At 65.1% G+C, this 113,573-nt stretch carries 117 protein-coding genes (2 of these 117 cut by a window edge); 40 read left to right on the top strand and 77 right to left on the bottom strand.

All coding sequences use genetic code 11. The features are described 5' to 3' along the window. A protein-coding gene (locus ACFULT_RS12125) for an isochorismate synthase MenF (RefSeq protein WP_019663196.1) crosses the window boundary here: on the top strand, window positions 1–412 show its 3' portion. Its footprint begins 680 nt before the window's first position; only the last 412 of its 1,092 coding nucleotides appear in the window; its start codon lies off the left edge, out of view; its stop codon occupies window positions 410–412. A gap of 2 nt (window positions 413–414) precedes the next feature. Here the strand turns inward: ACFULT_RS12125 and ACFULT_RS12120 are convergent, their stop codons facing one another. The 4 genes from ACFULT_RS12120 to ACFULT_RS12105 are packed head-to-tail and all read right to left on the bottom strand — an operon-like array spanning window position 415 to window position 3,499. After that, window positions 415–1,638 carry an O-succinylhomoserine sulfhydrylase gene (locus ACFULT_RS12120; RefSeq protein WP_170945256.1) on the bottom strand — a complete coding sequence of 408 codons (1,224 nt, stop codon included), beginning with the start codon at window positions 1,636–1,638 and terminating at the stop codon, window positions 415–417. Window positions 1,639–1,649: 11 nt separating this feature from the next. Then, the gene (locus ACFULT_RS12115) at window positions 1,650–2,063 is read right to left on the bottom strand and encodes a rhodanese-like domain-containing protein (protein WP_019663194.1); all 414 of its coding nucleotides are present in this window, start codon (window positions 2,061–2,063) and stop codon (window positions 1,650–1,652) included. Between the two features lie 12 nt (window positions 2,064–2,075). Then, a complete protein-coding gene (locus ACFULT_RS12110; RefSeq protein ID WP_019663193.1) occupies window positions 2,076–2,603 on the bottom strand; it encodes a hypothetical protein in 528 nt (175 codons plus the stop codon). Between the two features lie 29 nt (window positions 2,604–2,632). After that, window positions 2,633–3,499 carry a TauD/TfdA family dioxygenase gene (locus ACFULT_RS12105; protein WP_019663192.1) on the bottom strand — a complete coding sequence of 289 codons (867 nt, stop codon included), beginning with the start codon at window positions 3,497–3,499 and terminating at the stop codon, window positions 2,633–2,635. A 385-nt stretch (window positions 3,500–3,884) separates the two neighbouring features. On the opposite strand from ACFULT_RS12105, the gene ACFULT_RS12100 reads away from it, so the two are divergent. Then, window positions 3,885–5,255, top strand: a complete 1,371-nt coding sequence (locus ACFULT_RS12100; RefSeq protein WP_037112296.1) for an FAD-dependent oxidoreductase — start codon at window positions 3,885–3,887, stop codon at window positions 5,253–5,255. A 54-nt stretch (window positions 5,256–5,309) separates the two neighbouring features. Here the strand turns inward: ACFULT_RS12100 and ACFULT_RS12095 are convergent, their stop codons facing one another. Next, complete coding sequence (locus ACFULT_RS12095) at window positions 5,310–6,188, bottom strand: SMP-30/gluconolactonase/LRE family protein (protein ID WP_037112297.1); 879 nt, start codon at window positions 6,186–6,188, stop codon at window positions 5,310–5,312. Between the two features lie 46 nt (window positions 6,189–6,234). Here ACFULT_RS12095 and ACFULT_RS12090 point away from each other — a divergent pair, with 46 nt between their 5' ends. Then, complete coding sequence (locus tag ACFULT_RS12090) at window positions 6,235–6,981, top strand: amidohydrolase (protein ID WP_037112299.1); 747 nt, start codon at window positions 6,235–6,237, stop codon at window positions 6,979–6,981. Here the strand turns inward: ACFULT_RS12090 and ACFULT_RS12085 are convergent. Next, window positions 6,974–7,456, bottom strand: coding sequence for a DUF456 domain-containing protein (locus ACFULT_RS12085; protein ID WP_094720570.1), 483 nt, complete (start codon window positions 7,454–7,456; stop codon window positions 6,974–6,976). The two genes, ACFULT_RS12090 and ACFULT_RS12085, sit on opposite strands and share 8 nt — an antisense overlap. After that, window positions 7,453–8,661 carry a formate-dependent phosphoribosylglycinamide formyltransferase gene (gene purT, locus ACFULT_RS12080; protein WP_378481559.1) on the bottom strand — a complete coding sequence of 403 codons (1,209 nt, stop codon included), beginning with the start codon at window positions 8,659–8,661 and terminating at the stop codon, window positions 7,453–7,455. Before purT ends, ACFULT_RS12085 begins: the two co-directional genes overlap by 4 nt. An 89-nt stretch (window positions 8,662–8,750) precedes the next feature. Here purT and ACFULT_RS12075 point away from each other — a divergent pair, with 89 nt between their 5' ends. Further along, entirely contained in the window at window positions 8,751–9,827 is a 1,077-nt protein-coding gene (locus ACFULT_RS12075; RefSeq protein WP_378481558.1) for a CaiB/BaiF CoA transferase family protein, read from the top strand. Window positions 9,828–9,864: 37 nt separating this feature from the next. Here the strand turns inward: ACFULT_RS12075 and ACFULT_RS12070 are convergent, their stop codons facing one another. Next, window positions 9,865–11,340 (bottom strand): PLP-dependent aminotransferase family protein, encoded by a 1,476-nt coding sequence (locus ACFULT_RS12070; RefSeq protein WP_378481557.1) that lies wholly within the window; start codon window positions 11,338–11,340, stop codon window positions 9,865–9,867. Between the two features lie 60 nt (window positions 11,341–11,400). Between ACFULT_RS12070 and ACFULT_RS12065 the strand changes: the two genes are divergently transcribed. Beyond that, window positions 11,401–11,919 carry a methylated-DNA--[protein]-cysteine S-methyltransferase gene (locus tag ACFULT_RS12065; RefSeq protein WP_378481556.1) on the top strand — a complete coding sequence of 173 codons (519 nt, stop codon included), beginning with the start codon at window positions 11,401–11,403 and terminating at the stop codon, window positions 11,917–11,919. 81 nt (window positions 11,920–12,000) lie between these two features. Here ACFULT_RS12065 and ACFULT_RS12060 read toward each other — a convergent pair whose 3' ends face one another. Continuing rightward, window positions 12,001–12,801 carry a hypothetical protein gene (locus tag ACFULT_RS12060; protein ID WP_378481555.1) on the bottom strand — a complete coding sequence of 267 codons (801 nt, stop codon included), beginning with the start codon at window positions 12,799–12,801 and terminating at the stop codon, window positions 12,001–12,003. Window positions 12,802–12,844: 43 nt separating this feature from the next. Between ACFULT_RS12060 and ACFULT_RS12055 the strand changes: the two genes are divergently transcribed. Further along, the gene (locus ACFULT_RS12055) at window positions 12,845–13,069 is read left to right on the top strand and encodes a hypothetical protein (RefSeq protein ID WP_141216405.1); all 225 of its coding nucleotides are present in this window, start codon (window positions 12,845–12,847) and stop codon (window positions 13,067–13,069) included. 433 nt (window positions 13,070–13,502) lie between these two features. Here ACFULT_RS12055 and ACFULT_RS12050 read toward each other — a convergent pair whose 3' ends face one another. The 5 genes from ACFULT_RS12050 to ACFULT_RS12030 form a co-directional block, all read right to left on the bottom strand. Then, complete coding sequence (locus ACFULT_RS12050; RefSeq protein WP_378481554.1) at window positions 13,503–14,075, bottom strand: signal peptidase I; 573 nt, start codon at window positions 14,073–14,075, stop codon at window positions 13,503–13,505. Window positions 14,076–14,085: 10 nt separating this feature from the next. Beyond that, entirely contained in the window at window positions 14,086–14,727 is a 642-nt protein-coding gene (locus tag ACFULT_RS12045; RefSeq protein WP_378481553.1) for a hypothetical protein, read from the bottom strand. 6 nt (window positions 14,728–14,733) lie between these two features. Continuing rightward, window positions 14,734–15,381: a SipW-dependent-type signal peptide-containing protein gene (locus ACFULT_RS12040; RefSeq protein WP_037112311.1), complete on the bottom strand. Its 648-nt coding sequence runs from the start codon at window positions 15,379–15,381 to the stop codon at window positions 14,734–14,736. 239 nt (window positions 15,382–15,620) lie between these two features. Then, complete coding sequence (locus ACFULT_RS12035; protein WP_037112312.1) at window positions 15,621–16,058, bottom strand: LGFP repeat-containing protein; 438 nt, start codon at window positions 16,056–16,058, stop codon at window positions 15,621–15,623. A gap of 186 nt (window positions 16,059–16,244) precedes the next feature. Further along, window positions 16,245–17,534, bottom strand: a complete 1,290-nt coding sequence (locus tag ACFULT_RS12030) for an adenylosuccinate synthase (RefSeq protein WP_378481552.1) — start codon at window positions 17,532–17,534, stop codon at window positions 16,245–16,247. A gap of 179 nt (window positions 17,535–17,713) precedes the next feature. On the opposite strand from ACFULT_RS12030, the gene ACFULT_RS12025 reads away from it, so the two are divergent. Next, the gene (locus tag ACFULT_RS12025) at window positions 17,714–18,379 is read left to right on the top strand and encodes a hypothetical protein (protein WP_378481551.1); all 666 of its coding nucleotides are present in this window, start codon (window positions 17,714–17,716) and stop codon (window positions 18,377–18,379) included. Continuing rightward, window positions 18,376–19,149: a site-2 protease family protein gene (locus tag ACFULT_RS12020; RefSeq protein ID WP_378481550.1), complete on the top strand. Its 774-nt coding sequence runs from the start codon at window positions 18,376–18,378 to the stop codon at window positions 19,147–19,149. The genes ACFULT_RS12025 and ACFULT_RS12020 overlap by 4 nt, the downstream gene beginning before the upstream one ends. On the opposite strand, the gene ACFULT_RS12015 is transcribed toward ACFULT_RS12020, so the two are convergent. Continuing rightward, the gene (locus tag ACFULT_RS12015; RefSeq protein ID WP_378481549.1) at window positions 19,130–19,600 is read right to left on the bottom strand and encodes a winged helix-turn-helix transcriptional regulator; all 471 of its coding nucleotides are present in this window, start codon (window positions 19,598–19,600) and stop codon (window positions 19,130–19,132) included. The two genes, ACFULT_RS12020 and ACFULT_RS12015, sit on opposite strands and share 20 nt — an antisense overlap. A 34-nt stretch (window positions 19,601–19,634) precedes the next feature. Beyond that, window positions 19,635–20,576, bottom strand: a complete 942-nt coding sequence (locus tag ACFULT_RS12010) for a YafY family protein (RefSeq protein WP_037112321.1) — start codon at window positions 20,574–20,576, stop codon at window positions 19,635–19,637. A gap of 53 nt (window positions 20,577–20,629) precedes the next feature. Between ACFULT_RS12010 and ACFULT_RS12005 the strand changes: the two genes are divergently transcribed. Continuing rightward, complete coding sequence (locus ACFULT_RS12005) at window positions 20,630–21,094, top strand: pyridoxamine 5'-phosphate oxidase family protein (RefSeq protein ID WP_378481548.1); 465 nt, start codon at window positions 20,630–20,632, stop codon at window positions 21,092–21,094. Here ACFULT_RS12005 and ACFULT_RS12000 read toward each other — a convergent pair. From ACFULT_RS12000 to ACFULT_RS11990, 3 genes are all read right to left on the bottom strand, one after another. Next, on the bottom strand, window positions 21,084–22,010 hold the full coding sequence (locus ACFULT_RS12000; protein WP_094720559.1) for a cation diffusion facilitator family transporter: 927 nt from the start codon (window positions 22,008–22,010) through the stop codon (window positions 21,084–21,086). The two genes, ACFULT_RS12005 and ACFULT_RS12000, sit on opposite strands and share 11 nt — an antisense overlap. 71 nt (window positions 22,011–22,081) lie before the next feature. Then, window positions 22,082–23,152 carry an aromatic acid exporter family protein gene (locus tag ACFULT_RS11995; protein WP_378481683.1) on the bottom strand — a complete coding sequence of 357 codons (1,071 nt, stop codon included), beginning with the start codon at window positions 23,150–23,152 and terminating at the stop codon, window positions 22,082–22,084. Between the two features lie 76 nt (window positions 23,153–23,228). Beyond that, window positions 23,229–23,645, bottom strand: coding sequence for a DUF3151 domain-containing protein (locus ACFULT_RS11990; RefSeq protein ID WP_037112457.1), 417 nt, complete (start codon window positions 23,643–23,645; stop codon window positions 23,229–23,231). A gap of 109 nt (window positions 23,646–23,754) precedes the next feature. Between ACFULT_RS11990 and ACFULT_RS11985 the strand changes: the two genes are divergently transcribed. Beyond that, window positions 23,755–24,567 (top strand): hypothetical protein, encoded by an 813-nt coding sequence (locus ACFULT_RS11985; protein WP_378481547.1) that lies wholly within the window; start codon window positions 23,755–23,757, stop codon window positions 24,565–24,567. Window positions 24,568–24,726: 159 nt separating this feature from the next. Here the strand turns inward: ACFULT_RS11985 and fbaA are convergent, their stop codons facing one another. Continuing rightward, window positions 24,727–25,767 (bottom strand): class II fructose-bisphosphate aldolase, encoded by a 1,041-nt coding sequence (fbaA, locus tag ACFULT_RS11980; protein ID WP_019667903.1) that lies wholly within the window; start codon window positions 25,765–25,767, stop codon window positions 24,727–24,729. A gap of 170 nt (window positions 25,768–25,937) precedes the next feature. Between fbaA and ACFULT_RS11975 the strand changes: the two genes are divergently transcribed. Together ACFULT_RS11975 and ACFULT_RS11970 are read left to right on the top strand one after the other, a co-directional pair. Then, on the top strand, window positions 25,938–26,681 hold the full coding sequence (locus tag ACFULT_RS11975) for a VTT domain-containing protein (RefSeq protein ID WP_037112327.1): 744 nt from the start codon (window positions 25,938–25,940) through the stop codon (window positions 26,679–26,681). Window positions 26,682–26,711: 30 nt separating this feature from the next. Further along, the gene (locus ACFULT_RS11970) at window positions 26,712–27,362 is read left to right on the top strand and encodes a DedA family protein (RefSeq protein ID WP_037112329.1); all 651 of its coding nucleotides are present in this window, start codon (window positions 26,712–26,714) and stop codon (window positions 27,360–27,362) included. A 1-nt stretch (window position 27,363) separates the two neighbouring features. Here ACFULT_RS11970 and ACFULT_RS11965 read toward each other — a convergent pair whose 3' ends face one another. From ACFULT_RS11965 to ACFULT_RS11945, 5 genes are all read right to left on the bottom strand, one after another. Continuing rightward, window positions 27,364–28,137 carry a trans-aconitate 2-methyltransferase gene (locus tag ACFULT_RS11965; RefSeq protein WP_378481546.1) on the bottom strand — a complete coding sequence of 258 codons (774 nt, stop codon included), beginning with the start codon at window positions 28,135–28,137 and terminating at the stop codon, window positions 27,364–27,366. A 15-nt stretch (window positions 28,138–28,152) separates the two neighbouring features. After that, window positions 28,153–29,265 carry a glycoside hydrolase family 76 protein gene (locus ACFULT_RS11960; protein WP_378481545.1) on the bottom strand — a complete coding sequence of 371 codons (1,113 nt, stop codon included), beginning with the start codon at window positions 29,263–29,265 and terminating at the stop codon, window positions 28,153–28,155. 43 nt (window positions 29,266–29,308) lie between these two features. Then, window positions 29,309–29,968 carry an RNA methyltransferase gene (locus tag ACFULT_RS11955; protein WP_052059478.1) on the bottom strand — a complete coding sequence of 220 codons (660 nt, stop codon included), beginning with the start codon at window positions 29,966–29,968 and terminating at the stop codon, window positions 29,309–29,311. 5 nt (window positions 29,969–29,973) lie between these two features. After that, window positions 29,974–30,588: a DUF6636 domain-containing protein gene (locus tag ACFULT_RS11950; protein WP_241483885.1), complete on the bottom strand. Its 615-nt coding sequence runs from the start codon at window positions 30,586–30,588 to the stop codon at window positions 29,974–29,976. A 102-nt stretch (window positions 30,589–30,690) separates the two neighbouring features. Continuing rightward, window positions 30,691–31,494, bottom strand: coding sequence for an SDR family oxidoreductase (locus tag ACFULT_RS11945; protein WP_037112340.1), 804 nt, complete (start codon window positions 31,492–31,494; stop codon window positions 30,691–30,693). An 88-nt stretch (window positions 31,495–31,582) separates the two neighbouring features. On the opposite strand from ACFULT_RS11945, the gene ACFULT_RS11940 reads away from it, so the two are divergent. Then, window positions 31,583–32,035, top strand: a complete 453-nt coding sequence (locus ACFULT_RS11940; protein WP_037112462.1) for a hypothetical protein — start codon at window positions 31,583–31,585, stop codon at window positions 32,033–32,035. Here ACFULT_RS11940 and ACFULT_RS11935 read toward each other — a convergent pair. Continuing rightward, the gene (locus ACFULT_RS11935) at window positions 32,000–32,671 is read right to left on the bottom strand and encodes a lysoplasmalogenase family protein (protein WP_378481544.1); all 672 of its coding nucleotides are present in this window, start codon (window positions 32,669–32,671) and stop codon (window positions 32,000–32,002) included. The genes ACFULT_RS11940 and ACFULT_RS11935 overlap by 36 nt on opposite strands. Window positions 32,672–32,832: 161 nt before the next feature. Between ACFULT_RS11935 and ACFULT_RS11930 the strand changes: the two genes are divergently transcribed. From ACFULT_RS11930 to ACFULT_RS11910, 5 genes are all read left to right on the top strand, one after another. Further along, the gene (locus ACFULT_RS11930; protein ID WP_378481543.1) at window positions 32,833–33,396 is read left to right on the top strand and encodes a hypothetical protein; all 564 of its coding nucleotides are present in this window, start codon (window positions 32,833–32,835) and stop codon (window positions 33,394–33,396) included. 102 nt (window positions 33,397–33,498) lie between these two features. Continuing rightward, a complete protein-coding gene (locus ACFULT_RS11925; RefSeq protein WP_378481682.1) occupies window positions 33,499–33,954 on the top strand; it encodes a MarR family winged helix-turn-helix transcriptional regulator in 456 nt (151 codons plus the stop codon). Between the two features lie 13 nt (window positions 33,955–33,967). Continuing rightward, entirely contained in the window at window positions 33,968–35,203 is a 1,236-nt protein-coding gene (locus ACFULT_RS11920; protein WP_037112346.1) for an MFS transporter, read from the top strand. A gap of 204 nt (window positions 35,204–35,407) precedes the next feature. Beyond that, window positions 35,408–37,231, top strand: coding sequence for a hypothetical protein (locus ACFULT_RS11915; protein WP_378481542.1), 1,824 nt, complete (start codon window positions 35,408–35,410; stop codon window positions 37,229–37,231). Beyond that, window positions 37,218–37,805, top strand: coding sequence for a class F sortase (locus ACFULT_RS11910; RefSeq protein WP_378481541.1), 588 nt, complete (start codon window positions 37,218–37,220; stop codon window positions 37,803–37,805). Before ACFULT_RS11915 ends, ACFULT_RS11910 begins: the two co-directional genes overlap by 14 nt. Window positions 37,806–37,837: 32 nt before the next feature. On the opposite strand, the gene pyrE is transcribed toward ACFULT_RS11910, so the two are convergent. From pyrE to clpB, 6 genes are all read right to left on the bottom strand, one after another. After that, window positions 37,838–38,377, bottom strand: a complete 540-nt coding sequence (pyrE, locus tag ACFULT_RS11905) for an orotate phosphoribosyltransferase (RefSeq protein ID WP_037112352.1) — start codon at window positions 38,375–38,377, stop codon at window positions 37,838–37,840. Window positions 38,378–38,434: 57 nt separating this feature from the next. Continuing rightward, window positions 38,435–39,004, bottom strand: a complete 570-nt coding sequence (locus ACFULT_RS11900) for a LemA family protein (protein ID WP_378481540.1) — start codon at window positions 39,002–39,004, stop codon at window positions 38,435–38,437. 67 nt (window positions 39,005–39,071) lie between these two features. After that, entirely contained in the window at window positions 39,072–39,884 is an 813-nt protein-coding gene (locus tag ACFULT_RS11895; protein ID WP_037112356.1) for an SDR family oxidoreductase, read from the bottom strand. A 69-nt stretch (window positions 39,885–39,953) separates the two neighbouring features. Next, window positions 39,954–40,817: a hypothetical protein gene (locus ACFULT_RS11890; protein ID WP_378481681.1), complete on the bottom strand. Its 864-nt coding sequence runs from the start codon at window positions 40,815–40,817 to the stop codon at window positions 39,954–39,956. A 53-nt stretch (window positions 40,818–40,870) separates the two neighbouring features. Continuing rightward, window positions 40,871–41,713, bottom strand: a complete 843-nt coding sequence (locus ACFULT_RS11885) for a DUF5666 domain-containing protein (RefSeq protein ID WP_378481539.1) — start codon at window positions 41,711–41,713, stop codon at window positions 40,871–40,873. Window positions 41,714–41,836: 123 nt separating this feature from the next. Further along, window positions 41,837–44,383 (bottom strand): ATP-dependent chaperone ClpB, encoded by a 2,547-nt coding sequence (gene clpB, locus ACFULT_RS11880; RefSeq protein ID WP_037112359.1) that lies wholly within the window; start codon window positions 44,381–44,383, stop codon window positions 41,837–41,839. 179 nt (window positions 44,384–44,562) lie between these two features. Here clpB and ACFULT_RS11875 point away from each other — a divergent pair, with 179 nt between their 5' ends. The 3 genes from ACFULT_RS11875 (at window position 44,563) to mraY (ending at window position 47,525) form a co-directional block, all read left to right on the top strand. Beyond that, window positions 44,563–45,726 (top strand): FAD-binding oxidoreductase, encoded by a 1,164-nt coding sequence (locus ACFULT_RS11875; protein WP_378481538.1) that lies wholly within the window; start codon window positions 44,563–44,565, stop codon window positions 45,724–45,726. A 247-nt stretch (window positions 45,727–45,973) separates the two neighbouring features. Then, window positions 45,974–46,393: a helix-turn-helix domain-containing protein gene (locus tag ACFULT_RS11870; protein ID WP_019663116.1), complete on the top strand. Its 420-nt coding sequence runs from the start codon at window positions 45,974–45,976 to the stop codon at window positions 46,391–46,393. 55 nt (window positions 46,394–46,448) lie between these two features. Next, entirely contained in the window at window positions 46,449–47,525 is a 1,077-nt protein-coding gene (mraY, locus tag ACFULT_RS11865; protein WP_378481537.1) for a phospho-N-acetylmuramoyl-pentapeptide-transferase, read from the top strand. Window positions 47,526–47,531: 6 nt separating this feature from the next. Here mraY and ACFULT_RS11860 read toward each other — a convergent pair whose 3' ends face one another. Both ACFULT_RS11860 and ACFULT_RS11855 read right to left on the bottom strand, forming a co-directional pair. Further along, entirely contained in the window at window positions 47,532–47,807 is a 276-nt protein-coding gene (locus ACFULT_RS11860; protein WP_037112363.1) for a DUF2277 domain-containing protein, read from the bottom strand. Between the two features lie 30 nt (window positions 47,808–47,837). Beyond that, window positions 47,838–48,413, bottom strand: a complete 576-nt coding sequence (locus ACFULT_RS11855) for a TetR/AcrR family transcriptional regulator (RefSeq protein ID WP_378481536.1) — start codon at window positions 48,411–48,413, stop codon at window positions 47,838–47,840. A gap of 85 nt (window positions 48,414–48,498) precedes the next feature. On the opposite strand from ACFULT_RS11855, the gene ACFULT_RS11850 reads away from it, so the two are divergent. Beyond that, entirely contained in the window at window positions 48,499–49,893 is a 1,395-nt protein-coding gene (locus ACFULT_RS11850; RefSeq protein WP_037112365.1) for a cytochrome P450, read from the top strand. Here ACFULT_RS11850 and dinB read toward each other — a convergent pair. Genes dinB through ACFULT_RS11830 form a run of 4 tightly spaced genes read right to left on the bottom strand, consistent with a single transcriptional unit; the run spans window position 49,879 to window position 54,564 of the window. Further along, window positions 49,879–51,087, bottom strand: a complete 1,209-nt coding sequence (gene dinB / locus ACFULT_RS11845; protein WP_094720609.1) for a DNA polymerase IV — start codon at window positions 51,085–51,087, stop codon at window positions 49,879–49,881. The two genes, ACFULT_RS11850 and dinB, sit on opposite strands and share 15 nt — an antisense overlap. Before the next feature lie 35 nt (window positions 51,088–51,122). Continuing rightward, the gene (locus ACFULT_RS11840; protein ID WP_094720608.1) at window positions 51,123–52,988 is read right to left on the bottom strand and encodes a Na+/H+ antiporter; all 1,866 of its coding nucleotides are present in this window, start codon (window positions 52,986–52,988) and stop codon (window positions 51,123–51,125) included. A gap of 31 nt (window positions 52,989–53,019) precedes the next feature. Continuing rightward, entirely contained in the window at window positions 53,020–53,553 is a 534-nt protein-coding gene (locus tag ACFULT_RS11835; RefSeq protein ID WP_378481535.1) for a GNAT family N-acetyltransferase, read from the bottom strand. 57 nt (window positions 53,554–53,610) lie between these two features. Next, window positions 53,611–54,564: an ABC transporter substrate-binding protein gene (locus ACFULT_RS11830; protein ID WP_241483887.1), complete on the bottom strand. Its 954-nt coding sequence runs from the start codon at window positions 54,562–54,564 to the stop codon at window positions 53,611–53,613. A 146-nt stretch (window positions 54,565–54,710) separates the two neighbouring features. On the opposite strand from ACFULT_RS11830, the gene ACFULT_RS11825 reads away from it, so the two are divergent. Beyond that, window positions 54,711–56,978: a putative bifunctional diguanylate cyclase/phosphodiesterase gene (locus ACFULT_RS11825; RefSeq protein WP_378481534.1), complete on the top strand. Its 2,268-nt coding sequence runs from the start codon at window positions 54,711–54,713 to the stop codon at window positions 56,976–56,978. After that, window positions 56,975–57,628 carry a 5,6-dimethylbenzimidazole synthase gene (bluB, locus tag ACFULT_RS11820; protein WP_378481533.1) on the top strand — a complete coding sequence of 218 codons (654 nt, stop codon included), beginning with the start codon at window positions 56,975–56,977 and terminating at the stop codon, window positions 57,626–57,628. Before ACFULT_RS11825 ends, bluB begins: the two co-directional genes overlap by 4 nt. A 1-nt stretch (window position 57,629) precedes the next feature. Here the strand turns inward: bluB and ACFULT_RS11815 are convergent, their stop codons facing one another. From ACFULT_RS11815 to ACFULT_RS11785, 7 genes are all read right to left on the bottom strand, one after another. Further along, window positions 57,630–58,127: a DUF427 domain-containing protein gene (locus ACFULT_RS11815; protein ID WP_241483888.1), complete on the bottom strand. Its 498-nt coding sequence runs from the start codon at window positions 58,125–58,127 to the stop codon at window positions 57,630–57,632. 58 nt (window positions 58,128–58,185) lie between these two features. Further along, on the bottom strand, window positions 58,186–58,845 hold the full coding sequence (locus ACFULT_RS11810) for a DUF2637 domain-containing protein (protein ID WP_094720604.1): 660 nt from the start codon (window positions 58,843–58,845) through the stop codon (window positions 58,186–58,188). A 43-nt stretch (window positions 58,846–58,888) separates the two neighbouring features. Beyond that, the gene (locus ACFULT_RS11805) at window positions 58,889–59,212 is read right to left on the bottom strand and encodes a hypothetical protein (protein ID WP_378481680.1); all 324 of its coding nucleotides are present in this window, start codon (window positions 59,210–59,212) and stop codon (window positions 58,889–58,891) included. A gap of 211 nt (window positions 59,213–59,423) precedes the next feature. Continuing rightward, window positions 59,424–59,726 carry a WhiB family transcriptional regulator gene (locus ACFULT_RS11800; protein WP_037112379.1) on the bottom strand — a complete coding sequence of 101 codons (303 nt, stop codon included), beginning with the start codon at window positions 59,724–59,726 and terminating at the stop codon, window positions 59,424–59,426. Between the two features lie 211 nt (window positions 59,727–59,937). Beyond that, entirely contained in the window at window positions 59,938–60,462 is a 525-nt protein-coding gene (locus ACFULT_RS11795; protein WP_037112381.1) for a gluconokinase, read from the bottom strand. A 1-nt stretch (window position 60,463) separates the two neighbouring features. Beyond that, complete coding sequence (locus ACFULT_RS11790) at window positions 60,464–61,840, bottom strand: GntP family permease (protein ID WP_094720601.1); 1,377 nt, start codon at window positions 61,838–61,840, stop codon at window positions 60,464–60,466. Between the two features lie 115 nt (window positions 61,841–61,955). Further along, on the bottom strand, window positions 61,956–62,828 hold the full coding sequence (locus ACFULT_RS11785) for an alpha/beta hydrolase (RefSeq protein WP_378481532.1): 873 nt from the start codon (window positions 62,826–62,828) through the stop codon (window positions 61,956–61,958). 67 nt (window positions 62,829–62,895) lie between these two features. Here ACFULT_RS11785 and ACFULT_RS11780 point away from each other — a divergent pair, with 67 nt between their 5' ends. The 3 genes from ACFULT_RS11780 (at window position 62,896) to otsB (ending at window position 66,853) form a co-directional block, all read left to right on the top strand. Further along, the gene (locus ACFULT_RS11780; RefSeq protein WP_037112385.1) at window positions 62,896–63,603 is read left to right on the top strand and encodes a FadR/GntR family transcriptional regulator; all 708 of its coding nucleotides are present in this window, start codon (window positions 62,896–62,898) and stop codon (window positions 63,601–63,603) included. Between the two features lie 67 nt (window positions 63,604–63,670). Then, window positions 63,671–64,255, top strand: a complete 585-nt coding sequence (gene kstR, locus ACFULT_RS11775) for a cholesterol catabolism transcriptional regulator KstR (protein ID WP_255122877.1) — start codon at window positions 63,671–63,673, stop codon at window positions 64,253–64,255. A gap of 51 nt (window positions 64,256–64,306) precedes the next feature. Then, complete coding sequence (gene otsB / locus ACFULT_RS11770) at window positions 64,307–66,853, top strand: trehalose-phosphatase (RefSeq protein WP_037112386.1); 2,547 nt, start codon at window positions 64,307–64,309, stop codon at window positions 66,851–66,853. Between the two features lie 15 nt (window positions 66,854–66,868). Here the strand turns inward: otsB and ACFULT_RS11765 are convergent, their stop codons facing one another. Further along, window positions 66,869–67,960: a LacI family DNA-binding transcriptional regulator gene (locus ACFULT_RS11765; protein WP_037112387.1), complete on the bottom strand. Its 1,092-nt coding sequence runs from the start codon at window positions 67,958–67,960 to the stop codon at window positions 66,869–66,871. A gap of 140 nt (window positions 67,961–68,100) precedes the next feature. Here ACFULT_RS11765 and ACFULT_RS11760 point away from each other — a divergent pair, with 140 nt between their 5' ends. The 6 genes from ACFULT_RS11760 (at window position 68,101) to ACFULT_RS11735 (ending at window position 73,107) form a co-directional block, all read left to right on the top strand. Continuing rightward, window positions 68,101–69,099, top strand: coding sequence for a metal ABC transporter solute-binding protein, Zn/Mn family (locus ACFULT_RS11760; protein WP_378481531.1), 999 nt, complete (start codon window positions 68,101–68,103; stop codon window positions 69,097–69,099). A 38-nt stretch (window positions 69,100–69,137) separates the two neighbouring features. Beyond that, a complete protein-coding gene (locus ACFULT_RS11755) occupies window positions 69,138–69,959 on the top strand; it encodes a metal ABC transporter ATP-binding protein (protein WP_037112389.1) in 822 nt (273 codons plus the stop codon). Next, window positions 69,956–70,831 carry a metal ABC transporter permease gene (locus ACFULT_RS11750; RefSeq protein WP_037112390.1) on the top strand — a complete coding sequence of 292 codons (876 nt, stop codon included), beginning with the start codon at window positions 69,956–69,958 and terminating at the stop codon, window positions 70,829–70,831. The genes ACFULT_RS11755 and ACFULT_RS11750 overlap by 4 nt, the downstream gene beginning before the upstream one ends. 73 nt (window positions 70,832–70,904) lie before the next feature. Further along, window positions 70,905–71,666, top strand: coding sequence for a LamB/YcsF family protein (locus ACFULT_RS11745; protein ID WP_378481530.1), 762 nt, complete (start codon window positions 70,905–70,907; stop codon window positions 71,664–71,666). Then, window positions 71,663–72,265 carry a 5-oxoprolinase subunit PxpB gene (gene pxpB / locus ACFULT_RS11740; RefSeq protein ID WP_378481529.1) on the top strand — a complete coding sequence of 201 codons (603 nt, stop codon included), beginning with the start codon at window positions 71,663–71,665 and terminating at the stop codon, window positions 72,263–72,265. The genes ACFULT_RS11745 and pxpB overlap by 4 nt, the downstream gene beginning before the upstream one ends. Further along, window positions 72,262–73,107 (top strand): biotin-dependent carboxyltransferase family protein, encoded by an 846-nt coding sequence (locus tag ACFULT_RS11735; protein ID WP_378481528.1) that lies wholly within the window; start codon window positions 72,262–72,264, stop codon window positions 73,105–73,107. The genes pxpB and ACFULT_RS11735 overlap by 4 nt, the downstream gene beginning before the upstream one ends. Window positions 73,108–73,123: 16 nt before the next feature. Here the strand turns inward: ACFULT_RS11735 and ACFULT_RS11730 are convergent, their stop codons facing one another. From ACFULT_RS11730 to carD, 6 genes are read right to left on the bottom strand one after another with little or no spacing between them, the layout of a single operon-like run. Continuing rightward, window positions 73,124–74,125, bottom strand: coding sequence for an iron-siderophore ABC transporter substrate-binding protein (locus ACFULT_RS11730; RefSeq protein WP_378481527.1), 1,002 nt, complete (start codon window positions 74,123–74,125; stop codon window positions 73,124–73,126). A gap of 56 nt (window positions 74,126–74,181) precedes the next feature. Beyond that, a complete protein-coding gene (rlmB, locus tag ACFULT_RS11725) occupies window positions 74,182–75,171 on the bottom strand; it encodes a 23S rRNA (guanosine(2251)-2'-O)-methyltransferase RlmB (protein ID WP_378481526.1) in 990 nt (329 codons plus the stop codon). Next, window positions 75,171–76,586, bottom strand: a complete 1,416-nt coding sequence (cysS, locus tag ACFULT_RS11720; RefSeq protein ID WP_037112471.1) for a cysteine--tRNA ligase — start codon at window positions 76,584–76,586, stop codon at window positions 75,171–75,173. Before cysS ends, rlmB begins: the two co-directional genes overlap by 1 nt. Window positions 76,587–76,609: 23 nt before the next feature. Further along, on the bottom strand, window positions 76,610–77,074 hold the full coding sequence (ispF, locus tag ACFULT_RS11715; protein ID WP_378481525.1) for a 2-C-methyl-D-erythritol 2,4-cyclodiphosphate synthase: 465 nt from the start codon (window positions 77,072–77,074) through the stop codon (window positions 76,610–76,612). Further along, the gene (ispD, locus tag ACFULT_RS11710) at window positions 77,071–77,751 is read right to left on the bottom strand and encodes a 2-C-methyl-D-erythritol 4-phosphate cytidylyltransferase (protein ID WP_378481524.1); all 681 of its coding nucleotides are present in this window, start codon (window positions 77,749–77,751) and stop codon (window positions 77,071–77,073) included. The genes ispF and ispD overlap by 4 nt, the downstream gene beginning before the upstream one ends. A 17-nt stretch (window positions 77,752–77,768) precedes the next feature. Beyond that, window positions 77,769–78,257 (bottom strand): RNA polymerase-binding transcription factor CarD, encoded by a 489-nt coding sequence (gene carD / locus ACFULT_RS11705; RefSeq protein WP_019663083.1) that lies wholly within the window; start codon window positions 78,255–78,257, stop codon window positions 77,769–77,771. A gap of 447 nt (window positions 78,258–78,704) precedes the next feature. Here carD and ACFULT_RS11700 point away from each other — a divergent pair, with 447 nt between their 5' ends. The 3 genes from ACFULT_RS11700 to disA all read left to right on the top strand — a co-directional run bounded on the left by ACFULT_RS11700 (window position 78,705) and on the right by disA (window position 82,035). Further along, complete coding sequence (locus ACFULT_RS11700; RefSeq protein ID WP_371828885.1) at window positions 78,705–79,367, top strand: hypothetical protein; 663 nt, start codon at window positions 78,705–78,707, stop codon at window positions 79,365–79,367. A 44-nt stretch (window positions 79,368–79,411) separates the two neighbouring features. Beyond that, complete coding sequence (gene radA, locus ACFULT_RS11695; protein ID WP_094720591.1) at window positions 79,412–80,821, top strand: DNA repair protein RadA; 1,410 nt, start codon at window positions 79,412–79,414, stop codon at window positions 80,819–80,821. Window positions 80,822–80,937: 116 nt separating this feature from the next. Then, complete coding sequence (disA, locus tag ACFULT_RS11690; RefSeq protein WP_019663080.1) at window positions 80,938–82,035, top strand: DNA integrity scanning diadenylate cyclase DisA; 1,098 nt, start codon at window positions 80,938–80,940, stop codon at window positions 82,033–82,035. A gap of 3 nt (window positions 82,036–82,038) precedes the next feature. On the opposite strand, the gene ACFULT_RS11685 is transcribed toward disA, so the two are convergent. Continuing rightward, window positions 82,039–82,779, bottom strand: a complete 741-nt coding sequence (locus ACFULT_RS11685; RefSeq protein ID WP_378481523.1) for a hypothetical protein — start codon at window positions 82,777–82,779, stop codon at window positions 82,039–82,041. A gap of 78 nt (window positions 82,780–82,857) precedes the next feature. Continuing rightward, window positions 82,858–83,481, bottom strand: coding sequence for a carbonic anhydrase (locus ACFULT_RS11680; RefSeq protein WP_037112472.1), 624 nt, complete (start codon window positions 83,479–83,481; stop codon window positions 82,858–82,860). Between the two features lie 103 nt (window positions 83,482–83,584). Between ACFULT_RS11680 and ACFULT_RS11675 the strand changes: the two genes are divergently transcribed. Beyond that, complete coding sequence (locus ACFULT_RS11675) at window positions 83,585–84,460, top strand: A/G-specific adenine glycosylase (protein ID WP_378481522.1); 876 nt, start codon at window positions 83,585–83,587, stop codon at window positions 84,458–84,460. Here the strand turns inward: ACFULT_RS11675 and ACFULT_RS11670 are convergent, their stop codons facing one another. Both ACFULT_RS11670 and ACFULT_RS11665 read right to left on the bottom strand, forming a co-directional pair. Beyond that, window positions 84,461–85,267, bottom strand: coding sequence for an alpha/beta fold hydrolase (locus ACFULT_RS11670; RefSeq protein ID WP_037112475.1), 807 nt, complete (start codon window positions 85,265–85,267; stop codon window positions 84,461–84,463). It lies immediately after the preceding gene. A 5-nt stretch (window positions 85,268–85,272) separates the two neighbouring features. Then, complete coding sequence (locus ACFULT_RS11665) at window positions 85,273–86,010, bottom strand: alpha/beta fold hydrolase (RefSeq protein WP_037112411.1); 738 nt, start codon at window positions 86,008–86,010, stop codon at window positions 85,273–85,275. Between the two features lie 36 nt (window positions 86,011–86,046). Here ACFULT_RS11665 and mhuD point away from each other — a divergent pair, with 36 nt between their 5' ends. Then, the gene (gene mhuD, locus ACFULT_RS11660) at window positions 86,047–86,355 is read left to right on the top strand and encodes a mycobilin-forming heme oxygenase MhuD (protein WP_037112412.1); all 309 of its coding nucleotides are present in this window, start codon (window positions 86,047–86,049) and stop codon (window positions 86,353–86,355) included. Here mhuD and ACFULT_RS11655 read toward each other — a convergent pair. From ACFULT_RS11655 to ACFULT_RS11640, 4 genes are all read right to left on the bottom strand, one after another. Further along, on the bottom strand, window positions 86,308–87,726 hold the full coding sequence (locus ACFULT_RS11655; protein ID WP_094720588.1) for a sensor domain-containing diguanylate cyclase: 1,419 nt from the start codon (window positions 87,724–87,726) through the stop codon (window positions 86,308–86,310). The two genes, mhuD and ACFULT_RS11655, sit on opposite strands and share 48 nt — an antisense overlap. A 29-nt stretch (window positions 87,727–87,755) precedes the next feature. Then, window positions 87,756–90,098, bottom strand: coding sequence for a putative bifunctional diguanylate cyclase/phosphodiesterase (locus tag ACFULT_RS11650; protein WP_378481521.1), 2,343 nt, complete (start codon window positions 90,096–90,098; stop codon window positions 87,756–87,758). A 221-nt stretch (window positions 90,099–90,319) separates the two neighbouring features. Then, window positions 90,320–90,757 carry an OsmC family peroxiredoxin gene (locus ACFULT_RS11645; RefSeq protein WP_378481520.1) on the bottom strand — a complete coding sequence of 146 codons (438 nt, stop codon included), beginning with the start codon at window positions 90,755–90,757 and terminating at the stop codon, window positions 90,320–90,322. Between the two features lie 66 nt (window positions 90,758–90,823). Continuing rightward, window positions 90,824–92,395, bottom strand: a complete 1,572-nt coding sequence (locus ACFULT_RS11640) for an MFS transporter (protein ID WP_378481519.1) — start codon at window positions 92,393–92,395, stop codon at window positions 90,824–90,826. Window positions 92,396–92,529: 134 nt separating this feature from the next. Here ACFULT_RS11640 and ACFULT_RS11635 point away from each other — a divergent pair, with 134 nt between their 5' ends. Next, the gene (locus ACFULT_RS11635; RefSeq protein ID WP_378481518.1) at window positions 92,530–93,705 is read left to right on the top strand and encodes a lipase family protein; all 1,176 of its coding nucleotides are present in this window, start codon (window positions 92,530–92,532) and stop codon (window positions 93,703–93,705) included. A 199-nt stretch (window positions 93,706–93,904) separates the two neighbouring features. On the opposite strand, the gene ACFULT_RS11630 is transcribed toward ACFULT_RS11635, so the two are convergent. The 15 genes from ACFULT_RS11630 to ftsH form a co-directional block, all read right to left on the bottom strand. Then, complete coding sequence (locus ACFULT_RS11630) at window positions 93,905–96,439, bottom strand: ATP-dependent Clp protease ATP-binding subunit (protein ID WP_037112420.1); 2,535 nt, start codon at window positions 96,437–96,439, stop codon at window positions 93,905–93,907. Window positions 96,440–96,734: 295 nt separating this feature from the next. After that, entirely contained in the window at window positions 96,735–98,285 is a 1,551-nt protein-coding gene (gene lysS, locus ACFULT_RS11625) for a lysine--tRNA ligase (protein WP_378481517.1), read from the bottom strand. Window positions 98,286–98,324: 39 nt separating this feature from the next. Next, complete coding sequence (locus tag ACFULT_RS11620; protein WP_037112423.1) at window positions 98,325–98,753, bottom strand: rhodanese-like domain-containing protein; 429 nt, start codon at window positions 98,751–98,753, stop codon at window positions 98,325–98,327. Next, window positions 98,750–99,385 carry a cysteine dioxygenase gene (locus ACFULT_RS11615; protein ID WP_378481516.1) on the bottom strand — a complete coding sequence of 212 codons (636 nt, stop codon included), beginning with the start codon at window positions 99,383–99,385 and terminating at the stop codon, window positions 98,750–98,752. The genes ACFULT_RS11620 and ACFULT_RS11615 overlap by 4 nt, the downstream gene beginning before the upstream one ends. A 114-nt stretch (window positions 99,386–99,499) precedes the next feature. Then, window positions 99,500–100,300, bottom strand: a complete 801-nt coding sequence (locus ACFULT_RS11610) for a type III pantothenate kinase (protein ID WP_037112428.1) — start codon at window positions 100,298–100,300, stop codon at window positions 99,500–99,502. Between the two features lie 2 nt (window positions 100,301–100,302). Beyond that, window positions 100,303–100,734, bottom strand: a complete 432-nt coding sequence (gene panD, locus ACFULT_RS11605) for an aspartate 1-decarboxylase (RefSeq protein WP_037112429.1) — start codon at window positions 100,732–100,734, stop codon at window positions 100,303–100,305. A gap of 11 nt (window positions 100,735–100,745) precedes the next feature. Further along, window positions 100,746–101,762, bottom strand: a complete 1,017-nt coding sequence (gene panC, locus ACFULT_RS11600; protein WP_378481515.1) for a pantoate--beta-alanine ligase — start codon at window positions 101,760–101,762, stop codon at window positions 100,746–100,748. Continuing rightward, window positions 101,759–102,673, bottom strand: a complete 915-nt coding sequence (locus ACFULT_RS11595) for a Rossmann-like and DUF2520 domain-containing protein (protein ID WP_378481514.1) — start codon at window positions 102,671–102,673, stop codon at window positions 101,759–101,761. Before ACFULT_RS11595 ends, panC begins: the two co-directional genes overlap by 4 nt. Window positions 102,674–102,796: 123 nt before the next feature. Next, window positions 102,797–104,035 (bottom strand): DUF6779 domain-containing protein, encoded by a 1,239-nt coding sequence (locus ACFULT_RS11590; protein ID WP_378481513.1) that lies wholly within the window; start codon window positions 104,033–104,035, stop codon window positions 102,797–102,799. Window positions 104,036–104,139: 104 nt separating this feature from the next. Beyond that, window positions 104,140–104,604 carry a DUF3180 domain-containing protein gene (locus tag ACFULT_RS11585; protein WP_193748934.1) on the bottom strand — a complete coding sequence of 155 codons (465 nt, stop codon included), beginning with the start codon at window positions 104,602–104,604 and terminating at the stop codon, window positions 104,140–104,142. Between the two features lie 19 nt (window positions 104,605–104,623). Then, window positions 104,624–105,160, bottom strand: coding sequence for a 2-amino-4-hydroxy-6-hydroxymethyldihydropteridine diphosphokinase (gene folK, locus ACFULT_RS11580; RefSeq protein ID WP_037112433.1), 537 nt, complete (start codon window positions 105,158–105,160; stop codon window positions 104,624–104,626). Next, window positions 105,157–105,519, bottom strand: coding sequence for a dihydroneopterin aldolase (gene folB, locus ACFULT_RS11575; RefSeq protein ID WP_037112478.1), 363 nt, complete (start codon window positions 105,517–105,519; stop codon window positions 105,157–105,159). The genes folK and folB overlap by 4 nt, the downstream gene beginning before the upstream one ends. Before the next feature lie 14 nt (window positions 105,520–105,533). Then, complete coding sequence (gene folP, locus ACFULT_RS11570; protein ID WP_170945243.1) at window positions 105,534–106,376, bottom strand: dihydropteroate synthase; 843 nt, start codon at window positions 106,374–106,376, stop codon at window positions 105,534–105,536. Beyond that, window positions 106,373–106,999 (bottom strand): GTP cyclohydrolase I FolE, encoded by a 627-nt coding sequence (gene folE / locus ACFULT_RS11565; RefSeq protein WP_094720582.1) that lies wholly within the window; start codon window positions 106,997–106,999, stop codon window positions 106,373–106,375. Before folE ends, folP begins: the two co-directional genes overlap by 4 nt. A gap of 103 nt (window positions 107,000–107,102) precedes the next feature. After that, entirely contained in the window at window positions 107,103–110,042 is a 2,940-nt protein-coding gene (gene ftsH, locus ACFULT_RS11560; protein ID WP_378481512.1) for an ATP-dependent zinc metalloprotease FtsH, read from the bottom strand. Window positions 110,043–110,314: 272 nt separating this feature from the next. Here ftsH and ACFULT_RS11555 point away from each other — a divergent pair, with 272 nt between their 5' ends. Then, window positions 110,315–112,717 carry a serine/threonine-protein kinase gene (locus ACFULT_RS11555; protein WP_378481511.1) on the top strand — a complete coding sequence of 801 codons (2,403 nt, stop codon included), beginning with the start codon at window positions 110,315–110,317 and terminating at the stop codon, window positions 112,715–112,717. Here the strand turns inward: ACFULT_RS11555 and hpt are convergent. Both hpt and tilS read right to left on the bottom strand, forming a co-directional pair. Beyond that, window positions 112,708–113,259 (bottom strand): hypoxanthine phosphoribosyltransferase, encoded by a 552-nt coding sequence (hpt, locus tag ACFULT_RS11550; protein ID WP_019663052.1) that lies wholly within the window; start codon window positions 113,257–113,259, stop codon window positions 112,708–112,710. The two genes, ACFULT_RS11555 and hpt, sit on opposite strands and share 10 nt — an antisense overlap. A gap of 34 nt (window positions 113,260–113,293) precedes the next feature. Next, window positions 113,294–113,573: the 3' end of a tRNA lysidine(34) synthetase TilS gene (gene tilS, locus ACFULT_RS11545; RefSeq protein ID WP_094720580.1), read on the bottom strand. 734 nt of this gene lie beyond the right edge of the window; only the last 280 of its 1,014 coding nucleotides appear in the window; its start codon lies beyond the right edge, outside the window; it ends in the stop codon at window positions 113,294–113,296.

Here is a 113,573-nt window from a genome sequence, read left to right as displayed (position 1 = left end):
GTGCAGCGACCTCGACATCCCGCCGGAACCGCAGCTCAGCAGCACCCCGCAACTGTGGCACCTCAGCACACCCATCACCGGGACTCTGCGCGACGCGGCGACGACCTCGCTCGATCTGGCGATCGCCCTGCATCCCACACCTGCCGTCGCGGGCGTACCGCGCCGGGCGGCGATGGACGCGATCAAGCGGATCGAAGGACCACGGGGCTTCTACGCAGGCGCAGTCGGATGGGCCGACGCCGTGGGTGACGGTGAATGGATGGTGGCCATCCGAGGCCTCGAACTCGCCGCCGACGGCCGCTCGGCCCTCGCCACCGCCGGCGGCGGGATCGTCGCCCAATCCGACCCCGACGCCGAACTCGCCGAAACGACAGCCAAGTTCCGAACGGTACTGGCCGCCTTCGGCGTCTGAGCTCAGCCGAGCGCCTGCTTCAGGTCCGCGATGAGATCCTCGGTGTCCTCCAGGCCGATCGAGATACGAACGACCCCGTCGGAAAGACCCACTGCAGCACGGCCTTCCGGCCCCATGGCGCGATGCGTCGTGGTCGCAGGGTGCGTGATGAGAGTCTTCGAGTCGCCGAGGTTGTTGGAGATGTCGACGACACGCAGAGCGTCGAGCAACTCGAACGCACGCTTCTTGCCTTCACCCTCGGGAGCAGCGAGCTCGAACGTGACGACGGTTCCGCCGCCCGTCATCTGACTCTTCGCCAGCTCGTGCTGCGGATGTGACTCCAGGAACGGGTATTTCACCCACGACACCGCAGGATGGGACTCGAGGAACGTCGCGATCTCGAGCGCCGACTGCGTCGAATGACGCACCCGAACCGGCATGGTCTCGAGACCCTTGAGCAGCGTCCACGCGTTGAACGGGCTCAGCGCAGGGCCGGTATGACGCATCAACGTCTGCACCGGGCCCTCGATGTACTCCTTGCTACCGAGAATCGCACCACCGAGGACACGGCCCTGGCCGTCGATGTGCTTGGTGCCGGAATACACCACCACATCCGCACCCAAATCCAAGCTCTTCTGCAGCAACGGCGTCGCGAACACGTTGTCCAACACCACCGTTGCGCCCGCCGCGTGAGCAAGCTCGGACACACGCCTGACGTCCACCAGCGACTGCATCGGGTTCGACGGCGTCTCGAAGAACACCGCAGTCGTCGGTACCGACAGCGCCTCTTCCCACTGCGCGTTGTCTTCACCGTCGACGAACACGGTCTCGACGCCCCACCGCGGGAGGATCTCGTTGCACACCACGAAGCACGAACCGAACAAGCTGCGCGCAGCCACCAGACGGTCACCCGCCTTCAACAGCGCACCGAGGGCCGTGAACACCGCCGACATACCGCTGGAGGTACCGAAGCACGCCTCGGCGCCCTCGATCAACCGCAGTCGCTCCTCGAACATCTTGACCGTCGGATTGCCGTACCGCGAGTAGACGAAATGATCGATCTCCCCGGTGAACGCCTGCTCGGCCGCACCTGCGCTCTCGTAGACGAAGCCCGACGACAGATACAACGCTTCCGCATTCTCGTCGAACCCGGACCTCATCAACCCGCCGCGAACACCCAGCGTTCCCTGCCCCACACCGTCAGGCAGCTTCTTGTCGAAGCCTCCGCCCTTGGGCAGGCCCGGAATCCTCTGCTCGCTCACTGCTGCCTCCACGGAAGTCCTACTGCACGCCACCCGACGACGCCGCGGTGACCGTCGGCGTCGGTTGCACCCTCGAAACCGTCGAGCACGTTGTAGGACGGGCCGATACCCGCGGCCGTCGCGGCCTCCGCCGCACCGATGGAACGCTGACCGGAGCGGCACAGGAACACCACCGGGCGCTCGCCGTCGACACCGGCTTCCTTCAGCTGATCGACGAAGTTCTCGTTCCGCGCGCCGTTCGGGTAGCTCACCCACTCGATCAGGTGAGTGGGCCGCTCGATCGACGACGTGTCCGGGACGCCGACGTACTGCCACTCGGCGTGCGTGCGGACGTCGACCAGAACTGCCTCGGGATTGTCACGAAGCAGCTCCCAGGCCGCCTCCGGGGTTATGTCACCTGCGTAAGTCACGGATCAAGCCTTTCATACGTTGCACACCAGCCATTTGTCGTCGACGCGGACGAACTTCCACACCTCGCTCGACGTAGCCCCGGTCTTCTCGAACTTCGTCGGCACCGTGACGACCCCGCGGTCACCGTTGATCTCGTACTCACTGGGAGCCCCGTCGACCACAAGTTTGCCGTTCTCCTCCACATCGGCAACCCGAGCGTCGGTGTAGTCCTGATCGGACCCGGTGACGAGGCTGCTCACCTGCTCGTCACAGGTGACGGCGCGCAGAGCGTCGGCGTCGCCCTCGTTCTGGGCGTCGACGAACTCGGTGATGCTGTCGGTGAGCAACTGAGCCTGAGTGACGTTGTCCTCGGCGGGAGCGAACCGAGCCGCGAGAAAGATTCCGGCGAGCAGCACGACGACGATGCCGACGGCGATCAGAAACGGCCACGCGTTCGGCGGGCGGCGTTCACCCGACGCGGCAGCTGCTGCAGACGCGTTGTTCTGCGCTTCCTCACGACTGTCGACCCACTGTTGCCTACGTTCACGCCACGACGCCATGGCGACAATCTTCCCCGCCCGGCAAACCTCTAGTGCTGCTGGGGTCCGACCGGAATGTCGCCGCGCAGGGTGATGCGGTGCATCTTGCGGTGCTCGGTGCCGTAATCACGGTTGGCGTAGTGCGAGGTGCTCCGGTTGTCCCACAGCACCAGGTCACCGAGACGCCAGCGGTGACGCACCACGTGCTCCGGCTTGGTCAGATGCGCGTACAGGAAGTCGAGGATGCCCCGACTCTCCGCCTCGGAGACACCGACGATGTGCGACGTGAAACCAGGGTTGACGAAAATGCCCTTGCGACCGGTCTCCGGGTGCACCCGAACAACCGGATGCTCGACGGGTACCAGCGCAGTCACCTCTTTGCCGTCCCAGACGTTGCCCTTGCCTCCTCGCTTCTGCGCGAGGTAGTAGCCGAACTCGCGGTTACCGTCGTGCACCGCGGTCAGCTGGTCGATCATCTGCCGCACCGGCGCAGCCAACGACTCGTAGGCGAGCTGACTGTCCGCCCAGTTGGTGTCACCCCCGTGCGGAGGGAGGACGACGGGCCGCAGAATCGACCCCATCGGCGGACGCTCCATGAACGTCACGTCCGTGTGCCAGATGTCCGCAAACCCGTTGTCCTGACTGTCGAGGGCATAGACCTCGGCAGCGACATGACCACTGTCGTGCACCGGATGCCCCGCCGTCAGCTCGCCGAGCCGTCGACCGAAATCGATCTGCCCCGCATCGTCGAGGGACTGCCCGCGCAGTACCAGAACCTTGTGCTCGACCAGTGCGTCGCGCACCGCTCGAATGTGCGCATCGGACGCCGACGCCACATCGAGCCCGATCACCTCGGCACCGAAACTCGGGCCGAACTTGTCGAGCGTGAGTGAAACCGTGGTTTCCACAGTGGTCATGTCTGTCCTCGATTCATGATGGCCGCGGACGTTTCGACGGCGAGCCGCATGGCCCGTCCGCGCCGAGACCGTGGTCGGTGCAGCCGTACTGGATGTGTGGCGAAAGAAGCGAAGGGCGCTCAGAGGGCCCGGTGCGCGGGAGAGGTCACCGACAACACATGGTGGTGCAGGTACGACAAAGGTCCAGGGCGATTCGCCGGACCAGGAATGTCGTCTGCATGATGCAATTCCTACCTGAAACCGGGAAATAGCTCAAGTCCGGATGCCTTGGAGTGTGCCCGGAGTGCGACGTAGCCTTGAGTGACGACCACCAGCCCAGATCAGGTAACACTTAATTTATGCTGGGGTGTCCGTACATGCCCTCGACGAAGGTAGTTCGCTGCACATGACCGATCAGACTCGTCCACTCCGCGTCGCCATCGTCGGCGCCGGACCCGCAGGCATCTACGCCGCCGACGCACTCATGAAGTCCGACACAGATGTCAGTATCGACCTGTTCGAGCGCATGCCCGCACCCTTCGGCCTCATCCGCTACGGCGTCGCACCGGACCACCCCCGCATCAAAGGCATCATCACCGCCCTGCACAAGGTCCTCGACAAGCCCCAGGTCCGCCTGCTCGGCAACATCGACTACGGCACCGACATCACCCTCGACGACCTGCGCCGCTTCTACGACGCCGTCATCTTCTCCACCGGCGCCAACGCCGACCGCGCACTGAACATCCCCGGCATCGACCTCGACGGCAGCTACGGCGCCGCCGACTTCGTCTCCTGGTACGACGGCCACCCCGACGTCCCCCGCACCTGGCCCCTCGACGCCGAGAAAGTCGCCGTCCTCGGCGTCGGCAACGTCGCCCTCGACGTCGCCCGCGTCCTCGCCAAGACCGGCGACGAACTCCTCCCCACCGAAATCCCCGCCAACGTCTACGAAGGCCTCAAAGCCAACAAGGCCCTCGAAGTCCACGTCTTCGGACGCCGCGGACCCGCGCAAGCCAAGTTCACCCCCCTCGAACTCCGCGAACTCGACCACTCCCCCAACATCGAGGTCATCGTCGCCCCCGAGGACATCGACTACGACGAAGGCTCCGAAGCCGCCCGCCGCGGATCCAAGCAGGTCGACATGGTCGCCAACACCCTGCAGGACTGGGCCATCCGCGACGTCGGCAACCGCCCCCACAAACTGTTCCTGCACTTCTTCGAATCCCCCACCGAAATCCTCGGCGAGAACGGCAAGGTCGTCGGACTACGCACCGAACGCACCGAACTCGACGGCACCGGCAACGTCCGCGGCACCGGCACCTACAACGACTGGGACGTCCAAGCGGTCTACCGCGCCGTCGGCTACCTCTCCCAGAACATCGCCCAACTCCCCTTCGACGACCAAGCCGGCACCATCCCCAACGAAGCAGGCCGCGTCGTGGAGTCCCCGTCCTCGACCACCCCGGTCCCGGCCACCTACGTCACCGGCTGGATCAAGCGTGGACCCGTCGGCCTGATCGGTCACACCAAGGGCGACGCCAACGAAACCGTCGCCAACCTCCTCGAGGACGCACCGAACTTCACCGGCGCCACCGACCCCGATCTGGACGCGGTCACGACGTTCCTCGAAGACAAGAAGGTCCCCTTCACCACCTGGGACGGCTGGTACCGCCTCGACGCCCACGAACGCTCCCTCGGCGAACCAGAAGGCCGCGAACGCGTCAAGGTCGTCGAACGCGAGGACATGCTCCGCGCTTCCGAGCCGGACAAGGCTTGATTCACGCGTGAGTAGGAAACGCACAGAGCGCTGTGCGTTTCCTACTCACGGCGGTTAGACCCGCACCGCCAGAAGTTTCCCTTCCGTCTCGACCTTGCGCTGGTGCTCGTTGAAGTCCGGAGCCGCGCAGACGTACAGAGTCCGGCCGTCGTCACCGCCCAGGCCACACGCGAACACCCCGGTGTCGAACTCGAGCTGATCGACGATTCCCTTGCCTGGGACGACGTGCACGATCCGCTGGCCCAGCGCGTCCGCCACCCACAGCGAGCCGTCCGTATCCATCGCACAGCCGTCGGCCGCAACGGACAGCTGGCCCAGCGCCGTCTCCATCGACGTCATGTCCGGCAATTCTGCGAACTTCACCCAATCGCGACGATCCCCCAACGAACCGTCCGGATGCACCGCGAAGGCGCTGATGCGGTTGCCGACCGTCTCGTCGACCACCAATTCCCCGTCGGGCGTCAGACCCATCCCGTTCGGGAAGTACAGATCCTTCGCCACGACGTGCACCGAGCCGTCGGGATCTACCCGCAACAGATCGGCCGTGTCCGGAGTCGCCAGGTTCATCAGATCGAAGCCGAAATTGCCGACGTAGGCTCGTCCCCGATCATCGACGAGCATGTCGTTGAGGTTCGCCTTCACGTACGACGACAGATCTGCGTGCTCGACGAGCGAGCCGTCGTCCTCACGCCGGAGCAACTTCTGATCTCGCATCGAGACCACGATCAACCTGCCGTCCGGCAGCCATCCGAGTCCCGACGGTTGCTGCGGCACCTCCGCCTCGACACGGACATCGGATCCGTCACCGCGAGCGGACACCACCTTCTGGCTGTAGAAGTCGGACACCCAGATTCGACCGTCCCGCCATCGCGGACACTCGAGGAAGGTGTATCCGTCGAGGACGATTTCTGCTTCAGCTCTCATGTTTCGCATTCAAACACCGGCGCGGGTCCCCGGGTGTCGAAATCGCATTGCTGGCATGCTGTCCCTTGTGTTCGACGCCCACCGATACATCCTCGACCCGCGATTCCCGCTGGTCGAGAATCAGGGATACCCACCGGAGCCGTACACGATCGAGGATTACGACCGCGACACCGACGGCCTCGGAATCACCGGCGGCGCCGTCATCAGTTCGTCGTTCCACACCACCGACCAGGCATACCTGGTGGCCGCACTGCAGGCGCTGGGACCCAGCTGGGTAGGCGTCGCCCAACTCGATCCCGACACGTCCGACGACGAGATCGTCGAACTCGATCGAGCAGGCGTCCGTGCCATCAGGCTCAACTTCAAACGAGGCGCGACGGACGTCCAGACACTCACCGCGCAGGCCCGACGAGCACACGAACTGGTCGGCTGGCACGCGGAACTGTACGTCGAAGCCTCGATGCTGCTCTCGCTCGAACCGATCCTGTCCAAGCTCCCCGCGGTGAGCATCGACCACCTCGGAATGTCCGCGCAGGGGCTGCCCTATCTACTGGACCTCGTCGAGCGTGGCGTCCGGGTGAAAGCCTCCGCATTCGGCCGAATCGACATGGACATCGTCGACGCCATGAAGAAGATCCACGCCGTCGACCCTGCTGCCCTCATGTTCGGCACCGACCTGCCCGGCACCCGAGCGCCCCGACGGTTCCTGGAGTCCGACATCGACCTCGTCGCCGACGCAGTGGGAGGCGACCTTCCCGCGGTCCTCGGCGGCAATGCCCGGTCTTGGTACCGGGTCAAATGAAGATCGCAGCTCCGAGCCACACACCGGTCGCGAGCAGTGCCCCGAACAGTTCGACGAGAATGGACAGCCCCGCGGCCTTCGTGGCGTGCACCGTCGATCTCCACGCTTCACTGTGATTGCGATGACGTGGCAGTTCAGCAACATACGTCCCGAGGATGAAACCGACGAACAAGCCGACGACGGGAATGACGAAGAACCCGACGATGCCGACGAGACCGCCGACCACCAGCGAACGCGTCGGGATGCCTGCGTCCTTCATCCTTCGACCCGGCCAGGTGTACTTCACGACGCCACTGGCGACCAGCAGAACCGTCGCAATGCCGAACACGACCCAGGCTGCGCTGCCGCCGGTCACGAACGCCCACACCGCGATTGCCGCGAAGATCAGAATCACACCGGGCAGAATCGGCACGACGATCCCGACCAATCCCACGAGGATCGCCAACGCGACCAGTACCTCCCCCCAGGCACTCACGTGACGGGACGAATCTTGCCTGCAGCCTCGGTTGCCCGCGCACGAGCCGAATCGATGTCGGACGCCGTCGACACCGCAACGCCCATCCGTCGACGCACGAAGCTCTCCGGCTTACCGAACAGCCGCACATCGGTCTCCGGCACGGCCAACGCGTCGGCGACTCCGTCGAAGGCGATCCCTTCTGCATCGACGCCGCCGTAGACGACCGCCGACGCGCCCGGCGAGACGAGCGTGGTGTCCACCGGGAGTCCGAGGATGGCACGGGCGTGCAGTTCGAACTCCGAAAACCGTTGCGTACGAAGCGTGACCAACCCGGTGTCGTGTGGACGAGGGCTGACCTCGGAGAAATACACGTTGTCGCCCTGAACGAACAGTTCGACGCCGAACAGGCCTCGCCCTCCGAGAGCAGTGGTGATCTTGTCCGCCACGTCCTTTGCCGCAGCGAGCGCGACGTCCGACATCGGTTGCGGCTGCCACGATTCGACGTAGTCACCGGACTCCTGACGGTGCCCGATCGGCTCGCAGAAATCCGTACCCGCCGTCGATCTGATGGTCAGAAGCGTTATCTCGTAATCGAAATCGACGAACCCTTCGACGATGACCCGACCGAGGTCGACGCGTCCGCCCTTCAAGGCGTAGTCCCATGCCGCGGCGACATCCTCGGGGCCGCGGACGACCGACTGCCCCTTCCCCGACGAGGACATGACGGGCTTGATGACGGCTGGATAGCCGATGGAGTCCAAAGAGCTGCGAACATCCTCGAGCGAGTCGGCGAAGGCGTAGGGCGACGTCGGAAGTCCCAACTCCTCGGCCGCGAGTCGCCTGATTCCCTCGCGATTCATGGTCAGCTGCGTCGCCCGCGCCGTCGGAATGACAACACTCCTGCCACGACTCTCGACCTCGGCGAGAGCATCGGTTGCGATGGCCTCGATCTCGGGGACGACGAAGTCAGGTTGCTGAGCGTCGATCAAGGCCAGAAGCTGCTCCGGATCGCTCATGTCGATCGTGAAGGCGTGATGGGCGACCTGGTGACCTGGTGCGTTGTCGTATCGATCGACGGCAATGACCTCGACGCCCAAGCGCTGGAACGCGATGATCACCTCCTTGCCGAGCTCGCCCGCGCCGAGAAGCATCACTCGCGTGGCTCCCGACGTCAGAGGTGTACCGATCCGTACTGCTTCGTCTCCTGCGCTCACGCAGCTCATTATCCACGGCCTCGGGGTTCCCTCGCGCCCCCTGCCACGCTAAGTTAACCTCGATTCGCTTACGCCTTACTGATCGGAACGAGGAATACGTGTCGAGTACCGGTGGACCGCTGACAGGACTTCGAGTCGTCGAACTTGCAGGAATCGGGCCCGGCCCCCATGCCGCCCTGCTGCTGGCCGACCTGGGAGCCGACGTCGTGCGCGTCCAGCGCGCCGGCCAGATCTCCGAGCACGATCAGCAGCTGCGCAGTCGCACCCTCGTCGAAGCCAACCTCAAGGACCCGGCGGACGTCGAGAGAATTCTGGGTCTGATCGAACGTGCGGACGTCCTCATCGAAGGATTCCGACCGGGCGTGACCGAGCGCCTCGGTCTCGGTCCCGACGTCGCACTGGAGCGCAACCCCAAGCTCGTCTACGGCCGCATGACCGGATGGGGACAGGATGGACCGTGGGCGTCCGCGGCGGGCCACGACATCAACTACATCTCGGTGACGGGCGTACTGCACGCCATCGGCCGCAAGGGCGAGCGCCCGGTGCCGCCGCTGAACATGGTGGGTGACTTCGGTGGTGGATCGATGTTCCTGATCTTCGGTATCCTCGCCGCACTGTTCGAACGTCAGACATCCGGTAAGGGCCAGGTGGTCGACGCGGCCATGGTCGACGGCACCGCGGCGCTGTCGCACATGATCTGGGGCCTACGCGGCGTCGGCGCCTGGTCGGACGAGCGCGGCGTCAACATGCTCGACACCGGCTGGCCTTTCTACGACACCTACGAAACCGCTGACGGCAAGCACATGGCCGTCGGAGCGCTCGAGCCGCAGTTCTTCGCCGAGCTGCTCCGTCTGCTCGAACTCGATCCTGCCACTACGCCTGGCCAGGGCGATCGCGACCGCTGGCCCGAGATGCGTGAGATCTTCACGCGGGTGTTCAAGACCAAGACGCGCGACGAGTGGGCCGCGATCTTCGACGGGACAGACGCCTGCGTCTCGCCGATCCTCACGTTCGGCGAAGCATCGGACCACAGGCATCTGGCCGCGCGCGAAACTTTGATCGAGGTCGGCGGCGTCACCCAGCACCGGCCGGCACCGAGATTCTCCCGCACCCCCAACGGAATCCCCACCGCGCCCGCGTCGACTGCGGTCGATCCGGAGTCGGTCTGGCTGTGAGTACTTATGTAGGCCAGGGCCTACATGAGTACTCACATCAGAAGACGAGCGCGGGCTCTCGGTCGTCCGCGCTCGGCGCCAGGGCAGCGTAAGCACTCGCGGTCGCGACGACGGCCGCGGTGATCTCCGCGGGCTCCCGTGTGTAGGGCAGGCGGAGGAAACGCTCGAACGCACCCTCCACTCCGAACCGGGGGCCTGCCGCGAGAACGGCGCCGAACGTCGGCGCCGTCGCGGCGAGCGCACTCGATACCGGCGTCGGGATCTGCAACCACAGAGACATTCCGCCCGTCGACCGACGGTACGTCCAGTCCGGAAGATGCTCCGCAAGAGCGGATTCCAGCACCGAACGACGTTCACGCAACTGCTCGCGGCGGGTGTCGAGAATGGCATCCGCGTCCTGCAACAGGAAACCTGCGGCAAGCTGATCCATGACGGACGTGCCCAGATCATGCGCAGCTCGCGATCCAGCAAGCCTGCTGATCAACGACGGGTTGGCTCGAATCCATCCGATGCGCAGCCCACCCCAGTACGATTTCGACGCCGATCCGATCGTCACCACATCCGTGCCGGACACGCGCCCGAACGACGCGACGGGCGGCGGAGGAGGCGCATCCAGCCACAGATCGACCATGGTCTCGTCGACTATCAGCGTCATCGACGTGTCCCTGGCGATCTTGGCGAGCTCGGCCCGACCGTCGGCGGGAAGGCAACGGCCCGTCGGATTGTGGAAATCCGGAATCATGTATGCGACCTTGGACGCGGTCTGCCGTGCGGCACTGCGGATTCCGTCGAGATCCCACGGCTCCCCCTCCGGCCTGATCGGAACCGGGACCGGGCGAGCGCCGACGCGCCTGATCGCCTCCAGCGCGTTGGGGTACGTCGGGTGATCGATCAGAACCCGATCCCCCGGTGACGTCAGGGTGCCAAGCAACAACCGAACTGCCTGCTGCGCACCGGAAGTGACCATGATCTGATCCGGGGTCGTCGGCAACCCGCGCTCGACGAACCGTCGGGCAATGGATTCACGTAACACCGACAGCCCGATCGGTTCCATACCGTGATTGGACAGATAGGCCGGGAGTGCCTGCAGCGCAGAGTTGTACGCATGCAGCATGGCGTCCGTCGGCGCCGCCATCGCCGCATGGGACATGTCGATGACCGGCCCGGTCGAGCGAGACTGCACCAGCAACCCGTTGGGCTTCGCCATGTCCGGCAGCGCGACGGTGCTGCGGGCGCCTTGTTTACTGATCAGATAACCCTCTTCGCGCAGCACGGCATAGGACGACGTGATCGTCGTACGGCTCAGGTCGAGCGCGGACGACAGATCCCGCTCACTCGGCAGTCCGACTCCCAGCGGAATCCGGCCGTCGTGAATGAGCAGCCTGATCCCGTCGGCCAGGGCCCGGTACGTGGGGCGGGACGTGCGCTTGCGCCCGGACGCATCCTCGGCGTCGGTTCGCCACCGTCCAAGGTCGCGCGCCATCGACGTTGCATTGAGCACCCGTATCGCCATTTCTCGATCCTACTGGCCTTCGGATCGAAGTCCAGTTTCGACGCAGTCCATACTGGACTCATGCCGTACACCCTGTTCGACACGTCCCTCGGGCGGTGCGGCCTGGCCTGGAACTCCGGCGGCGTCACTGCCGTCGCACTGCCCGAGTCCGAGGACCGATTGATCGACTACCTGACCGGCTTCGACCCCCTCCCCGGCGACCCGGACGGCGTTGCCCCTGTAGCCATCGAGGGCATCGCGGCTCTGTTCGACGGCGGGAACCCCGACCTTTCGGCCGTTCCGGTGATTCTCGATGTCTCCGACTTCGACAACGCCGTCTACGACGTGGCCCGGGCTATTCCCCGGGGTTCGACGATGACGTACGGCGCTGTTGCTGCGCGGCTAGGACATCCGGGCGCTGCGCAGGCAGTTGGCGGTGCGCTCGGCCGCAATCCGGTGCCGGTGATCATCCCGTGCCACCGAATCCTCGGCGCCGGCCGTGAGGTCGGCGGCTTCTCGGCTCCCGGAGGGGCATCGACGAAACAAAAACTCCTCGCCATCGAAGGCGTTCCCGGCTTCGGGGAGCCGACGCTGTTCTGAGCGCGCCACATCGCACACAAATCGTCCCTAGAAGCCCCATCCGGCCCTACATTGCGAGTTTGTGTGCAGTGGAAACCCAATCTATCCGCGAATCGCTGCGACGACGGGCCTTGCTGCGCCTTCCGCGGTCAGGACCGGCGCCCACACTCCATCGACGGTTGCTGCCGCGACTTGCGCCGGGGTCAATGCCGAACCGACGGCGGTGATCGACGTTCCGTCGTCACAAGTGAGTTCGACGATCCCGGTGTAGTCAGCCTCTGAAGATGCGGTGCATACGACATCATCCGCGAACGTCAACACCTCGACGTTCCCCTCGGTCGGTCCGGTGAACACAGTCGGCGGTTCCGGTGGCTCGGACGTTGTGGTCGTCGTGGGCGTCGGTGCGGTCGTCGTCGTTGGGGGCGGTGGAGGTTCGGTTGTCTCGACTGGAGACGGTTCCGCTACCTCGACGGCAGGAGGTCCCGTCGTTGTCGTCGTCTCGGGCGCAGGTGCGGCAACAGCATCGTCGGTCGACGGCGATGTAGCACTCGGAGTAGTAGTCTCGGGCTCGCTCGTCGCCTGCACCGAGCTGACTGGCACCGACGTAGCCACTACGGCAGACGCTTCCGGCTGCGTGGCGACGCGCGCCAGCGGTTGCGAGGCATCTAGGGCGGCCGGCGTTGATCCGGATCCGCATTGCGCGTTGACGAGGTCGATGGAGAAGGTCATCGAAAGCAGCCCCAGACTGAGCAAACTCACTGTTCCGGACAAGGTCAGTTTGCTGAACCCTGCAGCGACATTCGCAGCCGAGGTTGTACTGCTGAGTTGAACGCCTGTATATCCGACGAGTCCGTCGACTATCGACGCAACTGTCGTCGTCGAGTTGGCATTGGGAATCCTCACGGAGGTACCCCCGACCAACACGCTTCCATTTGGATTGGGACCAGTGACATTCCCTGCCGCGGGCCGGGTCGAAGTGTTCGTCCCGTTCACGAGGTCGCAGCCGACGGAGGCTGTGATCGCCTGCGCGGCAGTGCTGATCGTGACGATGTCCGTATTGACTAGACTGATGACCCCGAGCAGGCTCAAAGCCACGATGCTGCCAGTCAATCGCAGAGAAGTGACCGACGCCGATGCACTCGCGGTCGGCGTTCCAACGGTGGTGCAGTAACTGGGAACCCCCGTAGCGCCGAGGACATATGAGGCGCATGCAGTCGCACCCACCGCCGAGGCCGAGGCCGCACCTGACATTACGAGTTGATTCACTCGCGCAACCGCAGAAGTCGCAAACGGGCCGGTTCCAGGAACGGTCGAGGTACCAGGCAATGTTGCATCGTGGGTGTTTCGAGCACCGTTCCAGGGCAGCGGGGTGGGGTTCGTCGGGAGTATCGACACGCCCCCCGCGCTGGTCAGTCGTGCAGCAGAGCCAATGCCGTACCCGGCAGTCGGCCACGCCCCCGACGTCACCGACGCGGATGTGTGTTCTGCGTCGGTCCACGACGCCTCGGTCTCGGCGAGAAATCCTCGTGACTGCCCGAGCGAAGCTGTCATCAGCACTGCGACAATCCCCAGGGTGAGGACTGAACGCCGCCTTTTTCCCACCATCAGCGTGACTCCACCTCGACGCCTGAGTTGACGGCAGAGGGTTCGGTGCCGGAGCCGTCTGAACGCCTCGGCCAGAACACGGCCACCACCAGTCCTGCCATCGCGATCGTGATGCCGCCGAGCACGATTGGATTGGAGAAGTACACGATCACTCGCGCCAGGCCAGGTACCGACCACAGGACTTTCCGTACCTCGGTGACCTCGTAGAGCCCCTGGTCGGCGTACTCGTTCGCGTCGCCTTTGAGCTCCAGATAAGTTTTGCCGGACTCGGGAAGCGCATCTACGGTCACAACCCGATGCGTCACCGGCAGTTCGTTCACCCGGTCGACCGTTACGACATCTCCTACCTCTACGGACGCCGCAGGAACACGCTGGACCACTGCCAACGAGCCGGCCGGAATGGCAGGTGACATCGACCCGGTCTTGAACATGATCAGCGTGATGTTGAACGCGAAAGCGCAGATCACCAGACCGATGCACACCACACCGCCGAGCGCGAGGATGTTCAGGAACCAGTCACCAATTCTCGACCACGCCGAACGCGAGGATGTGCTGTGCCGTGCTTGCGTCATCGTGTCTTTCCTACGAGGTTCCGACAAAGGCCCAGTCGGGCTTCGACTGCTTGTTCTGCAACGCTGCATTCGTCCAGTTGGCGGGGATCGGGGGCAGTGATATCTCGAAACACACTTTGCTCGCGGCGCCTTCCACTGTCGGAGTCGCCGCAGGCAAGGTGAAGACGGCCGGTCCGGACGACGTCGTCAGGGGCGCGGCGCCTGAGCTGCCGACAATCCACGTGGACGACGGCGCCCCGAACGCTGCTGCGTCGCACGGCGTCGCCAGGGTTGCCACTTTGACGGTTCGATAACGAAGGGCACCACCGAGAGCAGCGTCACCCGCCAACGTCGCCCCGTTCAGGGCGATACCAGCTGCGGAGGATCCTTTGTCGGTTCGCAATTGGATCGATGCGTACGACACAGATCCGGGAACCACTGCACCCACGGTCGGCGCGAAGCTCAGAGCATTGGTTGCACCGGACACGGGGTTCGACGTCCACGTCCCACCATTGTTGACGCTCGACTGAATTCCGAATCCCGATCCCGATTGGAAATTTGCGAATCCCAGTACATTGTCGGTCCAACTGGCGGCAACGAGAACAGCCCCGAACCCAAGGACCATCCCCCCTGCCGCCAGTGCACGCCGCTGCCTGGAGCGGACAGATGTCACGATCGATTACGCGATTGACGTCCCCTGGAAGTCCCACACCAAGGTGCCGGTTTGCAAACCGGACACATTACTGGGGGTACCCGAGGGGAGAGTCACGACGTAGCAAAGTTCCACCGGAGTGCCATTCTCAGCGGCGGCCCCACTCGCAATCGTGAACGTACCGCCGGTGCTGAGCGGCGAACCCACAGGAACCAAGGTGGCCGCTCCGACATTGCCCGCCACGCAGTCGGCCGCTGTGACGCCGCTGTAGATCCCGTAAGTGAGAGCATTCTGCAACAAATTCCCCGCATCGAGATTCGGGGCATCCAGAGTCACGCTCGCCCCGAGTTCCTGACCAGGGGCCAATCGGATCGCCACGGGCGCGCGGACGACATCGCCCGGAGTGAGGTTGTTTTTCAACGGAATCGGAAACGCGATCCCGCCACCGGGAGTGATGTCGTAGTCACCCCAGCCGGCCTCGGTCAAAGGCGTGGTTGTCTCGAAGTTTCCCTGCAATTCCCACCGGGCGTCACCCGTCGCGAAATCGGAGTTGCCGAACACGTTGTCCGACCACGCTGCCAGTGTCACCGCGGCACCGACGCCAAGAACCAAACCACCGGCGAGCAATGCGCGAACTTTGCGCTTCCTGTTGGATTTTTGTACCTGATCGGTCATGCCCCGACTCATTTCTTTCGATTGGATGGCAGGCGCTTTCTGCGCTGACTGAACCAATCATCGAATCGTAATAGGAGCGCGTTACCGACGTTCTAAAGAATGACGAAACGTTATAAACGAAAACAATTCCAAGGGTGTTGCAATCACTCTTTTTCTCGACCGAGAAATAAGTAATTCGAACGTTTTACACTCCAGCGCTCTGTGTAACACCCCCGAACCATACCGCCCGTTCGGGTTGGTCACACCAAAAAAGTTTGCCCGCTGGGCGCGTCGATGGTGGACACATGCTCAGCCCCGGGCCCTAGGCGGACATCCTCGTCTTCGCGCGCACCGCCAATGACGAAGGCGCCACTGCCCGGCAACCATCCAACGGCCCCATGCTCGAAGAGGTTGTATCTACCGAATCCTGTCGGCGTCGGCTTCTCGTCACTGATGGGATACCCCAACGGCCCGTACGGACCGCCGTGCGCGAGATACCACTCCAGGATTGGGCCATGCACCTCATGTGCACCGCCCTCGGGGAGGGCGAAGACGGTGGCGTGCTGGTATTCGAGCATTCCACCGCCGTGAGGTCCGAGCATGAAATCGCCAGTCTGCTCACCGATCCAAGAATGTTCGTATGCAAAACGATCGAACTGAAAACCGAAAACATCGAGACCGTTGTATTCAGTGGACATTGCACGCCCTCCTCGTGTGCTTGGCGTCGAGTATCCGCTCAAACAACGAAGTTGACATAGCGATTTAATTACATTTCCTGTGTTCAAGTCTCCAGCAGTCGGTAAAGCGACCGCGTGACGGGGAACGAGCCCTAAAGAAAACCCCACACCATGTCAGGCGTGGGGTTTCCGAGGGGAGCTCAGGGATCAGCTCAGAATGTCCCGACGAACGATGGTCTGGTCACGGCCGGGGCCGACGCCGATGCAGGACATGTGCGCGCCGGAGAGCTCTTCGAGCCTGAGTACGTAGTTCTGTGCGTTCACCGGAAGGTCTTCGAAGGTGCGCGCTCCGGAGATGTCCTCCCACCAGCCTGGCATCTCTTCGTAGATCGGCTTGGCGTGGTGGAAGCCTGTCTGCGTCATCGGCATCTCGTCGTGACGGACTCCGTCGACGTCGTAGGCCACGCAGATCGGGACGGTATCGAGGCTGGAAAGCACGTCGAGCTTGGTCAGGAAGTAGTCGGTGATGCCGTTGACGCGGGTCGCGTAGCGGGCGATGACCGCGTCGAACCACCCTGTCCGACGCGCACGCCCGGTGGTGACGCCGACCTCGCCGCCTTGCTTCGCGAGGTATTCACCGAAGTTGTCGAAGAGCTCGGTCGGGAAGGGACCCGACCCGACGCGCGTCGTGTACGCCTTGAGGATGCCGAGGACGGTGGTGATCTTGTTGGGTCCGATGCCGGAGCCGACTGCCGCGCCGCCCGCCGTCGGGTTGGACGACGTCACGTACGGGTAGGTGCCGTGGTCGACGTCGAGCAGAGTGCCCTGAGACCCTTCCAGGAGCACGGTTTCGCCACGTTCGAGAGCGAGGTTCAGCTCGAGCCGAGTGTCCGCGATCCGGTGCTTGAACTTCTCCGCCTGCCCCAAGACCTCGTCGACGACCTGCTGCGGGTCGAGAGCGCGTCGGTTGTAGATCTTGGAGAGCACCTGGTTCTTGAATTCCAGTGCTGCTTCGACCTTCTGAGTGAGGATCTTCTCGTCCAACACATCGGCTGCACGAACGCCGACGCGTGCGAACTTGTCCTGGTAGCAGGGTCCGATTCCGCGGCCGGTGGTGCCGATCTTCTTCGCTCCGAGGAAGCGCTCGGTGACCTTGTCGATGGCGACGTGGTACGGCATGATCAGGTGCGCATCAGCGCTGAGCAGCAAGCCTGACGTGTCCACGTTGCGCTCCTCGAGCCCGGCCAGCTCGGTCAGCAGAACGCCCGGGTCGACGACGACGCCGTTACCGATGATGTTCTTGACGCCCGGCGTCAGGATGCCCGACGGGATCAAGTGGAGTGCGAACTTGTCACCGTTGGGGAGCACGACGGTGTGGCCCGCGTTGTTGCCACCCTGGTACCGAACCACCCACTGGAGTTGTTCGCCGAACAGATCGGTTGCTTTGCCTTTGCCCTCGTCGCCCCACTGGGCGCCGATCAGGACTATCGCCGGCATGTGCTCTCCTGGTGTCTCTTCTGTGCAAAAACTAGCTGTGTACTCGACGTACGGGAGGTTGCTTCCAGGTGTGGAGGCAGGCCGGGGGGTCAGTCTAGCCGAGGCGGTGTGGCACCGGTCATGGCGCTACGGTGGAGACCGAGCACCAGGCCACAACCACAGAACTGCACGGGAGCACAGTGACACCGTTCGTCTTGCACTGCGGAAACCCTCCGCTACCGATCTCGCTGACGGATGTGCCACTGACGTCGGCGTCGGAGATTCCCACCAACGACGAGTGCGACGCCCTGCTTGCCGAGGCCGCCGGGTCGCCCGGCCCGCGCGTCATCGTTCTCGGCGGCGACGCGTCCCTCGCGGCCGTGTTGACGAGGCTGATGCGCACCGATCGCCTCGACGTCGAAGTCGCGTTCGTTCCCGAGTCGGCGACGGCCGCGGCGCATGTCTATCGGCTCGGGACCGGGTCGCGGGCCGCGAAGGTGGCCATGACGGGCACGGCGGCGCCGACCCCGCTGATCCGTGACGACGCGGGCAAGGCCGTGGTCGGCCGGGCCGTCGTACACGGTGCTTCCGGTCGCGCGCTCGAAGGCGAGGCCTACGTCGACGACACCAAGTTGTTCTCCGGCACGGCGCATGCCGTCGAGATCGTCCCGACGCCGAACATGCCCGGGCTCAAGGCCCGCGTCACCGGTGGCCGACGCCTCCTCCCGCACCGGTGGGCCCACGGCCGCGCCATGCAGCTCGGAGCGTACGCAGCCAGCCTGACTCGCGACGGCGTCCCCGGCGACCGAGAAGTGAAACGATCGACGTTCTACCGCCATCACGTGGAGTGGTTGTTGGTCCGGTGAGCCTCCCTCTGCGGCGTCGACGCGTTCGCCCGAGCCCGGTCTTCCTGGCTGTCGTGGCTGCTGCGGTGATCGGCGGTGTCGTGGCGTGGACTGCCCAATCGCCTGCCGATGTCTCGGCTCGAATCGGCGTGTTCGTCCTCGTCCTGGCCGGGTGGATCGTGACGGTGTGCCTGCACGAGTTCGGTCACGCCTACACCGCGTTCCGGGCCGGTGATCGCGAGGTCGAACTCCGCGGCTACCTGACATTGAACCCGCTGAAGTACAGCCATCCGCTGCTGTCGATCGTGCTGCCGGTGGTGTTCATCGCGATCGGGGGGATCGGTCTTCCCGGCGGCGCGGTGTATCTCCGCACCGGAATGTTCGAACCGAGGGTTCAGCGCAGAATCGCTCTTGCCGGCCCCGCTGCCAACCTGGTGTCCGCGGTGATTCTGCTGGTCGTGATCCGCGTCTGGGGAACGGGTTCGGATCATCGCGCATTCTGGTGGGGGTTGAGCTTTCTGGCGTTCTTACAGGTCATGGCCACGATGTTGAACCTGCTGCCGGTTCCCGGCCTCGACGGCTACGCCGCGATCGAGAACAACCTGTCCCACGACACCCGCCGAGCGCTGGCCAATTTCAAGCCGTACGGCATCCTGATCCTCGTCGCGTTCCTGTTCGTGCCCCAGGTCAACATGGTGTTCTTCGACGCCATCTACTGGATTTTCGGGCTTTCCGGCGTCCCGGACATCTACGCGCAGTACGGCAACTACCTCATGCGGTTCTGGCTCTGACTTCGAGATCGTCTGCAGCGACCGCCCGTCCGTCGGCGCTCCTGACCTCCACCTGAACCGGGCCGTCGCCGGCTGTCACCACCAGCGGTCCACGGCCGGACTGCAGGTACTTGTCTCCCCATTGCATGAGCCCGAGTACGACCGGCAGCAGGTCGTTTCCCATCTCGGTCAGCAGGTACTCGTACCGCGTCCGCTGGCCCGGATCCCGGTAGGGCGACTTCACGAACAGTCCGGCCTCCGTCAACTCTTTCAACCTCGCCGACGCCACGGCCTCGGTGATCCCGACGCGGGAGGCGAAATGATCGAATCGTGTTGCCCCGTAATATGCCTCACGCAGGAGGAGAATGGCCGAGCGTGTGCCGACGACACCCATTGCCTTGTCGATCGAGCAGTGGTTCGCCGTCCACGAATCACGGTCGGCGAGGGGACCCGACAATGTCATCGCTGTCATGACCCGAGACTACCCTGACTTCAGTTGAATGCAGTCAGGAGTTTCGCGACGCCATCTCCGACGCCACCCGGTGCAGCGCCCTCCGCAGTGCCACCGGTTCCAGCACTTCGACGCCACCTCCCAGCGTCGTCAGCTGCCCCAGAGCGACGTCGAACGTCTCGAGCCGCAGGTCGACGGTCGTCCACCCGTCGACGTCGGCGTCCGGGAGTGCGGGAGTTGCTTCACGACCGACGACAGCAGGGAGAATGCGAACAGCGTTCGCGGACAACCTGACTCGGCAATCGAAGGTCAGCAGTGCGCGATCGAATTTCGACGCCGATTCCGTCCACCATCGAGCCAGGTCGAAGCCGTCGGGCCTGGCCACCGGTTCCGTGCGCGTCCTGGCCCCTTCGGCTCGATCGATGCGATACGACAGAACGGCGTCTCTCCGGGCAGCGACGAGGTACCAGACGCCCGCCTTGGCCACCAGCCCCAGCGGGGCGACGGTGCGCGTCGAACCCCGATAATCGAGGTCGAGCTGCCGACCCGCCAACACAGCCGCGCTGATCACCTTCAGATGCGGGGACGGTTCGACGTCGGTGAACCAGCCCGGGGCGTCGACGTGCAACCGCTCACGCCACATCTGCGCGCCGGCGCGCAACGGCAGCGGCAGTGCGCCCAGCAGCTTGGTCTCTGCCGCCGCCGTGACGTCGGCCAGCCCCAGGTCTGCGGCCACGGACGGCACGCCGAGCAACATCAACGCCGACGTCTCGACACCGGACATGCCGGACAGCTTCGACTGCCATCCGTCCAGCAACCGCACTCCCCCGCCCGGCCCGGACTCGGTCCAGAGCGGGACCCCGGCGTCGAGCAACGCGGTTATGTCCCGGTAGATGGTGCGCACCGACACCCCGGTTTCGTCGGCCAACGCCTGCGCGGTCGTCGCACGGCCGTGCTGGAGCGAGAGCATCAACTGCAACAACCGCGAGGAGCGCATAACACCGACATTACTGACAGAAGGTGTCAGTAATGTGTCTGCATACTGCTGACATGACGACATGGAAAGAGTTCGAGTCCGACGCGCCCGATCTGGCGAAGTCGGTGGCTGCGCGGTTCTCCGCCCACAAGCACCACGTCCTCGCGACACTCAGGCAGGACGGCTCTCCGCGCGTCAGCGGAACGGAACTGGAGTTCGTCGACGGACAGTTGCGTTTGGGGTCGATGCTCAACGCGCTCAAAGCCCGAGATCTGAAGCGGGACCCGCGCTTCGCTGTTCACAGTAATCCCGGGCACCACTCGATGGAGGGTGGCGATGCGAAGATCGCGGGCACAGCCGTCGAACTGACCGACCCCGATGCACTGCAGAAGATCTTCGATGCAGCACCGCCGGAACTGACGCCCTACAACGTCTTCGATCTCGACATCACCGAAGTGGTGCTGACCTCACTCGTCGACGATCACATGCAGATCGAGTTGTGGCGACCGGGAAGCCCGGTGAAGACGTTCACCAAGTGAGTTCGTTCTTGCACGCTGATCCATGGGAGGTCGGCTCGACCTGAACGGTCGCATGGTCCAGACCGTAGGCCGCGAGCACCGTCTTGGCCCGGTCCAGCAGAACCGGGCCCGAGCCGTCGCATTCGAGGTGCACGGTCGCGACGTCCATACCCGTGGTGAGGGTCCACACGTGCAGATCGTGCACACCGACCACGCCGGGTAGCGCAGCAAGATCGGCTTCGACGGCCTCGACGTCGACGTGACCGGGGCTCGCCTGAGTGAGGATGCGCAGCGCTGAGCCCGCCAGCTTGATTGCCCTCGGAATCACCCACAGCGAGATCAGGACACCGACGACGATATCCGCCCAGGTCCACCCGAACACCACCATCACGAAACCGGCGACGAGCACACCGACGCTGCCGACGGCGTCGGCGAGAACCTCCATGTAGGCACCTCGCACCGCGATGCTGTCCTTCGCGTCGCCGCGGATCAACAGCATGACGACCAGGTTCGCGACCAGACCTGCTGCCGCGGTGACGATCAGCGCCATACCGGGGATTTCAGGTGCGTCGCCTATTCGATCGATCGCCTCGTACATGATGAACGCGGCTACGCCCAACAGCAGAACGGCGTTGGCGATGGCCGTCAACACCTCCGCACGATGCCAGCCGAAAGTCCGCGCTGCGACAGCGCTTCCCCTGCGAGCCAGCAGAAGAGCCACAAGCCCCATCGACATTCCGAGAACGTCGGTGAGCATGTGGCCGGCGTCGGCGAGCAAGCCGAGAGAGTTGATGATCAACGCGACCGTCGCCTCGAGAACCAAGAAGACCACGAGAATGGCCAGCGCAATCACCATGTTGCGGATCCGCTTGGTGGACGGCCCCGCCGTGCCTCCCGCGCCCGTCATGCCGTGACTGTGCCCGTGCCCCGCGCCCATCACTTCCCCTTCCGTCGATGCCGGACCTCACCATATGCGTACATACGCATATGTGCAACGGTCCCGGAAGGTCAGAACAAATCTGGCGTGACGTCCGGCTTGGCGACGGTCGGAGGAAGCGTCGCGAGAGCGGAAATTCGCTTCAGCCCCGCAACCTGCAAGAAGTCGACGATGATCGATCGAAGTTGGGCAAGCACCACCGTCGCCGACAGACCCGCATTGGAAATCAGCTCGGGCTTCGCGCCGGCCGCGACGGCACGAAGCACCCTCGCGGCCTCGGCTGCGTCAGGCTGCCTGCCCGGGTCGGCGAGAACCATTCGGCGCAGCACATCGGTCGCCTGAGCCAACTTCTCCACCTCGTCGACGACGCGGGGATCGAGAATCTCGTCGTCCCGCACCAGCGTCAACGATCGGCGAGCCAACACCCGTATGTTTCGGATCGCGTTGTCGATCGGATCTGCCGTCTTGGCCAATCCCGCCAGCCGGTTCCGATGACCCCAGTACAGCGGAGAGATCCGGGCGATCTCCCGGCCACCCTTCAGATTCGTGCGCAGCGCATCGATATCGGACTGGGTGGCGCGAGCCTTCTTCAAAGCCTCCTCGATCGGCTTCGGATCGTTGGCGACGAGGCCGTCCGCGACCTTCTGAAGTACCTCGGACGCCGTCCCCAGCACCTTGGCCGCATCCTTCCGCGCTCGCCACACCGGGTGCGTCGGAATCAAGGCGACGATTGCGATGCCGACCAATCCACCGGTCAAAGCGTCGACCATTCGGTCGATGCCACCGGAATTTCCAGGAGGAATCAGCGTCGCGACCAACACAGCCGACGAACCCGCCTGCATCGCGATGATCGGACCGCCGTCGAGAAACACCGCCGTCGACATCGCGAGCGCAACCACCAGCGCGATCTGCCACGGCCCGCTACCGATCGCCGAGATGATCAGGTCGCCGACACCGATACCGACCGTGACGCCGACCACCAACTCCGCCGACCGGCGCATCCTCGCACCCAGCGACACACCGAGCGACACAACTGCAGCGATGGGCGCGAAGAACGGATGCGCATGGCCGACGATGTCGGTCGCCACGAACCACGAGACTCCCGCCGCCAGCGCGCACTGAACGATCGGCAGCAACGACAGCTGCAACCTGGCCCGGCCCGCCCTGACACGGGCCTTACCCCGCCGAGCCGTCGGACGCAGCGTCGTCACCGCATGATCAGCCGAGACCGAGGGCTTCCGCGGCTTTGGGATCACTGTCTTCGAGGAGGTCGAGGCACCGGGCGTACTCGTCGTTCTCGCCGATCTCACGCGCAGCCTTCGCGAGAACAGCGACGCAGCGGAGGAATCCTCGGTTGGGCTCATGGCTGTACGGGACCGGCCCGAATCCCTTCCATCCGTTGCGGCGAAGCTGATCGAGCCCGCGGTGGTACCCCGTGCGCGCATAGGCGTACGCAGTGATGGTCTGACCCGCGTTCAACGACGCCTCGGCCAGATAAGCCCAGGCGATCGACGCCGTCGGGTTCTCGGCCGCGACCTTCGCCGGGTCCTCGTGGTTGAGCAACGCGGACTCTGCCTCGTCGTCGCCGGGCAGAAGCGTCGGCTGCGGTCCGAGCAAGTCACCGAATGAAGTCATAGGGACCATTGTGCCCTGCACGCATTGCGCATGTTCCCCGACACTCACCTCGCCTGCGTCCGGCTACCCTCCCTGGACCGTTAGGCTTTCGTTTTCGAAAGAGTCGTGGATGAGGCAGGAGCACCAGGTGTCGGAGAAAGACGAAACGAAGTCGGAACCCGACACGTCGGACAGCACGCCCACGCCACCGAAGCTGCCCGACGCCACGCCGGAGAACCAGACCGAGGCCGAGACGACCGCGATTCCTACCGTCGAGCCACCTGCCACGCCTGTACCGCGACCCCACGCTGTACCGCAGCGCATTCCGGCTCGCGGAGAGGTTCCCCGCCCAGCTCAGCAGCCGGCCGGTCCTCGTCCCCAGCCTTCTGGTCGCTCCGCAAGCTCCGCTCCGGCGCCGTCTGGTCGCTCCGCGGGCTCCGCTCCGGCGCCTTCTGGTCGCTACGCAGGCTCCGCTCCGGCGCCTTCTGGTCGCTCCGCAGGCTCCGCTCCGGCGCGGAAGACGAGCAAGCGCTGGCTCGGCGCGCTGGCCGCTGCGGTTGTCGTGATCGTCGCAGTCGGTGCCGCCGCGTTCTTCTATCTGTCGCGTGACGGCGGCGAGAATTCGCCGGAGGCCCAGATCAGGACGTCGGTCACGTCGTTCACCGAGGCGTTGGCGAGCGGGGATCTGGCGACGCTGAGATCGTCGTCGTGCGGGGACCTCGCAACGTACTACCGGGACATTCCGGATGCGGAGTTCGCGGACGTGCACCGCGTGGCCGTCGAGCAAGGAAACGTGCCGGTGATGGAAGGCATCGATGCCGTTCAGATCACCGGAGACACTGCGATCGCGCAGATCATCGCGTACACCGAGGCGAATCCGAACGAGCGGTCACCGCGGACGTTCGATCTGCGACTGGAAGGCGAAACCTGGAAGGTCTGCTGACCCACTCGTGAGTGGGAAAGTCAGGCCCGGGCCTACCGGGAGCGGAGCCTGCGGAGTGACCCGCAGGCCTACCGGGAGCGGAGCCTGCGGAGTGACCCGCAGGCCTACCGGGAGCGGAGCCCGCGGAGTGACCCGCAGGTTCCGCTCCACTCAGGTGGGTTAGCCGGCGCTTACGCTGCGGCCTGCGGATTTGAGGTCGTTGCATGCCTCGATGACACGAGCGGTCATACCGGCCTCGGCCTTCTTGAGGTAGCTACGCGGGTCGTAGGCCTTCTTGTTGCCGACCTCGCCGTCGACCTTCAGCACACCGTCGTAGTTGCTGAAGAAGTGTCCGGCGATGGGGCGACTGAACGCGTACTGGGTGTCGGTGTCGACGTTCATCTTCACGACGCCGTAGTCCAGAGCCTCTTCGATCTCGCTCTTCGCCGAGCCCGATCCGCCGTGGAACACGAAGTCGAACGGCTTGGAGCCGGCGGCGAGGCCGAGCTTCTCCGACGCCACGCGCTGACCGTCGGCAAGGACGGACGGCTTCAGCTTCACGTTGCCGGGCTTGTACACGCCGTGCACGTTGCCGAACGTCGCGGCGAGCAGGTAACGCGAACCCGCATCTCCCGCACCGAGTGCCTCGACGGTCTTCAGGAAGTCCTCGTTGGAGGTGTAGAGCTTGTCGTTGATCTCGGCCTCGACGCCGTCCTCTTCACCGCCGACGACACCGATCTCGATCTCCAGGATGATGCGGGCAGCTGCTGCCTTGGCGAGCAGGTCCTTGGCGATCTCGAGGTTCTCGTCGATCGGGACTGCGGAACCGTCCCACATGTGCGACTGGAACAGCGGGTTGCGGCCTGCGTCGACGCGCTCCTGCGAGATAGCCAGCAGCGGACGGACGTAGGTGTCCAGCTTGTCCTTGGGGCAGTGATCGGTGTGCAGCGCGATCGTGACGTCGTACTTGGCTGCCACCACGTGAGCGAACTCGGCCAGCGCTACTGCACCGGTGACCATGTCCTTGACGCCGAGGCCGGAGCCGAACTCGGCACCACCGGTCGAGAACTGAATGATGCCGTCGCTTCCGGCGTCGGCGAAACCCTTGATTGCGGCGTTGATGGACTCGGAACCAACGCAGTTGATCGCTGGAAAGGCGAACTGGTGTTCCTTGGCCCGGCCAAGCATCTCGGCATAGACCTCGGGAGTTGCGATCGGCACGGCGTCATTCCTCCATGTGAAGAGATTGATTGTCCGTTGCAGTATGGCAAGCCTCCGGCACGCCTGTCGCGGTACCCACCTGATCACTTCAGGCACGAACGTGACTAATCGGACATTGCATCGGTGGCAATTCACCAGCTGTTGTTCAGGTCGGCCCAGGTTCGGCCGGTATGGTGGGCGCCGTGAGTCTTCTTGCCGCCTCGGAATCCGTGACGACGAACCTGGCGCTCCTGCCCGGGTTTCTCGATCCAGTGAATTTGCTCAACTCGTTCGGCACCTGGGTGCTGGTCGGGTTGCTGCTTGTCGTCTTCATCGAATCGGGGCTGCTGTTTCCGCTACTCCCGGGTGACTCCCTCCTCTTCACCGCAGGCCTCATCGCCGCATCGAAGTCCGACGAGATCCCGCCGTTCGCCCCTATCGGCGTCCTGCTGATCACGATCCCGATCGCCGCCATCGCAGGCGACCAGGTCGGATACTTCATCGGACGTAAGGGCGGGGCCGCGCTGTTCAAGTCGAACGACGCGAAGTTCTTCAAGAAGAAGTACATCGACGAGTCGCACGCCTTCTTCGAGAAGCACGGCCCGATCACGATCATCCTCGCGCGCTTCGTCCCGATCGTGCGGACCTTCGCGCCGGTCGTCGCGGGCGCCTCGCACATGAAGTACTCGATCTTCGTGACGTACAACGTCGTCGGCGGCATCCTGTGGGGCGCGGGTGTCACCATGCTCGGCTACCTGCTCGGACAGATCCAGTTCATCCGCGACAACGTCGACTACATCTTCCTGCTGATCGTCTTCGTCTCGGTTCTGCCCATCGTCATCGAGGTTGGCAAGCGCATGCTCCGAGCCCGCAAGACACCGCTCTCGGAGGCCGCTGACGCCATCGAGACCCAGCAGGACCGTCCGAGCGCTTAAAGTGCGGGTGTTGCAACCGTGATCGAGGCGATGGGTCAGTTCGGCCCACTGGAAACCGCAGGCCCGCTCGTGGTGTGGCTCGTGGTGGTGACGTTCGTCTTCATCGAATGCGCCGTCATCATCGGCCTGTTCCTTCCCGGCGACTCCATGCTGATCACCGCCGGAATCGTGATGGCCACTCACGCCTCGGGCACCGGCCACATCTGGGCGCTGTCCGTCGGCGCGATGATCGCGGCCATCGCAGGCAACCAGGTGGGGTACGTCATCGGGCACCGCACCGGTTCCACACTCGTCGCGCGCAAGAACGGCAAATACCTCAACACCAAGAACCTGCACAAGGTGAACCTTCTACTGGAGAAACACGGTTTCTGGGCCGTGCTCGTCGCGCGTTGGATTCCCTGGGTGCGGACGCTCTGCCCGATGGTCGCGGGCGCAGCCAAGATGAACCATCGCCGCTACACGATCGCCAGCACTCTCGGCGCGATCATCTGGGCGCCGGTGCTGCTGCTGGCAGGCTTCTACTTCGGTAGCTTCCTCGAGATGGTGCCGTGGCTGCTGCCCGCAGTCCTGATCGGGATGATCGTGCTCCTGGTCGTCGGGACCGGCCTCGGCATCTGGCAGTACCGCAAGGAAATGTCGAAGCCCTCCGAGACCATCGAGGTCGAAGAAGTCCTCGAGTAACTCAGTCTTTCCGTGCAACGACGAAGATGCGTCGGAACGGAAACAGCGTTCCCGACGCGGCCTGCGGGTACGCGTCGCGCAGAAGGTCTCGATACTGTTCGACGAACACCGGCCGGGTCTCGTCGTCGAGTGCATCCAGGACGGGCCGCAGGCCAGTTCCCGTCACCCACCGCAGCACCGGGTCCACGCCCTGCAGAACGTGGACGTAGCTGGTCTCCCACGCGTCGACGGTCAGTCCCGCGTCGAACATCGCCGACGCGTACTGCTCGGCGGAGTCGACGCTGTCACCTCCGCGTAGAACGCCGCTGAGAGTCGACGCCCACTCGTCGGATTCCGCGAGGCGACGCATCAGGACGTGAGAGGGAGCGTCGAAGTTGCCCGGTACCTGGAAGGCAAGGGTGCTGGACGCGCCCAGTTGCGATGCCCACGTCGCCAGAAGCTCTCGGTGGTGAGGTACCCACTGCAGGGCCGCATTGGACACGACGACGTCCACGCCGGTCGCGTCGAAATCGGAGATGTCACCTTGCCGGATGGTCACGCCGGCAGGCAGATCCGACGGCTGATCGGCCACCATGTCGGCCGACGAGTCGAGTCCGGTGATGTGGGCCGACGGCCACCGCTGTGCCAGCGTGGCGGTCTGTACGCCGGTGCCACATCCGAGGTCGACGACAGTGCCCGGTGATTCGTTCCTGATCCGAGCGACCAGTTCGTAGTACGGACGCGTCCGCTCGTCTGCGTAGTGCCCGTACACCGTCGGATTCCACGAAGTCCCCATAGACCAGTACCTTAGCTAACGAAAGCCTGCGTCGGCCACGGTGTACGCGGCCTCCATGAGCATCCAGCCGCTGAGCTGAACCGCGAAATCACGTTCCGGCACCGCCGACGACCGCACTGTTCCGCCGCTGAACGTTGCCACTGTATGCCCCGGCCCAGGGAGCGTGGCCTGAGATTCCCACGCCGCACCGAAGAGTGGATGATCCTCGACTTCCAGTCGGTTCTCCCACGCCGCTTCCGCCGACGCGAGCACGATCGACGCAGCCAACGCACGTGTAGTCCGATCGTCGTCGCTGTCGCCGGGCAACGTCGTCGCGACCATCGCCAGGTAGCGGGCCAGGATGCCGTCGAACAAGCCGCCGTCGCCGCCTCCCCCGCCGACGATCACCAGGTCACGACACAGTCGAGCGTCCACCGCAGCGACCAGTGCCTGCACCCGTGCACGATGACGTGGGTCTCCCAGTCGCACCGCAAGTTCCGTTTCGACGCCCAGCACCACACCTTGGCAGTAGCTGTAGATCGCACGATCGAGCACGTCGCCGGTACGTATGCCGTCGAAGATCAGACCCGTCTCGGGATCCCTCAGCGTTGCGTCCATCCAATCGGCCATGGCCTCCGCTCGCCACAACCGACCCGTCCTGGCCAGCAGGATCGACGCCGGTCCGTTGGCCGGGGCGTTGTAGAAATCGTCGCCCTTGCGCCACGGGATGCCGCCGCCTGCCTGCGGAGACCATGCGTCGAACAATTCCATCTCGATCTTCTGAATGCCGACGCGGTTGCCGACGGCATGCAACCGTTGAGCGCGTTCGAGGGCAAGCCCGAGCCAGGCCATATCGTCGTAGTAGTTGTTGGTCCAACCGGTGATGTTCCGAATGCGGTGCGCACGAGCGATCTTGGTGACGCGCCTACGTCTCTTGGCGGTGGGCTCGCGGCTCGCTGCGTCGACCGCGCACTCGAGCAGGTGCGCCTGCCACCAGTAATGCCACTTCAGGAACAGTCGCTCCCGCCGAACAGGCGGCCACGCCACGACACCGAGCGCCGTACCCGGCAACCCCCACAGTCGACGCACATGTCGTGCGACGACGGCCCCCTCCGCAGCGTCCGCGCGCTGCGCCCATAGCTCCTGCATGATCGGCAATCCTGCCACTTGCCCGGGGGCGAAGCACAAACAGTCAGGGCCACGCTTGTGACAAGTCGGCATGACGCCGGACCCACGAGTGCATGGCAATCCCGGCGGCGACACCCGCATTGATGCTGCGAGTGGACCCGAACTGCGCTATGGATACCGTCATCGACGCGCCGTTGCGTGCATCCTCGGTCACCCCCGGCCCCTCCTGCCCGAACAGAAGCAGGCAATCCCGCGGCAGTTCTGCGGTTTCGATCGGCACCGAACCCGGCGTGTTGTCGACGGCGACAACCGTCAAGCCCTCGGCCGCGGCGAAAGCGAGTACGTCGCCGACGGTGTCGTGATGATGGATGTGCTGGTACCGGTCGGTCACCATCGCGCCACGCCTGTTCCAACGACGCCTTCCGACGATGTGGACCGCCTGCGCTGCAAATGCATTCGCGGTACGTACGACCGTGCCGATGTTCGCATCGTTGGCGAAGTTCTCGATCGCGACGTGCAGCGGGTGGCGCCTCGTGTCGATGTCGGCGACGATCGCCTCTCGCGTCCAATAGCGGTACGCGTCGACGACGTTGCGCCGGTCCCCGGCGTCCAGCAGGTCCGGGTCGAACTGCACACCCGTCGGCCGGGGTTCATCGTGGTGCTCTTCCCACGGCCCGACACCGTTGGGGTTGTCTCCCCACTCGGTCGGACCGGGTAGATCCATGTCGCTCAATAGATTTCATTACTGTCGGCAGCAATTCGGAAGCCGTGGCCGGTCTCGTCGTTGGTGCACGAGATACCGTCGGCAGTCGACTCGCAGGAGTACCCGTCGGCGTTGATCACCTGACCGACAGCAAGCGGAGGATCGATCGTCTCGCCGCCCGAGGTGTACACCGCACCACCGGAGCACATGAACTCCGCCGCACCGTCGTTGGTGACACGAATTCCGTTGCCCCAGCTGATCATGCAGTCCTCGGGCCGCGGGGGCACCGGCGTCGTCGTGCCCTGACATCCCGCTTCGGTCCGGCTGGCCAGTGTGACGATTCCACACTGGAACAGACCGTCCGGCGACGAGAAGTAGTACGCACCGTCGAGCGCTGCGTACGTCGTCTGCGGCGGCGCCGGCTCGGGGGCAGGTTCCGACGGAGGCGGCGGCGGAGCTTCGGTGGGCGGCGGCGGCAACACCGGTTCCACCGTCGTCGTCGGCGGCGCGACGGTTGTCGTCGTAGTAGCCGGTGCGGACGTCGCATCCGCACCGGATTCGCTACCGCACGCGGACAGCACCGCCACAATCGCCACCGATGCTGCCAGTACCGAACGCTTCTTCAAGCGCGCTCTCGCCATGAAAGAACCCGACCCCACTTTCGCTCACCATGTTGCAGAGCGACCCTACCGGCGAACCGAAACCCGTGCCGTTCGGTGGTGCGTGGCAGGGGTCGCGCAGGATCAGGTGTGGCTCAGACGCCGGTTGACTTCGCGGGTGAGCCAGGCCGGAGAGAACCTGGACCCGAGCGACAGCGCCTTGGACTGCAATCCGACCGGGAAATGAACCTTGCGCAGTGCCTTGTTACGCCGCAGCCCCTTCGCGGGGCGGGTGGCGTCGAAGATCGCCTGGGAGACGTCGTCGGCCGTGAGCTTGATGCCGAGCGAGTTGGTCGTTCCGGTGGAGACGCCCTGGGTCATCGCGGTCTGGACGAACAGCGGCCACATGGCCTTGACGGAGATGTCGTACTTGGCCCACTCGAGGTCGAGCGCCTCGGTGACACCGCGGACGGCGAATTTCGTCGCGCCGTAGGTGACCAGCTCCGGCTGACCGTAGATGGCCGACGCCGAGCACAGGTTCACGACCTGGGCGTTCCTGGTCGCCTTCAGATACGGGAACGCCGCGAGAGTGCCGTACACGACGCCGTTGAAGTTGATGTCGATCTGGCGCTTGTGCACCTCGAGCGGCATCTCCTCGAACTGGCCTGCAACGAGAATGCCCGCATTGTTGACGAGGACGTCGAGCCGGCCGTGGGCCTCGGCGTCGAACTCCTTCAACCGGGCCTCCCACTGCTTGGGGTCGGTGACATCCAGGGTGCCCGTCACGACGCGTCCGCCGGCGGACGTGATCTCCTTGCCGAGTGACGCCAACCCGGTTTCGTCGATGTCGTAGGCCCCGACGAGGTATCCGGAGCGAGCGAACTTCAGAGCAGTGGATCGTCCGATTCCGGCAGCGGCGCCGGTGATGAACACAGTTGGTGTAGACACTTCGACAGAATAGGCGTTACCAGCGTTATCGGTAAGACCCTCGACTGCATTTCAGCGGTATTCTGGCTGTGTCGCGTAGGAGATGTGGGTGAATCACAAACGAACGTTGCGAGCGGTAGTAGTTGTCACAGTGGGCTACGTCGTCGTTCTGGCGGCGTGGGCGCTCTGGTTCCGTCCGTCGGCGCCGTCCGGAACACTCCCCTATCAACTCGCCGCGCTGGTCGCCGGATTCGGAGCTGCACTCGGTCTGTCCATGCTGGTGGCCAACCGGCGGACGGCCGAACAGAGGCAGATCGCACGCAACGGTGTCGAGGGCTGGGCCACCGTCGAGGAAGTGCACCCGCTCGACGACACCCGCAGCGAACTTCAACTGCAGTTCACCGTTCCCGGCTCGGAGTCGTTCTCCGGCCGGATCGTCTATGCCATTCCCCGCTCGGAGATCTCGAGGTTCGCCGAGGGTGCAGTCGTTCCGATCATGGTGGATCCGGATGACCACCACCGCGTACTACTTCTTCCGAGACAGACCTTCGACGAGGAATAGCTGAGCCACCGCGTAGGTCGCGAGGACGACTCCCTCCGCCGCTCGCCGATGCGACTCCGTGGTCAACAGCAGCCGCCGCGCCACTATCAACGCGTCGGACAGGGTGAAGAGCACACCACCGACAGCGATTCTCGACGCCGGATCCGACCCGGGGACTACGACACCCGCCACCGTTCTCGCCCCGCGCGCAAGCGTGGGATCCGCCGCCAGCGTCGACATCGATGCCAGGGTCAGTCCGTACGCGCCGAGTCCGGGCGCGACATCGGGCGAACGCGCTGCCATCGACGCGACCGCAAGAAGCCAGCCCGCCGCGCGCGGCGCCGCTGCCGACGGGGTGACGCGTGCACCTCGAGCACGGAGGAGCCAGCAGTAGCACCCCTGCATCACGGCGAACGAGGCCGCACCATGCAGAATCCGCGAATCGTCGTCCGGGTCGAGAAGAAGAACGTCGCCGACGGTCGCCGCTGTGAGTGCCAGACCGAGCGTCGACACAGGCTTCGGCAACCCCACGACCAGCGATGGAGCAATGAAAGGCTTCGCAAAGCGATGCAGTCTGTCCGCGCCGAGGACGGCTCCGAGAACCGTCGCGGCCGATGCCGAGGCGAAGGCGATTCTGGACAACGTCGCGCGATTCATCGACTCACCTCGATGGTTCGTTGAACTAATCAATTGTGTGATGCTGGCCCCTTCGCCTTGATTCAGGGCTCCCCACCTTGTCATCGTTGGTAGGTAAACACACGACTCGACACGTTGGGACGACAATGCGCCGGAAACACACAGATGACCGTCGGGCGACCATGGAGGGCCTCGCCTACGCATCGAACCCGCTGCTCCGTCGCTCCGACCGCATCCAGTCCCGGTTGAAGACCATCCTCACCACCCTGGCAATTCTGATGCTTCCCGTTGCTGCTTGGCTTGCGATGACGACGCTGTCGTTTCAGAACGAGCAGGTCTCGGCGCAGCAGTACACCCGGCACGCCGTCACCGCCGAAACCGTGTCCGTCACTCAGCCCTCCCCGCTCGTTCAATCCGACTTCAGCTCGCAGAGCAGCTCCAACGTCGACGCGACGTGGACCTACCAGGGCGTCGAGCACACCGGCCAGGTGTCCGTCCTGAGCGGCTCCCCCGTCGGCACCGAAGTGGACATCTGGGTCGACGACAACGGCATCCGCGCATCGCAGCCACTGTCGAACTCCGACGCCATCGCCGCCGCCGCGTTCACGGGCATCGGCAGCCTGTTCCTGTCGGGACTGCTCCTCTACGGCATCTACGCCGCCACCAGGTTTCACCTCGACAACAAGCGCGACGCGGAATGGGACCTCGCCATCAGGAATTTCATGGACGAGAACAGCCTGAGCTGAGCGAAGTACGCACGAAAACGAGTCCCGGCCACCATCGGCCGGGACTTTTTTCGTGGACTACCTGTCAGCTTGTTGGAAAAGATAGTTAGCTTATGTAATATTATCGGGGTGCAGCAGCCAGCCTCCGATCAACATCTCCGCGACGTGCTTTCCGAGCTGGTCACGGGATCGTCGCGGTTCGTTCGCCTCGCCGCGCACTTCGGCTCCGACGAGTGGCCCAAAGCCTGGATGCGAGCGCTTTCCCTCCTCGAGGAGTACCAACCGCTGCGAGTCAGCGACTTCGCTCGCCTCGACCGCTGCTCGCAACCGTCGGCGACGTCGTTGCTGGGAAAGCTCGCCGCCGCGGGACTCGTCGAACGAACGACCGACCCGAGCGACTCGCGCGCGGTCGTCGCCCGAATGTCCGACGCGGGCGCCGAATGGCTGGCCGCCGGACGACGCCAGATCGCCGACGGACTGCTGCCGTACCTGTCCGAACTGGACCCGGAACAACTACGGAAACTGACCGACGGACTGAGCGAGCTTCGCAGCGTGCTCAAATCGTCGATCACGGATTGAAAGGAACCTCGTCGTGGGGAACTCAGCCGTGAGTACGAACAACGACAGCTTGCTGAAACAGCCGAAGGCCGTGTGGGCAGTCGCATTTGCTAGCGTCATCGCCTTCATGGGGATCGGCCTGGTCGATCCCATCCTCAAACCCATCGGCGAACAACTCGACGCGTCACCGTCCCAGGTGTCACTCCTGTTCACCAGTTACATGCTGGTCACCGGTGTCGCGATGCTCATCACCGGTGTGGTGTCCAGCCGCTTCGGACCGAAACGGACACTCCTCGCCGGGCTCGCCATCATCGTCGTATTCGCCGCTCTCGCAGGAGTTTCCGGATCAGTCGGTGAAATCATCGGATTCCGCGCCGGCTGGGGCCTCGGAAACGCGTTGTTCATCGCGACGGCGTTGTCGACGATCGTCGGTGCCGCATCGGGTGGCGTCGCGAGGGCGATCATCCTGTACGAAGCAGCACTGGGTATCGGCATCGCAACGGGACCGCTCGTCGGCGGTGTGCTCGGCGGATTCTCGTGGCGTGGACCGTTCTTCGGCGTTGCGGCGCTGATGGCCGTCGCGTTCGTTCTGTTGATCGTCATGCTGCCGGACACTCCCAAGCCCGCTCACACGACGTCGATACTCGATCCGTTCCGTGCACTTCGCCACCGCGGACTGCTCACCGTCGGCATCACCGCACTTCTGTACAACTACGGATTCTTCACCCTCCTCGCCTACACTCCGTTCCCTCTCGACATGGGCACGTACAGCATCGGTTTCATCTTCTTCGGCTGGGGACTGTGCCTCGCAGTGGCGTCCGTGTTCCTCGCCCCCAAGCTTCAGCAGGCGTACGGAACTCTGAACATGATGATGCTGTCGCTGCTTCTCTTCGCCGTCGACCTCGGGGTGATGGCGCTGTTCACCGAGAACAAGACGGTGTTGATCGTCGGCACGGTCGTCGCCGGATTGTTCCTCGGGGTCAACAACACCCTCATCACCGAAACCGTCATGATCTCCGCACCCGTGGAGCGCTCGACGGCATCGGCCGCCTACAGCTTCGTCCGCTTCGTGGGTGGCGCCGCAGCACCGTACCTCGCGGGCAAGCTGGGCGAGAGCAACGCTCATGTCCCGTTCTGGGTCGGCGCGGTCTGCACCCTGCTGGCGATCGTCGTCCTGTCGACCGGCCGCAAAGTCCTCGCCCACGTCGACGATCACGACCCCGCACCTCACAGTGTCGACGAGGCCCGGGCAGTAACCGTCGGCGACTGACGTTTCTCGCGCTGGGTGTTCACTTTCGTCACACGAACACCATCAGTAACAGTTGCATAACCAATTCCTTGGTAAACCCTGAGAGACCTTTCGGTCCGTTACGGTCCTTGAAGCACAAGTACGTGTGCCTCACTAAAAGCATTTCCGGATCGGGACGGACGTGTCGGTGGCTCCGGCCACCAGGACCGAAGGGCTTGAACATCTATGTCACAGAAGTCGATCGCCCGTTCGCGGCGGACTCGCATCGCCGCCGCCGGAGCCGCCGTCGCACTCTCCTTCGCGCTGGCAGCACCGGGAATTGCCGCAGCGCAGGACGAAACTCCACCACCGTCGAACAGCGTCTCCGAGCAGGAACCCACCGACCCGCCGGCCGAGGAGCAGACACCTACCGAGGAAACAACCATCCCCTCGGGAGACGCACTGATCCAACCGCCTGCGGATGTGCCTGCACCCGGCGAAGGTGACGCTTCGGCAGCAGCGGTTCCTGCACCCCAAGCACCGTCGACCGACCGACCACTCCCCCAGGTGACGGGCGGGGTCGTGTTCAACGACGACGGTACGGCGACGATCAACGTCGACATCGTCCCGCAGCTGAGCGACGCCGAGAAGCAGGCGCTCGCCGACGCGGAGGCAAAGAGCAAAGCCGCTGCGGAGGCGTCCACTGCCGCGCAGGCTCGGCTCGATGCCGCCGTCGCTGCCGATACCGCCGCGAGTACTGCGGTCACCAAGGCAGAGCTCGCTGCGGCAGACGCGGTGGTGAAGGCCAAGAAGGCCGACGCCGACGCAACGGCCGCCGAACTCGACCGCATCGCTGCTGTCGGCGCGGTGAACAAGGCCAAGGCCGACACCGCAGCTCTCGAAGCCGCCAATACCGCGGCTACGCAGGCCAAGACCGAAGCCGACGAAGCCGCAGCCGAGGCCCTAGCCGAAGCAGAACGTCTGGAAGCCGAAGCGGCCGGTGCGGGTGATCCCGCAGCTGTGGAGGCAGCGACGGCGGCACGTGCTGACGCGACAGCCAAGGCCGAGCTCGCTGCCACCGCGTCGGCCGATGCCGAAGCAGCTGCCACGGCGCTGCAGGATTCGATCGTTGCCGTGCAGGATTCGTTCAAGACTCTCAACCTCGCCAAGGTGAGCGCCGCTGTCCGCGCGGCGGCGGCCAGGGCCGCCGAATCACTGTCGGCGGCCATTGCCGCACGCACAGCGCTGGACGTCTCCGCGGCAGCCGAGGCCAACGCACGGGATCTCGAAGCGACAGCGGCGACGTCGACAGAGGCAGCAACCGCCGCGAACAAAGCTGCTGCCGACGCACGGACTGCTGCGACGGCAGCCCAGGAGAAGGCCACCGCGGCTGCGGCCGCGGCGACGCAAGCGCAGGCCGACCTCGACGCAGCGCCGTCGGATGCGGATATCGCAGCGCTCGAAAAGGCCGCCGCCGAAGCAGAGGCCGCGGTCGAGGAAGCCAATGCGGCATTGGCCACCGCGGAAGCCGACGTGACGCGAACCGAAGCCGATCTGACGGCAGCTCAGGCCGCGTCCGACACCGCAGCAGCGGAGGTGAAGGCAGCGCAGACCGCAGCAGCCGATGCCAAGGCAGCAGCCGATGCCGCAACCAAGGCCGAGGCCGATCTGAAGGCCAAGGCAGCTGAATTGGCAGCGAGCGGACCGAAATTCAGCTGGACCATCAACATCGGCGGCACCACGAAGGACGACGTCCCCGTGACCCAGGTCGATGACACCACAGTGGTCGTCGACGAGACCGGCGTGGAATTGGTGGGCGTGTCCAACGAGGACGGATCGTTCACGGTCGCGGACTACTTCACCACCGACGACGACGGTGTCACCGTCCTGGCAGGAGAACTGCCCGCTGTCGATCTGGCATTGGGCGATTCGTCCACCGAAGCGTCGGGTGGTTCGGACAGCTCGTCCGCGACACCGGCGATCTTGGCCGGCGTCGGCGTCGTAGCTGTGGCCGCAGTGGGCGGCGGACTCTACCTACGTCGTCGCAACTCGACCGATGCATCTGCGTAAGTTCGCAGCTGCGATCGCCCTGGGTGTCGCACTGACCGGCTGCGCGCAGTCGGAGCCGGTCAGTGCGACACCGCCTGATCGGTCGGCGGTGGAGGCGCAGATTTCTGCGGCTCCACCGTCGCCGGTTGCACCCGCGCAACCGGAGTGGATCGAGCTGCGGTCCGCGGAATCGCAGACCTACATGAGCAGCACGATCAACCCCGACGGCCTGTACCGCGACTCGTCGCAAGTACTCAATCCAGTGGACGAGCGGCCTGCGTGGTGGGCCGAGAGCGGGCTACCCGGTACGGACACCCAGCAGACAGTTGTCGTCGTGGGCCACAACTACTCGACGCGGGACGCACCGTTCCGCTCTCTCGGAGTGGCGCAGGTCGGCGACATCGTCGTAGTGCGCACAGCGACCGGCACTCTCGAATACGACGTCGAATCGGTCGGGCCCCTGCCGAAGGGTTCACTCCTGGCCGACAACGACCTGCGAGCGCAGGTTCCCGGTCGACTGATCCTCGCCAACTGCGACGTACGCAACGGCGAGCCGACGGGAGACAACTTCTTCGTCGTCGCGCAACTGCGCTGAATGTTCATGCAGGCCCTGGCCTACATGAACATTCAGAGCCCCAGATCGGCCAAGCCGAGCAGCGAGCGGTATTCGAGGCCCTCGGCTGCGATGACGTCGTCGGCGCCTGTTGCCCGGTCCACGACGGTGGCAACGCCGACGACCGTGGCACCGGCGTCGCGGAGGGCTTTCACCGCGGTCAGTGGTGAGTTGCCGGTCGTGGTCGTGTCCTCCACGACCAACACCCGCTTGCCGACGATGTCGGGTCCTTCGATCTGACGCTGCATACCGTGCGCCTTCGCGGCCTTGCGTACGACGAAGCCGTCGATCGGGCGGCCTTCCGCGTGGACGATGGACAACGCGACGGGATCGGCTCCCATCGTCAGGCCGCCGACGGAGTCGAAGTCCCAATCGGCCACCAGTTCGCGCATCAGGGTTCCGATCAGCGCGCTCGCGCGGTGATGCAGCGTTGCGCGTCTGAGGTCGACGTAGTAATCGGCTTCCTTGCCGGATGACAACGTCACCTTGCCGTGGACTACGGCCAGTTCACGAACCAGCTCGGCCAGTTCGGCACGCTGGGCACTGTCGGCCATGTGCGGTTCCCTTCGATCGATTCAGTCGATGAATCTACCGGCCGGAATCCCGCAGGCTCATGCGGGCACGTCCTCCGGCTTTTCGTCGGCGACGAGGTCGACGTGCTCGACGAACGGCTCGGGCGGAACGACCTTGAGTGCGGTGGCCATGGGCTTGGTCGCGAACGACCTGCGTAGCTCCGCCAACGCGTACGCGTTGTCGTTGTACACGCGCACTGCGCCGGCGATACGCTTCTCCGTCGTCTCCAGGTCGCCGGCGGGGCCCTGGAAGGCCCAGTTGGAGCGTAGCTTCGGGTGAAGATCGGACTCCGACAGCACCGCATGCACCGCCGCCGACAGCGCGTTCTCGGCAGCTGCCTGAGCTTGCAGACCCAGATTCTTGTCTCGTACCGCCTTGGACCACGACCTCGCGCCGACGAGCTGACGAATCAGCTCCTGGTCCAGGCCGGACGATTCGACGGCCGCGATGAAGGACTCCAACTGAACGTGGCGACGCTCGAGCTCCACGGTCACCAGCTGCCTGCTCGCGGCCGTGTTCGACCGACAACGCCGTACCCGACGCTCGACGCTCGCCGCGTAGGCGAGAACTGCAAGTACGAGGATCGCCACGATCACGAAAACAGTCACAAGGTCTGAATTTAACGGTGATACTCGAATCGCGCTCGGAGGCTCGCCCATACGCGCCGAAGTCGTCCTAGGTTCGGCCGCGACCCCGACCGACCAGATTCGTCAGCTTGCGCACCGCACTCTTGGGGACCTTGGTGCCGAGCGCCGTCAGGACCTTGTATTGCGCGCCCGGCACACTGATGACTTTGCCCTTGCCCAGATCACGCATGGACTCACGCACGACCTGTTCCACGTTCAGCCACATGAACTTCGGGATGCTGGACATCTCGATGCCCGCGCGTTGATGGAATTCGGTCCGCACGAACCCGGGGCACAGTGCCTGCACCTGGACGCCTGTACCGGCGAGACCACCGGACAGCCCTTCGGAGAACGAGATGACGTACGCCTTGGACGCCGAATACGTCGACCCTCGGCCGGACAGGATGCCCGCGACGCTCGCCACGTTGACCACGGTGCCTTTCGCGGCAGCAACCATCGACGGCAGCGCTGCGCGGGTCAACTGCATCACCGCGGTGACGTTGACGTCGAGCTGCGCCTGCAGCAGCTCGGGTTCCGCTGTCCAGAACTCACCCGAAGTTCCGAAACCTGCGTTGTTGACGAGAAATTCGACGCCTCGGCTCAGCCGCTCGGCGACGATGTCCCGTCCCGCCTGGGTGGCCAGATCCGCCGGGATGATCTCCGAATCGGCTCCGAAGCGGACGCGCAGGTCGTCCGCGAGCGAACGCAGCCCCACCTCGTTTCTGGCAACGAGCACGAGGTCGTAGCCGCGAGCAGCGAGGTGAGTGGCGAATCCTGCGCCGAGGCCGGACGTCGGTCCGGTGACGAGGGCAACCGGGCGCACGGTGAGGGGGGACGCTGGTTCGATCGGTTCGGCGGTCATGAAACTGAAGGCTACGGTGCGATCGACGTGTTGTGGAGTCCCACACCGCCGAATGTCCGGTCCTGCGGATCAGTCCTGGCGGCGGCGGTCCGAGTCGCGGGTGATGGGCGTCGGTCGGCTCGGTGGCCGGGGTCCCGACGGTTGGATCACGGGACCGGAACGCAGCGGCGGCCTCGGCTCGGGACGCCGCACCTCGGGGCGCGCTTGCCGGGGTTCTGGATTCTGGCGGGGTTCTGGGCTCTGGCGGGGTTCTGGGCTCTGGCGGCCGACTGTGGTTTCGGGTCGATTGCGCTGCGGAGGGCTAATTCGAGCGGGACCGGATGGACGTCGGTTGTTGACCGGCGGGAGTACATGCAGCATCCCGGACAGTCGTGCCACGGCGTCGATGGCGGCATCCCAGTCGCGTCCGGTGCTGCCGAGCGGCAACGATCCGAGTGTCCAGTCGTTCTCGCTCCACAGCAGGTTCAGGCCGGCCGGAACGGATTCGGTGAACGCAGCCATGCGTTGATCGCACACGCGCCGCGCCACTTCGACGTTCGTCGCGAACACGACACGGGGGCCGATCGATCCGAGCAGCTCCATGTCCGAGTCGCGAGGGGGCGGCGTCGACTTCAATCGAAGGTCGATGTCCACGTCGGATCCGACGGGTCGTTGAACTGCAACGATCGTCGACGTCTCCTCGACGTCGAACAGTACGAACTTCTCGCCGCGTCGGACTCCGCTCACGAGGTCCACCGCAGTGGTCTGCTCGGGCTTGGCGAGCGCAGCACGACGGAACTGCAGCACGATGTCGTCGTCGGACGCCTCGTACGTGTATCCCTGCGCCTTGGCCCACATCTGCCGTACCCGGCCTACCTGGTCCCGGCGCGAACGGTCGATGTACAGAAGGGCGACCGCACCCAGGAGGGCGATCGCTGCAAGTCCGAACCACATAGCCGTCATCGAGGGTCAGCTTATAGCGTCCAGCGGTTCGGCCTCGTGATGGCTCACCCGCCCAGGTCGGGGGTTTCCACGATGATGTCCGCCGTGATAGCCCCGTTCTCCATGGGGCTGCCGTTGACGACCACGAGCGACCCGATCTTCAGCGAGGAGGCGTCGAAGCCGGACAGAGACAAAACCTGCGTCTGCGGGGTGACGAGGACCGTGACGGGGGCACCGTCGATGCCCTGGATCGTCAGAGTCGGGCCGTCGATGGCGGTGATGTTTCCGATCGCCGCGCCGGAGTTACCCAGAATCTCCGGTATGCCTCCCGGGACGAGTCCGCCGGGAGCCGACGGTGGCGCGAGGGGCGCCTGACTCGGCGGAAGCGTGGGGATCGGGGCCAGGCTGGTCGGTGGTCGAACCGCGACGTCTTCGGTGTCGGATCGCTGATTGGTCAACACCAGAATTCCTGCCAGCACGACGACCACCAGCGCGGCAAGGGCGACCAGCGCGAACATCCACCGACGCGGCCCCTTCGGCTCGGGCGGAGCCTGATACTCGCCGTACTCGGGCGAAGCCTGGTGTTGCCTCGGGTCGTACGCCGGAAACACCTGGGTCGGGTTGGGCTGTTGGGGCGGGTACTGCTGTTGGGGCTGGTACTGCTGTTGGGCCGGGTACTGCTGTTGGGGCGGGTACTGCTGTTGGGGCGGGTACTGCTGGGGATATCCGTACTGCTGCGTCGGCTCATCCGGGTAGGGCTGGGTATCCGGGTATGCCTGCCAGCCTTCGGTTGCGTAATCAGGTTCGGGACGGTCCGGAGGTGGATTCGCGGTGCCGTCTTCCCACGGCCTGTCGTGTGGTCGTTCCGCGGGCTCCACTCTCGCGCGCTGATCGTCCGGATGACTCATGACACCGAGGGTACGTCCGCACCTCGCGGGTGACGAACGTCCAGGCGTGCACAGAGCTCCACTATTGCGCGATATTCACAGAATCCCGCAAAATTCGCGCAATAGTGGAGCGAAATACTCGGTCTAGCCCAGTACGAGTGCGTCGCCGTCTGCCGATACGTTCACCGGCACGACGTCACCGTCGCGGACGTCTCCTGCGAGCAGCAGCTTTGCCAACTGATCGCCGATCGCCTGCTGGATCAGCCTGCGCAGCGGACGAGCGCCGTACAGCGGGTCGTAGCCCCGAGCTGCCAGCCACAGCTTCGCCGGCGACGTCACGTCGAGCGTCAGTCTGCGTGCTGCAAGGCGCTTGGCCAGGAAGCCGAGCTGGATGTCGACGATCGATTCCAGCTGATCTTCGGACAGGGCGTCGAACACCACCACGTCGTCGAGGCGGTTGACGAACTCCGGTTTGAACGCGCGCCTGACCGCATCCATGACCTGGTCCTTCGATCCCCCGGCACCGAGGTTCGACGTCAGGATCAAGATGGTGTTCCTGAAGTCGACCGTGCGTCCCTGCCCGTCGGTCAGCCTGCCTTCGTCGAGCACGGCCAACAGGATGTCGAAGACATCGGGGTGAGCCTTCTCGACCTCGTCGAACAGGATGACGCTGTACGGACGCCTGCGGACGGCTTCGGTGAGTTGACCGCCTGCCTCGTAGCCGACGTAGCCGGGAGGTGCGCCGACGAGTCGAGCTACGGCGTGCTTCTCGCTGTACTCGCTCATGTCGATGCGGACCATGGCACGCTCGTCGTCGAACAGGAAGTCCGCCAACGCTTTCGCGAGCTCGGTCTTACCGACACCGGTCGGACCGAGGAACAGGAACGAGCCAGTCGGACGGTTCGGATCGGCGACACCCGCGCGAGCGCGACGGACGGCGTCGGACACTGCTTGCACAGCGTCCTTCTGCCCGACCACGCGTTTGCCCAACTCGTCTTCCATCCGCAGCAGCTTCGCGGTTTCGCCCTCGAGCATGCGGCCGGCAGGAATACCCGTCCAGGCGGCGACGACGTCGGCGACATCGTCCGGACCGACCTCTTCCTTCAGCATGACGTCGTCCTGCGCCGGGGTTGCCTGAGTCTTCTCGGCGAGTTCCTTCTCGAGAGTCGGGATACGGCCGTACCGCAGTTCGGCTGCCTTGCCCAGATCTCCGTCGCGTTCGGCACGCTCCGATTCACCGCGCAGGTTCTCGAGCTCCTCCTTGAGGACGCGAACCGAGTCGATGGCGTTCTTTTCGTTCTGCCAGCGGGTGCTCAACTGGTTGAGCTTCTCCTGACCGTCGGCCAGTTCTGCGCGTAGTTTCTCGAGACGAGCCTTCGACGCGTCGTCGGTCTCCTTCTCGAGCGCCATCTCCTCGATTTCGAGTCGCCGGACGGCTCGTTCGACCTCGTCGATCTCGACAGGACGCGAGTCGATCTCCATGCGGAGACGCGACGCGGCCTCGTCGACCAGGTCGATTGCCTTGTCCGGCAGAAACCTCGACGTGATGTAGCGGTCGGACAGAGTGGCGGCGGAGACGAGCGCGGAGTCCGTGATGCGCACACCGTGGTGCACCTCGTAGCGCTCCTTGAGCCCACGCAGGATTCCGACAGTGTCCTCGACGGACGGTTCGCCGACGTAGACCTGCTGGAATCGACGCTCGAGCGCTGCGTCCTTCTCGATGTACTTGCGGTACTCCTCCAACGTGGTCGCACCGACGAGCCGCAGTTCGCCGCGCGCGAGCATCGGTTTGATCATGTTGCCGGCATCCATCGCGGACTCACCGGTCGCGCCTGCTCCGACGATGGTGTGGAGCTCATCGATGAAGGTGATGACCTGGCCTGCCGAGTTCTTGATGTCGTCGAGCACGGCCTTGAGCCGCTCCTCGAATTCACCGCGGTATTTCGCGCCGGCGACCATCGAGCCCAGGTCGAGCGAGACGACGGTCTTACCGCGCAGGCTCTCCGGCACGTCGCCGGCGATGATGCGTTGCGCGAGGCCTTCGACGATGGCGGTCTTGCCGACGCCGGGCTCACCGATGAGAACCGGGTTGTTCTTGGTGCGGCGAGACAGGACCTGGACGACTCGACGAATTTCGGTGTCGCGGCCGATGACCGGGTCGAGCTGACCTTCGCGGGCACGGGCGGTCAGGTCGGTGCTGTACTTCTCGAGCGCCTGGTAGGTGCTCTCGGGATCGGCACTGGTGACGCGCGCGCTGCCGCGGACCGTCTGGAAGGCGTCGCGCAGCTCGTTCGGTCCGGCGCCGTGGCCGGTCAGGAGCTTGGCGACATCACTGTCACCGGTCGCGAGTCCGACCATGAGGTGCTCGGTGGAGACGTACTCGTCGTCGAGTTCGGTAGCGAGGTTCTGCGCAGCCGTGATGGCCGCCAGCGCTTCGCGGCCCAGTTGCGGAGTCGTGGTGGATCCGGTTGCCGACGGGAGTCGATCGACCAGGGTGCGAGCTTCACCGCGCACTGTCGCAGGATCGACGCCGACAGCCTTCAACAGGGGGGAGGCGATGCCGTCGGTCTGATCGAGCAACGCCACCAACAAATGCGCCGGACGGATGTCCGGGTTTCCAGCCGCGGATGCGGCCTGCAGAGCGGCACTGAGTGCGGCCTGCGTCTTCGTGGTGGGGGTGAAACTGTCCACCGGTCACCTGCTTTCTACTGGGAGAAAAAATTGATGTCGGTGGGTACAACGTATCAAAACTTGAGTCTGTTCCGCTCAAGTCTGATTTTCTCAGATTTCTTCTGTGGCCAGCGGTAGGTAATCGGGATACCCTCGGGCGGTCTACTTTGGAACCGTCTAGCTGCGGCGGAGGTTGATCTATGCTCGACGCTCGGGCGATCTCCCTGGTTCGCGCCGGTTTCAAGTCCGTTCTGGCCGCTGAGAACGGTCCGGCGCTTCTCGCACGGTCGTTCTATGCTCAGCTCTTCGTCGACCATCCGGAGTTCCGGGCGTTCTTCCCGGCGTCGATGGACCAGCAACGCGACCATTTCGTCCGCGCGCTGGCCTACATCTTCGACAATCTCGACAGGAACGAGCGCGTCGAGTCGTTCCTTCAGCAGCTGGGCCGAGACCACCGCAAGCACGGCGTCGACGGCACCCACTTCCGCGCTGGCGCCTCGGCCCTGATCTCGGCGTTCCGCAATTTCGTCGGCAACGAGGTGTGGACGGACGAAGTCGAGGACGCCTGGCATCGGACGCTTGCGCTCGTCACCGACAACATGGCCGTCGCCGCCGACTCCGACGAATTGCCGCCGTACTGGGGCGCCACGATCGTCGAACATCAACGCGTGCTCGACGATCTCGCGATCGTTCGCCTCCAACTCGACGAGGGCATCCACTATTACCCGGGGCAGTACGTGAGCGTGCAGATTCCGCAACGCCCCAAACTCTGGCGCTACCTGTCGCCGGCGATTCCGTGCAATCCACAGGGGGAGATCGAGTTTCACGTTCGTCGAGTGTCCGGCGGCTGGGTGTCTCCCGCCATGGTGACCGAGTCGGTCGTCGGAGATCGGTGGGCAGTCAGCCCTCCCCTGGGCGGGTTGCAGATAGACCGTGGCATCGACGAAGACGTCCTGATGATCGCGGGCGGCACCGGCCTGGCGCCGCTGCGCGCACAGGTGATGGACATGGCGCGCCGTAGCCGCAACCCGCGGGTCCACCTGTTCGTCAGCGGTACGTATCCCAGGGATCTGTACGACGCCGAGACCTTGTGGCAACTGTCGCTGTCCAACCCGTGGCTGACGGTGGTTCCGGTGACCGAGGAGGACGAGAATCCGTGGTGGCATTCCGGGCCGACGCCGGAGCTGCCGTGGGGCATGCATCATCGACTGCACGGACCCATCGGAAAAGTCGTGACACAGTTCGGCTCGTGGGCGGACCGGCAGATTCAGATCTGCGGTTCGCCGTCGATGGTGCGGACCACGCTGTACGCGCTGCGCAAGGTCGGCACTCCGATGGAGCACGTGCAGCACGATCCGCTGTGAGCAGTTAACGCTCGGCAAACTGCCTGCGCCCCCTTCCGTGCCCCGTCGATCGTTCGAATGACGTCGTCGACGGCAAGGCCGCGCTGGGCTCCCCTTTTTCCTGGTGCCCGATCCGAAAGCAACACGTTCTACCGTTCGTCGCGCCGAAACCGCCAGTCGGCCCAGAATGTGGTTACCTACTCGTTATCGTTCGCGGGCCGCAATGAGGACGGCCCGGTCATACCGAGAAGGGTGAGAGTAGATCCCGATGCCTGCAGACTTCGCGGCACGGTTGAACAGTCTGTTCAACACGGTGCATCCACCTGGCCGTAAGCCCCACACCAATGCAGAAGTCGCCGATGCGCTCGCCGAGCACGGCCACCAGATTTCCAAGCCCTACATTTCCCAACTGCGGTCCGGTCAGCGGACGAATCCGTCGAACGACACCGTTGCTGCTCTCGCCCGGTTCTTCAAGGTGAAGCCGGACTACTTCTTCAACGACATCTACGCGCGCAAGATCGATCACGACCTCGAGTTGGTGACTCAGCTCGAAGGTTACGGCCTCAAGCGTCTGTCGGCGCGTGCGTTCGACCTGTCCGAGGAGTCCCAGAATCTACTGAGTTCGATGGCCGAGAAACTGCGCGCGAGTGAGGGGCTTCCGGAGATTCCTCCGGACAGCACGCGCTGACTCGACTGATAACCGGGTAGTAACTGCAGCCAGACGATCAGGGGGATGACGCGCGGTGATCTTGATTCTCTTCGCGGGTGGAATAGCTCTCGCGGTCTCGATTCTGCTCACCCCGATGCTGATCCGCCAGTTCTCGAAGCAGGGCTTCGGCCAGGAGATTCGCCTGGAAGGACCGGCGAGTCATCAGTCGAAGCGCGGAACGCCGACGATGGGCGGCGTCGCGATCCTCGTCGCACTGTGGGTCGGATACGGCGGTGCGCACGTGGTCGGCATCGCATACGACGGTGGCGGCCCGTCGGCGTCGGCCTTGCTCGTGCTGGGTCTGACGACGGCCCTCGGCATCGTCGGATTCGTCGACGACTACACGAGCCTGCGAAACAAGCGGAACCTCGGATTGACCGCGCGAGCCAAGTACGTCGGTCAGATCGGTGCTGCGGTCGTGTTCGCGCTTCTCGTTCTTCGCTTTCCGGACAGCAATGCGGTGACACCCGGCAGCCGAAACCTGTCCTACGTGCGCGACTTCGCCATCGTGTACATGCCGACGCTGTTGTTCGTCGGCTTCATCTGCGTCCTGGTCGTGGCCTGGTCGAATGCAGTGAATCTGACCGACGGACTCGACGGCTTGGCCGCGGGATCGATGGCGCTGGCGCTGGGCGCCTACACCGTGATCACGTTCTGGCAGTACCGGCAGTCCTGCAGCACCGACCCGCGCGTCGGGTGTTACGACGTGCGGGATCCTCTCGACCTCGCGATCGTCTGTGCCGCCGCTGCCGGTGCATGCATCGGCTTCCTGTGGTGGAACGCCGCGCCCGCGAAGATCTTCATGGGTGACACGGGATCGCTCGCCCTCGGCGGTCTGCTCGCGGGCCTGTCCGTGGTCACCAAGACGGAACTGCTCGCCGTTGCGATCGGCGCATTGTTCGTCGTCGAGGCCGCGTCGGTCGTCATCCAGGTCGCGACCTTCCGTACCAACGGTGTTCGCGTCTTCCGCATGGCACCGATCCATCATCACTTCGAGCTCGCGAGTTGGCCGGAGACCACCGTCATCATCCGGCTGTGGTTGATGGCAGCCATCGCCTCGGCACTCGGTATGGGGCTGTTCTACAGCGAGTACCTGTCGGCGGTCGGCTGATATCGATCAGCCTGCGGCTTTCGCCGCAATCCGCGCCTGAACTTCCGGGCGACGCAGCGGCGGAACAGTCGGTGGCGGCTGGCGACGCTCGGGAAGCGCGTCGAGCAGTCGATGAGTCGTCGCGGTGACCTCGGCAACTGCGATCTCGAATGCATCGCGGGTGGCGTCGGACGTCTTCTGAACGCCACTGATCTTACGGACGTACTGCCGGGCCGCAGCCTCGATCTCCTCGTCCGTCGCGTGCGGTTCAAGCCCGCGCAGGGTGGTGATGTTTCGGCACATACCAGCCACGATAGACTTTTCTGCCGGTCTTCACGTCCTGAGCAGCCCGTCGAGTGCACGCAGGCACAGCTGCTTGACCTCGTCCTCGCTGATGGACCGGCGATCGAGCCAGTCCATGCAGACCGCACGCACGAACGACACCCAGCCACGCAGCGCCGTACGGGTGATCTCGTCCTCGCGAATCTCGGCGGGCAGCGCGGCCAGAATCCGCTGCTGCTGCACTTCCAGTTCGTCGCTGAGGATGGCCTGGATTTCCGCGTCGCCCAGCATGGCACCGCGGTTGATGGCCCGGACGCCGTGTTCGTGTTCGACGGTGTAGCGAATGTAGGCGTCGAGGCCGGCCGCAACCTGATCCGCCACCGGCAGTGATGTATCCGGTGCGGTCGTGTCGAGAATGCGCGCGGACTCGACCCTCATGATCTCCGCGAAGAAATCTCGCTTGGACGCGAAGTAGTGGTACATCAGGCCACGTGACACCCCCGCCAGGTCGGCGACCTCCTCTATCCAGACCTCGTCGTAGGGCCTGTCGGCGAACAGCTTCGACCCGATGTCGAGTAGTTGCGCGCGCCGCAGGTCAGGAGAGAGTCGTTTTCGAACGCCGTTCATCATCCGCGATGCTACTTGACACGGATTCAGTAGTGAGTACGTTCGTTGTTGTATCCGAGTTCAGTAACGAGCGGAGAGGTCACCCATGGTCGTCGACGTCGGAGTACGCAGCCCGGCTCTCCCCCATCCGCCCCGGCGTCTGCCCATCCTGGGCGACGTCGTCGGCGCCCACGCGTCGACGCCGGTTCAGGACTCGATGGCACTCGCCGCTCGGCTCGGCCCGATTTTCGAGCGGGTCGTCCTCGGTCGCCGCTACGTGCTCGTCTCCGGCGCCGACCTCGCCGGGGAACTGTGCGACGAGTCCAGATTCGTCAAGCACGTCTCCCCCGCGATCGAAGGCCTCAGATCCGTCGGCGGTGACGGACTGTTCACTGCCTACTCTCACGAACCGAACTGGCAGAAGGCACACGACCTCCTGCGCCCCGCGTTCGCTCAGAGCGCCATGCGCGGATACCACGACATCATGCTCACCGTCGCGTCCGAGCTTGCGGCACACTGGCGTTCGCAGACCTCCGTGGACGTCTCCTCGGACATGACGAAGCTGACGCTCGACACCATCGGACGCACCGGGTTCAGCTACGGTTTCGATTCCTTCAGCCGAAGCAAACCCCACCCCTTCGTCGACGCGATGGTCGGAGTGCTCTCGCACAATCAGCGTCGCGAGATCGTTCCCATCCCCTGGTTGGCGAACCTCGTCTTCAAGAAAGCCGACCGGCGCAACCTCGCGAATCAGCGTTACCTCGAGCAGGTCCTCGACGACATCGTGCGTACCCGCCGCGACGAACGTTCCACACCGGGCGCCCATGCAGATCTGCTCGAGATCATGCTGGACGCCGCGCGTGATTCCGGAAACCCGAATGCGCTGAGCGAAGTGAACATTCGCCAGCAGATACTGACCTTTCTGATCGCAGGCCACGAGACCACCTCGGGGGCACTCTCGTTCGCCCTCTACTACCTCGCGAACAATCCGGATGTACTGGACGCCGCACGCGCGGAGGTCGACGAGGTCTGGGGCGGTGAAGCACCGTCGTTCGAGCAGATACCCAAGCTGCGCTACGTCCGGCGAGTACTGGACGAGACCTTGCGGTTGTGGCCGACGGCGCCTGCATTCGCGCGAGAGGCCAGGGAGGACACTGTCATCGGCGGCGTGCACGAGATGAAGAAGGGCGATTGGGCATTCGTGCTGATTCCCGGGTTGCATCGCGACCCGGTCTGGGGTGAGAACCCCGAGGTGTTCGATCCCGACCGCTTCGTCTCGGCCGAGGTGCGCTCACGTCCGGGCCACGTCTACAAGCCCTGGGGCACCGGCGAACGCGCCTGCATCGGCAGACAATTCGCCATTCACGAGGCCGTCCTGGTACTCGGAACGTTGCTGCAGCAGTTCGATTTTCACGCAGATCCGGCGTATCGCCTGAAGGTCGAGGAGCGGCTGACGCTGATGCCGAAGGACTTCCGGCTGACGGTGTCAATCCGGAAGTAGCGGCACGGACAGTCCGGAGTCACGGCCCAGCAGTACCCCTCTGGTCAGCGCCTTCTTCCCGAATTTGCTGTGCACACCGTCGAGAGCGATGTCCAACGCCGAGGCGCTCGGCGCGTCCTGTACCCCGCTGCGCGGTGCCGCATCGAACTGCAGCTCGAGCTGCTCGGCACCGGTGCGCTCGATGTTGGCGACGGTCACCCCGACCAGCGTAATGCCCTGATCCGCGATCAGCGGCGCAGCGTCACGCAGCAACGCGAGGGCGGCATCGAGAATGTCCCGAGTGTCCGCTGTTGCCCGGTTCAGTGTGTGCGAGCGCGTGATCTTGGTGAAGTCCGCGAACCGAAGCCGAAGGACGACCGTACGGCCCGTTCGCTCGGCGGCACGCATACGCTGCGTCACGCGGTCCACCAGAGCGATGAGCGACGCCTCGACGTCCTTCGGTGATGTGGGGCCACGCCCGAGTGCGTGCTGGGCGCCGATCGAGCTGCGTCCGCGGTAGGTCTGCACGCGTCGGGGATCGCGGTTGTTGGCCAACGAGTACAGGTGATGCCCGGCGCCCTTCCCCAGAATCGAGACGATCGACGCCTCCGACTGCGCGGCGATGTCACCGACGGTGACGATGTCGAAGGCGTGCAGCTTCTCTGCGGTCACCTTCCCCACGCCCCACAACCGCTCGATCTTCAGTGGATGCAGGAACTCGAGCTCACGGCCCGGCTCGACGAGCAGGAGGCCGTCGGGCTTGCCGACTGCACTGGCGACCTTCGCGAGGAACTTGGTGCTCGCGATGCCGACCGTGATGGGCAGCCCGACCTTCTCCTTGACCTCGCGTCTGAGCCGCTGGGCCACCTGCACCGGAGTGCCGCGGATCTTTCCCAGACCGGTGACGTCGAGGAACGCCTCGTCCACCGAGATCCCCTCGACGAGCGGGGTGGTGTCGCGGAAGATCTCGAAGACGGCCTTGCTCGCCTCGATGTAGGCGTCCATCCTGGGAGGAACGACGACGGCGTCGCGGCACAATGCGCGTGCCTGCGACCCGCTCATGGGGGTACGCACTCCGAAGGCCTTCGCCTCGTAGCTTGCCGCGAGCACGACACCGCCGCCCACGAGGACTGGTCTTCCCCTCAGGCGCGGGTCGTCCCTCTGCTCGACCGACGCGTAGAACGAGTCGAGATCGGCATGCATGATCACGAACATATGTTCGCACGACGGTCCGACAGGTACGAACTTTCTCAGGCAGTGACGTGGTGGATGTAGCACCAGCGCCAGTTCTCACCGGGTTCGGCGGACTCCATGACGGGGTGCGTCGTGGCGTGGAAGTGGGCCGTTGCGTGTCGTTTGGGCGACGAGTCGCAGCAGGCGACGTTGCCGCATTCGAGGCACTGCCGCAGGGCGACCCATTCCGTCCCCTCGCGGATGCATTCATGGCACGTACCGTCGGACAGGTTCTCCGCCACCGGGTATCGGTCCAGTTCCTCGCACCCGGACCCGGGGTGGACGCGCCGCGCATTGGACACCTTGATCTCGCTACGGTCCTCGCTTGCGATGTCGATCATCGACTCCTCGACGTCGAGCATGGCGAGAACCTCGCCGACCACCTCGGACGGGACGGTGCCGGTGCTTCTGATCTCCAGGATCCGGGCACGCTCGGCCTCGATCATCGTCAGACGGACCCGCGCGTACAGCTCGCTCGGGGTCTCCTGTTCGGCGGTGGTACCGAGCCGTTCCCACGCCGAGAAATTCCGCTGCTCGACGCGCTGGCGGACCAGGGCTTCCACTCCGTGCGGATCGTCGTACTCGAGCTCGTCCAGTGCCTTCTCCCCGGCCTTCGACGCCTGCTGCAGCAGGGTCGCTCGCGCCAACGCGTCGTCCATCGGGTCCGGCGACGGCACCTTCAACAGGCGTGCGAGGACAGGCAACGTGAGGCCCTGCACGAACAGGGTTCCTGCGACCACGGTGAAGGCGATCAGCAGCAGAATTTCGCGGTACTCCGTCCCCAAGGGGATCACGAACGCGGCGGCCAGCGTCACCACTCCGCGCATCCCGGCCCACCCGATCAGGAGCGTGTAGCGCCAGGACGGGACCACACCGGTCGACGCGTCGGCGCCGGGGTGAATCAACGCGAAGCGCGCGACGAACACCCACACCATACGAATCGCGATGACGCCGACGAGTGTCGCGGCGCAGACGGCGACGATGGTCGTGGCGGGCAACGCACTGGTCCCGACGTCGCGGAGCAGCCACGACGCCTGCAGACCGATCAACAGGAAGACGGCGTTCTCGAGGATGTAGGCGATGGTTCGCCAGTTGATTCGCTCGGCGATCCGCGACTGCGCGGACTGCAGAATGGGCGCCTTGTGCCCCAGCAGAAGCCCCGCGACGACGACGGCGAGCACACCCGACGCGTGCACCTCCTCGGCGAGAAGGTACGCGGCGAACGGGACGATGAACGAAATGGCGGTGTCGAGAACAGGATTGGTCAATCGCCGACGCAGTTTCGCGACGACCAGGAAGGTCACCAGACCGATGGCAACGCCCCCACCTGCAGCCACGAGGAAGTCCAGTCCGACCTGACCGACGTGAACCGAATGCCCGAGGGCGAAGATCGCCGTGCTCAGCGCGACCAACGCGGTGGCGTCGTTGAGCAGAGACTCTCCTTCGAGGATGGTGACGACTCGACGAGGCAGTCCGATGCGGCGGCCGATCGCGGTGGCCGCGACGGCGTCCGGAGGTGCGACGACGGCCCCGATCGCCAACGCCGCCGGCCACGAGATGCCCGGGAGAAGCGCATGTACGACGGCACCGATGCCGAACGTCGTCGCGATCACCAGAACGATCGACAGCAGCAGAATCGACCGTCGGTTGGCATTGAAGTCGACCAATGACGATTGAATTGCCGTGGCGTACAGCAGTGGCGGCAGCAGGCCGAGAAGGACCACCTCCGGTTCGAGATGGATCTCGGGGACGCCGGGAACGTACGACGCCGCGGCACCCACCAGAATCAGCAGCAGCGGCGCCGGGACGTCGAGTCGTTCGGCGAGTGCCGCGACGGCGAGGACGCCGATCGCGAGCACGACGAGCAGGACAGCAATCTCCATGAGGAGATTGTGCTCCCGCCCTCGGTGTCCGTCAGACGCGGTCCAGGCGCTGCACGTAGTGCAGCGGTGGGTCGATCGGATTGTCCGCTTCGAGCTCGGCTTCGCCGATGCGCCGAAACCCGGCTTTCTCCAACGCCCGCCACGACTGACGGTTGCCCGCGACGACCGGAACGATGATGCTGTCCGACGACGGATAGGCCCGGAAGGTGTCCTCCGCGAACGCTGCGATCAATCGTGTTCCGCGGCCACGGTGGATCTCGGATGCCTCACCGATCAGGTAGTCGATCGTGGCGGCCTCGGCGGGCATGTCGATGTACGCGGCAATCGCAGCGAGGTCCTCGGGGTAGTCGGCCCACCTGCATCGCTGGACGAGGGCGAACGGCTTGCCGTCCTCGAAGGCCAGCAGGTCCTGAGCGGGTTCCTCGCCGCGCGCGACGGGACCGAAATCTCGTTTCACTGCCTCGGCGGTGAACTCTTGGTTCCACCAGCGTGCGACGTGCGGGTGCGACAGCCACTGCCCGATCAGCGGAAAATCCGCGTCGACGACGCGCCGAAACGTGATCACAGGATGTGACGGTAATCCGAGCGCGTCGCCGACGCCATGGGTTTTGCTTCCGCGGGTTCAGGTGAGCTTGTTCGCGCTCTCGATGGTGTCCGCCAGCTGCCCGAGCCAGTCGGCGTACTCGGCGTAGGTGTTGGGGCGCTTGTCGTCCCAGTCGAGGACCTGGCCTCCCGCTACGGCGGGCAGAGATCGGTAAATCGCGGAGTCGGCGAGGATGGGTTTGCTCGCCGGGTATTCGAGGACGATATCGGCCGGGTACTGAGGCACGTTTTCCCAGCTCACCGTCGACCATGGGCCGTCCGCTTCCGGACCGGCGAGGGTCAAGCCGAGCTCACGCAGCAGTTTCAGTACGACGAGGTTCTCGGTGCCGATGTAGATACCGTCGGTGTCGACGTTCAGTGGCATGACCGTCAGTCCGGGCTTGTTCGCGACTGCGTCCTTCACCCGCTGCTTCGCCGCTTCGAAGTCTTCACGGTCAGCAGCGATGTCGGGGTTGTCGACGTCGGCTCCCAGGGCCTCCGCGATGGATCGGTACTGTTCGAGCGACTCGTCGATCGACAAGCTGACGTCGACTCCGAGAAACGGCGCCACAGCAGCGATCTGCTCGGCCTGCGAGGCGTCCCACCACGTCCAGGACTGCGGTGCAGCCTCCTTCGCGTACCCGATGATCACGTCGGGATCGAGTGCCGCGGCGGCTTCGGTGTCGAACACCGAGTCGGTGCCGATGACGGTCATTCGATCGGCTTCGGCAGTGCCGAGCGCGGATCCGTCGGCCAGTCCGAATCCGAACACACCGTCCGGGCGGATGCCGTAGTCCCACAGTGCGGCAGCGCTGTACGCGTCGACGACGATCGTGTCGGGGTGCGCGTCGGTCGTCACGGTATTGCCGAATGCAGTTGTGTAATTCCAGGATTCAGTGGATTGCGGTTCGTCTCCCGAATTGGACGAGCAACCGGCGGCGAGGGCGAGTACTGCCACAGCGGAGGTGGCGCGAACGATAGCTTTGTTGAACACGCAAGCAAAAGTAACCCAGCTAAGGCTTACCTAGCAAAACGATCGCCCTGTAGTTGCCGGTGTTCACCTACGACGAGCACCGGCTCCCCTAGAGTGGATCACATCGGCCGAGCGCAGGTACAGGACGCAGGGAAGGACGCACCCTGGTGAAATGGTGGCTGTTCCCCGCGTTCGGCATCACCGCCTGCGCCGTGTACCTGTCGATGCCGACTGGCGCTCCCTCGAACACGCTCTTCGTGGCCGTCTCTGTCGCGTCCGTCGCCGCAGTCGTCGTCGGCGTTGCGGTGAACCGGCCTGCATCGATGTCCGGGTGGATTCTGATCGCGATCGGGAGCGGACTCTGGGCCCTGGGTGACGCGACGGCGTTCGTTCTGGCGACGGCGGACTCGCCACCCGCCATCACCGTCGTCGACATCATCTACCTCGCCGGATACCCCGTTCTCGCATCGGGGCTCTACCTTCTGGTCCACCGGGGCTGGCGGCGAGGCCAACTCGGTCACGTGGCCAACAGTGCCATCGTGATGATCGCGTTCGGTCTGCTGCTGTGGGTGTTCGTCGTACGTCCCGATTCGGTCGACGTGTCCACCGCCGAAGGAGTGCTGGCCGTCGCCTATCCGGCGATGGATGTGTACCTGCTCGGTCTGCTCGTTCACTTCGTCGGCGCACCGCAATGGCGGAGCGTGTCCTATCGTCTGCTCACCGTCGCCGTAGTCGTGGTCCTAGCAGCCGATCTCGCCGCCGAAGCGACCTCCACTTCGTTCGTCGGAATCGGTACGAGCGTGACCGACGCCGGGTATCTCACCTTCTACCTCCTGGTCGGAACGGCCGCCCTGCACCCGTCGGTGTGCACTCTTGCGTCGCCGAAGCCGCGGCGAGGCCCGGCGGACACAGCGGCTGCCTCGTTCAGCTTCCCCACCGTCGTGGTCGTCACTGCCGCTACTCTCACCGCCCCCGCGGCCATGGCCATCCTCTTGATCCGCGGCGAGCCGGTGGCGGAATGGGGCTGGGGCGTGGTGGCATGCGCCACCGTTCTCGTCGTCCTCGTGTTCATCCGCGTGTCCGAGCTGCTCCTGCTCCTGGCACGACAGACGCGCGCACTGCGCGGTGTGGCCGAAACAGACCAACTCACGGGCATGTCCAACCGCATCGGCGTCGAGAAATGGATGTCCCACGACAGTCGCCGCGACACGCCATTGGCGTTCCTGATCATCGACGTCGACCGGTTTCACGAGATCAACGACACCTTCGGCCACGGTATCGGTGACGACGTGTTGCGCGCGGTTGCACTACGGCTCGGCGCTTCGATCGGTCGAGTCGGCGTGATCGGTCGAGTCGGGGCAGACGAGTTCGCCGTGGTCCTCCACGCCGAACGGTCGGACGCCGTCAATGTCGCAGGGCGCCTGCATGCGTCACTGAATCAGCCCGTTACCGTCGGCCCGGCCACGCTGCTCGTGGAAGTCAGCATCGGCATTGCCCTGTCCGCGAGCAGGACTCGATCCGACGTGTCGGCCGCCACCGAAGGACTGGCCAAACAGGCCTATCGCGCAACACAATACGCAAAAACAGTGCAACCACGTATTGCCGTGTACGACGGTTCGATGGATCGCGACAACAGAGCCCAGCTGTCACTGCTCAGCGAGCTGGGCAACGCCATCGAGCAACGACACCTCGCTATCTACTACCAGGTGCAGGTCGACCTGAAGACGATGAGGGCGATCGGCGTCGAAGCCCTCCTGCGATGGAACCATCCGGAACGCGGCCTCGTCGAACCCGCGGCATTCCTTCCCGTGGCGGAGCGCACCGGCCTGATCAGACCGCTACTCGACTACGTGCTCACCGAGGTCGCCACACAACGGCAAGCATGGAGCGAAGACGGCATCGACCTGACCGTCTCGGTCAACATTTCGACCCGAAACCTGTTGGACACCACACTCGTCGAGCAGGTTGCGCGAGTACTGAACACCTCGCACCTCGATCCGTCGACACTCGCGATCGAGATCACCGAAACGTCGTCGATGACGGACCCTCCCGGGGCCATCGAAACCCTGAACAAGCTGCGCGATCTCGGCGTCACGCTCGTCATCGACGACTACGGCACCGGGTACAGTTCGCTCGCGTACCTGCAGACTCTGCCCGTACAGCAATTGAAAATCGACAAGGTCTTCGTCGCCGACATGACATCGGTCGTCGCACACCAGGTGATCGTCCGCTCCACGATCGACCTCGCTCGGACACTCGGGCTCACCGTCGTAGCCGAGGGCGTCGAGGACGAGCAGACGCTCCTGGCGTTGAAGGACCTTCGCTGCGACCACGCTCAAGGTTTCCATCTGGGCCGTCCCGTGCCGGCCGCCGACATACCCGCGGCTGTCGCAGCGATCGATGCGAGACTGAGTGGAGAGGTGCAGACATCATGACTGTCGGCAACGGCGCCGGCGAACACATGTCCGTTCACACGGCCATCCGGTCGAGGCGTGACGTCCGCGCCGAGTTCGACGGGACGTGCATCGACGACGCCATGCTTCACCGAATTCTCGACGCCGCACACCACGCGCCCAGTGTGGGCAACACTCAGCCGTGGGATTTCGTCGTCGTGCAGTCCCCGGACACTCTTGCCGCCTTCGCGAAGCACGTCGCCGACGAACGGGTGGCGTTCGCCGACTCCCTGTCTGCGGACAGGCGGGCGACGTTCGACCCGATCCGTATCGAGGGAATCGAATCGAGCCGCACCGGCGTCGTCGTCACCTACGACCCGGAGCGCGGCGGCACGCACATACTCGGCCGCGCAACCGTCGACGACACCGGATTGTTCTCCGCGGTACTCGCTATCCAGAACCTGTGGCTCGCTGCAGTTTCGGAGAGGATCGGGGTCGGCTGGGTCTCGTTCTACCAGGAGCAGTTCCTCACCGAACTACTCGACATACCGTCCCCGGTGAGGCCCATAGCGTGGCTGTGCGTGGGACCGGTCACCGAATTCCAGGAGGTCCCTGACCTGGAACGCTTCGGCTGGCGCAATCGCCGTCCCCTGTCCGACGCCGTTCACCACGAGCGGTTCGGGCAGCAGTAGTTCACCAACCCCAGCTGCCGGGGATGCCTTTGAACGGGCCGACAACGTCGCTGGTGATCCAGCCTTCGTAGAATCCACCTTCCTGCGGGGTGGCGCGTTCACCGTCGACCTCACATTCCAAGCGACTGGGTGAGAACGCGAGATGCCCTGTGATGGGCAGAAATTGTTCCGTCGGAGTCTCGTAACTCCACGCCGCGCCTTCGCTCACCGCGCCACCGCAGACGACATCCCAGTACGTTGCCGCGCCCTTCCACTCGCAGTGGGTGGACCGTGCCGCCGACGGCCTCAGGGCATCTGCGGCGACGTCGTCGCGCGGGATGTACCACGTCGGCGGATGGCTCGTTTCGAGGACTCGCCACGCCTCCCTGGTCTCGGCGACGAGGATCCCCCCGAACCTGACGGTGATCAATCGGTTCGAATGCTCCAGACGCGGAGGGCGAGGGTAGTCCCACACCGACTCCTGCCCGGGGCCTGGCTGTAGCGGCGTCACGTCGGTCATCTTCTCGATGGTGCCACGGACTGCGCCGGTCCATCGGTGCTCATTGCCTCGTGCCTGCTCAGGGTGCATCGACCGGGTAAAGATCCTCGACACGGTCGTCGTCGAGTACCCATCGGTCCACGTCGACGAGCGGATCGACGTCTGAACCCTCCGACTGAACTCGTTGCGTGGGATGGACGGACGGCAGGGGCTCGACGATCGGATCAGCGCGCCGGGTGATCTCGCGGGGTTCTTCGATGTCGGCACTTGTCTCGACGTGCTCGTGCGTGTGGGCGGCGGGAATCTCGTCGACCGTCACCACGGTGCCCGACGGGACCCTGACCAGAATGCCGAGGCCGTGGGTGGCGGCGAGCAGGCTGACCGGCGCGACGGTGGCGATGGTCGCAGACAGCGCCGGATGCAATGTGCCTGCGCCGGAAATGAAGGCGTGCATGGCGTTTGCTCCGATGCTGACGAGAGCGGCCGTGACCAACACCGCCCAGAAGAAGCGTCGACCACTGCGTTGATCCTCGAACTGCGCGAGAGCAATCACTGAGATGGTGGCCTGCAGAATGGTGCCGTCCACGATGACCGGCCACAGCCAGGACAGGCTCCGGGGCACACCCGCCATGGTCGCCAGGTCCCACAGCGCAGCGAAACTGAGAACGAACGACGCGATACCGATGACGGTGGTGATGACGACTGCACTTGCCAGCGTCGCCCGCAGAACCTTGTTCATGACTCGACATACTGCACCGGCCCACCGACACAAACGCCGATCGTCAGGCTCCGACGGCCGCTGCGTATCCCACGACGCCCGCCATGCAGGTGAGCATGCACACGACGACGGTGCCGACGGCGAACGGCCATGCAGTGCGCCGGCGAGCCAGGCGAACGAGAGTCGTCACCACGCCCACGACGCCGACGAGTCCCGCCGCCCCGAGAGCAACTCCGACCGCGGTGACTGCCCCGTCGACGTTGCACGTCTCCGGAGGACAGTGATCGAGAAACGCCAACGAGAACACCCCGACGAGCAACGCCAGCCCGCCGAGCATCACGGTGAACACAAGAGCGGTCACCGAGACTGCGACATCCCACCCCTTCACACGAGGCGGCAACGGAGTTCGATCCACGTCGGTGAGACTAGGCCACCAGGAGTGGAGCCTGCAGGAACGACCAGATCAGACCAGGAGTGGAGCCTGCAGGAACGACCCGTCAGGCCAGGAGTGGAGCCTGCAGGAACGACCCGTCAGGCCAGGAGTGGAGCCTGCAGGAACGACCCGTCAGACCAGGAGTGGAGCCTGCAGGAACGACCCTTCAGGCGAAGCGTGCTTCGGCGCGGTAGTAGTCGGCGCGATCGTGCGCGGACATTCCGCCCCACACTCCGTACGGTTCGTTCACCGACAGCGCGTGCGTGCGGCATCGGAGCAGGACCGGACACGTGGAGCAGATGTCCTTCGCCTTGCGCTCGCGTTGCGCGCGGGCGCGTCCCCGTTCACCCTCGGGGTGGTAGAACACCGACGAGTCGTACCCACGACAGCGACCGTGCAGCTGCCAGTCCCACACGTCGGCGGTCGGCACCGGCAACTCCACCGGCCTGGACGGCGCACCTCTCACCATCGGTGTCTCCTCTTCGGATGCTCGTGCGGTGAGGCTCGTGACCTGTCCGCGCGGATGATGTAGTCGTGAACTAGTTCACTTTCTCGCATTCACCATATTTTTGGCAAGAAAGTCGTTCATTCGTATGCTTAAAAACCAGCACCGCTGCTTCATACCTCGCCCCTCCGCCGGACCGAACGTGACGTTCGGTCACTTGGAGTGACCGAACGGTTCATTCGGTCCGAAGATAGGTCTCGAGTTCGGCGATGATGGAGGCCGCGATGTCTGCGGGTGGTGGACCGACGTCGATGACGATGGCGGGTTCGTCGGGGTCGATGGGTTCGAGGGTCGACATCTGGGTGTCGAGGAGCCCGCTGGGCATGAAGTGGTTCATGCGCGCGTTGAGTCTGCCGCTGATACGTTCGCGGGAGCCTGCGAGGTGGACGAACACGACGTTGCCCTCCGAACCTTTCCGCAGGACGTCACGGTAGCTGCGTTTGAGTGCCGAGCACGTGACGATCCCCGCCTCACCCGCTTCTGTGTGCGCCCGAATCCAGTCCGCGATGGTCTCGAGCCACGGCCATCGGTCCTCGTCGGTGAGCGGGTGGCCCGAGGCCATCTTGGCGACGTTGGCGTCGGGGTGAAGATCGTCGCCCTCTTGCAGGTCCCATTTGAGCGCTCCGGCGAGAATGCCTGCGACGGTGGACTTTCCGGATCCGGATACGCCCATGATCACCAGCACCGGGTGTGTTGTCATGTCAGATCACCACACTCAACGCCAGCACACCGGCCAGGCCTGTCACCGAGATCACGCACTCCATCACACTCCATGTCTTCAGATTCTGCACGACGGAGGTACCCAGGTACTCCTTCACCAACCAGAATCCGGCGTCGTTGACGTGCGACAGGAAGAGTGAGCCTGCGCCGATCGCCAGGACCATCAAGGAGACGTGCGTCGAGGACAGTTCTGCTGCAACAGGAGCCAGGATTCCCGACGCGGTCACCGTGGCCACGGTCGCCGAGCCTGTCGCGACGCGAATCAGCACCGCGACCAACCAGGCGAGGAAGAGAACGGGCAGGCTGCTGGATTTGATGGCGTCGGCGATGACGTCGGCGATTCCTGTGTCGATGAGTACTTGCTTGAAACCGCCTCCGGCACCGACGATCAGAAGGATTCCGGCGATCGGTGGCAGCGAGCTCTCGAGGGATTTCGCGATCGCCGGACGGTCCATTCCACCTCCGCGGCCGAGGAGGAAGATGCCGGCGAGGACTGCGATCCCCAACGCGACCACGGGGGTGCCGAGGAAGTCGAGCAGGCCCTTCAGAGGTGAACTCGATTCTGCGGCAATGACGTCGGCCGCAGCCTTGCCGAGCATGAGGACCACCGGGAGCAGGATCGCAGCCAAGGTCGCCGCGAACGTCGGGCGTCGGCGCGATTCCTCGTCCTCCGAGGTCTCGAACAGGGCGGGAACCGGCACGTCCACCCACTTGGACGCGAGCTTGCCGAACAGCGGTCCGGCGACGACGACCGTCGGGATCGCGACGATCACTCCGAGACCGAGCGTGAGTCCGAGGTTGGCGTCCAAAGCGGAGACGGCGACGAGCGGGCCCGGGTGCGGCGGCACCAGACCGTGCATCGCGGACAGTCCTGCCAGCGTCGGGATGGCGATTCGAATCAGGGGCTGACCGGACCGCCTGGCCACCAGGATGATCACTGGCATCAGCAGGACGAGGCCGATCTCGAAGAACATCGGTAGCCCGATCACGGCGCCGACGAGCGCCATCGTCCAGGGAAGGAGCGCGGGCGAGGATTTCCCGACGAGTGTGTCGACCACTCGGTCCGCTCCGCCGGAATCGGCGAGCAGTTTGCCGAACATCGCGCCGAATCCGATGAGGATGCCGACGCTGCCCATCGTCGATCCGAAGCCTTCGACGAAGGCCGCCACCGAATCGGCTGCACCGAGTCCGGCGGCGATGCCGACTCCGACGGCTCCGATGGTCAGGGAGACGAACGGGTGGAGTTTCAGCCAGGTGATGAGACCGATGATGACCGCGACGCCGACGATCGCGGACAGGATGAGTCGAGCGTCCGACGCGGTGGCGCCGTCGGCGGCCTGGGCGAGTGTCGTGAGCATGGGCATTTACCTTTTCGGTGAGGTGGTCGACACCTCCCCCGGGAGGTGACTCGGCTCACTATGCCCAAAAGTACGACGAATGGCAAGAGATCGGTTCATTTCGTACTACAAATAGCTACACCGGCACCACTCGCTGCAGGAACGCGACCTGGTCCGCGACCACACGCTCGAAGGCGTCCCCGACATAGATGGCGAAGTGCCCGTCGGGATAGCTCATGACCTCACCGAGCGGCGCGCGTGCAGCGTGGCGGAGGGTTGCCTTCGCCGGGGCGACGGTGTCCGTCTCGCACACCGTGAACAGGATCGGGCACGTCACGTTCGACGCATGCCGACCCGGCCGTCGCAGCGGGATGTCCAGCCCGACTCTGGCGAGAACCTCGTTCCTGAACGACGCTCCACGGGGAAGGAGCGCCAGGTATCCGTCGAGCGCATCCGCGGACGACATGAGCGCCGTCGAACCGGGCCTTCCGGCGAGCGGGATGGTTCTGGGCGAACGACCGAGAGCAGAACCGAGCCGGTCGCGCAGAGCACGAGCAGTCACACGCACCGCGACCAGTGGATTCGTGGCCATCGCGGACGCAAGACCGTCCGTGAACGGGCACTGGGAGATCACCGCAGCGACGTGACCGTCCCGCGCCGCGGCGACGATCACGTGCCCGCCGCCGAACGAGGTCCCCCAGAGCACGATCTTCTCTGCCCGGGTGCGGGCGAACGCGATGGCGGCGGCCCAATCTTCCAACTGCTCGTCGATGTCGAGTAGCTGACGCGGTTCGCCGTCGCTGCCGCCGAAGTGCCGGTAGTCGAACACCAAACACGAATATCCCTTGGCCACGAACTTCTCCGCGAAGGCGTCGAGTCTCATCTCCTTGACGCCGCCGAGGCCGTGCCCCATGACCACCACCGGCGCATCGGAAGACCCCTGGTAGAACCAGGCGGCGCACTCGATACCCCCGGACGGAAACCGCACGTCGACTCTGTCTGCAGTCATTGAACATCCCTCCCGCCCGTCACAGTAGCGGGAAGAGAACCCGGCGCACACGTGGCACGATCGAGAAGTGGTAGCCGAATCCTTGCAGTTGCACGTCACCGTCCTGGAGAAACTGGGTCGCGACATCGTCGACGGAACCATCGTCCCGGGTACCCGCATTTCCGCCGACGACGTGGCTGCCCGCTTCGAGGTCTCGCGGACCGTGGTGCGCGAGGTCGTCCGCGTCCTGGAGTCGCTCGGGCTCCTGACCGTCAGACGCAAGGTAGGCATCACCGTGCAGGAGTCGACGGCGTGGAACTCCCTCGATCCACTGGTGATCCGGTGGCAGCTGGCCGGCCCCGACCGCGCGAAGCAGCTGATCGTTCTCAGTGAACTTCGTTCCGGGATAGAGCCTTTGGCCGCTCGTCTGGCAGCCGACCGCGCGACCCCGCAGCAGTGCGGCCAGTTGACCGCGGCGGTGATCGGCATGTCGGCCACCTCTCGTGCCGCGAATTCCGACGCCTATCTCGCTCACGACTCCGATTTTCACCGCACGTTGCTCGCGGCCTCGGGCAACCCGATGTTGCGCTCGATGTCGGAGATCGTCGTCGAGGTACTCGCCGGCCGGACACGGCACGCGTTGATGCCGCACCAGGCCGACCCCGAAGCGATTCGTCTCCACGGCGTCGTGGCGTCGTCGATCCAGGCCGGGGATGCGGCCGCCGCGGAACAGGCCATGCTCGAGATCGTGACCGAGTCCGCCGCCGCGATGTCCGCGACCACTCGGGGTGAGTGACGCGATGCCGACAACTCGACGCACCGACCAGGGCGGCGACGCATCGTCGCGGCACTCGGGCGCCCTGATGGACGAGGTCCTCGGTTCCGAGGCGCAACGAGAGCGCCGAAGACGGATTCTGGATTCGACGCTCGCGCTGGCGTCCAAGGGCGGGTACGACGCAGTGCAGATGCGTGCGGTCGCCGAACGCGCCGACGTGGCTGTCGGAACGTTGTACCGCTACTTCCCGTCGAAAGTGCACCTGCTCGTCTCCGCGCTTGCCCGCGAGTTCGAGAAGATCGCCGCGAAACGCACGTTCCCGTCCGGCCGGACGCCGCGGGAACGCATGCATCTGGTCCTGAGTCAGATCACACGTGCGATGCAGCGTGATCCGTTGCTCACCGAAGCCATGACCCGAGCTTTCATGTCCGCCGACGCCTCCGCTGCCGCCGAGGTCGATCATGTGGGTCGCCTGATGGACCGCATGTTCGCCGAGGCGATGAGCGACGGTGAGCCAACGCAGTTGCAGCTCAACATCGCTCGTGTCGTCAGCGATGTCTGGTTGTCCAATCTCGTGGCGTGGCTGACGCGTCGATCGTCGGCGAACGACGTTGCAACCAGGCTGGAATTGACCGTCGACCTGCTCCTCGGAAACGCCGAAGCGTCGATGTGACGTGAGGGGACCGGTGAGCCGGTTCCGCGGCTATCGCATAGATTCATTCGAGTGACTGCTCTGGAACTGCCACTGGAACTCCGACGCGCTCTCATCGGCGTCGCCCGGACCCCTCGCCTCCTCGTCACCTCGGACTACGACGGCACGATGGCTCCGATCGTGTCCGATCCGCTGAAGGCGTTTCCGCACGCGGAGGCCGTCAGCGCCATGCGCGGGCTCGCGACGCTCGCCGGGACCACCGCAGCGGTCATCTCCGGCCGTGCACTGCGTGACCTGGCGACACTGTCCCGGTTGCCTGCCGAAGTTCAGCTCGTCGGGAGCCACGGCAGTGAGTTCGACATCGGTTTCATCCACGCGATCGACGACAAGGCCAAGAAGCTGCTCGGTGACATCTCCCTCGAAATGGAGTCGATCGCCAGTAGGTTCCCCGGCGTGGGCGTGGAGGTGAAGCCGGCGAGCGCGGCGCTGCACGTACGCAACGCCGAACCGACCGACGCCGAACGCGCGTTGAATGCCGTCCGCGAGGGTGTCGCCCTTCGGGAAGGCGTACAGGTCACCGAGGGAAAGTCGGTCATCGAACTTGCCGTCATCGTCACCGACAAGGGCGTTGCTCTCGACATTCTTCGCCACCAGGAAGGCGCGACTGCGGCCGTCTTCTTCGGCGATGACACCACCGACGAGAAGGCATTCGCGCGCCTCCACGGTCCTGACATCGGCGTCAAGGTCGGTACCGGTGACAGCGGGGCCGAGTTTCGTATCGACTCCACGCAGCAAGTCGCGCTGGCCTTGGCATTCTTGCTCGAGGAACGCAGGCAGTGGCTTTCCGGGGCCGACGCGCCCAGGATCGAACGACTGACGATGCTGGCCAGCCCCAACTCCGTCGCCCTGGTGACTCCCGACGCGGATCTCACCTGGCTGTGTCACCCGGAGCCCGATGCCGCTGCCGTCTTCGCGCACCTTCTCGGCGGCGACGAAGCGGGCCATTTCAGCGTCGGCCCGACGCGTACGGCTCTGCCGCTGAGCCAGCAGTACGTCGACGGCACGATGACCGTGCAGACCAAGTGGTCGAGCCTTCAGGTCACCGACTATCTTCCGCACGACGTGCCCACCGGCCAGACGTGCGTGACACGCGTGATCACCGGAAAGGCCGCGGCGGTCGTCACATTTGCGCCTCGCCCCGAGTTCGGCAAGGTCCGAGTGCAACTCGAACCCGAAACCGACGGCCTCCGCATTCACGGCACGGCCGACCCGATGGTGTTGCGCAGCCCCGGAGTGCGGTGGAACGTCGTGTCCGACGGCACCCAGCAGACCGCTCATGCCGAGGTGGACCCGTCCGACGGGCCTGTCGTACTCGAATTGCGTTTGGGAACAGAGGATCTGGGACCGTCCGACGTGCCCGAGGTCGAGCGGCGCCGACAGGCCGAGGCCTACTGGAAGGACTGGGTCGACGGATTGACCCTTCCGCCCCTCAAACGCGACCTGATGAAGCGATCCGCTCTGACACTGCGAGGTCTCGTGCACTCGGAGTCGGGTTCCATCATGGCGGCCGCGACCACCTCGCTACCCGAGGAAATCGGCGGCGTCAGGAACTGGGACTATCGCTACTGCTGGCTGCGCGACGCCGCTCTCACCGCGTCGGCGCTGGTCAACGTCGGCTCCACTGCAGAGGCGGAAAGCTACCTGTCCTGGATTCACGGTGTGCTGCAATCGGTTCCGGGTCCGGAGCGTCTGCATCCGCTGTACACCATCTGGGGCCTGGGACTTCCCCCGGAGGCCGTCATCGACGAACTCCCCGGGTACGCAGGTTCGCGGCCGGTGCGTGTCGGAAACGCCGCGAACCAGCAGGTTCAGCTCGACGTGTTCGGGCCGATCGTCGACCTCATCTCGTCACTTGCGCACGCGCGTCAGGCGAGAGGACTGGAAGGGAAAGAGGCCCTGTCCGAGGACGATTGGTCGCTGGTCCGGTCGATGGTCGAGGCCGTGATGCGGCGATGGACCGAACCCGATCACGGCATCTGGGAGATCCGCGGCAATCCTCGCCACCACGTGTACTCCAAGGTCATGGGCTGGTTGACGGTGGACCGCGCGCTCACTCTTGCCGCGAACTTCGACCGCCCCGCCGAACCGTCCTGGGAAACACTGCGTTCGACGATTCATGCCGAGGTTCTCGAGCAGGGATGGAACGACGAAGTCCAGTCCTACACCGCGGCGTACGACGGCACCGACCTCGACGCCGCCACGCTGCACATCGGGTTGTCCGGCCTTATCGACCCCTCCGACCCACGGTTCGCTGCGACTGTCACCGCCACCGAGGCCGAACTGCGTAGCGGCTCGACCGTGTACCGCTACCACCACGACGACGGCCTACCCGGCGGCGAAGGAGGTTTCCACCTCTGCGCGGCCTGGCTCGTCGAGGCCTACCTGCTGATCGGGCAGCGGGCCGAAGCGGAGGCGCTGTTCGCTCAGCTGGTCAGCGCCGCCGGACCCACCGGATTGCTCAGCGAGGAATACGATCCGGTCGCCGAGCGGTCACTGGGCAATCACCCGCAGGCCTACAGCCACCTCGGACTGCTCAGGTGCGCGGCGTTGCTGAGCTGAGCGCGCCCCCACTGCTCATGCGGTGGGGGGTGCGCCCGCGGTACGACCCTTGACCAATTCGGTCGGCAGGAATTCGGCGGTCACGACGCCGGAGCGCGCGGTCGACGTCAGCAATGTGCCTGCGCGTCGACCTTTCTCCTCCGCGTCCTGACGCACCGTCGTCACGTTCTCTCGAATGGCGTCCTCGACGCCGTCGAATCCGGTCACGGTGAGTTCGCCGGGCACGTCGATGCCGGTGACCTTTGCGAAGTTCAGCGCCCCGAGAGCGAGGACGTCGGTGGTGCACAGCAGGGCGGTGGTGTCTCGATTCGCCTGCAGCGCCTGAGCTGCCGCCGAGTGGCCGGACCGTCGGGTGTGTTCGAATCGTTCGACGACCGTCAGCGCGTCCGGGTCGAGGCCTGCTTCTCGCATGGCGTCCTGGACCCCGGCGATGCGCTCACGCTGGACGTGGAAGTGACTGTTGGCCAACCTCACCGGGGGTACGACGCCGTCGCGCCGGTCGCGTCCCAGGCGCATGCACAGTACTGCGATGTGCCGGTGCCCGAGGGCGATGACTTGCTCGGCGATGAGCTTCATCGCGGCGCGGTCGTCGATGGCGACCAGTGCGGCTTCGGGGACGCCTCGCGGCTGGTCGCAGATGACGATGGGGAGGTGCCGCTCGCGCACGGCAAGGAGGTACGGGTCGTCGTCGGCGACGGAGTAGACGACGAACGCGTCGACTCCTGCTTGTTGGACCACGGCCGCCGCGGCGGTGTCGTCTCGGTCCGGACCTGCGGGGATCAGCAGCAGGCCCTGCCCGGCGGCTTCACACGATTCCGCGAGACCGGCGAGGAACGCCATGGCGGCCGGGTCGCGAAACGAGTAGCTCAGTGCTTCGGTCAGCACCAGACCGACGGCCCCGGCTTTTCTGGTCCGCAGCGACCGCGCGACGGGATCAGGTCCTGCGTATCCGCGGCGTTTGGCTGCCATCAGCACGCGTTCACGCAGCTCAGGGGACAGTTGATCGGGGCGGTTGTAGGCGTTCGACACCGTGGTGCGAGAGACCTTCAACTCTGCGGCGATGGACGCCAGTGTGGCCGGGCGACGCGGCTCCCTCGACCTGGACATACTCGGACGTTAGTCGCATACCGGGTCACAGAGAAAATCGGGCGGTGTTTGCCCGATTTCACCGCTGACGTGCGCGAAGCTAGAATACAACGGTAACCGTTTCCAATTGCATCTGATTATCCACTCCGAAGGAGTGCCCCATGCGTCGCACCGCCACTACTCTCGTCGGTCTGTCCTGTGCAGCCGCCCTCGCGCTCAGCGCGTGCAGCTCCGACACGGAGTCCACCGGCTCCGCTCCCGCCACCGAGATCGACGGCCCCGTCACCATCGTGGCGTCGACCAACGTGTGGGGCAGTGTCGCCGAAGCCGTTGCAGGCGACCTCGCCACCGTCGACTCCATCATCGCGGACCCGTCGGCCGATCCGCACTCCTACGAGGCGTCACCCGGTGACGCAGCCAAGGTCGCCGAGGCCTCCCTCGTCGTCTACAACGGCGGCGGATACGACGAATTCATCGACGACATCCTGTCCTCCGAAGGCAAGGACGTCCCGAGCGTCAACGCCTTCGACCTGCTCGGAGAAGAACACGGCCACGAAGGCGAGGGCACCCATGAGGACGAGCCCGCCGCCGGAGAGGCTGCCACCGAGGACGAGCACGGCCACAGCCACGGCGAGGTCAACGAGCACGTCTGGTACAACGCCGAAGTTGCCGCTGCCACAGCAGAATCCATTGCCGAGAAGCTCGCGCAGCTGGATCCGGACAACGCTGCGCAGTACACCGCGAACGCCGAGTCGTTCCACGATCAGGTTCACGCCATCACCGACGTGACCGCGAAGATCGCTGCCGATCACCCCGATGCACCTGTTGCGCAGACCGAGCCGATCGCGCACTACCTCGTCGAGGAGTCGGGCCTCGACGATCGCACACCCGCGGACTTCAAGGACGCCATCGAAGAGGGCAACGACCCGTCCCCCGCCTCGATCGCCGCAACACGTGATCTCTTCACGTCCAACAGCGTCGACGTTCTGATCTACAACATCCAGACGCAGGACGCAGTCACCCAGGACATCCGCTCGAGGGCCGAGACCGCGAACATTCCTGTCGTCGAGGTCACCGAGACCTTGCCGGAAGGCCAGACATACATCCAGTGGCAGACCAAAGCTGCCGAGGATCTGCAAGCCGCACTCAGTGCATCCTGAGTGGGCCTGACCACCCGGGTGCTGGAAAGCTGTACCCCATGTCTGCTGTAGAACTGCGCGACGCCGGGCTGTCGTTCGGCGACCGCACGTTGTGGCAGAACCTCGACCTCGAGGTCGAGCCAGGTGAATTCGTCGCGATCCTCGGCCCCAACGGGTCGGGGAAAACCTCGCTCCTCAAGGTGTTGCTCGGTCAGAATCATCTGACGTCGGGCACCGCGACGATCGGCGGGTCACCCGTCCGTCGGGGCCAGTCCGGCGTCGGCTACGTCCCACAACAACGCAGCATCGACGACGGGTTGCCGCTGCGTGGACGCGATCTCGTCGGGCTCGGATGGGACGGGCACCGATGGGGCGTCGGCTTTCGCGGAATGCGTGAACGCAAGCGAATCGTCCAGTCCGCCATCGACCAGGTCGACGCGAACGCGTTCGCCGGAGCACCCGTCGGAACGATGTCCGGTGGCGAGCAGCAACGGCTCCGCATCGCCCAGGCACTCGTCGGCGATCCGTCGGTGCTGCTGTGCGACGAACCGCTCCTCAGCCTCGACCTCGCCAACCAACGCCTGGTGTCCGAGCTGATCGATCGCCGACGCCGCGAGCACGACACCGCCGTCCTGTTCGTCACCCACGAGATCAATCCGATCCTTCCCCTCGTCGACAGGATCGTCTACATCGTCGACGGCAAATTCCGCATCGGAACACCGTCGACGGTCATGACCACCGACGTTCTCTCCGAGCTCTACGGCACCGAGGTCGAGGTTCTGCGTGTCCGCGGGCGCCTCGTCGTCGTCGGAACGGGAGACTCCATCGACGCACTCGGCTCCGCAGGTGCGCATCACCCCCCGACCGAGGACGTCTCATGAACGAGAAAGTCGTCGACGCCTTCTCGAAGATGCTCGATTTCAGTTCCACCGCCAACTTGCTCGGGTACGACTTCGTCCAGCAGGCGCTCATCGCGGCCGCGATCCTCGGACTTCTCGCCGGGGCACTGGGACCACTCATCGTCAGCAGGCAATGGGCGTTCGCCGTCCACGGCTCGAGTGAACTGTCCTTGACGGGAGCATCGGCGGCACTGCTGGTGGGCATCACCGTCGGGCTCGGCGCCATCGTGGGTTCCGTCGTCGCCGCCGTGATGTTCGCGCTGCTGGGGTCCAAGGCACGCGACCGCGACTCCGTCATCGGCGTCATCATGTCCTTCGGTCTCGGATTGTCGGTTCTCTTCATCTGGCTCTACCCAGGACGAACCGGAACCAGCTTCTCGCTCCTCATCGGCCAGATCGTCGGCGTCGGGCAGAGCGGCCTGCAGTTGCTGCTGATCTGCGCGGTCGTCGTGCTGATCGTGTTGGCCGTCGTCTACCGCCCGTTGTTGTTCGCCAGCACCGACCCGGAAGTCGCCCTGGCTCGCGGCGTCCCGGTGCGTGCACTGTCGGTCGTGTTCGCGGTGCTCGTCGGTGTCGCCTGTGCGCTCGGCGTCCAGATCGTCGGAGCACTTCTGGTGTTGTCGTTGCTGATCACGCCCGCCGCTGCTGCTGCCCGCGTCACGGCGAGCCCGCTGAAGGCGACCATTCTGTCGATCCTGTTCGCCGAGACCGCAGCCGTCGGCGGAATCCTGCTGTCGCTCGCTCCCGGTGTGCCCGTCTCGACGTTCGTCACCACCATCTCGTTCGTGATCTACCTGGTCTGCCGAGCTGTCGGCTCTCGTCGAAAGTCGAACTCGGGGCGCGTTCTCGTCTGATCCGGTTCACCGGTCCTGAACCTCGGAGCGAATGTGCCGTTCGGTCACCTCGGGCCGCATAGAATCGTCCACGATGCCTTCCATCGATTTGAATTCCGACCTAGGCGAGAGCTTCGGCACGTGGAAGCTCGGTGACGACGACGCCATGCTGGCCCTCGTCACGAGCGCGAACGTCGCGTGTGGTTTCCATGCGGGTGACCCGACGACGATTCTGACGACGTGCCGGGCCGCGGTCGACAACGCAGTACGCATCGGCGCTCAGGTCGGGTATCGCGACCTCGCCGGCTTCGGCAGGCGTTTCGTCGACATGGAACCGGCCGATCTGATCGCGGACGTGCTGTATCAGATCGGCGCACTGGACGGTCTCGCTCGTGCCGCGGGTTCCGCTGTCTCCTACGTCAAGCCGCACGGTGCGCTGTACAACGCGATCGTCGGCCATCGCGAGCAGGCGCGCGCCGTCGTCGGTGCCGTCCGCACCTACGATCCTGCGCTTCCGGTTCTGGGGCTTCCCGGCTCGATGTTCCTCGAGGAAGCGAGCCAGGCCGGACTTCGCACGGTGAGCGAGGCGTTCGCGGACCGCGCGTACACACCGTCGGGAGAACTGGTGTCGAGGCGAGAAGCCGGTGCGGTCCTGTCCGATCCCACCGAAGTGGCGAGGCGAGTGCTGCGCTTGGTGCAGGAGGGCACGGTCGAGGCGATCGACGGGTCCACCGTACGGATCGACGCGGAATCGGTGTGCGTCCACGGGGACTCTCCCAGCGCCGTCGAGATGACGGTAGCCGTGCAGAAGATACTGTCCGACAACGACATCGACGTCGTCGCGTTCGTCCGATGATCGTCCGCGACGCCGGGGACCGGGCAGTGCTCGTCGAATACACAGATCTCGCCGACGCCATGGCGAACTATCGGTCGTTGGCGGCATCGCGGATCGACTCGGTGGTAGACCTCGTTCCCGCAACAACCACAGTTCTGATCCGACACAACGGACATCGAGACGACGTACTCGCCTGGGTTCGCAGCACAGAACCATCCGCCCAGGAGATCGAGGACGATACCGACACCGTCGTCGTAGCCGTCACCTACGACGGCGAGGACTTGGGCGACGTCGCCGAGGTCACCGGCTTGACGGTCGCCGAGGTCGTCGAGGCGCACACCGAGCAGACGTGGACGGTCGCATTCGGCGGTTTCGCACCGGGATTCGGCTATCTGGTCGGCCAGGACGACCGCTTGACCGTGCCACGGAGAACCACACCGCGTACGACGGTGCCCGCCGGGTCCGTCGGACTTGCCGGTGAATTCTCCGGCGTGTACCCACGAAGTTCGCCGGGCGGGTGGCAGTTGATCGGCCGAACCGACGCCGTGCTGTGGGACGTCGATCGTGATCCACCTGCATTGCTCCGGCCGGGCGTCACAGTTCGGTTCGAACAACGGTGACTTCCCTCGAAGTCCTCACACCGGGTCCTCTGTGCACCGTCCAAGATCGCGGTCGGCCCGGGCATTCGGGAATGGGCGTCGGCTGGTCCGGCGCGGCCGACCGGGCAGCACACGACGCCGCAAACCGCCTCGTCGGAAACACCGTCCACGCCGCCACCCTCGAAGCAACCTTCGGCGGCCTCCGAGTGCGGGCGCGTGGACAGGTGGTCGTCGCCGTCGTCGGTGCGGAGTGTCCGGTGACGGTCGGCGGCATCTCCGACGGCATGGAGTGCACGCTCGTTCTGAACGACGGTGACGAATTGAGCCTGGGCACACCGACGTCGGGGCTTCGGACCTACCTGGCCGTGCGCGGTGGCGTCGACGTCCCGAAGGTTCTCGGCAGCCGCTCGACCGACACGATGTCAGGCCTGGGACCTCCGCCGATCGAGACAGGCACCATCCTGGCGATCGGCGACGACGTATCCGATTGGCCGGCAACAGTACTGGCGCCGCAAGTCAGATCATCCGGGCCGATCGGGATCGTACCGGGTCCACGCGCGGACTGGTTCGAAAATCCGTCGGTATTGTTCGAGCAGCAGTGGACCGTGACCGCCGACGCCGATCGTGTCGGCGTACGACTCGAAGCCGACACCGCACTGGTACGCACCGACTCCGCTGAACTGCCCAGCGAGGGAATGGTGATCGGGGCTCTGCAGGTGCCACCGGACGGCAAACCCGTCCTCTTCCTGGCCGACCACCCCGTCACCGGGGGTTACCCGGTGATCGGCGTGGTGCGCGACGCCGACCTTCCGCGGCTGGGGCAGCTACGGCCGGGCGACTCGGTGCGCTTCAGTTCTCGATAGAGGCTCGGCGTGACTATCACTTCGACGCTGCAGCCGCCAACTCGGGGACGAGCGCGTCGATCGCGAACGGAAGACTGAGGACGGTGCCCCACGTGAGGGCGCCGGAGACGATGGGGTCGTCGACGAAAACGTCCCGCCCGTCCTTGGCCACGTTCAGCACCTGATAGGTGGGTGTCGCTCTGATCCGGTCGCTCGTGCCTTCGGTGCTCCCGGTGTTCCACACCAGGACGTCGAGGTCGAGCATCCCGAGTTGTTCCGTGCTGATCTCGAATGCATCCAGATCCCCTGCAAGGTCTGTGATCTGCTGCGGGATGACGAATCCGAGCGAGGTGAGCAGGCGGGATCGCTGATCGTTGGGTGACCGCACCCAGAACGAACCGGGCTCACCCGATTCGACCACCGCTACCGTCTTTCCTTCGAATTCGGGGTGGGCCTCTCGCTGCTCGCTGAGTTCGGCGTCGACGCTCGTGACGAGCTCAGCAGCTCTGTCGGCCTCGCCCAGCGTGTCGCCGACGAGACGCACGCTTTCCTGCCAGGGCATACCGAAATCCGGATAGTCGGGCGAGCCCGTCACCGTAGGTGCGATCTCCGAAAGCCTGGCGTAGGCGTCGGTGCTCACATCGATGTACTGCGCCATGATCAGGTCCGGTTCGAGCTTCGCTATGCCCTCGAAATCGATGTTGGCTGCACCGGTGAACTGGCCCCGGTTCAACACCTCGGGGTGTGCGTCGCCGAGGGCATCCTGCGCCCACGGCCACGTCGCATCCGGATAGTCGCCGTACCAGTCGGTGACTCCGACCGGGACCTCACCGAATGCGAGCAGAGTGTCTTGATCCGAGTACCCGACGGTGACGATGCGCTCCGGGTCCACGGGTACCTCGGTGGTACCCAGCTTGTGGACGACGGATCTGGTGTCGCTCGCCGCATCGGGAGCGGACTCCGACGAACATGCGACCGATCCGAGCAACAGCCCGGCCGTCGCGACACCGGCGAACAGCCGTGACTTCTTCGACATCATTCGACACACCCTCTCTAAGGTGTGCCTAACCTACCAGTCTGCTCAGAGCCGTGTGGTCAAAGCCTGCGCTGCCGTGCGATGTCGGCCAGCACGACTCCGGCCGCCACGGAGGCATTCAAGGACTCCACCGGCCCGGCCATCGGGATGGACAGGATGGAATCGCACGTCTCGCGAACGAGACGGGACAGCCCCTTGCCCTCGGATCCGACGACGATGGCGACGGGGCCGCTGGCGTCGAAGTTGTCGAGCGTGGTGTCACCCTCGGCGTCGAGGCCGACGATGGTGACGCCCTTGGTCTGCCAGTCCTTGAGTGTGCGCGTCAGGTTGGTTGCGCGCGCGACCGGCAGGCGGGCTGCGGCACCGGCGCTGGTGCGCCACGCGACGGCGGACACGCTTGCGCTTCGGCGCTGCGGAATGACGACGCCGTGGCCTCCGAACGCGGCGACGGACCGGACGACGGCACCGAGGTTTCGCGGGTCGGTGATGTTGTCGAGGGCAACCAGCAGTGCGGGTTCCTGCTGAGCGCGAGCGTTGCCGATGAGGTCATCGGGGTGCGCGTAGCGGTATGGCGGCACCTGCAGGGCCAGGCCCTGATGTAGACCGTTGGCGCTCAATTTGTCCAGGTCCGACCGCGGCACCTCGAGAATGGAGATGCCGGCGTCTGCCGCACGCTGAACGCTTTCCTTCAGTCGTTCGTCGCTGTCCGTTCCGACGGCCACCCACAGCGCTGTGGCGGGGACGCCGGCGCGGAGGCATTCGACGACGGGGTTGCGGCCGAGTACGACCTCGGGTCCGTCGTCGTTCTTGCGGCTGGCAACGCGTCCACCACCCTGACGACCGCCGCCGTTCCTGCCGCCGCTGTTCTGGGCGGCCTTGTCCGCGAGCTTCGCTCTGCGCGACGCCGGATGCTTGGTCCTGGCCTCGGCCGGAGGGGTCGCGCCACGCCCTTCGAGGCCCCGGCGACGGTTGCCACCGGATCCGGCGACCTGGCCCTTCTTGGTGCCTGACTTGCGTACTGCGCCGCGCCTACTGGAATTGCCTGCCATCACTGCCCTGCTTCGTCGGTACTGCTCGTTGCCCCGACGGTCCATTCCGGCCCGCCCGGGGTATCTGTCACATCTATCCCGGCCTTGGCGAGGCGGTCGCGTATCGCGTCCGCCGTCGGCCAGTCCTTGTCGATCTTCGCCTGCGCGCGTCGCTGCAACTCTGCATCGACGAGCACACCCAGCGCACCGACGACTGCGTCGTTGTCGCTTGCCTCCGACGACCAGTGTGCATCGAGCGGGTCCACGCCGAGGATCGACAGCATGGCCCGCACTTTCGAAGCCTGCTCGACGGCGCCTACGAGGTCGCCGCTTTCGAGGGCGCTGTTGCCTGCCTTGACCGTCGCATGGACGGCAGCCAAAGCCTTGGGCACTCCGAGGTCGTCGTTCAATGCCGCGGCGAAGTCCTCGGTCCACGTTCCGAGCGGAACATCGCCTGCGCGTTCGACAGTCCGTTTGACGAACCCTTCGATGCCTCGGTACGTGACCGCTGCGGTCTGTAATGCGTTGTCCGAATACTCGAGCATCGACCGGTAGTGCGCGCTGCCGAGGTAGTACCGAAGCTCTTGCGGCCGAACATTTTTGAGTACGTTGGGTACCGACAGCACGTTGCCGAGCGACTTGGACATCTTCTCGCCGCCCATCGTCACCCACCCGTTGTGCAGCCAGTACCGGCTGAAGCCGTCACCGGCCGCTTTGCTCTGGGCACGCTCGTTCTCGTGGTGCGGGAACACCAGATCCAGACCGCCACAATGGATGTCGAAGTCGGAGCCGAGGTACGCCTCGCACATCGCGGAGCATTCGAGGTGCCAACCGGGCCGACCGCGACCCCACGGCGTCGGCCACGACGGCTCACCGGGTTTCGCGGCCTTCCACAGCGTGAAATCGCGAGGATCCCGCTTGCCTGCGCCGACGCTCTCGCCCTGATGGACGTCGTCGAGCTTATGGCCGGACAGTGCACCGTAATCAGGGAAGCTGACGACGTCGAAGTAGACGTCACCGTCGGCGGCGTAGGCGTGACCGGATGCGATCAGACGCTCGATCAGTTCGATCATCTGCGTGATGTGCCCGGTCGCGCGCGGCTCTGCCGACGGCGGCAGCACACCCAGCTTGTCGTACGCCCACGTGAAGGACCGCTCGAACGTCGCGGCCCACTCCCACCACGGACGGCCCGCGTCGCGTGCCTTGTTCAGGATTTTGTCGTCGATGTCGGTGACGTTGCGGATGAATGCGACGTCGTAGTCGTGCGCCGACAGCCAGCGACGCAGGACGTCGAACGCGACGCCGCTACGAACGTGGCCGATGTGTGGTTCACCCTGAACCGTTGCCCCGCACAGGTACACCGAAGCATGGCCAGCGACCAAGGGGGAGAATTCCCGCAGGGCCCTCGTCTCGGTGTCGTACAGGTGAAGGGTCACGACCAGCAATCCTACCGGTGCATTTACTCGCTCATGACAAGTGCTGTCGCGACGGCGGCAATTCCCTCGCCGCGACCGGTCAATCCCAAACCGTCGGTGGTGGTCGCCGATACCGACACGGGTGCCCCGAGTACCGCGGACAACACTTCCTGCGCCTCCACCCGCCGAGGGCCGATCTTGGGCCTGTTACCGATGATCTGCACGGCAGCGTTACCGATGGAGAATCCGTTCTCCGTCAGCAAGCGTCGGACCTCGGCCAGCATCGCAGCTCCGCTGACGCCGTCCCACTCCGGGCGGCCGGTGCCGAACACCGAGCCCAGGTCACCGAGTCCAGCTGCGGACAGCAGTGCATCGCACAACGCATGCGAAGCAACGTCACCGTCGGAGTGCCCGTCCAGACCGTCGGCATCGGCGAACTCGAGGCCCGCCAGCCAGCACGGTCGGCCTTTCGCGATGGGGTGGACGTCGGTGCCTATCCCGACTCTCATGAGTTCTCCCGCCCGACGATGGCTTCCGCAAGAAGAAGGTCGTGCGGAGTGGTGATCTTGAATGCAAGAGCGTCACCGACGATGGTGTGGACGGTGCCGCCCAGACGTTCCACCAAACCTGCGTCGTCGGTGGCGATGCCGGAGAATTCGGCGTAGGCGCGGCGCAGAATGTCGGCACGGAATCCCTGTGGCGTCTGTATCGCGCGCAGTCCGCTGCGCTCGGGGGTACCCAGAACCGCGCCCATGAGGTCGACGGTCTTGATGGTGTCGGCTACCGGAAGTGCGGGTACGACGGCGTCGCGGCCTGCTCGCACCTCGGCGACGACGCGTGCGATCAGCGACGGCGGGGTCAGTGCGCGGGCGGCGTCGTGTACGAGCACGATGTCCGCGTCCTCGGCGGCTTTCAGTCCGACGGCGACGGTGTCGGTGCGTTCTGCCGCGCCGGCAACCACGGTGACGTCCGCGAACAGTTCACGTGTGTGCTCTACCAGTTCTTCGGGCACCATCACGACGATTCGGTCGACGGATCCTGATGCGATCAGGCCGTCGACCGAACGTCGAAGAAGTGTGGTGCCACCCACTGACACGAAGGCTTTGGGCAGGCCCTGTTGTAGACGTAGGCCCTGCCCCGCCGCCGGAACCAGTGCGACGACGGAACCCGTGGTGGATCCTGTCACCGTGATGTCGCTGGTGATCAGGATGCTGCGGCGAGTACTTCGTCCAGCATGGTGTCCGCCTTGGCCTGGTCGGTTCCCTCGGCCAGAGCCAATTCTCCGACGAGGATCTGACGGGCCTTGGCCAGCATGCGCTTCTCGCCTGCGGACAATCCACGATCCTGCTCACGCCGCCAGAGGTCACGGACGACCTCGGCAACCTTGTTGACGTCGCCCGAAGCAAGCTTCTCGAGGTTCGCCTTGTATCGACGGGACCAGTTGGTGGGCTCTTCGGTATGCGGCGCACGAAGAACCTGGAACACCTTGTCCAGTCCTTCTTGTCCTACTACGTCGCGAACGCCGACGTATTCGGCGTTGTCTGCAGGAACTCGAACGGTGAGATCGCCCTGAGCTACTTTGAGAACTAGATACTCTTTCGGTTCACCCTTGATGGTGCGGGTCTCTATCGCTTCGATCAGCGCCGCTCCGTGATGGGGGTAAACGACGGTGTCTCCGACCTTGAAAATCATGTGTCCCGTGCCCCTTTCGATTTTCCCAGTTTACCACGCGCCCGGATCAACGGCGCAGGTCAGGGGCGCAGAGCAGACTCGGCAGGGGTTGACATGGGCGTCTGGACGTGCAGTGCCGGCGTCTCGAGTCGCCCCGCGGGCTCCGGCCTCGACCCCCGATTCGCCTCCCTCCATCATGTGGCGCAGACGACACGGAGCAGCGCTTTCCCACCGCCCTGAGCATGCGATCGACACCCGCCGACACGCCGATACGTCGACAATCGGACAGCGTGTTCGCGCCCCAGCGATCCATCGCCGCGGGCTGACTACTACTCTGCCTAGTGGACCCGACGAATCGGCTGAACGACGCAGCCGCCTCGCCCGCGCCATCGACACCGGCCACACCTGGAGGACGACGAAGTGACTGCGTTCATTGCTGCGACCGCGAACCCGAAGACCAGTACCAGCCTGGAGCCTGCGGTACGCCCCGGAAAGCGACTGGCAGCCGTTGTCGCCCTCGCAGCCGGCGGTGTACTTGCACTGTCCGCGTGCGGCGCAGGCCAGATCTCGCAGACGGCGACGCAGGTGTCCGCCGTCAACGGGAACTCCGCCGATATCGGTGACATCTCGCTGCGCAACGTCCACGTCGTCTACCCGCAGACCGAGGAGTACTCGATCGAGGCAGGCGGCAAGGTCGAGCTCGGTTTCATCGCCGTCAACAACAGCCCTGCAAACGCAGACACACTGACGCGCATCTCCACGACCGCCGCGTCGTCGATCACCGTCGGCGAAGAGCCGGGTGGCACCGAGATCGCGCCCCTGACCGCACTCGGCGCCGGTACGCCCGTGGACAACGAGGCCACCAACCCCGACATCCCGCTCCAGTTCATCGTCGTCGAACTCAACGGCATCGGCGAGGAAGTTCGCCCGGGCCTGACCGTTCCGATCACCTTCACCTTCGAAGACGCGGGCGACGTGGAGCTTCTCGTTCCGGTCGACGCCGGTCAGGTCCTCGAGCGCAACGTCTCCGACAAGTCCCCCGTCGAGGCGGAGCTGCACGGCGAAGCTGCGGAAGCGGAGCAGAGCGTCGTCGAGACTCAGGTCGAAGAAGGCGCGGACGGCAACAACTGATCTTCGACGAATTCGATGTCGGTGGTCACCTCTAGTCTTCTCCCGTGGCCAAACTGAAGTCCAACTACCGCTGTTCGGCCTGTCACCACACCGTCGCCAAGTGGGTGGGGCGCTGCCCGGAGTGCGGTAGCTGGGGTTCGATGGATGAGGCCACGGTCCTCGCACCCGTCGCCAGCCGAGCAGGCGCGTCCGGCCTCGGAGCCGGGAACACACGCTCGACGCTCGCGCCGATGATCCCGACGTCGCCCGCTGCCGCGATCACCCAGATCAGCAGCACGACGTCCCAGGCCAATTCCACCGGCATCGGCGAGTTCGACCGGGTTCTCGGGGGCGGGCTCGTACCCGGATCCGTCGTACTGCTCGCCGGCGAGCCGGGCGTCGGAAAATCGACGCTGCTTCTCGAGGTCGTGCATCGGTGGGCACGGACGGGTGAGGACAGGCGTGCCCTGTACGTGACGGGTGAGGAGTCCGCCGGGCAGGTACGTCTGCGTGCCGATCGCACCGGCGCTGTCCACGAACGCGTGTTCCTCGCCGCCGAATCGGACCTCGCCACGGTGTTCGGGCACGTGGAGCAGGTCAAACCCAGCCTGCTCATCGTCGACTCGGTGCAGACGATGCTCGCCGCCGATGTCGACGGAGTCATCGGCGGAGTCACCCAGGTACGCGCCATCACCAGTGCATTGACCTCGCTCGCCAAGACGACCGGAGTCGCGGTACTGCTCATCGGTCACGTCACCAAGGACGGCGCGGTGGCAGGACCGAGGTCCCTCGAACACCTCGTCGACGTCGTCCTCCACTTCGAAGGCGACAAACACTCCACCCTGCGGATGATCCGAGGCGTCAAGAACAGATTCGGCGCATCCGACGAGGTCGGCTGCTTCGAACTGCGCGAGACGGGCATCGTCGGCATCTCCGACCCATCCGGGCTGTTCCTGCACCACCGGACGGAATCCGTCGCAGGCACGGCGGTCACCGTCACCATGGACGGCAAACGCCCCCTGCTCGCCGAACTGCAGGCACTCGTCGTCGAAACCCACATGCCGTCACCGAGACGCGCCGTCAGCGGCCTCGACTCCGCCCGCGTCGCAATGATCCTCGCGGTCCTCGAGAAACACTGCGGCCTCAAGATCGCCAAGAGCGAGGTCTACGCCGCCACGGTCGGAGGCATGAAAACCACCGAACCCGCCGTGGACCTGGCCCTCGCCGCCGCCGTCGCATCCGGCGTCAACAACGTGCCACTCGATCCCGGCCTCGTGATCCTGGGCGAAGTCGGCCTCGCAGGCGAAATCCGCCGCGTGTCCGGCCTCGGCCGAAGACTCGCCGAAGCGGCACGCCTCGGCTTCACCCACGCCATCACCCCTCCACACGACGACCCGATGCCCGCCGGAATGAAAGTCAGAACAGTCACCAACCTCGCCGACGCCCTGACCTCCGTCCGTCCCCGCTCTCGCTAGCAGGCACGCAAATTCGGGTCATTCCGCAGGCTCCACTCCCGCTCCCGTAACCTCTTCCCTGCAGGACACGCATCACCCCTGCATCCGTGAACGCCGACATCGACGAGGGGATGAGCATGACCGACTCGACACGCGGCGAGCCGACGTCCCCCGTGCTCCGGGAGACCATTGCCCGCCTTGCCCCCGGCACTGCGCTGCGTGACGGGCTCGAACGCATCCTGAGGGGCCGTACCGGCGGGCTGATCGTGCTCGGGTACGACGACGAAGTGGAAGCCATCTGCGACGGCGGGTTCGAACTGGACGTCGAGTTCGCGCCGACGAGGCTGCGGGAACTGTCGAAGATGGACGGTGCCGTCGTGTTGTCCACCGACGGTAAGCGGATCGTACGATCCAACGTTCAGCTGGTCCCCGATCACAAGATCCCGACCGTGGAATCCGGTACCCGGCACCGCGCGGCGGAGCGAACCGCGATGCAGACCGGCTACCCGGTCGTCTCCGTCAGCCAGTCGATGAGCATCGTCAGCGTCTACGTCGCCGGTATCCGGCATGTCGTCGAAGGGTCCGCGACAATTCAATCGCGCGCCAACCAGGCCGTCGCGACACTCGAACGCTACAAAGCACGTCTCGACGACAACACCCGGCAACTGTCGGTAGTCGAGATCGAGGATTTCGTGACGCTGCGGGACGCGTTGACCGTCGCACAGAGGCTCGAGATGGTGCGACGCGTGTCGGTGGAGATCGAACAGAACGTTCTCGAACTCGGCACGGACGGAAGGCAATTGGCCCTGCAGCTGGAAGAGCTGCTCGGAGACAACGACATCGACCGTCAACTCGTCGTTCGGGACTACCTGGCAGGCACGGAACCTGCAGGCACGGCAGCTGTCGAGCGTGCCCTCGGCGCTCTGGACAAGCTGACCGACGTCGATCTTCTCGACCTGACGACGTTGGCGCGTGCGTTCGGCTACCCCGCGACGATCGAGGCCCTCGACACTCCGATGAGCCCGCGCGGCTACCGAGTGCTGACGCGAGTACCGCGTCTGCAGTTCAGCCAGATCCACCGCCTGGTCGCATCCTTCGGCACACTGCAGGGGCTTCTCGCGGCCACTGCCGCCGACCTGCAATCGGTCGAGGGCATCGGTGGCCTCTGGGCCCGGCACATTCGAGAAGGCCTGTCGCGGCTGGCCGAATCCTCCATCGCCGGGCCGTTCGACTGACGTCTACGTGGTGATGTTGAACGGCTCCGGTGAGCTGCGCAGTTCACCGAGCTGAGCGATCACCTTGTAGGAACCGGCACCGACGGGGACGCGTTCCTCACCGCAACCGGGAACCGAATTGGTTCCCGACCACTTGACCGTGAACCCTGCCTGCTCACCCGGCTTGAAGGACCGCAGATCCGACTGGGCGTCCGGGAAGCAGTCGGTGTTGGACCAGATCCGCTGATCGTCGAGGGTGAACACCAGGGCCTGCTGCAGACCGGCACCGACGTCGCGTTGGCATTCCGTCGAGCTGATGTTGGTGATGACGACGGTGAATCCGGGCTCTTCGCCGATTCGGTACGTCGCCTTGTCCGGCGTCGCCTTGATCGCGAGGCTCTGATCCGCGCACTGATTGGTGGCGACCGGGAGATCCGCCGCGGGAGCTGCGGAAGTTCCCGAGGCGCCCGATGACGCGGGAGTGCCGCCGCCGGAGCCGCCGGATCCACCCGAACCACCGGATCCACCCGAGCCGCCGTCCGATGCGGATGCCTGCTGCTGCGAGCTCGTCGACGACGGGGTCGTGGTCGACGGGCTTGCGCTCGACACGACACCCGCAGGCTGGGTCTGCTGATCGTCGTCACCACCACCGAGCGAGCTGATGAACCACACGATCAAACCGAGCACGACGACGGCGGCACCGATGGCGAGTGCGCGACGACGCCAATAGATTTCGGGAGGCAGCGGCCCGGTTGGTTGCAACACAGAACTACCGTAATTGGCGGTAGCTCAGCCATCCCGCAAGCACATACGGCGTGTCGCGTCGGACCTGGGTATTTGCCGTCAGGGCTTCTCGCCGATGTCGCCGATGACCTCTCGCAACCGGGCACTTCCCTCCGACAACTTGTAGGTCAGTCCGACGATGGCGGCTTCGCCCGATTCGACTTTTTCCGCGATGATTCGGGACCGCTGCATGAGCAGATTGCCCGTTTCCTCGACGTGGCGGGCCATGAAATCGTCGACGTCGGTGTATCCGTCGCGCCTGGCCGACAGGACCGACGGCGTGACGCGCTCGACGACGTCGCGGATGTAACCGCCGGGGATGTCACCGGAATCGAGTGCGTCGGTGGTGGCCCTGACTGCGCCGCACTTGTCGTGGCCGAGGACGACGATGAGGTGCGCGCCGAGCACTGCGACGCCGTACTCGATCGAACCGAGCACCGACGAGTCGACGGTGTGACCTGCGGTACGGACGACGAACATGTCACCGAGACCCTGATCGAAGATGATTTCTGCGGCGACGCGAGAGTCCGCACAGCCGAACAGGATTGCGCGGGGGCTCTGACCGTCGGCGAGTCGGGTGCGGTCCTCGATACCCTGACTGGGATGCAGGGGGGCGCCGGCGACGAAACGCTCGTTACCCTCTTTGAGAGACTTCCATGCTGATGCTGGGTTGGAGGCAGGCATGTACGTCATTGTGCATGGATCGCCGACTACCGGCGAGTCAGGTTCCCTCGTCGGCCCGTCCGTCGACCGGACCGTCGCGCGGACGAAAGGCTGATGAGAACAGGTGCCCATCGATACGACAGCGCTGCTGAACTGGTTCGATGCCGAGGAACGGGATCTGCCGTGGCGTCGGCCCGGCGTGACTGCCTGGCAGATACTGATGAGCGAGATCATGCTCCAACAGACTCCGGTGTCACGAGTCGCGCCGATCTGGGAGGAATGGGTTCGGAAGTGGCCCGTTCCGTCGAAGATGGCGGCGTCATCGCAAGCCGAGGTTCTGCGGGCCTGGGGCAAGCTCGGCTATCCGCGTCGGGCGCTGCGGTTGCACGAGTGCGCGTCGGTCCTGGCGTCCGAGCACGGTGACGTAGTGCCCGCCGACGTCGACACTCTCCTGGGGCTGCCCGGCATCGGCGCGTACACCGCACGTGCGGTCGCCTGTTTCGCCTACGGCCAGCGAGTCCCGGTCGTCGACACCAACGTTCGTCGTGTCGTCGCCCGTGCTGTGCACGGCGAGGCGGAGCCGGGAAATCCGTCGACGACGCGTGATCTCGCGGATGTCGACGCCCTGCTCCCTCGGCCGAGGGCACGCGCAGCGCGTTACTCGGCGGCGGTGATGGAACTCGGCGCGCTGATCTGCACGGCGAAGAACCCAGCCTGTCTGCTGTGTCCACTGCCGAATTGTTCGTGGATCGACGCGGGACGACCGGCCTACACCGGTCCGGCCAAGAAGGTGCAGAAGTTCGTGGGCACGGACCGACAGGTCCGCGGAAAACTGATGGCCGTGCTGCGGGAGAGTTCCGGCCCGGTGGAACGTGCGCAGTTGGACATCGTCTGGCTCACCGATCCCGGTCAGCGCGACAGGGCATTGGATTCGTTGCTGCTCGACGGTCTGGTCGAACAGACCGAGTCCGGTCTGTTCTGTCTGGCGGGCGAAGGCTGATCAGCGGAGGAAATCCGCGAGGACCGCGTTGACGACGTCGGGCCGTTCGAGGTAGCCGAAGTGCCCGGTGTCCGGGATCTCCTCGTAGCGTGCTCCCGGAATTGCTTGTGCCACTTCACGGCTGAGGTGTGCCGGGATCAGTCGGTCGTCGGCGAATCCGATGACCATCGATTTCGCGGTGATCTTGCGATACGCCGTCAGCCGCTCGGTGCCCGCGCGCATCTCCAGCCCGATCTGTGCGCGTCGGCCCGCAGTCGGCTGCCCTGCCGAGAATTCCAGCACGGCAAGCCAATCCGCGATCGCTTGCTCGTTCCGCAGGGTTGCGGGAGAAAAGTTGTTCATCGCTGTCATCGCCGCACGGTAGGACGCAGGGAGCGTGATTCCGGCGTCGTACAGATCGCGTTCCGCCTGCGACCACGCTTTCTGCATCGTCGACGACCGCCCGTACGTCGCCATCATCACGGCGTGGGAGACCAGGTCGGGGCGGGCGAGCGCGAGCTCCTGTGTCACGCGCGCCCCCATCGACGTACCGACGACGCGTGCCCGCATGCCCCCGAGATGCTCGATCAGCGCCGCCGTGTCGGCGACGAGATCGTCGAGCATCATGGGCCGGCCTGCCTCGAACGTGGGCGAGATCCCCCGGTTGTCGAACGTGACGACCTGGAAGCCGGCCGTCACCAGCGCGGGCACCTGATGCGCTTTCCACACTCGCCCCGGGCTGCCGGTTCCCATCACCAGGACCACGAGGGGGCCGGAGCCCGTGACCTCGTAGTCGATTTCGATTCCGTTGAGCTTCGCCGACGACATTCGCGTCATCGTAGTGCGGTCAGGAAGCTCGTCACCGCCTCCTGGTAGGTCTGCGGTGACTCGTCGTGAATCAAGTGCGTCGCGCCGGGCACGAATACGTACTCGGACTTCGGGTTCCGCGCGTGCATCTCGGCCATCTGCCCGTCGGGTGTGATTCCGAACTCACCTTCGAGAAGCAACGACGGCACGTCGACGGCTTCCCACTCCGCCCAGAAGTCCCGCCTTCCCCATTCCGACGAGATGGCCTCGAACGTCGCTACCTCACCGTGCAGGTACCACCCGTCGGCTCGCCGAGCGAACGAATCCAGGAAGTATCGTCCCGCCACCTCCCCGAAGTAGTCGAGGACGGCGGCCTCCGTCGGAAACGGCTGCGGCCAGTTCCTGATCATCGCGGCCCAGGCGTCGGCCGTCCTGCCACGAAAGTCCGGCGCGATGTCCTCGACCACGAGAGCCGTCACCAGTTCCGGCCGGGCAGCGGCCAGGCACCATCCGTGCAGGGAGCCCATCGAGTGGCCGATCACCGCTGCCCCGCCCAGAGTCTCGGCGTGCGCGGCCAGATCCTCGACGAACGCTTCGGTGGTGGGCGTCGACGGCGGCGGACGCCGGTGCCCCGGAGCGTCGTACGTATGAACATGGCCGAGTGCTCGCAGCCAGGGAAGGGCGCGCCGCCATGTCCCGGAGCTGCCCATGAGCCCGTGCAGCAGCAGTATCGGCGGGCCGTCTCCACCCTCGTCGTGCAGCATCGAAGACGATGGTAGCCGCGCAGGTAATCTGGCGTCATGGCTGTCGTCAAGATCAACGCAATCGAGGTTCCCGAGGGCGCTGGCCCCGAGCTGGAGAAGCGCTTCGCTGCACGAGCAGGCGCCGTCGAGGGTTCACCCGGCTTCCTCGGCTTCCAACTTCTCCGTCCCACCAAAGGCGAGGACCGCTACTTCGTCGTCACGCAGTGGGAGACCGAAGACGCCTTTCAGCAGTGGGCGTCGGGACCTGCCAGGGCCGCTCATTCCGGTGAACGCGCGAAGCCGGTCGCCTCGGGTGCCTCACTGCTCGAATTCGAGGTCGTGTTGGACGTGACTCCCGAGCGCTGAGATGTGCCGTGGGTCCGACTGCCCGTGCACCGCGTACCCCGTCGTTCGTGACTTCTTCGCGGTGTACATCGCCGAGTCGGCGCGCCGGAACAGGTCGTCGGCGTCGGCGGTGTAGTTCTCGTCCACCGCGATGCCGATACTGGCCGCGACGGTGATGTCGAAGCCGTCGATACCGAACGACACCGCGAGTCCCTCGAGGATGCGCATCGCAACACCCACAGGATCGGGTCCCAGGTGGAGGATGACGAACTCGTCGCCGCCGAACCTGGACACGGTGTCCCCTGGATCGACGGCATCGGCGAGAAGAGTCGCCACGAACTGGAGCGCTCGGTCACCGACCGCATGACCGAGGGTGTCGTTGATCATTTTGAAATTGTCCAGATCGACCACCAGAACCGCTATCGGACAGGGATTTCCGTTGACCCGGACGTCTGCGATGCGCTGACGCACGAGCACCCTGTTCGCCAGACCGGTCAACGGATCGTGCGCTATCCGACGACGCAGTTCCGTCTCCAGGTCCTGCCTGCGCATGGCCGCGGACACCACACCCGCGACCGTCTGCAGGTAGGCCAGCTCCCCGTCGCTGAAATCCCCGGCCTCCGCGCTGTACACCGCGAGCACACCCCACGGCTCATCCGATCCTTCGATGATCACGGCGGCACCGCTGCACACACCTCGTGCCACCATGAAATCCGTCGGGAATCTGGTTTCAGAGTCCCGGTCCGCGCACGTGACCGGAACGCCGGAGCGCAAGGCAAGTCCCGCATGAGACAAGCGGGACAACGGAATCGAGGCCGGAGGGGAGCTCGGACCGGAGTAGGACACAGCCAGCAACTCGGAGCGATCCGGAGAGCTGGGCTCGAAAATGACGGCGCATTCCATCCCAGCGAGCGCCGCGGCAGCGTCGGTCGCCTCGCCGAGAATACGAGACCGACCGGCAGTCAACGCGGTTCGACTCAGGTCTGCGACGGTCCGCTGCTCGCGTGCATGGGCAGCGGCGTCCGCGACGGCTTCTCGAAGGCGGCACTCGACGTCGAACCGTCCCCGGAGGTCACGTGCGACGACAGCCACGACGGGCGTCCGAGCATGTCGCCCCGTGACGACGAACGCCGATACCCAGACCGGGATGTCGGCGCCGGAACTCACGTTCCGCAGGACACTGTCTCCGGTCCAGACTCCACCTGCACCGATCGCCCGCAGGACCGGGTCCACATCGTCGGCGACGCGCAGCGCTTCCCGGAACTCGACGCCGGTCGACCCTGCCCCGATGAGCTGCCACCCGGCCGAATTGACGTACGCCACATCACCGTCCGCGCCCCGCAGGTACATCGCGTCGGGCGAACGTTCGGCAATCGCGGCGAATTCGGCCACCCAGTCCGGGACCTGTGGCTCCTCGATGTTCAGTTTCGATTCGCTGCCGATCCGATGGCTTTCGCAACGCGAGAAGCCGATGGCGAGGGCCGTGACTGTGGTGCTTCGGAGCTCGGTCGGCCGACCTCGACGAGACGCTCGATGCGCTCGATCGAGGCCTCCAGTTCTTCCTCGGGGACCGGATGCCCGATGTGGAACCCTTGTGCTCCGTCACATCCGAGTGCACGCAGCCGGTCGAGAGTCTTGGCGTCCTCGACGCCCTCCGCGACGACGGTCATTCCCAGGCTACGGCCGAGATCGATGGTCGACCGCACGATCGACGCATTGGTCGGTTGACTGTTCATGGCCGTGACGAACGATTTGTCGATCTTGAGGGTCTGGACCGGCAACGATCTCAGGTAGGCCAGCGAGCTGTAGCCGGTTCCGTAATCGTCGATGGCGAGTGAGACACCCAGATCCCTTAGAGCGATGAGCGAATCCACGGAACGACGCGGGTCGGTCATGGCCGTGGTCTCGGTGACCTCGAACTGCACCGCCGATGCAGGAACCCCATGGGACTGCAGGGCGGTGGCCACGTTCTCCACCAGAGTGGCGTCCAGAAGATTGCGGACCGAGAGGTTGACGGACACACGGAAGTCCGACCGGGATCGGCGGAGGGTGCTGCAGCATTCCAGCGCGTCGTCGAGGACGTAGGCGGTGATCGAGGGCAGCAAGCCGGAGCGCTCCGCGTCGGGGAGGAACGACCAGGGCGAAATGAGGCCCTCGCGCGGATGCTGCCACCGCAGTAGCGCTTCGACTCCCGAGATCCGGCCGGTCTTCAGATTCATGCACGGCTGAAAGAACACCCGCAGTTGGCGCTCGCGAATGGCGGTTTCGAGTTCCCCGAGCAGGCGCATCTGGTCGTGGCGGTCGGAGTCCATCGCCGGGCTGTACAGCGACGAGCGTTCGTGACCGTGCTTGGCGAAGGTGAGCGCGACGTGGGCGTGCTGGAGGAGTGCCTCGGCGTCGACGACGGCGAGCTTCGAGGACTCGACGACGCCGACCGTCGCATCCAGAGCCACGTTGATGTCGCGAACGAACATCGTCTCGCTCACTGCGCTGCGAAGATGATCCGCTGCCGCCGAGGTGGAGACGACCAACCGGTCCGCGGCCATGGACACCACGAACTGATCGCCACCGAGACGCCCGACGACCGAATCGCTCGCCGCTGCCGCCGACAACCTCTGCCCGATCTCACGGAGCACGCGATCCCCGACCGGATAGCCGAAGGTCTCGTTGATCTGAGCGAAGCGGTCGATATCGACGACGAACACGACGACACCGCAGGTACCGGCGTCGGCGAGTGAGCGGTCGAGAAGTTCTTCGAGGTGGCGACGGTTGGCCAACCCCGTCACTGGATCCGACACCGCGGCAATGGACAAGGCTTCGGCCTGCCTGCGCAGCGTCGCGAGGAAACATGCCATGCGGGCCGCGACCAGCACGACGGCGAGCACCGAGGAGCCGAACACGACCCACCCCCACTCGGAGACCGGCACGCCGCGCACGAGTTCGATGCCCATCACCACAGGCGACATCAGGATTCCGGCGCTGAGTCCGACGAGACGTGTGCGCTCGATGACTCGTCTCGGTTGGTCGTCGGGCACCGTCCAGAGCCTCTGCGGCGGATACAGTGCTGCCGATGTGAGGAGGATGTACCCGATGAGCCACCCCGCGCTGACCACGCTCGTGTCGCGGAACTCGAACCTCTCGACGGCGACGAAGTTGATCCAGGCCGACACCGCGAACGTCCCGAACCCCGTCGCCGTCATCGCGAACGGCAGTGTTCGCGCCCTCTTGGACAACAGCAGGATGACGAGCAACGAGACGACGAACCCGTCGGCGGTCGTGTAGACCACCACGGGCCAGTACTCGGCGAAAACGTCGAATCCGAGGGCAATGTCGGGGCGGCTGCCGACGACGAAGATCCACGCCGCCAGCCCTACACCGGTGGCGACGATCAGCCCCTCCAGTGCATCCTCCAACCGGAGAACGCGGTGGCCCGTGTCGTCGTGGATTGCCAGTACGCCGACGATGAATGCCGCGTGTCCGACGAGGTAGGCAGCGTCGGCCGGCGACACCATCGGCACGGTATGGCCGTCCAGCAAGTACACCGCAGTGATCAGGTCGCCCAGACCCCACGCCACGAGGCCCATGAGCAGGAAGAACCAGGTGGTTCGATTGGCGAGGATCCGATGCTTGTTGACGCAAGCGAACAATGTGACGCAGGCGGCGGTGATCAGCGCGTAGACCAAGATCTTGGGCAACCCGCTCGGCAGCCACAGGTAGACGCCGGTACCCACCAGCCCTACCGACAGGAAACTCGACCACCTCATGCCCCGAGTGAGTCCTTTCCGGGTCCCCAACCACCGTCGTGTCCGTTTGTTCGAATCGCGTCAGGCGTACGACCAACATTCGAAGCCGTTTGCCGGTCGGATTGCTCGACTTGTCCAGGATCTCAGACACGACGGTTGGAAGGTTACCTAGCCTCCCTTACTTCGGCAGTGACAGGTCACAATTTCGGGCGATCAGCCCGTTTTCGTTCTGTAGTCGGCCGTCAGGACTCGAGCGCCGCATCGAGGGTGATCTCCACACCGGTGAGAGCTTTGCTGACCGGGCATGTCTCCTTCGCGGCCTGCGCTGCCTTCGCGAAGCCCTCGGCGTCGAGGCCGTCGACCTCACCACGAACGGTCAACACGATCCCCGTCAGCTTGAACCCTGGGTCGTCCGGTCCGAGAGAGACCTCGGCCTTGACCTCGAGACTCTGCGGCGTGCCACCCGCCTCCGCGATGAGGGCGGACAGCTGCATTGCGTAGCACGACGAGTGCGCCGCAGCGATCAGCTCTTCCGGACTGGTTGTGCCGTCGGCGTTCTCGGCAGCACGCTTGGGAAACGAGACGTCGAACGTTGCTGCACCGGAACTGGTGAGCTCCACCTGACCCGAACCGGCTTCCAGAGTTCCGTTCCATGCAGTGCGCGAAGTACGTGTGGGCATAGCGTCTGACTCCTCTCGACATGCGCCCGGCCGGACGGCAGGGCCGCACGCTTCCAGGCTAGCGATTCATTCCTGCCGACTCTCGCTGTCCTGGGAATGATAGTGAGCCAGAAGCTTTTTCTCCTCGTCGTGACCAGGGAAGGCGAAGAACACGAGGACTGCACCGACGACCACGACCGCGATCGCAGCCGCATACGACCGTTGGTCACCGTCGAGAAACGCTTGCCTCGCGGCGTCGATGATCTGATCGCCGTACTGCGGATACCGCTCGGCCATGTCGGCCGCGGACGAGAAGGACTTCGTCAGGATCGACTGAGTCTCCGTACCTACCTGGCTCGCCTGCGGCGAATTCGCGATCGCGGACGTCAACGACGCGGCATAGCCCGCCGTCAGCAGGGCCCCGAGCGTCGACTGCATGATCGCGCCGCCCAGATCGCGTTGCAGATCCGCCGTTCCCGACGCCATTCCTGCCCGATCGACAGGCACCGACCCCGTCAACGAGCGCGACGCCGGGGTACCGGCGAACCCGACGCCGATTCCGAGCATCACGTAGCTCAACGCGACGAACAGGTACGAGACGTTCTCCTTCCACGTCGCCCACGCGACGACGAGACCGAGAACGATGAACAGGTAGCCGAGCAGCAGCGTGAACCTCGACCCCTTCGACTCGACCAGCTTCGCCGACTGGGGTGCGACGAGAACCATGGCGGCAGCCGCGGGAAGCGTCGACGCCCCAGCTTGCAGAGTGGAGTACTCGAGCACGTTCTGCAGGAATTGCTGCCCGACGAAGATGACCCCCATGAGCGATCCGAAGACGATGATGCCCGCGAGCGCTGCCGCCCAGAAGGTCTTGCGGCGAGCGATGGACAGGTCGTACAGCGGGAACTCGGCACGTGACTGCCGCAGCACGAACACCGCTCCCGCCGCCAGGGCTATCGCCCCTAGCCCGATCGCGAGTGTCCCTTTGCCGTCGACCGGCGCGAAGTTGATGCTCAGCACGAGCGCCGCGATGAACACCACGGACACCATGCCGCCGAGGTTGTCCACCGGGTCGGTGGTCTCGTTGACATGGGACGGTACGAGCACGGCAGCCAGCACCAACGCCAGTCCGGCCAGCGGAAGCGTCACGAGAAACACTGCACCCCAGTGAAATTTCTCGAGCAGCGCCCCGGACAGCAGCGGCCCCAGTGCGGACAGGGCACCGCCCAGTGCGGACCACAGTGCAATGGCCTTGGTCCGCGCCGGCCCCGACCACAACGCCGTGATCAAGGCCAGCGTCGTCGGATAGGCCAGGCCCGCCGACACGCCGCCCAGAAGTCGTGCGCCGAAGAGCACCTCGAAGTTCGGCGCGAATCCAGCGATCACACAGGCAGGCACCGACAACGCCATGCCCAGCACCAGAAGCATCTTGCGGCCGTAGCGGTCACCGAGCGCGCCGAGATACAGCACCGACGCCGCCAGCCCGAGCGAATAGGCAACGGCGATCAGGTTGAGCTGCGTCTGGCTCGCGTCGAAGTCCCGACCGATCTCCGGCAACGCCACGTTCGCAACGGCAAGATTCAAGTTCGCCACGGCGGCGACCAGGATCAGGACGAACAACACCAGTCCGGCGCGGGCCGGCTTCGAGTCGAGGGGCACGCCCGTCAGTCAAGCGCATCGCCCATGGCGTACGCCTCACCTGTTGGGTGCGAAGTTCTGCCGCCCCTCTCGCTTGCAAGAATGGGCGCGTCGTTGGCCTGCGACTTCGGTCCGTCCGCATTACGGTGACGGCTGTGACTCGAATCCGGTGCACGGTGCTCATCGCCCTCCTCGTGACCTCGTTGGGGGCGGCCCCCGCTCAGGCCGATCCACTCACCGACTTCTACTCCGCACCCGTTCCCGACATCGCCACGCGGGCAGACGGCGAAGTAGTCCGATCGATCCGCGTCGGACCACCGCTCGGCGACGGACTCGGCCTGGATATCGACCGAATTCTGTACCGCACCACGAACACTCAGGGTCATCCGACGGCAGTCTCCGGATACACGATGACACCGACCGCACCCTGGCCGGGGCCAGGGCCGAGGCCCGTGATCGCCTACGCCCCGGGAACATCCGGGATGGCCGACCGATGCGCCGGTTCGGCAGTGCTGGGAACCGTCGGGTCCTCCCCCGCTGTCCTGCCGCTCCTCCTCGCCGGATACGCCGTCGCCGCCACCGACTACGTGGGCCTCGGAACCCCGGGCGGGCACACCTACCTCGAACGAGTCGACGCAGCTCACGCCCTGCTGGACGTCGCACGGGTCGGCGCCGCAGACTCAGGCGCACCTGTCGTCCTGTTCGGCTACTCCGAAGGCGGCCACGCCGCGGGAGCCGCGGCAGAACTGGCGTCGTCGTACGCACCGGAACTCGACGTCCGGGGCTCGTACGTCGGTGCGCCACCGGCCGATCCGACGCTCAACATCGACAACCTCGACAACACGCCGCTGGCACCTGCACTGCTCTACGCGGTTGGAGGACTGATCAACGCACACCCCGAACACGCAGAACAGCTCCGCTCACAATTGAATTCGAACGGTCAGGCCCTCCTCGACCAATCACAGAACTGGTGCTCGACGGATATCGCCGCCAACCGACTTCTCCGGTCGACCGACCTCACCTCCGACGGCCGCCCCCTCACGACACGGCTCGCCCAAGAGCCCGCAGCATCGTTGATGCGCGCGAACACCGTCGGATACGGGATTCCGAGCGCCCCTGTTCTGCTGTCACAGTCCGTCTCCGACGACACCGTACCGATCCAGCAGAGTCGGACACTCCGAGATCGTTGGACAGCAGCCGGATTCACCGACCTCACCTACATCGAATACCCGATCCCCCGTGTCCCGGTGCCCGGCGTCAACCACGCCCCCGGCGGTTTGATCGCCTACGGCGACGTCATGCCATGGATTGCGGGCCTTCTCGCGCGCTGATTCCGGCCCACCCCTGCCTACCCCCGGCCGACCCCCGGCTCACCCCCCGGCATCGATGTCACGTGGCAACCGTCCAGCCGTTGGCATGTGCCATTCATGCCGGCCGCCCGACGTGATCGCACCCCGCGAGGCAGCGGACAGACAGCACACGGGCCGCACTCCCGGGTAGGAGTGCGGCCCGTGTGTCGTAGCGGAAAGACTAGTCGTCGTCGCCCGCGGCCTTGGCCAGGTCGACCGGAACCTCGTCGGGAACAGTGATGGCCTTCTTCTCGCCGCGGAACGTGAACTTCGCGTCCTCGCCTGCGCCTTCGCCGTCCCAGTTCTCCACGTCGACCAGGACGATCTGCCCGGGCTCGATCTCGCCGAAGAGGATCTTCTCCGACAGCTGATCCTCGATCTCGCGCTGGATGGTGCGACGCAGCGGCCGCGCACCCAGAACCGGATCGAATCCGCGCTTGGCGAGCAGGGACTTCGCCTTCTCGGTGACCTCGATGGCCATGTCCTTGTTCTTGAGCGCACCTTCGACACGGTTGAGCATGAGATCGACCATCTGGATGATCTCGTCCTTGGTGAGCTGGTGGAACACGACGATGTCATCGATACGGTTCAGGAACTCCGGGCGGAAGTGCTTCTTCAGCTCGTCGTTGACCTTGAGCTTCATGCGCTCGTAGTTCGATCCGGTGCCTTCACCCGAGGAGAAGCCGAGGCCGACTGCCTTCGAGATGTCCGAGGTACCGAGGTTCGAGGTGAAGATCAGCACGGTGTTCTTGAAGTCGACCGTACGTCCCTGGCCGTCGGTGAGACGACCGTCTTCGAGCACCTGCAAGAGGGTGTTGTAGATCTCCTGGTGTGCCTTCTCGATCTCGTCGAACAGCACGACGGAGAACGGCTTGCGGCGAACCTTCTCGGTGAGCTGGCCGCCCTCTTCGTAGCCGACGTATCCGGGAGGAGCACCGAAGAGCCGCGACGCGGTGAAGCGGTCGTGGAACTCGCCCATGTCGATCTGGATGAGCGCATCGTCCTCGCCGAACAGGAAGTTCGCCAGTGCCTTCGACAGCTCGGTCTTACCGACACCGGACGGGCCGGCGAAGATGAACGAGCCGGACGGACGCTTGGGGTCCTTCAGACCCGCACGCGTACGACGGATGGCCTTGGAAACAGCCTTGACGGCCTCGACCTGACCGATGATCCGCTTGTGCAGCTCGTCCTCCATGCGGAGCAGACGGGTGGTCTCCTCCTCGGTGAGCTTGAAGACGGGGATACCGGTCCAGTTTCCGAGGACCTCGGCGATCTGCTCGTCGTCGACCTCGGCGATGACGTCGAGGTCACCGGAACGCCACTGCTTCTCGCGCTCGGCACGCTGCTGAACCAGCTGCTTTTCCTTGTCACGCAGGTTCGCAGCCTTCTCGAAGTCCTGCGCGTCGATGGCGGATTCCTTCTCGCGACGCGCGTCGGCGATCTTGTCGTCGAACTCGCGCAGGTCTGGCGGCGCGGTCATCCGGCGGATGCGCATCCGCGCGCCCGCTTCGTCGATGAGGTCGATTGCCTTGTCCGGCAGGAACCGGTCGTTGATGTACCGGTCCGCCAAGGTTGCTGCCGCCACGAGTGCACCGTCGGTGATGGAGACACGGTGGTGTGCCTCGTAACGATCGCGCAGGCCCTTGAGGATCTCGATGGTGTGCTCGACCGTGGGCTCGCCGACCTGGACCGGCTGGAAACGACGCTCGAGGGCGGCATCCTTCTCGATGTACTTGCGGTACTCGTCGAGGGTGGTCGCACCGATGGTCTGCAGCTCGCCACGAGCAAGCTTGGGCTTGAGGATGGAGGCCGCGTCGATAGCGCCCTCGGCGGCACCTGCACCGACGAGCGTGTGCAGCTCGTCGATGAACAAGATGATGTCGCCGCGAGTGTTGATCTCCTTGAGAACCTTCTTCAGGCGCTCCTCGAAGTCACCGCGGTAACGGCTGCCTGCAACCAGCGACCCGAGGTCGAGGGTGTAGAGCTGCTTGTCCTTCAGGGTCTCGGGGACCTCGCCGTTGACGATGGCCTGCGCGAGACCCTCGACGACGGCGGTCTTACCGACACCGGGCTCACCGATCAGAACAGGGTTGTTCTTGGTACGGCGGCTGAGGACCTGCATGACGCGCTCGATTTCCTTCGCGCGACCGATGACCGGGTCGAGCTTGCCTTCGAGTGCGGCCTGGGTCAGGTTACGACCGAACTGGTCGAGCACCAGCGACGTGGACGGCGTACCGGCCTCGCCACGGCTGCTTCCGGACTCCGACGGCTCCTTGCCCTGGTAACCGGACAGTAGCTGGATGACCTGCTGACGCACACGGTTGAGGTCGGCACCGAGCTTGACCAGAACCTGGGCGGCGACGCCTTCACCCTCGCGGATCAGTCCGAGCAGAATGTGCTCGGTACCGATGTAGTTGTGACCGAGCTGCAGAGCCTCACGCAGGCTGAGCTCGAGGACTTTCTTGGCGCGCGGGGTGAACGGAATATGACCGGACGGAGCCTGCTGGCCCTGACCGATGATTTCCTCGACCTGGCTGCGGACTCCTTCAAGGGAGATACCCAACGACTCCAGAGACTTCGCCGCTACGCCCTCACCCTCGTGGATGAGCCCGAGCAGGATGTGCTCCGTGCCGATGTAGTTGTGGTTGAGCATCCGGGCTTCTTCTTGAGCCAGGACGACAACACGCCGCGCGCGATCGGTGAACCTCTCGAACATCGCTCTCCCTCACTTCTCGGTGGGAGGTAGCACTTCCCACCAGGTCTTCTAGCACCACAGTATCTAGTAACACGGGGTCGCTCGGCATCGGAGGCGCTCGACGCCGACAACTGGAACGTCCACGCCTCCAGCCTCACTGTAGTTGGCCGGTCGTTCACTCGCCGACCCTCGGTCCCCTTGGATCAACGCTCGGCGTTGCTGTGGGTGACTGAAGTGCCTGCTTACAGTTCTTAACGCGGGCCGATGCGTATTCGTTTCCGATTCTCTGTCCGCTGCTGGCGAACAGCCGAGGGACTCAGGCCTGCGGTTTCACGATGGGGAAGAGGATGGTCTCCCGAATGCCGAGGCCGGTGAGCGCCATCAGGAGCCGGTCGATTCCCATGCCCGTGCCCGTAGTGGGCGGCATACCCTGCTCCATCGCCGCCAGGAAGTCCTCGTCGAGCACCATCGCTTCGTCGTCGCCGGCTGCGGCCTGGCGGGCCTGTTCCTCGAAACGCTCACGCTGAATGACCGGGTCGACGAGCTCGGAGTATCCGGTAGCCAGTTCGAACCCGCGGACATAGAGGTCCCACTTCTCGGTGACACCCGGCTTGCTCCGGTGCTGGCGAGTCAACGGCGACGTCTCCACCGGAAAATCACGAACGAACGTGGGCGCGGACAGGCCGTCGCCGACCTGGTGCTCCCACAGCTCCTCCACGAGCTTTCCGTGGCCGTAAATGGGCTTGCCGTCCTTACGCGGAACCTCGAGGCCGACCTTCGCGGCGAGACCGAGCAGCTCGTCGACGGTCGTGTCCGGGGTGACGGTGACGCCGATTGCCTCCGAGAGCGACGGATACATCTCGAGCGTCGTCCACTCGCCACTCAGGTCGTACGTGGAGCCGTCGGGGAGCAGAACGATCTGGGTACCGAGTGCGGCCTGCGCAACTTCCTGGATCAGCTCACGCGTCATCCGGGCCGAATCGTCGTAGGTTCCGTAGGCCTCGTAGGTCTCCAGCATCGCGAATTCCGGAGAGTGCGACGAGTCCGCGCCCTCGTTACGGAAGTTGCGGTTGATCTCGAATACCTTCTCGATACCTCCGACGACACAGCGCTTCAGGAACAGCTCCGGCGCGATCCTCAGGTAGAGGTCCGTGTCCAGCGCGTTGGAGTGCGTGACGAACGGGCGTGCTGCCGCTCCGCCGTGCAGCGTCTGCAGCATCGGAGTCTCGACTTCGAGGAACCCGCGGCGTTCGAGCGCATTACGGAGCTCACGCACGACGGCGATGCGCTTGCGCGCGACCTCACGAGCTTCCGGACGGGTGATCAGATCGAGGTAACGCTGACGGATCCGCGTTTCCTCGTTCAGCTCCTTGTGCGCAACCGGCAACGGACGCAACGCCTTCGACGCGATCTGCCACTTGTCGGCCATGACACTGAGCTCGCCGCGACGACTGGAGATGACCTCACCGTGCACGAACACGAAGTCACCGAGATCGACGTCCGACTTCCACGCGGCCAGCGCGTCCTCCCCGACTCCCGCGAGGCTGATCATCGCCTGGAGCTGGGTGCCGTCGCCCTCCTGCAGCGTCGCAAAACACAGTTTCCCTGTGTTGCGGACGAAGATGACGCGACCGGCGACGCCGACCAACTCGCCCGTCGCGGTATCGGCATCGAGGCTCGGGAATTGCTCCCTGATCTCCAGCAGCGAATGCGTGCGGTCCACGGACACGGGATACGCCTCTTGCCCCTGCTCGAGCAGACGGTCCCGCTTGGCACGACGAATCCGAAGCTGCTCCGGAGTGTCCGACAGCTCTTGGGCGTCCGACGATTCTGGAACGGCGGCGGTGGGGGAAGCTGCGTCAGTCACGGAAGCACACTTTATCCGGCGCGTGCGACAAAGACAGAATCAGTGCGCCGTGACGGCTTCGGCCTCACGGACGCAGTGCCGCGCCTTCGTCAGAACACCGAGCAATCCGGCTGACTGGAGCGCTTGGTAGCCGCCGACGAGGTCGGTCGCCTTGTGCAACCCCAGCTCCTGCAGCGACGCCGCAGCCAGCGAGGACGTGTACCCCTCCGAGCAGATCACGATCCACTCGACGTCGTGATCCACGGCCGCGACCAACCGAGCGTCGCTGGTGGGGTCCAGACGCCACTCGAGCACGTTGCGTTCGATGGCCAGCGCCCCGGGCAGCGTCCCTTCGACGGCACGTTGGGCCTGCGGACGGATGTCGACGACGATCGCGCCGCGTTCGACCGCGTCACGCAGTTCGAAGACGGTCATCCGATCGATTCGAGTTCGTGCTTCGTCGAGCATCTGGACGACGGTCTTGCTCATTTCGAAGGTCCTTCGGGCTCGTCGGTCAGCTCGGTACGGGTTCTTCGGAGTGCCGATCTGTCGGTCACTTCGTAGTAGGACATCGCGGTCAGCGGCGGTGAGTAAGCATGGACACTCAGTGTCGGGTGAGGAGTCATCGGGTCGCTCCGCAGGCTCCGCTCCTGCCCGGTGATCGGGTCACTCCGCAGGCTCCGCTCCTGCCCGGTGATCGATGCGGGTGCGCGCATCACATCGTGAACCCACCCGAGCGGGAAGGACGCCTGATCCCCGGCGTCGAGCCGGCGACGCTTCAGTCCGTCTCCAGCCCAACGGTATTCGACGAGCGATCCGCTGAGCACGGTGAGCGCACCGAGCGATCCAGCGTGATCGTGCAGCTCGGTCGAGCGGTCCGGCACCCAACTGATCAGCCAGACGTCCACGTCGTCGTCGGCGTGCAACCGCGTCGACCAGCGCTCACCGGTGGGCCAGATGCCACCAGCCGGAAGCAGGTGATCGAAGCGTCCCTCCAGGACATCGGACGCACCCTGATCGGTGATGCGCAGCAGGTCATGGGGGCGCAACCGCGTAGGCAGCGTCAAGTTGGGCGCAGAGGTGGATGACACAGATCCAGAAAAGACAGGTGTGGAAAGCATGGAAACTTCTCCAGGATTGGTAATTGAACGAGGCAGCGGTCAGCCTCGACAACACTCCTGGGGTCCCATGCACATCATCACGACGACGATTCTTACACAACCATTCCAGTTGCGCTAGCGGGTCCGTCTTTTCGCCAGATTTCGCTCGAACACCAAACGCAGTCCCTCGAGCGTCAGGTCCGGCTCGTGGTGCTCGACGGACGCACTCTCCGCCATGATCAGCGGGGCACTCTCCCCCGTCCCGATGACGGCGACTTCCTTGCCCCCGAACTCCGGCAGTTCGCGCCGGACCCGGTTCACCAGGCCGTCGACCAGGCCCGCGAACCCGAAGACCGCGCCGGCCTGCATACATTCGACGGTGTTCTTGCCGACGACGGAGCGCGGTCGCAGCAACTCCACCTCACGCAACGCCGCGGAACGTGACGACATCGCCGCTGTCGAGATCTCGAGACCCGGCGCGATGGCACCACCGAGGAACTCGCCCTTGGCCGAAACGACGTCGACGCACGTCGTGGTTCCGAAATCCACCACGATGCAGGCACTCCCGTACAGATCGTGCGCGGCGAGCGTGTTCACGATACGGTCCGCACCCACCTCTTTGGGATTGTCGACCAACAGCGGAACTCCCGTTCGCACACCGGGTTCCACCACCACGTGCGGCACATGTTTCCAGTACCTGGCCAGCATCGTGCGTGTCTCGCGCAGCACCGAGGGCACGGTCGACAACGCCGACACTCCAGTGATCTGGTCGGCATCGGGTCCGATCAGCCCACGAAGCATCAGAGCGAGCTCGTCGGCGGTGACGTTGGCGTCGGTCCGCACCCGCCAATCTCGGTGCAGCGTCGCGTGATCGCCGCTTCCGCTGAACAATCCGAGCGTCGTCGAGGTATTGCGAACGTCGACTGCGAGCAACACAGCTAGACCAACACGGAGTCGGCGCGCAGCGTGCGTGGAGTGATCAGACCGGACCCCTCGGGCGCGTGGGCAGGATCGGAGCCCAACTCCACGGGAACGTTCTTTCCGTCGACGAAGACCACCCGCGGCGCGTAGTCCTTGCACTCCTGCTCGTTCATCACTCCATAAGCGATCAGAATGACCAGATCACCGGGGTTGACGAGATGAGCTGCCGCACCGTTGATTCCGATGACGCCACTGCCGCGCTCACCGGTGATCACATACGTCTCGAGGCGCGCACCGTTGTCGATGTCGACGATGGTGACCTGCTCACCTTCCAGCAGATCGGCAGCCTCCATCAGATCCAGATCCACCGTGACCGAGCCGACGTAGTGCAGATCGGCATGCGTGACGGTGGCGCGATGGATCTTGGACTTCATCATTGTACGAAACATGTTTTCACCCTTCAGCTTTGAGAAATTCGTTCCGCAGGCTCCACACCTGCTTCATCGAGTCGTTCCGCAGGCTCCACTCCTGCTTCATCGAGTCGTTCCGCAGGCTCCACTCCTGCTTCATCGAGTCGTTCCGCAGGCTCCACTCCTGCTTCGAGGAAGCCGGTGCCCACGGCAACCCCGACGTTGTCGATGAGGCGGGTGGTTCCGATTCTGGCGGCGACGAGGAGTCGCCCGTCTCCTCGTTCCGGGGCCGGCCCGAGGTCCACGCCGCGGACCTCGAGGTAGTCCACGTCGACCTCGGGGACCGAGTCCAGCACACCCCGTGCGGTCGACAGGATCGCCGACACGCCACCCGCCGCTGCGTGCGCTCCGGCCACCAGAGCGGCCGAGAGCACCATCGCAGCGTCTCGTTGCGCGGAGTCCAAATATCGATTGCGGGAGGACAGTGCGAGGCCGTCCTGCTCGCGGACCGTCGGCACGCCGTAGATCTTCACGTCGAAGTTCAGATCGCGAACCATCTGACGGATCAGAGCGAGCTGCTGGTAATCCTTCTCGCCGAAGTATGCGGCGTGCGGCGCCGCGATCTGCAGCAACTTCGCAACCACGGTGAGCATGCCCGCGAAATGTGTCGGCCGAGACGCGCCTTCCAGCTCCGCCCCGAGCGGGCCCGGATGCACGCTGGTGCGCGGACCGGCCGGGTACATGTCCGACGAGGAGGGTGCGAACACCAACTCGACCCCCTCCCCGCGAAGCAACTCGACGTCGGCGTCGAGCGTGCGCGGGTATGCGTCCAGGTCCTCCCCTGCCCCGAACTGCAGAGGATTGACGAAGATCGACACGATGACGACAGCTCCGGTGAGCTTGGCCTGCCGGACGAGGTGGATGTGACCTGCGTGCAACGCACCCATCGTCGGCACGAGCGACACAGTTTTGCCCACTGCGCGAAGAGCTTTGGACACCGAGGTGATCACAGCGGGATCGTGGTGGACCGTGAGTTCCCCGGCCTTGTAGCTACCTGCCAGTGTCATCGTTCGCCTTCCAAAAACTCGACCAATGGCGCGGGTGCGCCGATTCTCTGCGCGGACCGCAGCGACAGGGCTCGGTACCCCTCGGCTATCCGCGGGTCCACCTCACGCAGCACGCTCAGATGTTTCTGCACTGCGCCCAGGTCCCCGCGGGCGACCGGCCCCGTCAACGCAGACTGTCCACGTCGGAGCGCATTCTCCAGCGCAGCGGTCAGCAACGGCGCAAGAACACGCTGCGGCACACCCGGTTCGGTGTCCATACCGGGGAATCCCGGGCCGTCGAGAGCGACATGCAGAGCGTCGACGGCGTCGGCGACGAGGGTGACGAGATGATTGGATCCGTGCGCCAGAGCTGCGTGATACAGCGCTCGCTCCGTCTCCGCGACATGCACCGGTTCACCGCCCAGTTCGAGTACGAGCGCCTGCGCGACCGCGTAACCGATCTCGTCGGCCGCAGTGATGCCGAAACACGCCGAGGCCAGTCGGTCCGTGTCCTCGGCGAGTCCGGAGAAGGTCATCGCTGGATGGATCGCCAGTGGCACAGCACCCTGAGCGGACAGCGGCGCCAGAATGCCCACACCGTTGGCGCCGGAAGTGTGCACGACGAGCTTGCCCGGCGCCACGACGCCCGTTGCCGCCAGACCCGTTGCGAGCGAGGCGAGTTCAGAATCGGGGACTGCGAGGATCAGCAACTCGGCTCGGGTGGCGACCTCGTCGACCGGCAGAATCTGCGTGTCGGGAAGGCGTGTGCGCGCACGATCCACCGAATCCTCGGACACCGCAGAGCAGGCGACGACGACGTGTCCGACGCGCTCGAGAGCTTCGCCAAGCGCTGTGCCGACGCGACCTGCGGACACGATGCCGACCGCCAAACGCGCAGGTGCGGGATCAGCAGTGAACTCGGATGAGGTCACCGATTACTTCCTCTCGTTCGTTCCAGTCCCGCTCGGCGGGTACCAGACGTCCTGTCCAAGAGAATAGCCTCAGACGGCATGCACCGGCCACGGCGCATCTACGTGATCTACTTCACGGTTTTCTCAGTCGGCGCGACGACGGTGCCTGCGTTCGCTCGGTTCGCCGGTACCCGATTGCAGTCCTGCCATGATCTCCGCGACCGAACGACCGTTGGAGTGCGCCCCGGCGCCGTCCCCATCCTCTGGTTCCGCCCGGCGCCTACGGCGTGCCCGCGGCTCGGGATCCGGAAGATCCCATTGTTGGGACGGGCTCTCGGGCTCCGGATCCTGCCGAACCTCGGGCTCGGGCTGGGGCTCGAGATCGGGCTGCGACTGCGGCTCTGCCACGACCTCGGCCGGAGAATCGTGCACCACGTCTGCGTACTCGGCTTCGGCCGTTGCTTCGGGCGTTGCTTCGGGCGTTGCTTCGAGTGACGGCTCCGGGTACGCCGACGGCGCAGCGGAGGCGCGGGGAGGCGTCGGGACCCGGCGGCCACCGCCGGGAGCACGCGTGTCACCTCGACCGTACTGCGCGGAATTCCCAGCACTGGAAACCCGGGCGCTGGAAGCCTGAGGACTGAAAGCCTGAGGACTGGAAGCTTGCGAGGTGGGAGCTTGCGTGTAGCCGAGTGGCACTTCGCTGCCGATCGGCACGTCGGGGTAGAGCACCGACGTTTCCGCGGTCACGGGTTCGTCGTACGGGTTGGCGATTCCTTGAACCGGCGACACCGGAGAGCTGGGCCGCTCGCCTCGCGGATCCCTGAGTGCGGAGTCGGGCTCGTTCGCGCCGGTACGTCCGGGGATGTACAACCCGGACGGCGCCGGCTGGTACCCGTCGTAGTTGCGGCCTCCGCCGAGCTCGGCCACCCGCGTCGCCTCGGCGCGGAGCGCTACCCGCTCGGTGGGAAGGTTGCCGTCGAACAACATCTGCAGGTTCTCCCGCAAGTGCGCGAGCTCGGCCCGCAGCGCCGCGACCTCACTGGTCTCGAGCTGCACTTCACTACGCACCCGCGCTTCCACGCCCAGCTCGTACTCCCGCCGGGCAGAGATTTCCCGCGCGAGTTGGAGCTCGTACACCGTTTGCAGGTCCTTGGCCTTCGTCTGATCCGCCGCGGCTTCGCGTCGATACTTCGTCATCGCGAACGCGCCCACGATTGCCGCCCACAACGCGGAGACGAGGCCCACCCGCAACCATTGGACGTTCTCGCTGAACAGCAGCAGCACACTCGCCGCGATGCCGAAGACGACCAACGCAGCTATGAACAACTGGCTCGCACTGCGCCGCGAACGGCGTGCGGCCTTTGCGCGAGTCGGTTCGGTCATGGCAACCAGGGTAGCTGGCGAATCGCCACGAACCGGTCAACCTCGGTTGTGGATCGCCACAGCACCTGCCGCGCTGTTCGGCCACGTGACGGGACGCACGCGAATCAGCGGGGATCGTCTCCGCGATCCTCCGGTGTGCGACAGCACTGTTCGAGCCACAGCGCAGCACCGACGAGAGCAAGTCCGGCAAGCAGTCCGACGATGGCTCCCGGCCTGTCGGCGGCCGCGGCTCGCACAGTCGACGCCTGCGGGAGGATGTGGACGAGAAAACCGGCCCAGATACCCGTCACAGCCGCACCCACCAGCGCCGACGCTTTCGCCAGGGCCAGGGCCCGAGCGGCCGTGATGGGGTGGACGTGGCGTGGTCCGTCGCCGATCCGGCTTGTCCCCACTCGCGACCGCAACACGAACGCGAAGATCAGCTCGCCGATCGCGATCGGGTACAGCGATGCGCCGACGAGCACCGACATCGGCGGAAGCATCCCGTAGAACGACCTGACCAGCAGCCACATCGCGACGGCTGCGAACAGCGCGATGGAAACGAGGTCTCGTACCCGTGTCGGTTTCATCTCGGTCATCCGCGCGCGTCTACTCTCGAGGGTTTTCTGCGGAGACGGGTGCCATGTCGGTCGCCCGGACGCCACTGCGTTCCTCGGCGCTCAACGTTGCGAGCCAGTCGTCGACGCGCCTGGCGTCGGTGCCGACCGCGAGGGTGGCGTCGGGCTCCACGTCGAGCCACGGGACCAGGACGAATGCACGCTCGTGCGCACGGGGATGCGGCAGCAACAATTGCGGATCGGTTCCGACGACGTCCTCGCCCGAGCCGGATCGGCAGACCACGATGTCCACGTCGAGGCTGCGAGGGCCCCACCGCACCTCGCGAACCCGCTCGGCGTTCGCTTCGCGTTCCCTGGCGAACTCCAGCCACTCGTACGGTCCGCGGTCCGGGTCGTCGGCGACGACGATCGCGTTCAGAAAATCCTGCTGTTCGATGCCGCCCCACGGCGCTGACACGTAGACCTTCGACACCGCTCGCAGTCGCGGGCCGAGATCGTCGGTGACGGATCGCAGGTGTGCGAGCGAATCACCGACGTTGCTGCCGATGGACAGTACGACCTGCGTCATGCGCGCACTCGGTGAGCAACGACGGCGACATCGACGAATTCCAGAGGAATCGGAGCCGACGGCTTGTGCAACACCACTTCGACGGCGTCGACCCGGGTGTCGGCCATCACCGAATCTGCGATCTCGGCGGCGACCGTTTCGATCAGATCCCGTGGCGGGCCGGCCACGATGGCGGCGGCGGCTTCGGCCAGTTCGCCGTAGTGCAACGTCGCCGTCAGGTCGTCGGACGCAGCGGCCGGCTTCAGATCCATCCAGACGGTGATGTCCACGACGAAGTCCTGGCCATCGCGCTTCTCGAAGTCGAAGACTCCGTGGTGTCCGCGAACCTTCAACCCGCGCAACTCGATTCGGTCGCTCACCTGATGCTCGCCCGTCATGCGCTCGCCTCCCATGCGTCGACGACTGCCACCGCATCCAGGGTGGAGCGGGCGTCGTGCACGCGTACGCCCCACGCCCCTGCTGCTACCGCAAGCGCCGATACGACTGCCGTCGCGACCTCACGTCCGGCCGGCGGGCGGTCGACGCCGTCCTGAGCCAACAGCGCCCCGAGGAAACGCTTGCGCGACGCCCCGATCAGGACGGGCATCCCCAATTCCACGAACGTGGGAATCGCATGTAGTAGTTGCCAGTTGTGGTGGGCGTTCTTGGCGAAACCGAGGCCCGGATCCAACACGATGTTGGATCGGTCGACCCCGGCAGCGGTCGCGCGATCCACCTGGTGAAGCAGCTCGCGTCGAACGTCCGCCACGACGTCGTCGTAGTGATCGGCCGCACCGGAGTGCGCGTAGTTCTCCGAGCTCCGCCAGTGCATCAGGATCCACGGCACACCTGCATCCGCGACGACCGACGCCATGTCCGGGTCGGCCCGGCCACCGGACACGTCGTTGACTATGGTGACGCCTGCGTCGATCGCAGCGGCGGCAACCGATGCTCGCATCGTGTCGACGCTCGTCGAGATACCCTGCTCAGCGAGCGCGGATATCACCGGTACCACTCGCCGGGCTTCGACCTCCGGATCGATGCGCTCCGCCCCCGGACGCGTCGATTCACCACCGACGTCGACGATGTCCACACCCATGGCGTGCAGCTGGACACCGTGTGCGACGGCAGCATCGACGTCGAGATACCGACCACCGTCGGAGAAGGAATCCGCAGTGACGTTGAGAACGCCCATCACCACATGGGCGCCGGGCCGAAACGGCCGAAAAGACGTCATTTCCGCAGAATCAGATCCAACGCCTCGGATCGAGACGCTGCACTCGACTGGAAAAGTCCGCGGACGGCCGACGTCGTCGTGCTGGCTCCTGGCTTGCGGATGCCGCGCATCGCCATGCACAGATGCTCCGCTTCGATCACGACGATGGCGCCGCGCGGGTCGAGCTTGCGCATCACGGCGTCGGCAATCTGGCTGGTCAGACGCTCCTGCACCTGCGGACGCTTGGCGTAGAGATCCACGACGCGTGCCAGCTTGGACAGGCCGGTCACCTTGCCGCTCTTGCCGGGGATGTACCCGACGTGGGCGACGCCGTGGAAAGAGACCAGGTGGTGCTCGCACGTCGAGAACATCGGTATACCCCGCACCAGAACGAGTTCCTGGTGGCCCTCGTCGAACGTCGTGTTCAGCACCGAATCCGGGTTCGTGTAGAGCCCGCCGAACATCTCCTTGTATGCACGTGCCACGCGCGCCGGGGTGTCGAGCAGGCCTGCACGGTCAGGATCTTCCCCGACGGCGATCAGCAGCTCACGGACCGCGGCCTCGGCACGCGGCTGGTCGAACGTGCGCCCTGTTGCAACTGCGACGAGGTTGTCCGGCGCAACCGGGGCGCCCTCATCGTCCATCCGCGTGACTGACACGTGTGCTCTTTCCTTCGGTCCACCCGCGGCTCACAACCGCAGGCCCACTCATTGCGCCGCGTAAGCCTATCGCCCGATCGCGAAAGACCTAACTATGCCCGCCGGGACCTTCCCACCGCTGCGTGCGAGGACCTTCGTCGCCGCTCTGCTCGGACTCCGGCGCATCAGGACGCCGGGAATCAGGACGCTGGGAATCAGGTTGCTGGGGCACGGGGCCGCCGAGGGGCAATCCGCCCAGCGGATCCCACTGCGAACCGGCGGGGTCTCGGTACTGGGGAGACGGGCGCTGGTCGCCGTACTGACCCGATGCATCCGAGCTTCCACCCTGGCCTGCCGAACCCTGAGTGTCGGGCGCGTCAACGGAGTCCGGGGTGCCGGACCTGCCGTCGTTACCGGGCTCTCGGTACTCCGGGGGCTGGTACTGAGGAGGACGGTACTGAGGAGACTGGTACGTCGGTGGCGCTTGGAATTGCGGACCCGATTCACCCGGGCGACCACCGCCGGGACCGGACGCGTCACGCGGGGGCCAGCCCGGCGCCGACCAGCCGGCAGGTGCGCCGTAATCCGGGCGCGATCGCGGAGTCTCGGGGTTCCGGTAACTGCCGCCACCGTTGTATGTGCCACCACCGTTGTATGTGCCGCCACCGTTGTATGTGCCGCCACCGTTGTACGCACCGCCACCGTTGTACGCACCGCCACCGGTGTAGTTCCCGCCCGGATAGTTGCCGTTGCCCGGGTGGCTACCCGTGGCATCGGGACCACCGGAGTGCTGGCCTCCACGCGATCCACCGTTGTACGGGGCACTGCCGTACGGCGTGCCGCCGTTCGCAGGTCCACCGTTCGCAGGTCCACCGTTCGCAGGTCCACCGTTCGCAGGACCACCGTTCGCAGGACCACCGTTCGCAGGACCACCGTTGTGCGGGGAACCGTTGGCCGGGGCACCGTTGGTGTGCGCTCCTGGCCTGCCGCCGTTGTACCCCTCCTGACCGTTGTACCCGTCCTGACCGGACTTGGTCAGCTGCGGGGAACCTGCGTAGCTGGGCTGCGGGAACTGTTGCGGCGGAACGACCTTGGGCGCTATGGGCGGCGGAGGCCACGGCTCGCCACGCTCGATCGCGAGCTCACCCGGCGTCTTCACCGGGGGCTTGTCCGACGGGATGCGCTCGCCGAAGTCGTTGAACAGAGTGATCCGCGGACGTTTGGTGACGCCCGTGAAGATCTTCTCGAGATCCTTTCGGGTCAGTGTCTCGCGCTCCAACAATTCGGTCGCAAGGGTGTCCAGCACGTCGCGGTACTCGTTCAGAATGGCCCACGCCTCGGTGTGCGCGGCTTCGATGAGCTTGCGCACCTCCTCGTCGATCTCGCGGGCAACCTCGTGCGAGAAGTCCGACTGCACACCCATCGAGCGGCCGAGGAACGGGTCACCCTGTTCCTGCCCGTAGCGGACTGCACCGAGCTTGCTGCTCATGCCGTACTCGGTCACCATCGCGCGAGCGATCTTGGTCGCCTGGTCGATGTCCGAGGATGCGCCTGTCGTCGGCTCGTGGAACACGAGCTCCTCGGCGGCGCGGCCACCCATCGCCATGACGAGCCGCGCGATCATTTCCGACCTGGTCATCAGGCCCTTGTCGTCCTCGGGGACGGTCATGGCGTGACCACCCGTGCGACCGCGGGCGAGGATCGTGACCTTGTAGACGGGCTCGATGTCCGGCATCGCCCACGCCGCGAGAGTGTGGCCACCTTCGTGGTACGCGGTGATCTTCTTCTCGTGCTCGCTGATGATCCGGCTCTTCCGGCGCGGCCCTCCGACCACGCGGTCGACGGATTCCTCCAACGCGGCCTCCGTGATGACGGTGCCGTTCTCGCGGGCCGTCAGCAGAGCGGCCTCGTTGATGACGTTGGCGAGGTCCGCACCGGACATTCCGACGGTCCGCTTGGCGAGACCTTCCAGATCGGCGTCCTGAGCGACGGGCTTACCCGCGGAGTGCACCGCGAGGATTGCCCGTCGACCGGCCAGATCGGGAGCACCGACTGGAATCTGGCGGTCGAAACGGCCTGGTCGCAGCAGCGCCGGGTCGAGGATGTCGGGGCGGTTGGTGGCGGCGATCAAGATGACGCCGGTGCGCTCGCCGAATCCGTCCATCTCGACTAGAAGCTGGTTGAGGGTCTGCTCACGCTCGTCGTGGCCACCACCCATGCCGGCGCCACGCTGACGACCGACGGCGTCGATCTCGTCGACGAAAATGATGCACGGGCTGTTCTGCTTGGCCTGCTCGAACAGATCGCGGACACGGGAAGCACCGACACCGACGAACATCTCGACGAAGTCCGAGCCGGAGATGGTGAAGAACGGAACGCCTGCTTCACCGGCGACGGCGCGCGCCAGCAGTGTCTTGCCGGTTCCGGGAGGGCCGTACAGCAGCACACCGCGCGGAATCTTCGCGCCGAGCGACTGGTAGCGAGCCGGGTTCTGCAGGAAGTCCTTGATCTCGTACAGCTCTTCGACTGCCTCGTCGGCACCTGCGACGTCCTGGAACGTCGTCTTGGGCATGTCCTTGCTGAGTTGCTTGGCCTTCGACTTGCCGAAGCCCATGACGCCGCCGCGGCCACCGCCCTGCATGCGACTCATGATGAAGATGAAGACACCGAGCAGAATCAGCATCGGAAGAACGAACAGCAGTAGCGACGACACCCAGCTGTCCTGGCTGACGACGGTGTTGTAGCTTTCGAGGCCGTCCGCGCTGACCTTGTCGAAGATGGTCTGCGACGCCGAGTCCGGATACTTCGCGATGATCTGCGTTTCGTTCTCGGTGGCGTCGTTGCCGTTCTTCAGGGTGAGGCGGACCTGCTGCTCGCGGTCGTCGATCTGGGCCTTCTCGACGTTGTTGTCGTCGAGCTGGGCGATGGCCACCGACGTGTCGACGGACTTCCAGTCCCTCGTGTCGTTTCCGAAGTAGCTGAAAGCGAAAATCGCCAGCAGTATCGCAAACACGATGGCCAGGTTCCGTATAACTGTCTTCCGATTCATACAGCTTCAGCCGAGACGGCCTCGTCCTTTCCAGTTCCAGTTACCGGGCCACTCTGCTGGTTCAGCTCGAGCACCGGATGCCCCAGGTTACCGCGAGCAGCCGCGGCGTACTCGTGGTGCGGTAACCCGGCGATACATCCCCCACGCCGTTCGCCCGACGGATGTATCACGATTCTCCCCCATCCAACGCACATCACGCCTTTCCGGTTCCCCGTGCCGGTCACGAAAAAATACCAGCAGTCCATGGGCCACTTCGGGTCTATCGTTGGTCCGTGCAGCCCGGCTCGGATGGAGTCAGTGCCTTTGCGAACGACGTTCCTGCCAGTGCGGACGCCGTCCGGACAGTTGCTGCTGCCCAGCCGGTACCGGTAGAAGCAGAACGCAGGTTGCGGCGAGACTGGCGCACCGCGCAGGCCGAGGGCGGGTCGTCGGTGCCGGACCTGGCGGATTACCTTCCCGATTCGGAGTCCATCCGGCGCCAGTGTCTGATGCAGTTGATCGCCGTCGACCTCCAGGAGCGCTGGCTGCGGGCGCATCGACCGAAGCGGCTGGCCGAGTACTGCGCTGATTTCCGCTCGGTTCTGACCGGTTTCGACGTGGGATCGCTTCCGGTGGACCTGGTCTACGAGGAGTTCTGCATTCGCCGTCAGAGCGGGGATTCGGTGACGCCCGCCCAGTACGTCCGCGAGTACCCGGCGCACGAGGACGCGTTGGCTCGGTTGTTGAACATCGGGAGCGGCGATAACACCGAGATGCAGCCCCCGGACCTGGACGCGACGGGACGACAGGAAACGAGCCCCCAGGAAACCAGCCCCCAGGAAACGACCCCCGGCGCGGCGCCGACGCACCCCGGATCGTCGGACGAGCTGGAAGATCTCGACGCGGGTGATCGCGTCGACGATTTCGATCTGCTGATGGGCCTCGGCCGCGGCGCGTTCGCCCGCGTGTTTCTGGCCCGGCAGCGTTCGATGCAGCGAATCGTCGCGGTGAAAATCTCCTCCGACCACGGCAGTGAGCCGCAGATGCTCGCCCAGCTCGATCACGACTACATCGTCCGAGTCTTCGACCAACGGATACTGCCCGGTCGAGGACTTCGTCTGCTGTACATGCAGTATCTGCCAGGCGGGACACTTCTCGATCTACTTCGGCGGGTGCGTGCCTGTTCGGTCGAATCGCGCAGCGGTCAGCTGCTACTGGATACCGTCGACGCCGCACTCGAATCGCGAGGAAGCGTCGTTCCGACGGATTCGTCCATCCGCGAACATATTTCGTCCCTGTCGTGGCCGGAGACCGTCGCGTGGCTGGGTCGGCGGATCGCGGACGCGCTGCAGTACGCGGGCGAGCACGGAATCCTGCACCGCGACATCAAACCGGCCAACATACTGCTCACCGCCGAGGGCGTGCCCAAACTCGCGGATTTCAACATCGGATTCTCCGACCAGGTCGACGGTGACAGCCCCGTCGCCTACTTCGGCGGATCCCTGTCCTACATGTCCCCGGAACAGCTGGAGGCGTGTCACCCGTCGCGACCGGGGCGTGCCGACCAACTCGATACCCGCAGCGACCTGTATTCCCTCGGTGTCGTGTTGTGGGAGTTGCTCACCGGCAGAAAACCGTTCGACGACGCATCGGCGGCGGACGTCGACGGAGACCGCACGGTCATCGACGCTCTGCTCACGGCCCGTGAGAACGGCGTGACGGCTGCCGCGCAGGCGTCGCTGCCTGCGGACTGTCCGGCCACGTTGCGCCGTGTCCTGCTGACCTGCCTGTCCGCCGACGTCGACCAGCGCCTGCCCGGTGGTCACGACGTGGCGCAACAGTTGGATCTGTGCCTGGATCGTCGTGCGCGTGGTCTGGTCGACCCGCCGCCGACGAGTCCTCGCGCCCGGCTTCGACCGTTCACCGTGCCGGTGATGACTGCCGCGATCGGGATCCCCAACGTCACGGCCGCCGTCTACAACTACCAGCACAACAAGGCGCTGATCATCGGTGATCTGATCCCGGTGGCGCAGGACCGATTCGAGACAGTGACGGTGGTCATCAATGGCTTGTTCTGGCCGATCGGGCTCGCCTTGATCGTTTACTTCTTCCGACATGTCCTCTCGGTCCCGGCAGCCTTGCGTGCCGGTCGGGACGTGTCCGACGACCGACTGGCGCAGGCTCGGGCGGACACCCTTCGTGCCGCGGGCAGGGTCGTGGCGGTGTGCCTCGGACTGTGGGTATGCGCCGGAGTCGCGTTCCCGGTGTCCCTGCAGATCGCCGCTGGATCGGTGCCGGGTCAGGCGTACGTCCATTTCATCGCGTCACTGGTCGTCTGCGGCGCGATGGCGACGGCCTATCCGTTCTTCCTTGTGTCGCTGTTCACCGTTCGATGCCTGTACCCGTCACTCCTTCCGTACGGAAGCGCAGGCGAAAGGGATCACGCTCTGCTCGACGCACTGAGCCGTCGAAGCGTCGGCTACCTGACGATCGCCGCCGCCATCCCGCTGGTTGCCGTCGCCGGCCTCACGTTCGTTCCGGCGTCGGACATCCCTGGTGTCCTCGACGTCGTGCGCGTGGTGTGCATCGGGGGCATCGCCGCCTTCGTGGCGTCGTACGCGATTTTCCGATCGGTGGAGCTCGACCTCGGTGCGCTGCGTCGAGTGGTGTCGCGAAAGCCGACGAATCAGCTGTAGACGTGCGGTGCGAGTGTCCCGATGTACGGCAGGTCCCGGTACCGCTCGTTGTAGTCCAGGCCGTACCCGACGACGAACTCGTTGGGGATGTCGAAGCCGACATCGGAGACCTCGACGTCGACCTTGATGGCGTCGGGCTTACGCAGCAACGTCACCACCGACAGGGACGCCGGGTTGCGCGTCGCGAGGTTGCGCTTGAGCCAGGACAGCGTGAGGCCCGAGTCGATGATGTCCTCGACGATGAGCACGTGCCTGCCGTTGATGTCGCGGTCCAGGTCCTTCAGGATCCGCACGACGCCCGAGGACGACGTGGACGATCCGTACGAACTGACGGCCATGAACTCCAGCTGCGTCGGAATGGGGAGGGCACGCGCGAAGTCCGTCATGAACATGATGGCGCCCTTGAGCACGCCGACCAACAACAGATCACCCTCCGGCGCATCCACCGGGTACCGCTTCGCGATGGTCTCGGCCAGCTCGGCGGTGCGGTCTCTGATCTGCTCTTCCGAGATGAGAATCGATTCGATGTCGCCCTCGTACACGCCGGGTCCCTTCAGGTGTTTCTCGTGGTCGGATTCAGTTCCATTCGAGCTCTGCGTTCAGCCTGCCATGTCGACGCCCCACCACCAACCTCGCACCCGTCGGTGCGCCGCTCACTGCGACTCCCCCTTGCCCGCGCCACACACCCACGAGATCGTCGACGAGCCGTAACTGTTTGTCCGACAGACCTTTCGCGCCGCGCTCCAACAGCCACAGCCGCAGTGCTCGTCGACGAAGCGCAGCAGGGCGCTCGGTGAGCACCGTCACCAGAACCGCGTCACCGTCGCGCGCGAGGTCGAGCAGTTCGGCGGACAGG

Source organism: Rhodococcus sp. NPDC057297, assembly GCF_042667435.1.
Taxonomy (GTDB): Bacteria; Actinomycetota; Actinomycetes; order Mycobacteriales; family Mycobacteriaceae; genus Rhodococcoides.
Note: the sequence above shows the minus strand (reverse complement) of the source record. Positions and strands in the feature narration are given on the sequence as shown.

Excerpts from the sequence above, each read along its gene's own strand:
- ACFULT_RS11765 (WP_037112387.1), bottom strand. The coding sequence starts at position 67,960 with ATGTCCAGGTCGAGGGAGCCGCGTCGCCCGGCCACACTGGCGTCCATC.
- ACFULT_RS11730 (WP_378481527.1), bottom strand. The coding sequence starts at position 74,125 with ATGATGTCGAAGAAGTCACGGCTGTTCGCCGGTGTCGCGACGGCCGGG.
- ACFULT_RS11855 (WP_378481536.1), bottom strand. The coding sequence starts at position 48,413 with ATGAACGGCGTTCGAAAACGACTCTCTCCTGACCTGCGGCGCGCGCAA.
- ACFULT_RS11760 (WP_378481531.1), top strand. The coding sequence starts at position 68,101 with ATGCGTCGCACCGCCACTACTCTCGTCGGTCTGTCCTGTGCAGCCGCC.
- ACFULT_RS12030 (WP_378481552.1), bottom strand. The coding sequence starts at position 17,534 with ATGCCGGCGATAGTCCTGATCGGCGCCCAGTGGGGCGACGAGGGCAAA.
- ACFULT_RS11975 (WP_037112327.1), top strand. The coding sequence starts at position 25,938 with ATGGTGGGCGCCGTGAGTCTTCTTGCCGCCTCGGAATCCGTGACGACG.
- ACFULT_RS12105 (WP_019663192.1), bottom strand. The coding sequence starts at position 3,499 with ATGACCACTGTGGAAACCACGGTTTCACTCACGCTCGACAAGTTCGGC.
- ACFULT_RS11795 (WP_037112381.1), bottom strand. The coding sequence starts at position 60,462 with ATGACAACACACCCGGTGCTGGTGATCATGGGCGTATCCGGATCCGGA.
- carD (WP_019663083.1), bottom strand. The coding sequence starts at position 78,257 with ATGATTTTCAAGGTCGGAGACACCGTCGTTTACCCCCATCACGGAGCG.
- panD (WP_037112429.1), bottom strand. The coding sequence starts at position 100,734 with ATGTTTCGTACAATGATGAAGTCCAAGATCCATCGCGCCACCGTCACG.
- ACFULT_RS11915 (WP_378481542.1), top strand. The coding sequence starts at position 35,408 with ATGTCACAGAAGTCGATCGCCCGTTCGCGGCGGACTCGCATCGCCGCC.
- ACFULT_RS11950 (WP_241483885.1), bottom strand. The coding sequence starts at position 30,588 with ATGGCGAGAGCGCGCTTGAAGAAGCGTTCGGTACTGGCAGCATCGGTG.
- ACFULT_RS11680 (WP_037112472.1), bottom strand. The coding sequence starts at position 83,481 with ATGCCTGCCTCCAACCCAGCATCAGCATGGAAGTCTCTCAAAGAGGGT.
- ACFULT_RS11745 (WP_378481530.1), top strand. The coding sequence starts at position 70,905 with ATGCCTTCCATCGATTTGAATTCCGACCTAGGCGAGAGCTTCGGCACG.
- ACFULT_RS12090 (WP_037112299.1), top strand. The coding sequence starts at position 6,235 with ATGCTGTCCCTTGTGTTCGACGCCCACCGATACATCCTCGACCCGCGA.
- ACFULT_RS11590 (WP_378481513.1), bottom strand. The coding sequence starts at position 104,035 with ATGACCGAACCGACTCGCGCAAAGGCCGCACGCCGTTCGCGGCGCAGT.
- ACFULT_RS11965 (WP_378481546.1), bottom strand. The coding sequence starts at position 28,137 with ATGGGGACTTCGTGGAATCCGACGGTGTACGGGCACTACGCAGACGAG.
- ACFULT_RS11620 (WP_037112423.1), bottom strand. The coding sequence starts at position 98,753 with ATGAGCAAGACCGTCGTCCAGATGCTCGACGAAGCACGAACTCGAATC.
- folP (WP_170945243.1), bottom strand. The coding sequence starts at position 106,376 with ATGACGTCTTTTCGGCCGTTTCGGCCCGGCGCCCATGTGGTGATGGGC.
- mhuD (WP_037112412.1), top strand. The coding sequence starts at position 86,047 with ATGGCTGTCGTCAAGATCAACGCAATCGAGGTTCCCGAGGGCGCTGGC.
- ACFULT_RS11615 (WP_378481516.1), bottom strand. The coding sequence starts at position 99,385 with ATGCTTTCCACACCTGTCTTTTCTGGATCTGTGTCATCCACCTCTGCG.
- ACFULT_RS11875 (WP_378481538.1), top strand. The coding sequence starts at position 44,563 with ATGCTCGACGCTCGGGCGATCTCCCTGGTTCGCGCCGGTTTCAAGTCC.
- ACFULT_RS11785 (WP_378481532.1), bottom strand. The coding sequence starts at position 62,828 with ATGACTGCAGACAGAGTCGACGTGCGGTTTCCGTCCGGGGGTATCGAG.
- folE (WP_094720582.1), bottom strand. The coding sequence starts at position 106,999 with ATGGACGATGAGGGCGCCCCGGTTGCGCCGGACAACCTCGTCGCAGTT.
- ACFULT_RS12095 (WP_037112297.1), bottom strand. The coding sequence starts at position 6,188 with ATGCGAAACATGAGAGCTGAAGCAGAAATCGTCCTCGACGGATACACC.
- ACFULT_RS11885 (WP_378481539.1), bottom strand. The coding sequence starts at position 41,713 with ATGAGTCATCCGGACGATCAGCGCGCGAGAGTGGAGCCCGCGGAACGA.
- ftsH (WP_378481512.1), bottom strand. The coding sequence starts at position 110,042 with ATGAATCGGAAGACAGTTATACGGAACCTGGCCATCGTGTTTGCGATA.
- ACFULT_RS11930 (WP_378481543.1), top strand. The coding sequence starts at position 32,833 with ATGGAGGGCCTCGCCTACGCATCGAACCCGCTGCTCCGTCGCTCCGAC.
- ACFULT_RS11955 (WP_052059478.1), bottom strand. The coding sequence starts at position 29,968 with ATGGATCTACCCGGTCCGACCGAGTGGGGAGACAACCCCAACGGTGTC.
- ACFULT_RS11815 (WP_241483888.1), bottom strand. The coding sequence starts at position 58,127 with ATGACCGACGTGACGCCGCTACAGCCAGGCCCCGGGCAGGAGTCGGTG.
- ACFULT_RS11630 (WP_037112420.1), bottom strand. The coding sequence starts at position 96,439 with ATGTTCGAGAGGTTCACCGATCGCGCGCGGCGTGTTGTCGTCCTGGCT.
- ACFULT_RS11840 (WP_094720608.1), bottom strand. The coding sequence starts at position 52,988 with ATGGAGATTGCTGTCCTGCTCGTCGTGCTCGCGATCGGCGTCCTCGCC.
- ACFULT_RS12015 (WP_378481549.1), bottom strand. The coding sequence starts at position 19,600 with ATGACAGCGATGACATTGTCGGGTCCCCTCGCCGACCGTGATTCGTGG.
- ACFULT_RS11870 (WP_019663116.1), top strand. The coding sequence starts at position 45,974 with ATGCCTGCAGACTTCGCGGCACGGTTGAACAGTCTGTTCAACACGGTG.
- ACFULT_RS11970 (WP_037112329.1), top strand. The coding sequence starts at position 26,712 with ATGGGTCAGTTCGGCCCACTGGAAACCGCAGGCCCGCTCGTGGTGTGG.
- pxpB (WP_378481529.1), top strand. The coding sequence starts at position 71,663 with ATGATCGTCCGCGACGCCGGGGACCGGGCAGTGCTCGTCGAATACACA.
- panC (WP_378481515.1), bottom strand. The coding sequence starts at position 101,762 with ATGACACTGGCAGGTAGCTACAAGGCCGGGGAACTCACGGTCCACCAC.
- ACFULT_RS11890 (WP_378481681.1), bottom strand. The coding sequence starts at position 40,817 with ATGTGGTTCGGACTTGCAGCGATCGCCCTCCTGGGTGCGGTCGCCCTT.
- ACFULT_RS11800 (WP_037112379.1), bottom strand. The coding sequence starts at position 59,726 with ATGGTGAGAGGTGCGCCGTCCAGGCCGGTGGAGTTGCCGGTGCCGACC.
- ACFULT_RS12005 (WP_378481548.1), top strand. The coding sequence starts at position 20,630 with ATGACGACATGGAAAGAGTTCGAGTCCGACGCGCCCGATCTGGCGAAG.
- rlmB (WP_378481526.1), bottom strand. The coding sequence starts at position 75,171 with ATGGCAGGCAATTCCAGTAGGCGCGGCGCAGTACGCAAGTCAGGCACC.
- ACFULT_RS11665 (WP_037112411.1), bottom strand. The coding sequence starts at position 86,010 with ATGCTGCACGACGAGGGTGGAGACGGCCCGCCGATACTGCTGCTGCAC.
- ACFULT_RS11650 (WP_378481521.1), bottom strand. The coding sequence starts at position 90,098 with ATGAGGTGGTCGAGTTTCCTGTCGGTAGGGCTGGTGGGTACCGGCGTC.
- ACFULT_RS12065 (WP_378481556.1), top strand. The coding sequence starts at position 11,401 with ATGCCGTACACCCTGTTCGACACGTCCCTCGGGCGGTGCGGCCTGGCC.
- ACFULT_RS12035 (WP_037112312.1), bottom strand. The coding sequence starts at position 16,058 with ATGTCCACTGAATACAACGGTCTCGATGTTTTCGGTTTTCAGTTCGAT.
- ACFULT_RS12040 (WP_037112311.1), bottom strand. The coding sequence starts at position 15,381 with ATGACCGATCAGGTACAAAAATCCAACAGGAAGCGCAAAGTTCGCGCA.
- ACFULT_RS12110 (WP_019663193.1), bottom strand. The coding sequence starts at position 2,603 with ATGGCGTCGTGGCGTGAACGTAGGCAACAGTGGGTCGACAGTCGTGAG.
- ACFULT_RS11960 (WP_378481545.1), bottom strand. The coding sequence starts at position 29,265 with ATGCAGGAGCTATGGGCGCAGCGCGCGGACGCTGCGGAGGGGGCCGTC.
- ACFULT_RS11985 (WP_378481547.1), top strand. The coding sequence starts at position 23,755 with ATGAGGCAGGAGCACCAGGTGTCGGAGAAAGACGAAACGAAGTCGGAA.
- ACFULT_RS11645 (WP_378481520.1), bottom strand. The coding sequence starts at position 90,757 with ATGCCCACACGTACTTCGCGCACTGCATGGAACGGAACTCTGGAAGCC.
- ACFULT_RS12070 (WP_378481557.1), bottom strand. The coding sequence starts at position 11,340 with ATGGCGATACGGGTGCTCAATGCAACGTCGATGGCGCGCGACCTTGGA.
- ACFULT_RS11860 (WP_037112363.1), bottom strand. The coding sequence starts at position 47,807 with ATGTGCCGAAACATCACCACCCTGCGCGGGCTTGAACCGCACGCGACG.
- disA (WP_019663080.1), top strand. The coding sequence starts at position 80,938 with ATGACCGACTCGACACGCGGCGAGCCGACGTCCCCCGTGCTCCGGGAG.
- ACFULT_RS11850 (WP_037112365.1), top strand. The coding sequence starts at position 48,499 with ATGGTCGTCGACGTCGGAGTACGCAGCCCGGCTCTCCCCCATCCGCCC.
- kstR (WP_255122877.1), top strand. The coding sequence starts at position 63,671 with ATGGACGAGGTCCTCGGTTCCGAGGCGCAACGAGAGCGCCGAAGACGG.
- ACFULT_RS11910 (WP_378481541.1), top strand. The coding sequence starts at position 37,218 with ATGCATCTGCGTAAGTTCGCAGCTGCGATCGCCCTGGGTGTCGCACTG.
- ACFULT_RS11810 (WP_094720604.1), bottom strand. The coding sequence starts at position 58,845 with ATGAACAAGGTTCTGCGGGCGACGCTGGCAAGTGCAGTCGTCATCACC.
- purT (WP_378481559.1), bottom strand. The coding sequence starts at position 8,661 with ATGAGCTGCGTGAGCGCAGGAGACGAAGCAGTACGGATCGGTACACCT.
- ACFULT_RS11755 (WP_037112389.1), top strand. The coding sequence starts at position 69,138 with ATGTCTGCTGTAGAACTGCGCGACGCCGGGCTGTCGTTCGGCGACCGC.
- ACFULT_RS12010 (WP_037112321.1), bottom strand. The coding sequence starts at position 20,576 with ATGCGCTCCTCGCGGTTGTTGCAGTTGATGCTCTCGCTCCAGCACGGC.
- dinB (WP_094720609.1), bottom strand. The coding sequence starts at position 51,087 with ATGTTCGTGATCATGCATGCCGATCTCGACTCGTTCTACGCGTCGGTC.
- bluB (WP_378481533.1), top strand. The coding sequence starts at position 56,975 with ATGACTGTCGGCAACGGCGCCGGCGAACACATGTCCGTTCACACGGCC.
- ACFULT_RS11790 (WP_094720601.1), bottom strand. The coding sequence starts at position 61,840 with ATGCTCACGACACTCGCCCAGGCCGCCGACGGCGCCACCGCGTCGGAC.
- ACFULT_RS12050 (WP_378481554.1), bottom strand. The coding sequence starts at position 14,075 with ATGACGCAAGCACGGCACAGCACATCCTCGCGTTCGGCGTGGTCGAGA.
- pyrE (WP_037112352.1), bottom strand. The coding sequence starts at position 38,377 with ATGGCCGACAGTGCCCAGCGTGCCGAACTGGCCGAGCTGGTTCGTGAA.
- ACFULT_RS11670 (WP_037112475.1), bottom strand. The coding sequence starts at position 85,267 with ATGTCGTCGGCGAAGCTCAACGGAATCGAAATCGACTACGAGGTCACG.
- ACFULT_RS11990 (WP_037112457.1), bottom strand. The coding sequence starts at position 23,645 with ATGACTTCATTCGGTGACTTGCTCGGACCGCAGCCGACGCTTCTGCCC.
- ACFULT_RS11935 (WP_378481544.1), bottom strand. The coding sequence starts at position 32,671 with ATGAATCGCGCGACGTTGTCCAGAATCGCCTTCGCCTCGGCATCGGCC.
- folK (WP_037112433.1), bottom strand. The coding sequence starts at position 105,160 with ATGACGCAGGTCGTACTGTCCATCGGCAGCAACGTCGGTGATTCGCTC.
- ACFULT_RS12000 (WP_094720559.1), bottom strand. The coding sequence starts at position 22,010 with ATGGGCGCGGGGCACGGGCACAGTCACGGCATGACGGGCGCGGGAGGC.
- ACFULT_RS11750 (WP_037112390.1), top strand. The coding sequence starts at position 69,956 with ATGAACGAGAAAGTCGTCGACGCCTTCTCGAAGATGCTCGATTTCAGT.
- ispF (WP_378481525.1), bottom strand. The coding sequence starts at position 77,074 with ATGAGAGTCGGGATAGGCACCGACGTCCACCCCATCGCGAAAGGCCGA.
- ACFULT_RS12100 (WP_037112296.1), top strand. The coding sequence starts at position 3,885 with ATGACCGATCAGACTCGTCCACTCCGCGTCGCCATCGTCGGCGCCGGA.
- ACFULT_RS11895 (WP_037112356.1), bottom strand. The coding sequence starts at position 39,884 with ATGACCGCCGAACCGATCGAACCAGCGTCCCCCCTCACCGTGCGCCCG.
- ACFULT_RS11585 (WP_193748934.1), bottom strand. The coding sequence starts at position 104,604 with ATGAAACCGACACGGGTACGAGACCTCGTTTCCATCGCGCTGTTCGCA.